The sequence below is a fragment of the Sphingobacterium sp. E70 genome, assembly GCF_019285695.1.
Taxonomy (GTDB): domain Bacteria; phylum Bacteroidota; class Bacteroidia; order Sphingobacteriales; family Sphingobacteriaceae; genus Sphingobacterium; species Sphingobacterium detergens.
In genome coordinates this window covers 5,788,387-5,899,961 of record NZ_CP079104.1, presented here as the reverse complement: position 1 = coordinate 5,899,961, position 111,575 = coordinate 5,788,387, and the positions used below count along the sequence as shown (strand labels likewise).

Genomic DNA, 111,575 nt, shown 5'->3' with positions numbered 1-111,575 from the left:
TAAGCTAATGCCTTTCACATGGAGCATTATCGCTAAACAGGGACAGATTTATGGAAACAGGGATCTGGATAATAAAGTTAATGTCAAGAATCCTTATTGGATATCTTACCCAGGCAGAAGCGAGAACCTTACAGGCTATGCCGATCCTAAAGTAAAATCCAATGACCATCCTAACAATGGGAATAAAAATATTCTGGAATTCGTCGATCAGAAAAAGGGATATAAAGGTAAAGTTGTCAGTTTTGCTTCCTGGGATGCTGTAGGTCGGGTCATAAACAGAGAACGGAATGGTTTACTCGTTAATATTCCCGGTGAAAATATCGCTGGTCATAACCTGAGTGAAGGAGAAAAGCTGAGCAACGAAATCCAGCACTACGAACCCAAAATATGGGGACGCGGCGAACGTTTGGATGCGACTACGTATGCGCTAGCCAAATCCTATATGAGAGCCAGACATCCGAAGGTGGTTTATCTCGACCTTGCGGATACGGATGAATATGGGCATAGCGATCAATATGATTTCTATCTTGATGCTACCAGAAATATAGACGCCATGATCAGCAGCCTCTGGAGTTATCTGCAGGAAGATCCCTTCTATAAAGATAAAACCGTATTAATGGTCATGCCTGATCACGGAAGAGGTGTAGGAGATCAATGGACACGCCATGGTGCAAGCATTCCCCATGCAGATGAAACCTGGCTGATTGCTATGGGGCCACACGTAAAGCCTTTGGGGAAATAAAGAGCAGCGGACAAATTTATCACGATCAATTTGCCAAAACAATGGTGAAATTACTGGGCTTTGATTTTACATCTGAAAACCAGATCGGGGAAATCATCGATAGTTTATTAAAATAGAAGCATTTTATGAGACTGATTACAATACTAATTTTAATGTTTTTTATTCGTCAGGCTAGTGCGCAGCAGCCTACCTATTACCTGAACTTTGACGATTTCAATTTTAAGAAAGACATTCCGCTGCGTGATAGTGCCTGTTATAATGTTGATCTGCTACAGTCACACTATGCAAAAGGCTTAAGTGGGCAGGCACTAGATCTTTCAGCAAAGGCAAGTTTGAGAAGACCGGTTCGGTTGGCAGAGAACACTATCCCCGGTTTGATGAAAAGACATCCTTTTCTGTACAGATCTGGGCAAGGACACTGCCGAATGCCAAACTGGGCACTCCCCTCATGGGAAATAAAATCGCAGACGATCTGTCGACTCTGGGATGGCAGCTTTATACCCAGGAAAATGGCGCCTGGGCATTGCTGTTGAATGATGGGAAAAAGCGTTACGATTATCGACCAACTGTGGAAAGACAGCGTATAAATGACGGTAAATGGCATCAGATCGTCTTTACTGTAGATAAAAATAAAGAGGAAGTGTGGCTGTACCTGGACGGGAAAAATATGGCCATCTATAACACGCCCGGTCTTCAAGGTCTTGACAGCAAATATGCCACCGTAGTCGGTGGTTCAGATGAGAAATGGGAATACGGATCAAATGGACAGTGGAACGCATTTAACGGATTTATAGATGAGGTGAAAGTTTGGAAAACGGTGATTTCAGCCGGGGAAGTAGAAAAAATGTATCAGGAGTTTTTTCCAAACGCAAAGGTGAAAGGAGAAATAGCTGATCCCTCTCATTTGAATATATTCTCTTGGAACATCTGGCATGGCGGTCATCGCTATGGTCAGGCGGTAGGATTAGAGCGCGTAATTGAAACCATTAAAGCGACAAATCCAGATATTGTTGGTCTGGTGGAGACATACGGATCGGGAGAAGTGATTGCGGATTCTTTAGGTTACTATTTTTATTTAATTAGTTCCAATCTTTCCATTATGAGCCGTTATCCAATGACGGAAACTGTCAAGGCGTTCCGTCCCAGTAATTTCGGTGGGGTTCAATTGGACCTGGGCGCCAGTGGAAAGCTTGTTTATTTTAACACCTGGTTAGACTATCTGCCCGACGTAGACGCAAGTATCCGCCAGCTGAATAAAACTCCAGAACAATTGGTAAAGGATGAAGGAGCAACCAGGCATGCGGAAATAAAAGAAATTCTAAAAAGATAGACCCATACCTAAAAAATTCAGATAATTTACCGCTGATTATGGGGGAGATTTTAATATGGGATCACATCTGGATTGGACCGAGGCAACTAAAGGCATACACTACAATCGTGCTGTTGACTGGCCTGAAAGCAAAGAAATGATTAAAGCCGGCTTTTCGGACAGTTACCGTGAACTACATGTCAACCCGCTATTGGATCCGGGCTTAACTTGGGGAATCAGAGCCGCAACCAATACAGATCTGTACGGCCTAAGAGATCGAATAGATTTTATCTATTACAAAGCAAAGAAACTGGATCCTATGGAATCACGGGTTATTGACTACCACCCTATCATGTTTCCCTCGGATCATGCCGCAATAATGACAAGATTTTACATAAATAAATAGAAAATGGACAGAAAAGAGTTTTTAAAAACTACGGGGCTAGCAAGTGGCACTTTACTTTTTTTCAAAGTATCAAGGATTCAGCTCAGCAGCAACAAAAATCAGGATCGGAATGATTACTGATCTGCATCACGATATTATGCATGATGGCATTGAGCGTTTGTCTGCTTTTATTAAAGAGATGAATGAATTGAAACCTGATTTTATTATCCAGGGGGCGATTTTTGTATGCCCAAGAAAAACAACCGCGCATTGATGGATGTCTGGAATCAATTTAGCGGTCCTAAATATCATGTCATCGGTAATCACGATACCGATGGAGGATTTACGCGCGATCAGGTCGTCGAATTTTGGAATGCTAAGGCAAAATATTATTCATTTGACTCAAATGGATTCCATATTGTTGTGCTCGATGGTAATGAACATAATGAAAGCCCGGATCGTCCCAAGGGATATGCACGCTATATTTCTCCTGTACAACTGGACTGGTTAAGAAAAGATCTGGCGGAAACTTCCTTTCCTACAATTGTGTTTTGCCATCAAGGACTGGATAATGATGCCGGCGGATTGGAAAACGGAAGTTTGTTACGTTATGCACTGGAGAAGGCAAACGAAAAGTCCGGCAAGAGGAAAGTTATTTTGGTCATCAGCGGACACCACCATCAAGACTATTATAACCATATCAATGGAATACATTATGTCCAGATTAATAGTGCCTCATACCAATGGCTTGGTGACGATTTTAAAGAGATGCGTTATTCCGCAGAGGTTGATAAAACACACCCAAATATCAAATACACTGTTCCATACAAAGATCCGATATGGGCAATGATCGAAATTGACTCCAAAGGCGTTATCAGGATCAAGGGCAAAGAAAACTGTATTCGTAGGGTCGTCTCCTGAACAACTGGGCGTGAACATGGATAATTATGTTTATCCAATTGTACCCTATATCTCAGATAGAAAGCTGAATAGTTAAATCCATCCATATTTACCTATGAAATGGACTAAATGATCAGGTTAATATTCCGCTTCCTGTTGCTCAATGTAATTGTAATGCCAACAACAATCTACAGCCAGACGAGTAGTTATAACCAGTTTTGGAATGATTTTCAATTTGTGACACCTATAAAAGGAAAATGGAGTAATGAAATTAATATTGGACAGGTATGGACTAGTGTACCAATTGGCGAGGATCCTTTTCACGCCAATGCGCAGCTCTATGCAAGAGTCTGGCTTCATTACTCCTTTGCAATGTTTAAAGTATCATTATTTACAGGATATAACCATAATCCTGAGATTAGGACTGTGGGGCAAGAGGGGCTTCCAGAGATCAGATCTGCAATACAGGGAATTTATTATTTTAAGAAGACTCCAATTACATTATCGGCCCGGTTACGAATAGAGGATCACCTTGATAAAAGAAGACAAAGAGGTTTTGATGAAAACTTTCGGGTAAGGAGCCAGTTGAAATTGATAAAACCTTTGAATGCCCAGGAGATCACTAAGGGAGCAATTTATTTAACCGCTTCCGAGGAGGTTTTTACGCAGACAGGCACCGATATTTTGGAACATCCCCGATTTGGAAGCAACAGGATAACAATTGGATGTGGGTACGCAATTACTAATGATTTTTTGATTGAGATGGATTATTCCAATGATTACTATCCCAGCAAGATTCAGCACCTTTCCTACAATGCAGTACAGGTTAACCTAAGCTGCTACAACTGGCTTAGAAATTTAAAACGTAACTTAACCAAATAACCACAGGTTAAGTTACGTATAAATTAATTATTTAGATTGAGATCAACATTAGCATTTTGCATAATATAATGCTAATGTTGGCGACTAAATTGCGATTTCTCTAATTGATAGCGACAAATCTGATCACTTCCCCCGTCTAAAAAATTATCCTTCTACATTTTTGCCATCTCTTGGCGCCTGCCAGATTTTATACGCTATCGATAATTTTCAGCAAACAGATAAATATCTTGCTGTTAATTCCCAATTTTTCAGTAAGCTTTAATAAAAAATCAGGAACGATTATTAAGTTTTCCGTAGCCAAAATATTTCATATTTCAATAGCTTTATTTACATTTTTCATTTGAAATTTCAATTTTCTTACTTAAATCTATTATTATAACACTTTCGGAATTAACGATTTTGACTGTATTTGTAATTGTGCCAAAATTTCATAAAACTTAAAACCACGCGGCATTACGATTCATTTTCATAAACAAATCTTCGTATGTAGTTTTCCAGGTCAGTAAGTTCAAAAGGTTTCGCTAGAAAACCGTCCGCTCCGCATGCTATAGAAATACTTCGTCCATCGATATGACCTGAAATCATGATTACAGGCAGCTTATTATATTTAGATGAACTCCTGAGATCACGCAATATCAGGTCCCCATTCCGTGCAGCCATATGAATGTCCAAAAAGAGTATATCAGCATGTATACTATCCAACACTTCCATCAGGACTAAACTGTTTGCTACAGTTACGACGACCGTATCTTGATCCTCTAGCACCATAGAAAATACATTCAGTATTTCTTTATCATCATCACACACCACAATTTTCTTTTTCATCTTGATTTTTTCTATTACTATCGATCGGAGATAACTTTTCAGAGATCATCATTTAAAAAATGGATCTTACAGACGTAAGATCCATCCATTTTTTGTCTTTCTGTCGGAGCTGCACAGAACTTTGCTCTCCTCTCAGGCTCTTTTAATCTCTTTTATTTAGCTTGCGTATTGAGGTTAGTATCCGCCAAAGCAGTTAAATCTGCATCACAATTTTTTTCTTCTGCAAGAGTTTCAAGCAGCAGGTCCAGTGCCTCGTTGTATTTCAACACCTTAGCAAATGCTGCGAGTGTGCCATAAGTAGCAATTTCGTAGTGCTCAACTTTTTGGGCAGCGGCGATAATACCTGCATCTCTAACCGTTCCTTCTTCGGTTTCCTCGATAATGTGTTCGCCCTCTTCGATCAGTCCGGCCATCGCTGCACATCGCTCTGCTTTGGGCTTTAACTCTAAGCTCTCAAAACACTGTTCTAAGCGTTTCACATGATTTTCAGTCTCCGAAAGGTGTTTGGAAATTGCCTTTTTAGCTTATTGGCGGTAGCATTTTTTCCATTTTGGGCAATGCTTTTGTCAATGCCTTTTCTGCCCAATAAATGTCTTTGAGGCCGTCTTCAAAAAGCTCTGCCAAATCTTTTGCGGCATCCGATGCTACGCGTTTTTTTGTGTTGTCTGTGGATTGCTTGGTCATCGTTCCATTTTCAGACTTTTCACTTGTGTTACTTTTAGTTATTGTTGCCATGTTTAGTAGGTTTACTGCTCTAGAGCTTTCTGAAATTGAACATCCATCGAACAGCTTTGGTTCTACTAACAAGGCAATCGCCGGTATTTCACGTGTATATTCCGACGAAGACGTATAAACACGTCTCTTATATATTGAAACTAGAGGTCTCTCTAAATGCAAATCTAAAGTGTCCACAATTAGGATTCTCGCTTCTTTCGCATGTGATAAGAATAGAAAAACTGATAAAATATTGCTTATATTTACATAAAAGATCCGCTAACACAAGATTCGAACAGGAATTCCAACATTTTATTCTCCATACAATTTGTATTTAGCTAGTTAGCCGTTAAAAATTCATATATCTTTAGTCTTGAAGGTTGAATTCTTTTTACTAAACACAATAGTTATGAAAGAAAATAATGATTCAATTTCCCATCTGCTTATGCGGATCGAAGATATCCCTGCAGTAAAGAATATATTGAACACAATATGTTTGTATACAGGCATGGATCTAGGGTTGGTGACCTCTCACAATGGCCATCAATGGATAGCCTGTGCTGTACGTGATTCGCTGGGGTCGGAGTATCTGTTGGCCAGCAGCTGGAATTACATTATACGTTAGGAGATGAAGCACATGGTAAACACGCGCCTATCATTATTCCGGATATCGACTATTGTGAAAATGAAGATTGGAAAAGAAAATTGTATGCAAAAGGTTTTAAAAGTTATATCGCATTCCCTATAGTCGACAAGGACGGATTGTTCTTTGGAACGCTCTGTACGATAGATTATAAACCGGTAACTATCGATACTGAGCGGATAGCACCACTATTCGAACTTCTATCTGAACTGATAAGTTTCCATTTGGGTTCAATTGCAAAAATCAAAAATACAGAAGCACTGCTGGGTGAGGAATTGGAATACTCTGAACGCAGGGATACCCTATTATCAGTTTTGGGGCACGATCTGAAAAATCCATTGAGTGCTGTCATTACCTTGTCGCAGTATCTCGCCGACAAACTCGAAAATGCGAAACATAAACAGACGGCTAAGCTTATATACGATTCTTCGTACAGAATGAAAGGTTTAATCGATAACATCCTAGACTTTGCACGCAGTAAGCTAGGTACGGGTATTCATCTGAACAAAAATGTGGTCCAATTAGATCAGGTGATCCTACAGGCTCTGCGTGAGATCCAAACAAGTTCGCTCGAAAGAAAGGTATTTACACATCTTGGTGCAAAACTTACGGTCAAATGTGATCATGAACGTATGGCACAGGTGTTTTCAAATCTTATAGGAAATTCATTTCGCCATGGATCTGCAGAAAATACAATCGTTATAAACTCTTCCATTGAAAGTGGGAAATTTATCTTCCGGATAGAAAATGATGGACATAAAATCGCAGCCCCTATATTCAATAACCTATTTAAACCTTTTGTTGGAAGAAAAAATCAGAAGGAAGGCGGGCTGGGATTGGGACTTTATATCAGCAAACAGATAATAACCGCACACAAAGGCGATATCCATGTTAAATGCTTTGATGAGAAAGTAGTATTTAGCCTTTGGATCCCAATAGAATAAATGCTCTGATCATGATTAATCTATTATTTCGGGGATATTAAAAAGGCGTTAACGCAACTAATGTACGTAAGGCATAATTAAGTAGAATAGTCAATTTTGGAAGATGGCTACGCTGTCTTCCAAGAGCATAACAGGAAACTGTTATGCTTTTTTGTGGAATACATTCTCTACAATTGTTTAGTATATAGGGACGTTAATCAAATTCAGCTTTGCAAATTAAAAAAGCGAGCAAAAGCCTGGTCTAATAATCCAGACTTTGTACCCGCTTCAAATTAATCTACCTTTGTGCAAGTGCAAAAAATAAGCTACCGTTTCAATCGCCTATTTCTTTTTTTTACGGAAGACATTATCCGTTACGTCTTTAGAGACAACATCTTTTTCCTTTTGATAAGAAGATTGTGCTTTCTCTTTGGTGCTTTTTTCCTTTTTAATGTCTTTACTCATGATGTATGGATTTTATAAAGTGATGGTCTTTTTACTTTCAATAGCTATGATTGATCGGAAGGAATAATATTAAGCTGAATCGTATTTACTCTTTGAAGTACGCAAGCTGCTAGTTGTTGAACTGAAAATTTCCGAAAGATATATCGTGGAGAATTTAAAGATAAAACAAGTGTATTTATCATATTGGATCTACGGAATGGGTTAAAATGAATAGTAGATCATAGTAATAAATATACGAATAATAATTGACAATCAGGCATCAAGTTTTTAAAATAAACTAACGCACAGGTTCATTCATGTAATCCTCCATCTTAAGCCGGGCCATTAAATAACTTATAGTGGATTCTGCGCCTTGATTGATGTTGATCGTGTGCTCTTCCAGACCGTCAAAACATCCACCGGTAACAGGATTATAAACAATCTGCCGAATATGATTCCGTCCCAGAAACCATTCAAATACGATTCGTATATTCCTCTTATACTGCTCATCTCTTGTGAACTTATAAAACCTATCTAGGGCAATAATGGTATAGGCAACGTCAATGGGCTGCTCCCCGCCCCTAGTTTTGGTTGCCGGCTGACCCCGTTGTGACCATCCTTTGTTGGAAATCACGTGAACCTCATTGTCAACAATAATCTTGCTCAACAAGAAATCAAAAGATTGATAAGCGATGTCGCTATATCTACTATCTCCGGTGGCCTCATAGGCGATCAACATGGCTTCGGGAATTACACTATTGCCATAGGTCATATATGATTCATACCATTGCCAATCTGCGGTGCTCTCATGTTCAAACATGGCTGCCAATCGATCTGCAAGTACTTGGATTATAGCTTTATAATTTTTGCCCTTCATAAAACTCAGTCCCTTAATCGTGAAGGCCATCGATCTTGTCGAAAAATACACTAAAGCATGTTTGGAGGCTCGCTCCATAAGTTCTATTGCAAGCTTAACTATTCTTTCCGGCAAAAGATTGGCCATGCCCACCACTTCGCCCAGAGCCCAGACTGCTCGACCGTTGGCATCTTCAAGATTCTCCTGCTGGTTTTGTATCGTGAAATTACCGTAGATATCTACATAATTCAGAAACGTGCCGTCCTCTTGCATACAATGACCTATAAAATCCAGATATTTCTGTATCAGACCAAGGTCTTCGTAGGTTTCGTACAATCTATAGTGATGTAACATGGCTATAAGCGCTCTTGCATTGTCATCCAAAGCATAACCGCTTGAAAGGTCCGGCGTGGAAATATCAGCAAATTGAACAAAGCCGCGCTCCTCGGACATTCGAAAAATATGGTCCAGATTGATCGTTGGAATGGAGTAGATCATTTTCCCTTTTTATCTATAAGAAGCTCAAAAAGATATACATGAGCTATAGCAACGTTTTGCCAGGAAGTCTTGACCATCTTCTCAAGGTTAACATGATGAATCTTGCTTAATTGAAGTTCATCATCCAAAATATGATTGACAGCAGCTGCGAGCTGATCAGAAGCTTGAAAATCTATTATGGTGCCCATATCTTCCTTTAAAACCTCCTGCACATGAGGGATTGGCGTAGAGATGATGGGGCATCCGGAGCTCAGCGCATAAGAAAACGTACCGCTAACGGCCTGTAGCGGATCTTTTGACGTAAAAAGGTACACGTCGGTTATAGATAGATAGGCTAATAAGTCTTCAGTGGAAAGAAATTCGTTAATAAAACGCACATGAGCTGAAATACCGAATTCATCAACTATTGCCTCAAGCTCGTTTCTATACGACTCTCCTTCACTTCGCAGCAGGTTGGGGTGTGTCATTCCTAAAACAAGGAATATCACATTTGGGTTTTGTTCGATAATGGATGGAAGTGCATAAAGTGTGGTTTCTATACTCTTGCTGGGCCCCAGCAAACCAAATGTACTGAGGACTTTCTTGCCCACTAGGTTAAAATACTCAAGAATGGCATGTTTATCCTTAGCTGGGGCTAAATGGGTGCCGTGCGCAATTACAGTTATTTTACTGGTAGGAATTTTGTAATTATGAATAAGGATATCGGCAGATCCCTGGGTCATCACGATGATTTGCGAGCAATGATAAGCAATGGCAGATACATGTTCGAGCATAGTGCGATCAGGTGCTGGCAACACTGTATGGAAAGTGACAACAGTAGCAAGTTGTGCTGCATTGAGATCCGAAAGAAAAGATATGAATTTAGCCTCCTGACCAAGGAAGAGACCAAACTCATGTTCGACACAAATCAATTTAATATCCAGATCACACAGGATATTTTGAAGGATATTATCGAATGAAAGCGGATTTAAAATATCTAGCTTCCCCAATGGGCCATCATCTTGCGATGTATTATTATCTACAATCGGTATGGGAATTAGCCGGTACGACTCTTCAAATTTACTCGCGATAGCATTTATCAGATCTGTTGTATAGGTTGCAATACCGCAGACGCGTGGAGGAAAGTGGAAAAGGAACGCAACTCCTTTTTTTGTTTTTGAAATCATGTTGGATTTTTTAAGTGAAGTCCTTGCATACGATCTTCTTGTATCTTTGACAAGGTGCTACACGTAGGGAGGTTTATAAATCTACAAAAATAAAATGAGAGAAATGCTAACTGGAATGTTATATCTGAAAAACTATTAATGATATGTTAAACTTTGAATATCAACACTTTTTATCCGTATTTGTCAAATTGCCTTCTAACGAAGCGTTATAAAAAATAGCAACGGCTTGCTCATCTCTTAAGTAAAAACTGTAAGGCTAAGGTATTGGTTTGGAAGCGAGATTGGGTACAGGAAACCGTAGTCGATTTACTTAACCGCTTTAATAAGCCAATAAAGTAAACAAAAAGGCCTCCAACAGAAAACTTTTTTAAAAACCAAACAGGATTCAATATTGTATTAATAGTACTTTTCAAAATAGGTTGTAATTAGGAACCTTGAGATCCTCCCAGACTCAAGGTTTTTTATTCTTTTATATTGTTTTTCATCGCATATCGTCCTTTATCCACTTTAATTCCCCACGTTGTATTAGGGCTATATACTTTTGCACGTGATCATCGGTTAATAAGCCATTATCTTCAAGGTGGTAATTGAACTGCTTAGTGAAGGTGTAATATTGCATACTTCCAACATAAGCATTATTGAGATAAATATGCCAAAGGCTGTATTTCTTGGCCCGAACTTCCACTACCTGGCGTTTTCCTTGATGATAAAACAACGCAGGCACATCCGTATCAAAGCGAAGTATAAGAGCGTCAATGCACGCTTCCTTGATGTCATCGGCGAGTACACCGAATGCCAATTGCCACTCTCCCTGAGATTTCCTGAAAACATAAAAAGCAAGACCATTTTTGTTGTAAAGATGATAATCTTTCATGCCCATGCTTTTATCATGCACGGTAATTTGAGCGTACATTACCCGATTTCGGCAAAAGATTTCTAGCGGTTTCATTTTACAGCATTACTAATAATATTAGTAATGCTGTATGCGATATAGATTTATAGGGTTTCTTTTTCAACCATTCACTGTTTACCCTTATTTCCTCATTGGATAAATATTTATTTTTTCGTATAGTAATTCCAGATAGATTTGGTTATGTCGGCAATAATTTTTTTCAGTGACCTCTCGTTCTTCGGTGATATCTTTTAAGTAAACAGAAAGAACGATGTGATTTCCATTGGGAAGTTTAAAAATACCTACATCGTTCATCGCTGCTCTTAAATCATTCTCATTTCTATCTGAAATTCCAGTTCTGTGCACTAATTCTGTTCCTTCGGGAAGCCCTGCTTTCATCCAAGTAAGGCCTCTCGAGCATTCTACCATGAGTTGATAGAGGTAATTTGTAGTGTTCTTTTCAAGAACCTGTCCTGCATAAAACTTTTCCAATAATTCGGTGGACGCTAATGGCGTTGTTATATTGTGATATATAGATTCTCCCAAATTCGCATTTCTTGTTCATTGACTTTAATGGTAAAATCCTTTATTCCTTGTTTATGGATAAACTTTTGGACGGGTTCCGGACCTCCCCCAAGTCTAAAAGAATATCACAACCATTGTTGTCGCTGTGCGAAACGGTATATCGCAATAGTTGGTCCAAAGTTAAATCCATATTTCCGTTCGGAAATTCGTCCCGAATTGGGCTCCAGGTATTTGCGTGCAGATCTTCTTTTTAATAAAAAATTTCTGTGATAAAGAAAGTTTACCCTGATCAACCAAGTTCAAGGTCGCCAAGGCGGTATGAAATTTAAACACACTCATTAATGGTGCATTTAAATGTCCATTAATACTTAATGTGTCTTTGATTTCAATTCCCTTCATTGAAATACCGACTGTTGCATTCTTTGTTGCAATGATTTGATGAAGTTCTTTACGGAGGCTATTACTTTGTTGTGCAAAAGAGTGAACTGAAAACAAAAAAATGCAGAAAAATAATAAAAGTTTGTTCATCAATAAATCTATTTTAAAAGATTACTATCTTTCACAATTTTTCTCACTTCCTGTACAAAATAGTAAGCAATTTCGAAGTTTTCATTAATTGCAGGCAAAAATTGGTCCGTGTGCGATAGTCGCCGTGTAAATAATTCCAGCATTCCTAATAGTTGGCCAAACTAATTTACCTCCACTAAGAGGTCTATGTGATTTGCTCATGTACACATACCATTACAAATTCGCAAACAGTTCAGTTAATTTTTATATTATGGCGCCGAGCGCCGAAAACTTTGAAGGTGTTAATCAGAGATGGGAAAATATGCCAAAAACGAAGGGTTTTAAATGGAATTTTGACACGATCAATTTGTTGACCAGTGATCTTGATTAACATGGGCTGTCCGGATTCGAAAACCAATGACCATTCAATTCAGGAACAGATGAACCATACAGACAAGTAAATTGAGCCGTAGAAGAAAGCAATATGGTTATTAAATCAAGACCTTTGGATAATAAAATTAAATCAATCAAATGTCAAAAATCACTAAAATTCAATTGGGTCAAAACGGCCCCACCGTTTCAAAGCTTGGTCTGGGATGTATGCGGATGTCATCAATATGGGGTGGCCCAACTCCCGATGAAACTGAAGGTATTGCAACCATCCATCAAGCTTTGGACAGCGGGATCAACTTCCTGAATACGGGAGATTTTTATGGTGCAGGCCACAACGAAATGCTTATTGGCAAAGCCATTAAGGGAAGACGGGATGATGCTTTCATCAGTGTAAAATTTGGTGCTATCTTCCACAACGGCCAATGGATCGGTTTGGATCTCCGTCCTGTAGCGATCAAGAATTTTGTCAACTATTCATTGACCCGTCTGGGCATTGAAACTATCGACTTATATCAACCCTGTAGAATGGATGGCAGTGTGCCAATAGAAGACATCATCGGAACGATTGCCGACCTGATAGATCAAGGAAAAGTACGTCATATCGGCGTATCGGAAATAACCGCCGATCAGCTCCGTAAAGCCAACAGCATTTATCCCATCAGTGCACTGGAAATCGGTTATTCTTTGGCTGACCGTCAGATCGAAAATGAGCTGTTGCCTGCGGCTAAAGAATTAGGGATCGGTGTCGTGGCATTTGCCAATACGGCAGAAGGACTGTTAACCGGTAACCTACAAGCGCCAATTCCTGCGGATGACCATCGAAATCACTTTTCCCGTTTTCAGGGCAATAACCTGATCCATAATCTTGAGAAAGTGGAAGTATTAAAAGAAATTGCTCAACGTAAAAATGTCACCCCTACACAACTTGCGATTGCATGGGTAAAAGAACAGGGCGACAATATCATGCCATTGGTGAGTATGAGCCGCAGATCAAGACTACCCGAAAATATTGCTGCGATGGAAATTGTATTTACCCCAGAGGAGATGAATATTTTAAACACCACATTTGCAATAGGTACTATCAAAGGTGGCACTTATTTACAAAGATAAATGGAAAGTCCAGCAGAAATACTTCCCGGCGTGATATTCTATTCTTACCTTTCTTCTCTGAAGAAAGAGAAAGCATGCGTCTGGAACCACCATACCCTAGTATTACAGGTCTCGGGCCAGATGGTTCTGGAAACAGCTGAGCAGCATGTAAACATATCTGCCGGGGAAGTATTGCTCATTCACAAAAATCAGCTGGGAACCTTGACTAAAACCCCGGGCCAAGTGGTCACTATGAAACTATCGTCATATCACTGCAAGAAGATCTGATGCGTCAGATAGCACTAGAGGAAAAAATGGAAGCTCAGGGTAAATACACTGGCCTTCCGAACATATGCCTCCCCAATAATGCGTTTATCAAAGGTTATTTCCAGTCGGTCATTCCCTATGCGCGAAGCGCTGGTCATGAAATGACTGACGAGATGGGACTTTTAAAGGTGAAAGAGGGAATCAAGTTGATACTGATAGCTGTTCCGGCACTGCGTAACTTTTTGTTTGATTTCGCAGCGCCTTATAAGATGGATCTAGAAAAATTTATGCTGAGCAATTTTCATTTCAATGTCCCTATTGAAAAGTTTGCACAACTCACCGGAAGAAGCCTTTCAGGATATAAAAGAGATTTTCAGAAAACCTTCGGGATGCCGCCACGTAAGTGGTTACAGGATAAAAGGCTGAATGAAGCACGGCATTTAATTGAAAGAAAAAACAAAAAACCATCAGCTATCTATCTCGATCTTGGTTTCGAGACCCTGTCCCATTTTTCTTCCGCCTTTAAGAAGAAATTTGGCAAAGCGCCGACTGTAGGTGGATAGTATTCCCAATCTTTTAATTGAATTATTAACTGCTACTTTTCAATCGGGAAATGTTGATACTTAAGCCCAATATACACTATATATTGCGGGCGAAGTGGTACAAAATGCTGGTTTAGCTTCCCGATGTCCAGCATTTAGTTTCTCTGTTTTATTTTGTTATTTAATTCTTCAAGTTTAGTTTTTGCGATATTATTAGCTGGAGAAAGTGTCAAGATTTTTTCATAACACTTTTTTGCTTTATCCATATATCCCCTGACTGTGTAGGCCTCGGCTAAGCTATCCCATACATTGATTGATTGCGGATAATTTTTCGTATTCAGCTCAAAAATAGAAATTGCTATATCAGGTAGTTGCCTATCATAAAGGGCTACATATCCAATTGTATTTACAAAACTTTGGTCCGGTTTAGTATCAAAGAAAAGTTCCTTTTTATTTTTGCACTGTAATTTACCAATACACTGGGGTCCTTTGTTACTTCATTTATATCAATAGTATATGGCTCGAAGAGATATCGAAGGCCATAATATGTGGCAGGAATTGTTACTGTTAAGTGCTTTTCGTCTTCAAAATATCTAAAGTCTACCTTCAGATCTGGAGATTTATTCTCTTTCAGTAATTTATAAAATTGATTTCCCCATTGATAATGCCTCTTATCCTCCTGCATATTATTGGCTAATGCAATGTATATCCTAGCTTTTAGGTCGACTCGATTCGCCAATACTTCTTTACTTCTTTTCCCAATATAATTATGATCCCAAAACCAAGAGGGGTCGATGAGTAAGTAATAACTAAACAGCTGCGGTTTTTCTAATAGGCAATGTAAGGCAAATAGTCCACCCAATGAGTGGCCGATAATCATGCTTTGTGGGACGGTTCTGAAAGATTTATTTATTTCCACCATTAATTCATCCTCAATAAACCCATGAAATCATCCGCTTTTCCGCTACTTTTAAATGCAGAAATATCCTCTCTATCCAAATAATTCAATGAATTTGTAGGAGTAAAATTCTTTGTTCTATCGGTGTTTTCTATTGAAACAATAATGAGTTCAGGGATTTGCAACTTAAGATTTGCATCTGAATGCATCGATTGTGCAATCCCCGACACTTCCAAAAACTTACTCCTATCCCCATCTAAAACATAGGCAACGATGTATTTTTTTGTCGACATTGTTTTTATAGGAAGCCGGTAAATAAACAGAATAATTTCTGCTTTCATTAAGTATTTTAGAGTTTATCGTATAGCGCTGTCCAACCACTAAAAAATTGTCAAGTGATTGCGCAAAAGAATTGCTAAGGCTAAAAATAAAGAAACAGATTATTGTGGTTATAGTTCGGCTCGTCAGTCTAATGCTGGAAATCATCCGTATTGTTGCCATTAAAAAGGATTAAATAGATCTTATCATTACAAGTAAGCTTTAAATTTATGGAAAAGTTTTAGATTTATAATATCTTCATGCATGATTTTGGGGAAAGAACGCAGCATTCTGTTTGTTCTAAACCTTATCATATTGAAATTCGTTTTTTTAATTGCATATTAGCCAGCGGAAAATTAGACCATTTGAATTGGTACAACCTATAAAACAAATTGACTATGGAAAGGCCATATAGCGGTATTGCAACCCATTACGAAACTCCAACGGGATATTCCATTATCGTCCCGGCAAAGAAGCATTTACCTATTATCATTATTTTTAGTTTATGGCTGTTTGGTTGGATACAATCAATTATTTTTTTGCCCCGACACTCGAAAACTTTTACGATACAAACGGAGGTTTAAGCTTTGAGGTTATATTTTTATAGTTTGGTGGATCCTCTCGACGGCAGCTGGCTTATTCGTAATGAAAACGTTAATGTGGTACCTTATTGGAAAAGAAATCATTACAATAGATCGCGATCAAATAAGTATTTCCAGAAAAAACGATATGCTATTCAGGCATAAGATTTATGATCTACAAGAAGCGAAGAGATTTCATGTTGAGGAAGAACATTTTGAATTTGTTTTTTGGAACCAAGGGAATAGTTTAGGTATTTTTAGAAATAGAGGTACTATTCGATTTGAATATGGTTTTAAAACCATAAAATTTGCAAATGATATGGATCAAGCTGAGGCAAATCACATCCTGGAAAGATTAAGATCATCGGGCTATCTGACCGCTACTAATTTTTGATTAAATTTTATATAGCTATGGACGTATGGGAAATAAAATACAGACCTGCATTAAAAAGTGATCTGAAGTTTCTGCTTGATCTCAGGATACAGACGATGAATCAGCATTTAATTGCAAGCTCCTTACCGGTCTCTGATGAGGCACATTTACAAAGGATTGAATATCAATTTGTACACGCCACAATAATTGAAATAAGTAAATGTGCCATAGGTCTATTAAAGGTTCACAGACAAGCAAATAACATAGAACTGATACAAATTCAGGTGGCTCCCTCCTATCAAGGCAAAGGAATCGGTACGAGAATCTTGAATGATTTGATAAAGGAAGCTACTGAATCAGAGAAAACGATCACATTAAGTGTCTTAAAAACCAATCCAGCTAAGGGTCTATATTTAAGCGTGGGTTTCAAGATTGTTGCCGAGACTGATGACTCCTACCTGATGTTGTTTGAAAAAGAGTGTCTAAACAGTAGATATTGTAAAATGTATAAAGTATCGATAATTATTGGCGTCATTAGTTTTTACCTGTTGAGCATATTTTTCAAATTGGGCAAGTCCATTGCCGTCAATCCGATATAAGAAGGTGTTAATACTAGCCTTGACTTTAGCTCTTGTGGCAAATCATTTAAATAGTTAAGTCTTTTAGAAAAATTCAAATATGCACTGTTGTGCTCATATACACTATAATTAATCAATAGGATTTTTTTAATCCAAAAATATCGTCTTCTATTGAAATTAACTGAAAAGGCAAAGGAATGGAAAAGAAGCCAAACCAGTCTAATTGGGATATTAAATATAATAGCCACTACTTGATCTGACAATTGGAGCTTTTTAAAAATAAACTCACCTATCCTAGAATAGATGAGTTTCAAAATCAAATTGTTTCTTTTGATCTTATCGAATGTATTTGCAAGGCAAATTCTATTTACTGCTTGGATCTAACACCAGAATAATAAATCAAAACTAATGGGCGAGGCTCATATCAACGGGCATATATACATCTTTTTAAGTTTTCCTTCTCAATTTCAAATTCCTCCCTGGTAATCAAACCTGAATCGAGCAAACTCTTAAGTTTATATAATTCATCTGTAAAAGACTAATCACTTGCTTTTAAAAACCCTTGCGTTTGTTTTTTCGCATTGGATAGCAATTCTGTTTCAAATTTAACCTGATCGTCTGATTTAGACACCAGTTTGAATATGAGTCCAATAAACGGCGATAGGAATAATGAGAGGAAGAATGCTCCTGCAAAATCTATATTCCTATTAACACTGATAGAACCTATTGCTAACGAGAAGATAATCCATCCCAAAAATGTATCCATTGTCTATGTGTTTAAAATAACCATGAACAAAGTTAAAGTTGGTTTAGGATGAAATTATACGGGAAACCGTAGCTGATTTATTTAGGTTTAATAAGACAATAAAGTAAACAATAAGGCCTCCCTCGTTAACCGTCAAGGGAGGTCTTTTATCAAAAAGTTCTTTCATGATCATCCACACCTGATCCGCCAACGTAAAATACGTAAATCCCGACCGTAGTTGGCATACTATCTTTCCATTTCAGCAATAATAGCTGCAATCAGTTTTTCTGCATCATGATATTGGAGAATAGAGACTGCCTGACCTGCCCAAAACGATTTCAATTCAGGATTCGATTCGAATTTGCAGGATAAGCTCCCAGTTTACCAACAATTTTTCCTTGTAATGGATAAGGGGCAAAACTATTTTGAAATTCTTTCAACTCCTCTGTCAAGCGATTTTTCACTCCTCGTGACAACCTTCCAGTAAAAACTTTGGTCAATGTTGTATAACGGGCTTCTTTTGAGAATAATTTTTCACGATGTATTTTACTTGCACCAGATTGCCGTGTAGCGAGAAAAGCAGTTCCTATTTGTACCGCATCGGCACCTAATGCCATTGCCGCTTTTACTCCACGGGCATCAGCAATACCTCCAGCGCCTATGACAGGGATTCTTACGGTATCCGCGACTTGCGGAATCAATGAAAACGTTCCTATTAAACTTTCCTCAGGTTTATCCAGAAATGAAACCCGATGCCCACCTGCATCAAATCCTGTGGCTACCACGGCATCTACTCCTGCATGTTCTATAGCGATAGCTTCATCTAACGTAGTAGCAGTTCCTATCGTTATGATTCCTAAGCGCCTACATTTCTCCAAAATTGTTTCAGAGGGTATGCCATAAACAAAACTAAAAACCGCTGGCTTTATCTCAAAAATAGCTTCAATCTGCTCCGCAAACTTAGGACTGCCTGGCAAAGGAAATGTGGGTGGTTCTGCACCGACCTCTTCAAAGTATGGCTCCAAAAGTTTGATAACTTGCTGAAAATCCCTTTCATCAAAATCTCCTGCCGTAGCATCTTGATCATTAACCCATAGATTAATGTTAAATGGTTTTGAGGTCAATTTTCTGATGCCTCTAGAAATAGAAATAAGTTCGGCAGCACCATAAGGCTGCCCACCGTAAGACCCTAATCCTCCCTTATTTGAAACTAGTGCTGTAAGGTCCTCCGAGGATAATTTTCCACCAAAGGGACCTTGAACGATGGGTAAATCTATCTCAAGAAGTTTGGTGAATTTTGTTTTTGTCCACATATGAATAAATTTAGCGTTGCCCAACTAATTTGAACTGTAGTACAAACTCATCGTAAATCAACTTGTCACCCAGATTCGGAATAAACTTTCCGGAACCATACCGAATATTGTACAACGTACGGTCAATTTTGATTTCGCCCAATGCATGCAAGAAATCGCTGAATATTTCTACAGTTGCCGTAAAATGAATGGGCTGTGTAATATTCTTAATGGTCAGATCGCCACTAATGATGTAATGCATATTTTCCTTTCTTCCATTGTTGATTTTCAAAGATGCTGTCTTAAATTGATAGACCGAGAAAAAATCATCGTGGTTTAAATGATCAAAAACTCCTTGTAAATAGATTTGTCAGAAATATCGGTGATTACAATTGAAGTCATGTCAATATGTATTTCTCCATCGATGATCTCATCGTTTTCAAAACTCAAAAACCATTTTTGATTTGAATAGTTCCGTGTGTAAGCCTAGAACTTTCTTCCCTGTCCAGTTGACAGTGCTGCTTTCTGTTTGAATGTTAAATGTTGTCATTGTGCTTGATTTTTAGTTTGACAAGACAAAATTCAGGGTATTCTTTAAAGATAGAAAGGACGTACCTCACAAAAAAATGTGAGGTAGATCAATTGTTTGGCGAGTATAAGCGACTCAGTGTTTCTCTTGTTACACCAAGATAAGCAGCTAAAATGTGCTTTGGCAACTTTTGCACCAACGATGGATACTCCTGTACAAACTTTTCATAACGTTGCTTTGCAGAGCTGCTCAATAACGATAGGATTCTGTTTTGCAACGCCACGTTCCTGCGGTTTGTTTTCTTTCTGAAAAAATGTTCGACTTGATGGAATTCGCGACAGAGCTTTTCTCTGTTTTCATTGCTAAGGGATAGCACTTCGGTATCTTCCAGACAATCAATATTTACTTTTGCGTTCTTTTGATAATAATAGGCTTCGTAATCTGTGATCCACCAATCCTGAATAGCGAAAAGAAGAATATGTATTTTCCCGATCTCGTCAGTATAATACGATTTCACACAGCCAGAGAGCAAAAATAATCATTTAATACGAACTGACCTTCCTGTATGAGGAATTGATGCTTTTGAATTTCTTAAAGCTAAAATGGCTCAAGATATAATCAAACTCGACATCTGTTATATCGATATATTTTCGGAACTGTTCTCGCAAAATTTTACTCATGTCCAAATTTACATTTATATCTTTCATCGTCTTGTCAAGATGATGAAATATTCCATTATTGAAAAAAAGAATCAGGATGATGATGATGCGTTAGCTCATCAGATATTGTTATCAGCCTCACGAATACTCCAGATCAACCCACTCTTCGATAATGACAACCGAATTATTTTTTCAAATAGATGTATTCGGGTGGAAGGGAAAAAACTGCTATGATGTGACGTCGCGATTAATCTTCCATGAAAACATTTTACAGTTATCGAGGTTTTCAAATTCAAATGATTCTATCCAATTATATTTTCCATCCTCTTCTTGATATAAAACTAAATTGTCAGCTTTAATATTTTCAATAAATGATGATAATTCTGCACCGCAAGCTCCCAAATCATCTAACCCATAATTTTTTAATAAAAAAACGATTAAACGATCACGAAACCAAACTGTTATTGGATTGGTTTTTGTTTTCGTACTCCCTACTTTCATTGCACTTCTTATTACTCGCTCTACTCTAGGCTGGCGGTCGGTCTGAAAAAGCTGAAAGGCTTGTGTATAGCCAATGTTTAATTTTAACAATTCAGCAATTACAATCGTATCTTCCAATGCCAATGAGGCTCCCTGCCCAATATGTGGAGAGATACCGTGTGCCGCATCTCCAATAAGACACACCCTGCCTTTATACCATTGCAAAAGCTTAGGCACATCATAAATAGGATATGCAATAATTTGATGACGACTTTGAGGTTTGCTCTTTTGATCTGAATTGTTTCCACACCATATTGTTGTTTCTGATAGGCCGTATCGTGTTTTGCTATTTGCTTTCCTTTAGAATTGAAAAACTTCATTGAACCGTGAGTATAATCTTCCTTGAGCCTTCCGTTATATTAATCCTGCGTAGTGTGCTTACTTTTAATGTTCTCATTTCTCTATACTTTTTAAATTTATTTCTTACATTATCTCACTTGACAAAAGTACCGCGCGATCAAAAAATGCGCTTGCAAAAATGGAGTTAAACTGGTAAATTAGGGCGCAATGGGATTTGAACTGAAAAATGATAAAAAGGCTTTTAAAATAGCCTTTGATGAGAATGATTTTGGTAGTCATGGTTTTAAAGAAAATATCTTTAAAACGAATATTCCCTTTGGACAATTAACTGCTAAACAATGGCTTTTCGATGGTATTAAGATCTTATATTCCGAAACTGATCTTGATAAACCGACAGAATTGGATTGGAAAGGAGATTCAGAACTGGTAACCATGCACTTTAATTTGCAAGGAAGAACTTCAATAGTACAGAACGGAATGAGCAATTGCTTTGAATTAAATGGTAATCAGCACAATTTATTCTATGGAACCAAGGCTAAAGGTACAATGAAATTCGATGGTTTGGAGATGAAATCATTTATGGTACAATTTCAAAAAGATTCTTTTTAACCATTTCAAAAGATGGAAACGAATCCTTAAAGCGGTTTGCTGATAAAATAGTTTCAGGAACTCCTGTTGCTTTCTCCAATTCTAGTCTAAATATTGATCTGCCAATACAAACCTGTATCAATTCGATTTTGAGGTGTGATTATTCTGGTGGGTTAAAGAGATTGTTTCTTCTTTCGAAAACCATCGAGTTGCTTGTCTTGCAAGCAGAGTCTTTAAATCATCATCAAGGTTCAATCTCAAAATACATAAAACATGATTATGATAAAGAACGAATTGTATACGCCCGTGATTATCTGGTTAAGAATATCGAGTCGCCCCAACGTTGATAGAATTGGCGAGAATCGCGGGGTTAATGAATATAAGCTAAAACGAGGGTTTAAGGAAATATTTAATCAAACTGCTTTTTCCTATTTATCTGACCTACGTTTAGATCTGGCAAAGAACGATCTATTGGAAGGCAAAAAGCAAGCTACTGAAATAGCGTTTGAACTGGGTTACTGTTCCTTACAGCACTTTAGTAAAGCATTCAAGAAAAAGTTCGGCATGGCCCCAAGTAAAGTCGGACGGTAAGGCAGGGTTCATACCAGAGTTTGCATGAATACAGGCGGACTGCTCGATCATCCTGTCGACACACTGGTTCTTATTCTTGGAGAAAGCCAGAGCAACATTGTTTTAAACAACTGATTAAAGTATTGAATTAGATTTTTATATCTTTGTATCTTATGCAAAGACAACTATTCACATATTATAGTTTGACGATTGGAATGATTGCCTAATTCCGGGTGTCTTGTTTCGAAAATCATCGGTTTGGTAGTTTACGTATTACCAAAGGCCGTTGGTATGGAACAAACCATTCGGATGACAGAGAATTAAGCAATTTTATTTCATCATTTTAGATTATCAACAAGTGAATAACTTATCATTATATGGTTGGAACGATACGCTGTTCCTGCTCAAACAAGCCTCACAATACAAACATCTTTTTCATGGTCGTGTTGCCGCAGTAAACAAAACCAATTATGAGGTCATCGCCCAGAGCGGTCGGCTGTTGTGCGAACTGGCAGGTAATATGCTTTATGGACGTTCATCATTTGAACACCCCTGTACCGGTGACTGGATTATTTTTCAACCTTTTGAAGATAACAAAGGAATAATCGTCGATGTTTTACCACGCAAGCATACCTTATACCGAAGAAAGAGTGGCACGCAGAACGAAAGGCAAGCTATAGCATCCCATGTAGACAAGGCATTTATTGTACAGAGCCTCGATGCCAATTTCAGCGTTCGCCGAACGGAACGATTTATGGTTCAAATAGCAGAAGAAAATATTCATCCCATATTGATCCTCACTAAATCGGATCTGGAGTTCAATCGCCAAAAAGTAGAGGAATCGCTGAAACATATCGGACGTCAAATGCCAATACTTTTTACAAGCGTTTTTCTCCAGAAACAATACTTCCGGTACGAAAATTTATCAAGCAGGGGAATCTATTGTATTTGTAGGATCATCTGGAGTCGGAAAAAGTTCTTTGATCAACGCACTGTGTGAACTTACAGTATTTTCCACGTCTGAGATAAGCAAATCGTCAGGTAAAGGAAGACATACCTCGACCCGAAGGGAAATGATATTGATGAAGGATAGTGGTATTTTAATAGATACGCCCGGTGTTAGAGAATTTGGTTTGGCATCAGACAATTCGGATACATTATCAGATATATTCGAACTTGCTTATTTTGCAGAATCCTGTCGTTTTGAAAATTGTACACATGTTAATGAACCTGGCTGTGCTGTCGTAGACGCTGTAAACAATGGCCTTTTAGCGCTGGCGGTATACAATAGTTACCTCAAACTGCGTAAAGAATCTTGGTATTTTTCTACTTCGGAGCATGAGAAACGGAAAAGGGGTAAATCTTTCGCTAAAATTTCAGAAGCGGCTAAGAGAATAAAAAAACGTTAACCTTTTATGTAATACAGGTGTTCATCTGAATAATTGAACACCTGTATTAACATGCGGCATGAGGTCGACTACGACAGAACTTCTTTGCTTTTCAATATATCTTATCTCGCTCTATCATGCATCTACCCTTTTATCGTTTTCAGTCGGATAACATTTCATTCAATAGAACCATTACTCCATCCTTGCTTTCTATTGTCCATCCAGTTCGACACTCCCGGAGATCAGTCCCTTACTTTTGCCCTGATAATCAATTTGCCGCTATGCTTGACGGCGACTATAGCCAGCGCTTTGCCGTGGTATGCCTGTCGCGCCCTGGACTGGAATTTCCGGAGATCGGTTGTATTGCCATTGTCTGTGGCCACAATCTTTGCGCCCTCCCCTTCAACGTTAAACCTGATGTCATGCGCCGCATCCGGAACAGCAGTATCAAACTCGTCCACAACATATGCTTGTACAAAAGCTAGTTCATTAGCTGCGGCATTTACACTGGGCTTTTCGGCAACTAGCTTGACACGGTATGGTTTTGCTGCAGTGCGGACCGTTTTGCTCATTACTTTCTCGTTTCCCCGATAGGAAACCACTTCAAGTACCCCAGGTTCAAAAGGGATGGCTCTAAAAACGAGGTCATAACGACTAGGATCTTTGGATTGCTCAGCGATCTTTCTACCGTTCAGATACAGTTCCAATCGGTCCGCCTGATTGTAATAGACCACCACATCAACGCTATCCCCTGTTTCCAGTTCCAGTGCGGTAATACGTGTAAGACCGGCTTGTCGGTCCAGACGCTTTGGTACAGATAATATACATCTTTCGGGAAGCCTGCTAAATCGACGATTCCGAAATATGAACTCCGGGCAGGCCAGGTATAAGGCGTAGGTTCGCCGAGGTAATCGAAACCCGTCCACACATACATTCCAGCAATATGATCATATTGCTCCATCAGACGTAGGCTGGTCTGATGATTCGATCCCCAGGGGTATAAATATTATCATAAGCTGATATGGACTTGTCCCTATTGCCGTTGTTGAAAGGGATATCCCATCTTTCAGGCCACATGCGCACCGAATCGTAGGGCACCAGATCATATTGACCCCGACTTTCCAATGCGGACGTGCTTTCTGTTACGATAAACTTCTTCCCGGATGATCCGACGGGAAACTGGCCCATTGCTTATGGTTATAATTGTAGCCTATAATATCTACGGCCGGATTCATTAATACCGGGTTTTCGCTGGACAGCTCATTATTGGCAATGGTGGTCGGGCGGGTGCCATCCAGGCTGTCGGCAATTGCTGCTAAGCGTTTGGGAATAGCTGCCCCATCCGACTTAGAGTGCCATTGCTCCTGCGCTTCATTCCCTAGGCACCAGATGAATAAAGAGGGGTGGTTTCGGTCCCGTTTGACATGGTCGGCAAAGTCGCGCTCGAACCATTTATCCCAATACAAATGGTAGTCAAATGGATTCTTATGTCCTTTCCATACATCGAAAGTTTCACTCATCACAATAAAACCCAGGCTATCACATAGATCTAGAAATGCAGGTGCGGCGGGATTATGGGATGTGCGTATACCGTTGACACCCATTGCTTTCATTAACTTTAGCTGGCGTAATGCTGCAGATCGGTTGAAGGCCATGCCCAGAGCCCCAAGATCACTATGTAGACAGACCCCGCGGATCTTAAGGCGCTTTCCGTTCAGTACAAATCCCTGCTGTTGATCAAAGCTAAAGTTGCGTAAGCCAAATCTGGTTTCCTGCTCATCCAGCACCCGGCCGCCCGATACAAGCTGTACATTCGCAGTATATTGCCGTGGTGTTTCAACTCCCCACAACAGCGGATTCTCCAGCACGATTTTCTGCCGGAACGGATTGACGCCGGAGCCGCGCTTGACCAATATATCCTCAACCTGGGAAACCGTTTCTCCGGTGGGTGATACAATTTGTGTCCGTAGGGAAAGTGATCCAGTCTGTTTGGGAATCTGTTCGATGTCCAACGAAAGACTCAGCACAGCTTGTTTTTCACTGAGCTGCTCTACTTTGATAAAAGTGCTGTTTGTGGCGATACTGACCTTATTACGGGCAATCAATTTAACATCACGATAGATGCCCGAACCCGAATAGAAACGTGAGTTGGGCTGCCTATTGTTGTTGACTTTAACAGCCAGTAGATTTTCGCGGCCGTCCGCATGTAGATAATACGATAGTTCATATTCAAAGCCGATATAACCGTTTGGCCGTTTTCCCAGCAAATGACCATTGATCCAGACCTCGCTGTTTTCATATACGCCCTCAAAGGCAATAAATATCCGCTGACCTTTATAGGCCGGGGCAGCTTAAATGACTTTTGATACCAGCCGATGCCCCCATCCAGATAAGCCCCGCCGCTACCTGCGGGGCTATGTTCGCGGAAGGGCATCTCAATGCTCCAGTCATGCGGCAGGTCAAGCAGGCGCCAGTTGTCACCACCAGAATCCTGGCTATGCTGCCCAACACTATCAAGTGTAAACCGCCAACCGGCATTGAAATTAATTTCCTGTCGGGATTGCCCCAACAGCGGTATCGTCATGATCAGCCAAAGCCCCAGGACATTCAGTTGGCGGCGATATGGGGTGCAAACAAGTAATTTTAGCATAAAATTATAGAAAAGGAACCGCTCCATACTTTAATAGGAGGATTGATAGTCAAACCAGTCAAAAATGCTTTCGCATTGGTTGGCTGCCCATTGAACTTGTATACAGACCGATCATTACTCCCGTAAAACCGCCAGCTACCTCTGTGCTCAGATAGCGGGTATCCAGACTAGCGAGGTTGCTGTAGTCCCCAGACTTAGGATCTTTAAAAGCAAAGCTGTAGTTTAAAGGCGTTCCACTGATACGCAGTTCTATCTTGTTGCCTGCGATTTCTTTTTCAGCAACAATATAATGCAGAGATCCTACCTTAGCACGCAGCTGCAGCATAAAGGCCTTTCCACTGCGTTTGAGGAAAAAGTCGTAATGGTGCGAATTGTTCTGATACAGCGTTAAACCGGCTTCTTCTCCATCGGAAGCGGCATTAAATTCAAGCTTTACGCTGGCCTGAAAATCGTGTTCCGTTTGCCTGCGGCCGATAAAAGAAGGCGACTCCGTCTCGTTTAATGATATCGGACTGCTGTACAGGCAGAGGCTACCACGTCGTTCGGTCAGCGAGTACTTTGCCGAATCGGGATTCCGAAGATACTGCCATTGCAAGCCCAGCTGTGTGGCAGTAAACTCATCGCGCTGTGTTGGAGTTGCCACAGGAACTGCTGGCAGGGGCTTCACCGCCATATCCAGCTGGATTTTTCCGTTACCGTTGATCTGTGGCCAGCCGTCTTTAGGCCAGCTTACCGGTGCCAGAAATGTCTCCCGCCCGAGTATATGGTAATAACTGTACGGTTGCGTCACACGGAAACCTAGGAATACCGTCCACCAGGAGCCATCTGCCGCCTGGATGAAGTCCGCATGCCCCACCCCTTGAATGGGATTTCCCTGTCCCAAACGGTTGGAGTGTGATAGAATTGGATTGAGCGGACAGGATTCGTAAGGTCCCCAGATGGAGCGGCTCCGCCCGATACTGGCACTGTGGGCATATTCTGTGCCACCTTCGCCCAATAGTAGATAATAGTAGCCATCCTTTTTGTAGATGTGGGGCGCCTCGGGAAAGCGCCCGCCCGTTCCGGCCCAGACCACTTTTTCCGCGGAGGTCAGCTTCCCGGTACTCAGGTCAATGGCCGTCACACGGATTCCTTCATCCCCTTGGGTCACAAAATAGCTTTTGCCGTCCTCATCCCAAAAAATGTCCGGATCTATGCTTTTGACATCTACCCAGACCGGATCGCTCCAAGGGCCAGCCGGATTTTTTGCGGTGCAATAGAAATTGCCTTTGTCCGACACGTTGGTACATATGACATAGAATAAACCATCGTGATAGCGGATCGAAGGCGCGAATAGCCCTCCCGAAGAAGGTACTCCGCGTAGATTGAGCTGTGAAGACCGTGTTAGGCAGTGCCCCAGCTGCTCCCAGTTGACCAGATCCTTACTATGATATATCGGAAGCCCCGGAAAATATTCGAAAGAAGAGGTCACGAGGTAAAAATCATCGCCTACGCGACAGATGCTCGGATCTGGATTAAATCCTCGGACAACTGGGTTTTTAAACCCCAGTTGTGTATAGCCCGGCGCTGCCAGCAAAAATAGCAAGCTGCAATAAATCGTGGAGCTAAGAAGTGTCAAGTACCTTGAAGTCATTTTAGATATAGTCATGTTTTTCCCCTTATTTGGCCGGACCGGATTCCGATCCTCCTTGATCCAAACTTTCCTTATACTCCTTGCTGATAAAATTGAAGGTCAGCATGGCTGCACCGTCATTCGAAAGTACAGGATCCCTTAAGACAGCCAGCTGCATTGTATTCTTTGTCAGCGACATAATGCGAACATCACCCCAGTCTACCACGATACCATCTTGCGGTTTGCCATGGAGTGGCGATGCGCCGGTCATGCGCATGGTTTTCTTTTCGGTGTCAATATTAAAACCCCTTTCTGCACTTTTCCCAGCATGGCATGGTTAACATTGACGTTGGCCCCGCCTTTGAGGTCAAAAGTCATACGGCCATAATCGCCAGCGGGCATTAGCCAGCTATTGCCTTTCCAGTCAGGTTCCCAGCTCCAGCTGTCGCTGTTCAATGGCTCGCCGGTCTTGTTTACTGTGCCCCACCAGTCTCCCGTTCCATAAAAATACATGGGCCCTTTAAAATGGCGGGATACCCCTGCCGCATCAAGATCCAGAAACCAGGTTTTCTCCTGCCCTGCACCACCGGTCAATAATGTCCAGGTCTCGTCACTGATAAATTCAGCGTACATCGCGTCAATTTTAAAGCTTACTGGCTCGCCATAAACGACTCCGCCCCGGGTTTCGACACCAAACTTAACCGTATATTCTCCCGGAAAAGGCATTTTTAAGGTCACCTTTTATCCTGGCTCCGTCCCTGGGGATGTTCCCACAGCGCGGTATATTTCGGATCCATTAAACTCGTCAAATAAACAATATTCGGATTATTTGCATCATGTTCAATACGGTACGATTTACCTTCAGTCAGCTGTGCCGGACTGAGGTCGATCTCCCCTAATGCATATTTTTCTGGAGAACAGGCTCCGGCCATCGTCATCAGCGCAATGAGGGCCATGACAGCGTGTAATATCTTTTTCATGTATATAGATTTATATCGTTAAACCAAGCGACCTTTTAGCAGTACTCTTCATTAATTCCAGCCTGCATTTTGTTTCAGTACTCCATTTGACAGCGTGATCTGCTTATTGGGAATCTGCATAAACCCACGGGTGGTTAAGAATTTGCTTTTTGTGATAATAACTTTGTCGGGAGCCGAACCACTAAGCACATCCTCGGAAGTTTCTATGATCGCGGCTGCATTATTGATACCCTGGCGCAGCACATCCCAATAACGGATGCCTTCAAAGGCAAATTCAAAATTCCGCTCTTTGAGGATATTACTTTTGAGACGGGCAATGCGACGAAATTGGTTTTATAAGCCCGCTTGCGCACCAGGTCAAAATAATGCTGGGCATTGGGTGAACCCAGTTCGGCCGCCATTAGCAACACGTCTGCATAGCGGATCACAAAGTAATCCTGATCCTGGGACAATTGCATATCTTTATCTCCACCTGTATTTGTGGTGCCATCCGGCAATGCTGTCGGCGCATATTTTTTGATCGCATAGCCCGTGTATTCACGTTGGTCTTTCAGATTAAAATCCGGTATTTTCTCTCCATCGATATCGATAATGGATGCTGTTTTTCTGGTATCGTTGTTATCGAAGGCATTAAAGAAGTTTTTGCTTACGGTACAGGCACCCCATCCTTGACCATAGGGTGACCAGCTCTTCCCTCTCAAGCCCAAGAAAACGACCCAGCGGTTGCCATCGATATGACCTTCGTAATCCGATGTATTGTTAAATTTCTGTGCAAATACCACTTCGGAGTTCCCTTTACCTGCGTACTTGGAAATATCCAATGTATTGTCGGCGGCATTGGGAAGATAACTTGATGCCGGCCAAAGGTTTTTAAAGTCAGCGACCAATGCAAATTGGCCACTTTTGATCACATCTTCCAGTCCCGCTAGCGCCTCGGCTTTGGATACGCCAATATCTTCGGCGGCATAGTAACCAGAATAAAAGAGGTAAACCCGTGCCAGTAGTGCTTTTGCGGCGAATGGCGTAGCCCGGCCATCGTTGCTTGCGGCGGCTGATTTCGGATAAGCATCGGCCGGGATACTGCTTGTAGCAAATTTGAGATCCGAAACAATCAGCTTATACACTTCCTTTGGATCCGATTGCGGAATATTATCACTCGTAGGACTGGTCAACAGTGGTATATTCTCAAAGAGACGCACTAAATCGAAGTACAGGACTGCCCGCAGGAACCGGGTTTCACCTTCGATCCGTGCGCGTGCCGTCGTATTGCCCGAAAAATCGGTGCCATCTAACTTTGCCAGCAGCGTATTACATCTAAAAATGCCCGAATAGTAATCTGACCAGGTACCATCAAAAATATTATTGTCCGACTGGGATTGCCCGATATCAAAGCGGTCTATAGCCTGGAAACCGCGGCCATCTGTTGTTCCGGTACCACCGAAACAGTTATCTGAAGCAATTTCCGAGGTGATATAAAAAGCCTGGCTCCCGTTGGAGGTTGTCCGTTGGTAACCGTCATAACAACCGACCAGCGCCATTTCAGCATCCGCCACTGTTTTATAAAAGTTGCTCTCCAATACACTTGTCATCGGTTCGACGTCCAGGAAACTGGATGAACAGGATCCCAATAGTAGTGATCCCAGTAGTATTGAATAAGAGATATAACTTGTTTTTTTCATGATTTCTCGATTTTAGAATTTAACATTTAAACCAAATAATACCGTCCGCGGTCTAGGGTAATACCCTAAGTCGATACCCGATACCCAGCCGTCTGTACCATACCCGATCTCCGGATCCATTCCATCATATTTCGTAAAGGTGAATAGATTCTGTCCCTGTATATAGAAACGGATCTGATTGGCGTATTTCCACCGGATCAGTTTGGAAAGATCATAACCCAGGGTGACATTGCTAATCCGTAGGAAGTCACCATCCTGGATGTATAAATCCGAAAACTGCCAGTTGACGTTTGTTTCGGTCACACGCGGTATGGTATTGGAAGTACCTTCGCCTGTCCAACGGTCGAGGATACGGGTGGTATAGTTCGCCTGCTTATTGGTATGATTGCGGTAAGACTGTACAATCTTATTGCCCAAAGAACCGTAAGCATTAACGGAGAAATCAAATCCTTTGTAATCCAGTCCGATATTAAATCCATAGGTAAAATTGGGCATGCCCACACCCAGATTTGTTTTGTCGGCGGCATTGATAATGCCATCAGCATTCAGGTCTACATATTTTACATCACCTGGTTTGACATCCGCCTGCAGAATGCCCTTTCCAGCATTTTTCCAGGCGTCAATTTCAGCCTGGTTCTGGAACAAGCCCGCGGTGCTGTAGCCCCAGAAATAACCGATGGGCTGTCCATTGGCGGCACGGTAAAATTCCTCTGAATTATCATATAACATGGCTGTCTGGCCGTGGATAATACCGTCTTCGGTTGGGATCTTACCCACTTTATTTTTGTTGTAAGCCCCATTTACGCCCAGGCGGTACTTAAGCTCATTCACTTTATCAGCCCAGTTCAGTCCAAGCTCAACTCCCGTATTCTTCACATCGCCACCATTGATAAAAGGTGGCAGCGTACCTGTCGTGGCCAGTACTGGAGCTGTTACCAGCCAGTCTTTGGTCTTTTTGACATAAAAGTCAACGACGACATCTAGCCGGCTCTGCGCGAATTTGGCATCAAATCCAACATTTGTCTGTTCGGAGGTCTCCCAGGTTAGATTGGGATTGGACAGGCGGCTCGGGTAAGCACCGGCAATATTGTTGTTGCTGGTACCGAATACATAATGGGCTCCAGGATTGGATGATGTGATACCTGTTGAGGTACTGATCGGTGCGGCATACTGGAAATCAGCAATATCCTGATTGCCCACCTGTCCCCAGGATGCCCGCAATTTAAAGAAGTTTATCCCCGACAGGTTCTCCTGAAAGAAATCTTCCGAAGAGATTACCCAACCTGCTGAAACCGAAGGGAAATAGCCCCAACGGTTGCTACGTGAAAATTTGGACGAAGCATCGGCGCGAAGGGTGGCATTTAACAGGTACTTCTCTTTGTAATTGTAACCTAACCTGCCGAAGTAGGACACCCGCCGGGTGACGTTCTCCGGTTTTCCAGAAACAGTACGCGTCTCGACCACATTGCCCTTTTCATCCAGATGTGCCTGACCTGTTGTGTTGTCCAGATAGGCATGCGCAAAATCATTGAACTGCGAAAGCAGGTTCCAGTTTGAGCCCGAAAGGTAAGTACCCTGATACCGCAATGATTCCATCCCGATCATGGCCGAAAAGCGGTGATCCGTCCGGATATCAAAATCATAGGAAGCGGTATTGGTCCAGGTCAATGTATGTCCCTTGCTCATATTCTGGGACGTAGTGGTATGGTCCTGGTTGTACGTATAAATGGAAAAACGGTACAGGGGTGTAAAACTCCGGTATTCCGAAGCATAATAGTTGAAGCCCAATAAAGAGCGTACTTTCAGCCCTTTGACCGGTTCAATCTCAGCAAAAATATCTGCCAGTAATTTCTGGCCATCGTTGCTGTTATTCGAATTGGTCATCATTACCCCATAAGGATTACTGTCGCCGTTGTACCAGGGTGAGTTGGACGTATCGTTGAAGGGGCTGCCATATAGTCCGTTGTCCGAATAAACGGGTGACAGCGGCGATGTAGTAAAAGCTCCACGTAATGTATTGTTGTATTGGTTGCCAACACCGATTCCCCGATTTTTAATGTAGTTGAAATTAAGGTGCTGCCCGATTTTCACAAAATTATCGAAGAGTTTATGTTCTGAATTTGTCCGGAAGCCATAGCGCTCGTAGTTGGATACATCTTTACCACCGACGATCCTCCTGACTGATATAGTTCATGGACAGGGCGTAGGTGGATTTCTCCGAACCACCGGTGAGGGCCACATTGTAATTGTCCATTTTCGCATTGTCCTTGAACATGTAATCCAGCCAGCTGGTATTGGCCAGTCCGGCCATTCCATCAAAATCAATGGCAGCAGCACCTGAATTGAGGGACTGCTCATTCATGATTGTTTTATACTGATGGGCATTCAGTAGTTGTGCTTTGCGTGATACATTTTGAATACCGGTATATCCGTCAAAAGACAGCTGGCTTTTACCGGCAGCACCCATCTTGGTGGTCACCAGGACTACACCATTGGCTGCCTGCGAACCGTATATCGCTGCCGAAGCAGCGTCTTTTAAAACATCGATCGACTGGATATCTGCGGCGTTCAATACCGAAATATCACCGCCCGGAACCCCATCAATGACATAAAGCGGGCCCGAATTGCCAATTGTCCCTAAGCCGCGGACGACGACCTTCATATCCGCTCCGGGCTGACCGGAGGTGGAAGTAATTGAAACGCCCGGAGCCTGCCCCTGAAGGGACTGCAAGGGATTCAGCTGATTCCGTTTCTGCAGTTCCTCGCCTTCTACCTTCAGATTCGCCCCGGTATTTAGCTTCTTCTTCTGCACACCATAACCGATGACTACTACCTCTTCCAGATCAGAGGTACTGGGCTGCAGGCGAATGATACCATTCGCTCCGGCGACTGTAATTTCTTGCGTTTTGTAGCCTACGTAAGAGATCGTCAGCACGCTTCCTTTTGCGGCCTGCAATGAAAACTTACCCGATTCGTCCGTACTTGTTGAAATCTTCTGATTCTTTACTTTAATGCTTGCGCCCCCGATCGGCAAGCCAGAATCAGCGGAAACAACGGACCCCGTAAAGGACTGTGCCCAGACCAGCGAGGTCATGCCGGTCATGACTACCACAGCCACACCCCTGCTCAACAATTGTTTGCTTATCATATGATTTGATTTATAAATTGGTTTTACTTTTATTTTAATTTAATTTAATCTGTAAGGCTTTCCCGTGATAAGATACTGCCATTGATTTTTTTGTAGGACTGTCGATGCCGGTAGCATTTCTGTCGCTAATGAAAATGATATTGAATTTTCTACTATGTAGCATACCCTCAAACTCCCCTTTGCGGTCGGCCAGGGACAAGGTTTGCGTCCTGTTATCGTAGCGGATATCAATTCGGCTGTATTTTCCCTTTTCGTAGTTATAATTATCACCTTCATCTTCATAGAGCGAAAACTGGCCATTGGCACCGGCATAGATATAGAGGTCCAGTACAGTCTGCTTTTTCTCCGTGCTGTATTGCAGCTCCTGACCGACCGGAACGATCGCACCGGCTTTTGCATACACCGGGATACGCTCGTATGGCGCATCTACCAGAAGATCCTGACCGCCGCTGACTTTCTTGCCGCTGTATAAATCATACCAGTCGGCGCCTTGTGGAAAATGTATTTTTCGACTCCTCGCACCTTTCTCCGTGACGGGGCTCACCAAGAGCGATGGACCCCATAGATACTGGTCATTGCGGTCAAATCCTGCTTTATCCAGCGGAAAATCCATGGCTAGCCCCGGATCATTGAATAATCTTCGAAAAATGTCTTTGCCGCCAGGCTGTAGTTATAAGCCAGCAATTTATAGCGCAGATTGATTGCATAAAGCATGCTCCTATAGGCAGGGTGCTCCGCAGGAGCGATGTGATAAGGTTCGCGGAACGGAATTGTCCATGTGCCCGGAACAGGGGCAAGAATGCAGCATATTGATACCAGCGGCTATTGAGCTCACGCCATTCTTCCAGATCCACCGCATTGGGCTTATGGAACCTATTTTCGACGAGGAATCCACCCGCATCCATTGTCCAATATGGTGTACCGGACATGGAGAAATTTATTCCGCCCGCGATCTGATCCTTCATATCGTGCCATCGGGATGCGATATCCCCGCTCCAGGCAGCGGCGGCATAGCGCTGCTGTCCGGCAAAAAATGAACGCGTCAGAATAAACACCCGTTTATTGGGATCCGTTGCGCGCTGCCCTCGTAAATACCCTTCGCATTTTGAAGCGGAAAGGCATTATAGTAGCGCACCGAGGAACCGATGCTGGGCTGAAAAACAGCTTTGCGTTCATCCAGATCGATATTGGAATGGATATCCGGTTCACTTGCATCCATCCACCAGGCGTCGATGCCTATTTTAAATAAGTTGTTGTCCAATAACTTCCAGAAGGCATCGCGCGCACCCTGGTTAAAAGGATCATAAAATGTAGAAGTATAGCCCTTCCCGATCCAATCTTTACGGCCATCGTAAATATTCCGTGGGTAGATCCACTTATTGCTTTTAAACTCCTGATATACACGCGACTCTTCATTTATTTTCGGCCAGGCGGAAATCATGATCTTCAGATTTTGGTCATGCAGTTTCTTCACCATCGCCTTCGGATCTGGAAAGCGGTTTAAATCAAATTGTTGACTTCCCCAGTCGTTTTCTGACCAGTACGACCAGTCTTGGACAATATTATCAATTGGAATCTTCCGTTTACGGAATTCTGTGGCTACCTGTTCAATTTCCGCCTGAGTTTTGTAACGCTCGCGGCTTTGCCAAAAACCGAAACTCCAGACCGGCATAATCGGAGCCTTGCCTGACAAATGCCGGTAACCGCTGATGACATCGTCCATGGATGCACCATGGACGAAGTAATAGTCAATTGCATCCCCGGCTTCGGAATTAAATGAAAAGAGGTTCTGCCGTGCAGCGGGAATTAGCTCTGCCAGTTTAGGGTAAAATAAGACTCGCTGCCGTCTGGGATCCATTCCATCCGGATCCGGCGCGGCTGATCTTTTTCCAGATCTTTTTCAAGCTCAAAAGTGCCGGCATTCCAGGACTGCCGCCAGCGGTCGGCGACGAGCTGACCATCTATCCATACCTTCATGTATCCCGAATATTTGAAGTGCAGGACATGCTTGCCGGCATAGGGCGAGGCAAGCGTACCCTCATAAACCACCTTTGTATCCGCAAGTTTGATCTCTTTTGGAAACTTGTGCTGGTCCGTTAAATAGCCATAATCGATGATCGATTCCGGACGGGAAAGGTATACCGAGTCGGTATTGCGGTTCATATAAGTAGCCGTGAGCCAGCCCTGCTCCCCTTCCACGGACGATAGCTTAAATGCATTCAAAGGTAATAATGGGCGCACATCCCCGGCTTTGGTGATCGAGTAATTATGCCAGAGCAGACCATAGTTGTTGGTGGATAACAAAAATGGAATGCCGATTTCGGTATTGTACTGCAGTAGCGTGACCTGTTTTCCCCGGTTGTAGTTCATGACCGCATTTTGATGCTGTCCAAGCCCATAGATCCCCTCCTCCGGTTGGACAATAAAATCCTGGTTGACCTGGTAAAAGGCATCGCCATTATAGCTCCCCGCAGTAAACGAACCGGAATTCCGTTTTGCTTCTTTTAAAATGGCATGGCCATGTAAGTCGTAAAATTCTACTTTACCGCTGCTCAACGAAACAATAGCCCGCAGATCCGCTGTCTGTATTGTGGCCGTTGAGTCTGTCGATCCGGCAACAAATGATTTTAGCTGCCGGTGCAAAGAGTCTACAATCACCAGGCGCTGCTGTTTCGGGAAGCCAGTCCCAGCAGGGACTGCCGTTACCCGTATGATCTTATCCGTAATGGCGTCCAGATAGACGTCCTGATCAATGGAGCCCGCAGAATTTTTGAAGCTGACCTTCACGCCGGTAGCGGTTTTTTCAAACTGAGCTTTCTGAGCCTGTGCAGATCCTTGATGTATCATGGTAAAGAACATCAGACCGCTTAAAGCATATGTTATGTTGCGCATGTAAATAAAGATTTATTGGTTATTGTATTCCCTTGGTTATTGCTTGTACTTTCCTAATGAAAGAACATGTCAAATATAGAGTGCAACCGGTTGTCTTAAGGCTATGATTTGTTAACTTTTAGGGGTGATTTGTTAACATACGGTCGGATAAATGGAATATATTATATGTTAAGTTATTGTTTTAAAACAAGTTGAGCTAAAACGAGGGTGAATTTCCAAAGGCGAGTTTATAATTTATTTACCAGATTGTTTTGGATTGCCGAATCTTGTTTTACCGGAGATGCTACCATCAATAATTTGGAAAGCTGTATGAGATCCATGGTTCATTGATTCAGCGATCAATACTTTTCATCCGAATTTGGAAAACAGAAAATAGTGGATCGGTACGGCCCTTATTTGGCAAATCACAGAAAACATCATAACAGCGAATAATCTGCATATATTTTTAATGATTGCTTTCAATGCCGAAATCTTAGCAGCAATTTCCTACTTTAAGGTGATTGTCTTTTTATACTCATTCGGTGTTACCCCGAACTCTTCTTTAAAGTATTTTCTAAAGTATTTGGTCTCATTAAATCCCACAAGGAAAGCGATTTCATTGACGTACATCTGGCTTTTTCGAGCAGCTCTGCTGCTCTTTTAGCCTGATAAAGCGGATAAATTCCGAAGGTGTTTTATCGGTCAAAGCAAGAATTTTCTTATAGAAATTAACCCGGCTCATCGCCATTTCACGGCATAAATCTTCAACCAAGAAATCGGTTCTTTCTATATTTGACTCAACGATGGAGACGGCTTTTTGTATAAATTTCTGATCCATCGAAATAATCTCCGGTTTGGTAGTTGAGATATCAATTCTTGATTTGAATTTTTCCTGTAGTTGTTTCTGCCTTTTCGTAATATTGGCTAGCGTAACGCGCAGAATATCGATATTAAAAGGTTTCGAGATATAACCATCGGCACCAGCTTCCATGCCTTGGAATTGATTTTCATCCGAACATTTAGCCGTAAGCAAGACGACCGGTATATGGGAACTGCGTATATCCTGTTTGATCTTTCGACAGAATTCGTAGCCATCTACATTTGGCATCATAACATCACAAAGAACAAGATCCGAATATATTCAGTCGCGAGCTCATAGCCATGTTGTCCATCTTTGGCGGATAAGATCCTGTAATCATTACTAAAAAGATCCTTTAGAAACAATCGAAAATCCTCATTATCATCAATAATGAGAAGGGTATATACGCCACTCTCCGCATCTAAAATAAAATCGCTTTCACTATCCCCATTTTTTCCGGATTGTTGTCAATGTCAGTGCCTGAATAGATCACATCTTGCCTATTCGTGCCATAAGTATCTTTTGACATGGGAATTTGCACCGTAAAAACTGTCCCTTTTCCAAGTTCACTATCGACCTCCACCGTTCCTCCATGGAGCTTGACAAATTCATTTACAATATGAAGCCCAACGCCTGTCCCTGAGATACCATGGGTCTCATTGGAATCAATTCGGTAAAAACGATCAAAAATTCGGTCAAGATGTTCTTTTTCTATTCCAATACCTGTATCTGCAACCTTAATACACAGACGCTTATCGATTTCATGGTCTATAATGGTTTCACTTATAGCTACGCTAACGTCTACGTGGCCTGAAGTTCGGGTATATTTAAAGGCGTTTGAAATCAAATTAGAAATGACCATATACATCTTATCTTTATCAAAGCTCAGGTCTATGAATTGATGGTTTGTCGTAAAAGTTAGTCTGATCGATTTTTCAGCTGCAATGGACAAAAAGGATGTACTGATCTCTTTGACAAATTCAATAATATTACCCGATGATATATTGAGTTTCGTTTTGTCCTGATCTAATTTCCGAAAATCCAATATATCGTTGACCATCGTAAGCAGTTTCTGCGCATTTTTATACATGACTCCCAGTGCTGCTTTTTGTTCCTGATGGCTATCTTTTTTAACAACATTTCCAGCGGACTGATAATCAGCGATAAAGGGGTCTTGAATTCATGACTGATATTGGTAAAAAACTTTAATTTCAGCTGGTCTATTTCATGCAGCTTATCAGCTTCCAACATACGGGCATTTTGATCAAGTTGATCCTGCTTTCTTTTCAACCGATATTTAATAAACCACCTGATTAACAAAACAAACACTGCAATATAAGTCCCTATAGCCCACCATGAAAACCAAAATGGTGGATTGACTACAATCTGCATTTCGATCGGTTGAGGCGACCATACATTATCCTGATTGCCCGCATAAACTTTTAAGATATATCGACCTGGATTAAGATTGGAATAGGAAGCTACTCCAGTGCTACGTGAAGTTTCAATCCATTCTTTATCAACGCCTTCCAGCTTGTATCGATATTTATTTTTATTGGGCTGGATAAAGTTGAATGCGGAAAATCGAATGGAAAAGTTTGTTTCATTATATTTCAGGATGAGTTTATCGAGGCCGACAATAGAAATCGGCAAAACAGTGTGATCGCCCCTTTTCTCCTCTGGATTGACCACTTCATTAGACAATAACAGTTCTGTAAATCGAGCCTGTGGTATGCTTTTGTTGGCCGGGATTTTTCTCGGATAAAAAGCGATGTAGCCTTCGGTGGTACCCATATATATTTTACCGGTCTTATCGGTATATACGGCATTGGGATTAAAAACCATTCCCGTCAGCCCGTCGCTGAGATCATAGGTAGAAACAATACTGCTGTGCTTAGTTCCGCTAGCTGACAAGTACTGTATCCGGTTGAGCCCATTGCTTGTCCCCGCCCATACATTCCCATCTTGATCCTCAACTAAAGATCGCACATCATCACTGGATAGGCCATCTGCAAGTGTCAAAAAGAGAAGTTCCGGTTTGTATTATCGAAGATTTTTATACCCCTTTTTGTGGCCAACCAGATGCGGCCTTTTGAATCCTTCATAAGCTGATAAACGGGAACCGAAGCAGCCTTATCCTGAAAATTGGCCTCGGGAAAATAAGGCGTAATAGTCTGATCACCCATCAGCTTATACACACCGATATCTGACGAAAAATTAATCGTTCCATCCCGATCTTTTAATGTGGAAAGAATGAAATTAGAACGTAGTTTGCTATTGTCTCTATTAAAATTTTTAAATATCGTTCTACTGGGGTCCAATCTGTCAATTCCGCCCCCAACGTTGCAATCCACAAATTTTGGTCGGAATCTTCGGTTATCCCATATATGCTCTGATTGGACAGTCCCTTGTTGTTTTTCTCCTGCACTTCATATCGTTTAAACCGGCCACCATCATATACATTCAAGCCGCCCATAAAAGTACCTATCCACATTTTATTTGTATAGTCTTCATGGAGCGCGGTAACAATATCAGACGACAAACTTGTCATATCATCACGTTTGCTTCTGAAAAAATGGCGCTCCCCGGTAGTTTCGTTCAACTTAATGAGACCTTTTCCATTTGTCCCCAACCAAAGGTTCCCCGCTTTGTCCTTGACAATACTGCTTGCAGTCAAAAAGTTCACTTTTTCCATCGGATAATCCGGTACTAGGAAACTTGAATATTTCCGGATGATAGTATGAAACACCATTCTTATATGTCCCTGCCCAAACAATTCCTTGAGGATCACAATATAAACTGACAATAGAGTTTTGTCCAACGGAGGTTTTATTATACTCGTTGTGTCGAAGAACCTGAATGGAATTCTTCTTTTTATCAAGAAGGTTGAGACCACCGTGGTCCGTTGCAATCCAAATTAATCCTTGCCGGTCTGCTACGATTCCACGTACAAAGGAATTGGAGAGCGCAGGCTTCGTGTCAATATCGTACTGTTTCCATTGATCATTAGTTTTATTGTAACAGACTACACCCCTATTATTTATACCCGGATAAATCCAGACCATATGGTCGGAATCTATAAAGATACTCTTCGGAATTATAGAATTTATAGCCCTACTGTTTAAATAATTTTTTCGGATATCAATTTGCTTCGTTCGGGTATTCAGACGTTCCAAAAAGCCATCTTTGTGGAGTATCCACACAAATTCATCTTTTATGGCGATCTCTACGAGCTCGGCGGGACGAATGCTCATCGGATCATTTGATGGCCTGAAGCTTACCACTCTTTTATGCTTGGGATCATATTTGTAAATGCCTTTTTGTGAATAGGCTACAATAAAGTTTTTAAACTGGTCTACTTGGATAGAAATTGGATTTGGAGGAAGTCCCATTTTTTTAGAATGGAATCTGTATTATTAATAAAAACCTCCTTTCGCCAATCAAACATGACATATTTATTGCCCAACATCCATAAATTCCCTGCCCATCTTCAACAACTTTCTTCAAACCATCATAAAGTGTTCCTGAAGTACCGTCGATACTACGGTTGAAAATTTTGATACGCTCGCCGTCAAACCTATTTAGTCCCGTGTTTGTTGCAAACCAGACAAATCCCCTACCATCTTTATATATGGCAACAACTTCATTTCCGGCTAAGCCATTCCCATTGTTAATATGGGCAAACTTAAACTCCTGTCCATAGCCGAAAATAATTCCAAAAAATAAGAATAGTAATAAAAGACGCTTCATTGGTTATTGTTTCAAGAACTTCCGTTAAAATACTGATTTTATCAAATCTTTATAGCATAAGTAATCATTTTATCCCCTAAGCTGAAACATTTAGGTCCCTACTTAGCGTATATCTGCCTATATGAAGTGCATCGCGATTAGGGCTTGCAATTCCCATGGAATGATCATTCATCCACTATATAAACATTTTAACCTCTCTTCTTCAACATCCGAACCCTATCAAGACACTATGTTGTTCCTAATTTTAATCATCCCTTTCTGGGGAAAATAACCAAACGAATTATAAACTTAAATTAACCATGAAATCAAAAACGGATCACAAAAGTTTTTTTGGCCCAAACTGCGGCATCGGGTGTATCTCCTGCTGGCGGCCTTGTTTCTCTTTTTTATCAATGTCTTACAGGCGCAGGATTCGAAAATCAATGTCTCTGGACTTATTACGGACAAGGCTACGGGCTGCCTCTGACCAATGTTTCTGTTAAACTCAAAGGTACAAACGCAGTGACATCTTCCAATGAACATGGCAGGTATGCTATTTTAGCATCAAAAGGAGGTATACTGATCTTTAACCATTTGGGATTCCATACGCAGGAAGTAAGAATAACTGGAAATGAGCAAAATATTCAGCTTACAGAAAATATTCACGCCATGGACGAGGTCGTTGTGGTAGGCTACGGAAAAATGAAACGTGGCGACCTAACAGGTGCCGTCGTTTCGGTAACGGCCGACGACATCAGTAAATCTGTAAGTACCTCCCTGGATCAAGCTTTACAGGGACGCGCTGCCGGTGTATCGGTGACACAGAATTCAGGAGCACCGGGCGGCGGAATCTCGGTCAGCATCCGGGGTACAAATTCTTTCAGCGGCAATGAACCGCTCTATGTGATCGATGGAATCCCCATTGATGGTAATACCCGGGACAATTCAAGCGCACTCTCGTCAATAAATCCATCAGATATCGTATCCATGGAAATATTAAAGGATGCTTCTGCTGCTGCCATATATGGGACAAGGGCGGCAAACGGAGTCGTACTAATCTCTACAAAACGTGGTCAGGCGGGAAAAACCAAATTAGGTTATGAAGGGTATGTAGGATTCCAACAGCTGCCAACGATATTGATGTCCTTAACCTCCGCGAATATGCCGTGTATCAGAATCTTCGCAGCAAAGTCATCGGCTTCGGTGATCGGGAGGAATTTAAAGATCCATCGCTGTTGGGTGAAGGCACAAACTGGCAGAAGGAAATTTTTAGAACTTCATTGATGCATAACCATCAATTGAACATCAGCGGTGGAACCGAACAAAATAGATTTGCGATCACGGGTGGATACCTTGATCAACAAGGTATCGCACAAGGATCAGGTTTTGAACGCTATTCCTTACGGATGAACTTTGATTCAAAAATCAACAAGTGGCTGACCGTCGGCATTAATGCCTATACCGCGAAAACAAAAATACGAACACCATAGATAATGGGGGATCATTTCGCTCGCCATCAGGCAGCTGCCAGAGGTGCCTGCCAAAAATCCTGACGGTTCGTGGGGAACACAACAGGAAAATATGTATGGGACTTATTTCGCCAATCCATTGGAGGAAGCGCTTACCCGTGAAAACTATGCAAAAGGAGCACAAATTAGCGTCAATGCTTATGCGGATATTTCGCCCATCAAAGATCTTGTACTACGGATCGAAGGTAATGGGAACTATAATTATTCCAACGCTTATCAATTCACGCCCGCATATAATTACGGGAATTTCAAACAGCAATCCGCAGGAGCCAGGTTTGCCAGTAACGGTTCATTTACCAACCTGAAAACCTATCTGACCTACACTAAAACTTTCGCCGAAAAGCATAACCTCTCGATCATGGCTGGGCATGAGGCTCAGGAAAACAAATGGGAGTCTCTCTCTGGAAGCCGCAGCAATTATTTTTAAATACGGTGCATGAGCTGGATGCTGGCGATTCTAAAACCGCCAAAAATGGGAGTTCAAGAAGTTCAGGTGGCATTGAATCTTATTTCGGTCGCTTCAATTATGGATTTGATGATAGGTATTTATTGACTGCTACATTCCGCAGGGATGGATCGGACAAATTCGGTACCAACAATCGCTGGGGATCTTCCCTTCTCTTGCTGCTGCCTGGAAGATTAAAAATGAACCTTTCTTAAAAAATAACCCAGCGATAGACAACCTAAAGCTACGCTTGGGCTGGGGACTTGTTGGAAACCAAGCCGCAAGCTCCTATGCCTATGGCGTGAGCATGGCTTCGGCTGCATCCATATGGGGCACAGGCTTCTATCCTGCTAATTTTGCCAATCCGGACCTAAAATGGGAAAAAACCAATGCCTACAATATCGGTTTGGATCTGAGCTTATTTAAAAATAGAATCGAACTTACAACGGAAGTCTATTTAAAGAAAATAGACAATCTTTTGATGCAGGCCGTATTGCCTGACTATATCAGTGGGCTAATTGCTGCACCTTGGATAAATGCGGGCTCGATGACGAATAAGGGGTTGAATTGACATTAAATACCATAAATATCAATAAGAATGGCCTTTTCTGGAAATCCGGTTTGACCTTCTCGATGAATAGAAACCGTGTCACGCACCTATATACGGATGCAACCGCCATTCAGGGAAAAATAGGTGCAGAAACATTCACACTGACCAAAGTAGGTAATCCTGTCGGCCAATTCTATGGATATAATGTGATCGGCATGTTTCAGAATGAAAGTGACTTTTACCTGAAAGACAATCAACATCATGCGGTGCTGGATCAGGAAGGCAATAAAGTTCCTATTGCTCTACCCAAAGATAAAAGCATAGGGGTCAACGGGATTTGGGTGGGAGATTTTATTTTCGAGGACAAAAATAAAGATGGAAAAATAGATGAGCAGGACCGTGATTTTATCGGCAATCCGGATCCGAAGTTCATCCTTGGACTAAACAATTATTTTTCTTACAAAGGATTTGACCTAAATATCTTTCTAAACGCCGTATATGGCAACAAGATCTATAATCAACTGCGTAAAGATTTTACAAACCCGATGAACAATTCGGGTATGCTCAAAAAAACGACAGAGATTGCCCTCATTGAAACGATTGATCCGAGCGGTTCCGACCAGGATATCTCCAATGTAAGGGTGTCCAATCCCAATGCGAGTATTCAACGTATTACTGTCAGTGACGCAAATGACAATAGCCGTATGAGTAATCGGTTTATTGAAGATGGTTCCTATCTGCGCCTGAAAAATATTTCTTTTGGCTATACTTTCTCCCAAAACCTGCTGAAGCGATATCAAATTGAAAACCTTAGGTTATATGTCAATATTCAGAATCTTTTACCTGGACCAAGTATACGGGCTATGATCCGGAAATAGGTTCTTACAACCAAAATGTCTTACTGAGAGGAATAGATTATGCCCGGTATCCCGCACAGCGTATTTATACCCTGGGTTTAAACTTCTTGTTTTAATATTAACTACTGAATTATGAAAAAGCTACTCTTAATAAGCTCATTGATAGCTATTGTTGCGCTACATTCCTGTAAAAAAGTTTCCTTGAGAGAGAACCGGAAGGAGCTTATGTGGATGCAACCTTTATACCTCCCTGAAGCATTGAAAGCAGCCACTGCACCACTGTACAACCGGGCATGGTTTGACTATAATAAACGACCTGCCGTCGCTATTGGCAGTTTAAGAGCCAATGATGGCTATAATCCCTATATGAACCCTTCCTATACCCTATTCACCGTGACCTCGCTGGATGATGGACTTTCAGACTCCTGGAAATCATTCTATGGTGTCATAACGATGTCAAACGCCATCATCGATGCTGTGAAGCACAAAGCCGTTAATGTAACCGAAGCGCAAAAAAAAGTAGCTATTGGGGAAGCGCGCCTTATGCGTGGTATCGCTTACTTTTATCTTCTCCGGACTTGGGGGCCAGTCATATTGATCGAGAATAATGACACTGTGATCAAAGAGCCTATGCAACCCAGGCATCGGGAGGAAGATATTTTTCGATTTATTATAGACGATCTCAGCTTTGCAGTCCAGCACCTTCCTGTTCAGGCTGATAAAGGCCGTGCAACGAGCTGGGGTGCCAAAGGTATGCTTGCCAAGGTATATCTCTCCCGTGCTGGCTGGAAGACCGGCGGAACTCGAAACGAAGCTGACCTAGCCAAAGCAAGAGAATACGCAAAGGATGTCTGTGTAAATAGTGGTCTGGAACTCTATGCCAAATACGAAGATCTGTTCAAATACAAACATAACAACAATCCCGAATCACTGATTGCCATGCAATGGGTACCACTTGGCGACTGGGGCGTCTGTAATACACTTTTAGCTGACCTGGCATTCTCATCAGACGTGACCGGTGGTGTCAACGTTTGGGGCGGCGGACTAAACGGGACGATCGACATGCTCAAACAATACGAACGCGCTGATACACTCCGGAGAAATGCTACCTATTTTACCCAGCACTCCTTCTATCCCTATATTGCCATTGATAAAGGTGGATATTCGTACAGCAATGCAGGTGCATCCATCAAAAAGGCGTAATCGGTGGCCCTAACGATGATAATGACGGTTATGTGCAGTCAATGAGTTCACCCCTCAATACCTATATTTTGCGCTTGGCGGATGTATACCTGACCTATGCTGAGGCGAGTCTGGGTAATAATAGCACACTCAATGGTGGTGAAGCGTTAAATTACTTTAACAAGGTAAGAGATCGGGCCAAGATCGGACGAAAGACCTCTATTACGCTTGACGATATCATCAAAGAACGACGCGTGGAGTTTGCCATGGAGTATACCAACTGGTACGATATGGTCAGCTGGTATTGCTACAAGCCTGAGAAAATGCTTAAATACTTTAATGATCAACAACGTGGTTGGTCCACGGCGGGTATCACGAAGGATGAAGACGGTAATCTTATTTTTGAAGATCCCACGGCACCTGCAGTGCCTGTCGTCGTGACCGCAAACAACATCTTCTTCCCTATCCAGAGAATGATCTCATCCAAAATCCGAGGTTAAAAGAAGAGCCTCAGGCTTATCCATTTAATAATCAGTAAAGAATTATGAAAGCTTTAAATAAAACCATACGCTTTAGCTATCATTTGCTTATCGCTGTCCTTCTCCTGCCGGTAATATCCTGTAGTCGCAACAATGACATGACTGTGGCTCCCGAGATAAGCCATGTAAGGTTGACAGATCCGGAAAAAGCAGATAGTACTTTCACAGGTGCATTTCCGGGCACAATGGTTGCTGTTATCGGAAAAAATCTCGACGGCATCCAAAAATTTACATCAATGACCAGCAGATCGCATTTAATGCAAATTATTGTACGTCGACAAGCGCTATTATTTCTATTCCGGCAGATCTTCTATTGACTGGCACCCATCCGGATCTTCCAAATGAAATCCGGATCGAAACAAACCATGGCGAAGCAAGGTTCAGTTTTCATATCTATTCTCCCGCTCCACAAATCGCCCGTATTGAATTAAAATACCCGGCAAAGGCGGGTGAAAAACTCCGCATCTACGGTTCAAATTTTTACGAAGTAAAAAAGTCGTGTTCGAAGGCAAGGCCGGCGGCAATGTATTAGCTACGGAATATGAAATCGGTAAGGACTATGATAAAATCGAATTAACGATTCCCGCGGGTATCCAAGATGGCCGGCTCGCGGTCTACTGCATGACCGATTCAGTTAGCATCGCTTTCACAACGAATGTTTCGCCGCCAACGATTAAATCATGGAGCAGCGATATGCCTATTATTGGCGATCAGGCATTTATTACCGGCAACAACTTTATTGATGTAAGCAAACTAACGATCAATGGCGAATATGATATTGCAAGCGAAGATTTAATCGTGGCCAAAAGCCAGGATACAATTTATTATCGACTACCAAAGGCTCCGACAAAATCCGGTACGGTCACAGTCCATGCGGCAGGAGGACAATCCATTCGACCCTGCTATTTTATCCCGTTCAAAACCTCGTCCTGGATTGGGATAAGGTAGGTAGCTATGATTGGGGGACAACAATATGGCTGTGACGGCAGACGGCTCCAAGCCACCTTTCTTCAGCACGGGAACAGCTTACCGCATTTTTGGATCACCGGGAGCATGGCAATATTGGTGGGGAAATTTATCCAATAAAGCTGTCTATCCTGCCGTAAATGCAATACCCGCCAATACGGCTATCGGCAACCTTGTACTGCGCTTTGAATGCTTCGTAAATGAACCGCTTGTGACAGCAACATTTGATATGCAATTGAAAGGAAATTGGGATAAAATGCTATCAGACTATGTGCCTCGTGATAGAAACACCAATAAAACAAGCCTTGGTAAATGGATGACATGCGACATAGCCCTGAATAGGTTTACTTCTGTTGCGGACTATGGAAGCTTTGTTGCCATCGCTAGCTCCGAACTGGGCATTTTCACGAAAAATAAAGCGGACAATGCCAATGTCAAGGTCGATATCTACTTCGACAATTTTAGAATCATTGACAGCAGCAAAAACTAGGTTTATTTACAGAATAGCGAATTGCGATACAATAAGGCCGGATAGGTGGATAATCAATTATTCCGGCCGTCAATAATACATGAATCATTATGACAAACAAACACATATGAAAATTAAAAAGAGTATTCCCTTCATGAGTACAGGGAATGATATGCAACATCAAATGGCATTCCGAGCAGTGCCCAAAGCATTTTTCGACTGATTTGACTATAACACAAAATAAACTATGACTATAAAACAGATTCCAATTTTCTTCGTCTTTTTTTTTTTGCAGGCATTCCTATTGAAGGCCGAACTCAGGCTTCCTGCAATATTTGGTGACAACATGATTCTACAAAGGGACAGTCCCATAAAATTGTGGGGCTGGGCCGAAAAAAATGAAACGATCCATGTCCGGTTTATGCAGCAGAAACTAAAGGTACAAGCAGATAGAAATGGTCAATGGAGCATTACTTTAGCCCCAACTCCTTATGGAGGACCGTATAACATGGAAATAAAAGGCCATAGCGAACAGGTATCCCTAAAAAACATCCTGGTCGGTGAAGTTTGGCTTGCATCCGGCCAATCAATATGGAATGGACGGTAAAGAACTCCAATAATGCAGCGAACGAAATCAGCCAGGCCCATTATCCGAAGATTCGGGCCTTCAATGTGGAGAAGGGCATCAGTGATGTCCCCAAACAGGACCTAAAGGGAAAATGGGCGTTATGTTCCCCGACGACAGTGGGCGATTTTTCAGCTGTTGGATACTTCTTTTCGCTCAAACTGTATCAGGAACTCGGCATACCTGTGGGCATCATCAATGCTTCCTGGGGTGGTACTGGCGCCGAAACCTGGACTAGCGAAAGCGGCTTCAATAAATTGCCCGCGCATTTCAAAGCTCCTTACCAACAGCATTTCAACGGCAGTCTGCAGAGCTTTTTAAAAGAAAACGAATTGAAAAAACAGGGCTATCTGCAAGCTTTAACAAACGATCCGGGAATAGCTGCAAAATGGTACGGAAACGATACGGATATATCCGGTTGGGGAAAGATGAATATTCCACAGTTGTGGGAATCCAAATTGGGTGATATGGATGGCATTGTATGGTTCAAACGCCGTATTTATTTGCCCGAGGGTAGTGCGCAAAAGACCGGATCCATTCTGCTTGGCACCATTGATGACGATGATGTCTGCTGGATTAACGGTGTCAAAATTGGTGAAACAAAAGGATATACAAACGCACGGAAGTACACGATCCCGAAGGCTGTTCTAAAAGACGGTGAAAATATAATTACGCTAAAATTATGGATACCGGCGGCGGCGGTGGCTTTTATGGAAACCCGGCCCAGCTGTACCTCGATGTGGGGGCGAGAAATTTCCGCTTGATGGTGATTGGAATTATAAGGAGGCTGTCACTACTCAGCAGCATGATTACAAAGAAGTTTCGCCAAATATGCTTCCATCCCTCCTCTTCAATGCCATGATCAATCCAATTGTTCCTTATACCATCCGGGGTGTGATCTGGTATCAGGGTGAAAATAATGCCGGACGAGCGTATGATTATCGCAGCCTCTTCCCTAACCTCATCGCGGACTGGCGGTCGCAATGGAAAACTGATTTCCCTTTCTACTGGGTGCAATTGGCCAATTATATGGCTAAAGAAAAATCACCCGAAGACAGCGACTGGGCAAAACTGAGAGATGCACAGACCCGGACACTCCGTCTTGCTCATACTGGTCAGGCGGTAATCACGGATATTGGTGAAGCGGACGATATCCACCCACGTAACAAACAGGAAGTGGGTCGACGACTCGCTTTAATAGCACTGGCTAAAAATTATGGCCGAAAAAATCTTGTGTATTCTGGGCCAACGTTCAAATCGGTGGTCAAGGAGGGCAATAAACTGATTATTTCTTTTGATGTTACTGGAGGCGAACTCGTGGTTAACAATAAATACGGTTACGTCGAAGGCTTTGCTCTTGCTGGAGCAGATAAAAATTTGTTTGGGCCCAGGCTCATATTGATGGTAATCGAATTGTTGTTCACGCAGATCAGCTCAGCAGCCCTGTATTTGTCCGCTACGCCTGGAGCAATAATCCCGATGTCAATTTATTCAATAAAGAAGGCCTGCCCGCTATACCTTTCAGCAATGAGGAATAAGCATACAGAGCCCAGATGACATGATCTTAAACAACACAAAAAAATATTCAATGAAAACACTATTAAGTTACATTTTTATGCTGTTGGTTCTACCGGCATGCTCCAACAAGGAAATTAAGGCAAATACAGAGCTCAGCAAGCCTGAGATAAAAGAAGAACCAAAACCTACTTACAGTAAATTCTCCATCAGGGAAAATTTTAGTACCAACCAGTTAGTTGATGAAATGGGTTTGGGGATTAACCTCGGTAATGCCCTGGACGCAACGGGTGACTGGATCAATCCAAGTAGTATTTCTAATTACGAGACGGCGTGGGGCAGCCCGCTCATTACAAAAGAAATGATCGAAGGTTATGCAAAAGCCGGTTACTCTTCTTTACGAATTCCGGTCACCTGGAGTAATATGATGAACAACGCTGAAAATTACAGAATCCATCCAGATCTCCTCAATAGAGTCGAAGAGATCTTAAACTGGACACTCGATTGCGGCATGGTCGCCATTATAAACGTTCACCATGAAAATGAATGGGTCAAAAAGTGCCGACAGACAGCGAAGCTAAGAAAAAGTTCACTTCTATTTGGGAGCAGCTCTGTAACCGTTTTGAAAAATATGGGGATCATTTGATATTCGAACCCATGAATGAAATTGGTTACGACGAAATATGGACTCCTGGAAGGGCGGGCAAACCGAAAAAGCAAGAGCATTCGGTTACGTAAACGAGCTGAACCAGCTTTTTGTCGACATCGTCAGGAAATCGGGCGGCAACAATGCCAAGCGCCATCTTTTAGTCGAAATTTATAATACGGGTCTCGAACATGCTTTTGACCCCTTAACCAAGATTCCGGACGATCCGGCTAAACATCTTGCATTGACCGTACACTATTATACGCCGCCTTTGTTTGCCATATTGGGTAACGGTGAAGACGCAGGATGGGGCGTTGGCGTCCCTTCCTGGGGTACAGAACAGGAATTTAAAGAGCTCAATGACAATATGGAGCTATTAAAGAAGAATTGCGTTGACAAAGGGATACCCGTCATCATTGGCGAATACGCCTGCTCCTCAAAGAACAGAACACAGGAGGTGATCAGGTTATTTAATGTCTCGGTCACCGAAGCGATTTATTCACGTGGTATGTGCCCCATGCTTTGGGATGTTCAGGGTGCTGGGCAATATGAGCGGACAACCAGTAAATTCAAGGATCCTGTCTTTTTAGAACAAATAATGGCAATACCTGCTAAATATCCACGCAATCAAAACTAGCATTTACCCAAGGCATCTTCCGGAAGGCCGTGTAAAAGCAACTTTTGAATAAATGCACCTAGAGACGTGCTATGTACGTCTCTAGCCCTTAACACAACCCGGTACCAAAAACCATGAAACAAAAAAACTATATTCTGCTCTGCCTCCTATTTCTCGCGGTATTCTCGCTTGAAGCACAATACAAGTTCGATAAACCGCTCTACGGGGCAGCCTATTACCACGAATATATGCCCAGTGAGCGTCTGGACGAAGATATCCGATTGATGAAAAATGCCGGGCTCAATGTCGTACGGCTGGGTGAATCTACCTGGGGATTATTTGAACCACAGGAAGGTGTCTTTGCATTTGAATGGATGGACCGCATCATCGACAAAATGCATCAGGCGGGTATCCGCATCATTCTTGGGACACCGACCTATTCCATTCCGGCCTGGCTTGCGCATATGCATCCCGAGGTTCTGGCCGAATATCAGCGGGGTACTAAAGCTTATTATGGCATCAGGCAGAATATTGACTTGAGCAACCCCACTTTTAAATATTATAGTGAACGTATCATCCGCAAGCTAATGGAACGGTACGCAAAACATCCTGGAATCATTGGCTATCAGGTAGACAACGAAACAGAAGCACGCGGCATAAACAACCGGGATTATTTTATCGGCTTTCGTAACTACATCAAAGGCCGTTTTAACAACGACCTCGATTCACTTAACAAAGCCTGGGGAATGAACTACTGGGGTATGAATATTCGCACCTGGGAAGAGTTCTATACCCGCGATGGTGTCACCAATCCTTCCTATAAAAACGAATGGGAACGCTACAACCGCAAACAGGTAGCCGACTTTCTGAATTGGCAATGTAACATTGTCAATGAATATAAACGTCAGGACCAATTTATAACACATTGCTTCATGCCTGATTTTCACAATGTAGATCAGGTAGAAAGCTTTCGCCCGATGCAATACCCCGCTATCAATATTTATCACGACGTACAGGATAAACAAGACGGACAGCGCATTGCTTATTCGGGGATTTTGTCCGGACGGTTGCCAAGAACAATTATATTGTCATGGAAACCAACGCACAAGGTATAGGCTGGGATGCACGCACACAATACCCGCCATACGACAGACAACTCCGGCAAAATGTATATGCTCATTATGCTTCCGGTGCAAATATGGTGGAATACTGGCATTGGTCTACGCTGCATTATGGGCAGGAAACCTATTGGCGCGGTGTATTGGGGCACGATCTCCAACCGAATAGAATATACGATGAATTTAAAACCACAGCACAGGAGCTGGCAAGGATCGGAGATCGTCTTATTGACTTGAAGAAGAAAAATAAAACAGCAATCTTATATAGCCACGATTCCTACCACGCACTGAATTTTATGCCTTATACCTATAAAAACAATTATCCCATCGATATGGTTCATAAGGCACTCTACTTTCAGAACATTGAAGCTGATATTATTCCCTGTGATAAAATTACTGATTTTAAAGGCTACGAAATGTTGGTTATTCCACCGCTTTATGTCGCCACGGATGAACTGCTACTGGCCATTGACAAGTTTGTAAAAGCGGGCGGCCATGTCGTCATGATGTACAAAAGTGGCTATTGTAACGAACATTCGGCCGTCAGGGCCACAGCTGCGCCGGGGCCATTAAGGAAGGCTTGCGGATTCCATTATCAAGAGTTCTCCACCATCGGAGACATGCGGCTCAAAGATAAGCCTTTTGAATTGGCGGATAAAAACCAAATTGGTGACTGGTATGAATTTTTGATCCCTGAGACAGCCAAACCGCTGGCCTATGCTGAACATCCCTTCTTTGGCAAGTGGCCCGTAATCACAGAAAACAGCTATGGTAAAGGAAAACTGACTTATATCGGGACCTATCCATCACAAGAACTACTCCATACGATCATCAAAAAAACTGCTATCGAAGCAAAAGTCATTACTGCCGACAATTACACTTTCCCAATCATTCAGCGTTCGGGAAAGAATAAATGGGGTAAGACAATTCATTACATTTTTAATTACAGTACGGAAACAAAACGGATTACTTATACAGGTGACCCAGCGAAAGAACTTATTTCGAATAAGCTCACCCAGAAGGGCCAAGAGATTATATTGGAGCCCTGGGAAGTACTCATTATGGAACAAAACTAAAAGATACGCTAATTACCAAAAACATTGACCTTACTATGAGAGCATTTATTGTCACCCTATTTTTCGCGATAACATCCAGCCTTTCGGCCCAGACTTATTCGTTGCTATCGCCGGATGGAAAAATTTGTTTGGACATCGACCTATCGAACGGACTCTCCTACGCTGTTTCCTACAAAGGTAGACAGGTAATAGATCCCTCACCCTTAGGCTTTGAATTGCAAGATGAGCCCCCATGCATAAAGGGTTTATGCTTTTAGACACACCTCGGACCACATCGAAGCGTGATTCCTGGACTCCAGTAGTGAAGAACAAACATGCCCATGTCGATTTGCAGTGGAATGAAACACATTTGGCCCTGATCGAAAAGGGAGGTGAGAAACGTCGCTTGGACCTCTTCTTTAGAGCTTATGACAACGGAATCGCCTTTCGCTACCAACTATTCAGCGGCGCTAGAATAGGAAACAGAGTGATAAGTCGGGAGATGACCGGATTTTCAGTATCTAATCAGGCTCAAGCTTGGGCAGCACAATATAAACCGCGTTTTACATCCAGTCAGGAGAGCGAATTCGATAAAGTCCCTTTAACGGGAATCAGCGATCAGAGCTTAATCGGACTTCCACTACTGATCGAAGTCGATAAAGCTACCTACCTGGCCATTACCGAAGCGAACATCGATAACTATCCTGGTTTTTATATTAGTCGGGCTGCAGATCATACGACGGAACAGGTATTGCTCACGACGAAACTCTCCCCTTACCTGGCGAAAAAGAAGATGGGGCCAAAGCTCGTTTCTCCGACAAAATCCAAACCCCTTGGCGCGTGGTCATGATTGGCGATAATCCGGGACGATTTATCGAATCCGAAATTGTCCAGTCGCTCAACCCCGCATGTGCGATCCAAGACCCCGCATGGATAAAACCGGGACTCTGCGCATGGGATCACTGGTGGAGCGGAGAAGTGAAAATGGAAACTGCTGTTATAAAAGAGTATATCGACTTTGCATCTGCGCAAGGATGGCCCTATATGTTAATTGACTGGCAATGGTACGGCCCCTTCAACCAAGCGCAAGCAGATATTACCAAACCGGCACCGCAAGTCAACATGCCTGAAATACTTGACTATGCCCGCAAAAAAATGTACGTCTTTGGCTTTGGTTATATAGTACCGACGCTAATCGCAATAACGCCTATGAGGAAGCTTTCGCACTGTATGAGCGCTGGGGCATCGCCGGCGTAAAAATAGATTTTATGGACCGCGACGATCAGGAGATGGTAAACTGGTACCGTAAAGTAATTAAGAAGGCCGCTGAGCACAGGTTGATGGTTAACTTCCACGGGCGTACAAACCTGACGGAATAGAACGGACCTACCCGAATATGATAACCCGCGAGGGAGTCCTGGGAGAAGAATATGCGAAATTTTCCGACCGTATCAAACCTGCTCACAATGTCACTTTGCCGTTTACGCGTATGCTGGCAGGGCCAATGGACTATACTCCGGGAGGTTTTCTCAATGTAACTCCAGCGCAGTTTAAGAAACAGTCTCCAACCCTGATGATGAATACCCGCTGTGCTGAGCTCGCCAAATTTGTTATTTATGAAAGCCCTCTTACGGTATTCTGCGACCACCCGAAGCATGTGTTGGGCCAACCCGGGAGTGATTTTCTAAAGATCGTTCCGACGGTGTGGGATGATACGCGCTTCATTGATGGTTATCCCGGGAATATATTGTACTGGCCAAACGTTCGGGAAAAACTGGTTTATCGGTGCCATGACCAATAGCATGTCCCGCACGATTACAATACCAACAAGTTTTCTAGCCGCTGGAAAATACGTGCTGGACTACTGGCAGGATGCAAAAGAAGCGGAAAAAATCCCTGCAAAACTTGAGAAAAAAAAGTAGGATAATCGAAGCTGGGAAGACAATAAAAATACCGATGGTCAGCGGTGGCGGCTATGTGGCAATCATTAGGCCGCAGTAAAGTTTGGTTCCGAATCGATCTAAAAAAATATTATTCAAAGTAGCACACTATTTAACTAAAGAAACGATAAATCCTGTTATGAACAAGAACATTTTTAAGACATTAGTACTCTTTACAATCCTTGAGCTACATTAAATGCTCCAGCCCAACAAAAAGACCGGTAGACTTGCCTGGTAAATTTCAGCCTAACTGGGAATCTTTGGCGCAGTACGAAGCGCCTGAATGGTTTCGCAATGCCAAATTCGGCATCTGGGCACACTGGGGCCCACAATGCCAACCTGAGCAGGGCGACTGGTATGCACGTGGTATGTATGATGAAGGCAGTGGACAATACAATGCACATGTAAAAACTTATGGACATCCTTCTGTAGCCGGATTTAAGGATATCATCCCTACCTGGAAGGCTGAAAAATGGGATCCCGAAAGGCTTGTTGCGCTCTACAAAAAGGTTGGTGCACAGTATTTTTTTGCAATGGGAAACCATCATGACAACTTCGATCTGTGGGATAGCAAGCATCAAAAATGGAATTCGGTCAATCTGGGACCCAAACGTGATATTCTCGCCGAATGGTCTAAAGCAGCGAAAAAAACAAGCTTCCTTTCGGTGTGAGTATCCACGCCTCCCATGCATGGACATGGTATGAAACCGCCCAAAGAGCGGATCGCTCAGGCCCCTGAAAGGTGTACCCTATGATGGAAACTTAACGAAAGAAGCGGGAAAAGGAAAATGGTGGGAAGGTTACGATCCCCAGGAACTGTATCGGCAGAACCATGCCCTTAGCAAGGGAAGTGAAGACGTAAAGTCGTTGTGGTCACAGTGGGACTGGAATAACGGTGCATCCAAGCCGACACCGGAGTATATTGATAATTTCTATCAACGGACAATAGACATGGTCGACAGCTATCAGCCGGACCTACTCTATTTTGATGATACTACACTCCCCTCTGGCCTATCAGCACAGTCGGGCTCGATATTGCAGCCCATTTTTATAACAGTAACGCGAAGAAAAATAAGGGAAAAGTCAACGCCGTTTTGTTTGGAAAAATCTTATCCGAGCAACAAAAAGAGTGTTTGGTGTGGGATGTTGAGCGCGGCGTTCCGGATCAAGTGCAAGAAAAAGCCTGGCAGACCTGCACTTGCCTGGGAAGCTGGCATTATAGCAAAGCTGATTATGAAAACAACAATTACAAGTCCGCAAAAAAGTTGTCCATATGCTTATTGATATCGTCAGTAAAAACGGGAACCTCCTACTTAATGTCCCTATTAAGGGCGATGGTAGCATCGACGAAAAAGAAGAGAAAATTCTGCATGAAATAGGCGATTGGATTCAGGTTAATAAGGAGGGAATTTTTGATACCCGTCCCTGGAAAACATATGGCGAGGGTCCAAGTACCGAAGAGCAGAAACCATTGAATGCCGCTGGATTCAACGAGGACAAAGAAAATAACTATACCGCTAGGGATATCCGGTTTGTGAAAAAGGCGATGCGATCTATGCCCACGTCCTGGCATGGCCAACGGATGGAAAAATCATGATCAAATCTTTCGGAAAGAAGAATAACACCGGCGATCCAGTAACTGTTAAAACAGTATCTCTATTGGGGCATCCGAAAAAACTGGTATTTAAACAAGATGACGAAGCACTCAGCGTTACCTTGCCTTCGGATAAGCCTAATCAAATTTCATTGGTACTGAAAATCAATTAAACCATTTTTTCTTCATCAAGCTGTACCCTTATTTTTTTAAGATACCACTGATACAATTAGATTATGAGAACGCCTTGTACCATGAAAATTATTTTAGTACTATGCTCCTTATTTCCATTACTGTTATTCGGACAATCAGCAATGATTCATATCGAAGGACGGCAAAGGACCAGTCTAAACGGCTTATGGGAAGTCATTATCGATCCTTTTGATGCGGGGTCTGGTGATTGGGCTGCATATTATAAAGATCGAAAACCGTTGGGCAACACGGATTTTGTGGAATCTTCATTTGAAGGTGGCCATCAACTGTATGTACCGGGAGATTTCAATTCTCAACTTCCCGAGCTCAACTATTATGAAAGCAGTATCTGGTACAAACGTCCCTTTAAGATCCAAACAAAACAGGATAACCGGTTTTTTATCCACTTTGCTGCCGTAAACTATAAGGCCGAAGTTTATCTGAACGGGGTCAAGATTGGTGAACATGAAGGTGGCTTCACACCTTTCCAGTTTGAAGTAACGGATCATGTCAAGATTGGCGAAAATAGCCTTATCGTGAAATCAAATAATCAACGGATAAAAGATGGCATACCTGGTCTCGGTTTCGACTGGTTCAATTATGGTGGAATCACACGGGATGTCGAACTCGTACAAACGCCAAAGACCTATATCAGGGATTATTTTATTCAGCTATCACAGCAGGATGAGAATATCATCAATGGCTATGTATCCCTAGATGGCCCTAAAAAGAACAAGCGATTGCAATACGCATTCCCGAATTGAACTTTATTTATAAAACAAGAACAGATAGCACTGGAAAAGCCACGCTTAGAATTCCGTTTCGTAAGAAAACCCTGTGGACACCTGCAGTTCCGAAATTATATGCCGTTCAGGTCGATTCCGAAACCGATCGTATCGAAGAAGAAATTGGTTTTCGAACAATCAGAGTTGATGGGACAAATATTTTATTGAATGGCAAATCCATCTTTCTTAAAGGGGTTAATATTCATGAAGAAGTCCCACAACGCAGATCGCGGGCCTATAATGAAAGTGATTATAAAATGCTCTTGGATTGGGCGAAAGAGCTAGGTTGTAATTATGTGCGTCTAGTGCATTATCCACATCATGAAAAAATGATAAGAATGGCTGAGCAAATGGGATTGATGGTCTGGGAAGAATTGCCCATTTACCAGGGGATTGATTTTGCAGATCCTGGAATGATGAAAAAATGAATTTAATGCTTCGGGAGATGATTGCTCGTGATAAAAATCGGGCGGCAACGATTATCTGGAGTCTTTCGAACGAAACTTACTCCTCTCTGGCCAGAGACAGTTCGCTCACTGCACTTTATCACCTCACAAAGGCCTTGGATAATACCCGTCTTGTGACATCAGCGTTTAATAACATGCGTTTTGAAGGCAACAAGGCCTATATCGAAGATAAAATGAATCGTTTGATGGATGTTATGGCGATCAACCAATACATTGGATGGTACAAAGCATGGCCTGAGAATGATAGCGAAGTCGAGTGGATATCCCACTTCAATAAACCGCTTATTTTTTCGGAATTTGGTGGCGAGGCCGTCTTTGGCAACAATACCGATCCGAAGCGGGCAAGTAGCTGGAGTGAAGATTACCTTGTGGATATTTATAAACGTCAATTTAGCATGTTTAAAAACATTTCCTTCTTACGTGGGTTGACACCATGACTCCTGGTCGACTTTCGTTCGCCTGGAAGGGCCCATCCTGTCTATCAAAAGGGTTGGAACAGAAAAGGATTATTATCTGAAAGAGGCCAAAAAAGAAGGCCTGGTACCTGGTTGCCGATTATTTCAAAAATTTGACTAGTCCTGAAAAATAAATACAGATTTTTAGTGGCTAACGACACATAGATTAAACAGTAGTGACCGGTAGGTTGCTGCTGTTTTTTTACAAATTCTGAAGTTCATATTTGATTTCATGTACATCTGATTTTAGAGTTAGCATATGATCAGAACAATGTAGTCAGTTATTATTATAGATATTGGATTGCATCGGCCACGATCTGCTTTATTAAATATAAACGATTGGTATCAGTCATAAACTCTTGTTTGGAGTATACCAGCGGTTCGTTCAGCGACGACATTTTCATAAGAATCAGCATTTTTGTCATACTGCAACTGCCCCGATACTTGTTTAGGTAATATTGGTATTCTTCTGTGCGCTCTAGTTATTCAAAATCTATCAATCCATCAATATCAACAGGAAGGTATTAACGGCAATACTTTGGTTTCAAGATACCTACAGGTATCCAAACCGCTGGATGCTCTGTCTGTTCAGGTATAAGTTGTTTCCCTGCCCTCAATAATTCACGTAATCCCATATTGATAGCTTCAGTGGCAGCAGCTGTAAAGAAAATATCCTCATCACTGGTATCTATGAGATCAACGATCTGTCGCTTGTTCTTCTCTACCGCTCATTTTGCTTTAATTTTATCTCTATGCTTTAGACCAAATTTAATTAAAGCATTTGCAACTTCTTCCGTTTCTTTAGCATATGCGGTAAGCGCATAAGAAACTGTCACAGGTTTGGTGTTATTAACCGTTCTACTAATCAGTAAATTATCTTCTAATTCCTGAAGTTCGTTGGATAGAACTTTTGGGGATATTCCTGAGCCATTTCTTGCAGATCTTTAAACCGCATTGTGCCGTGTTTCTGCAAATTGTGCAGGATACAAAATTTCCATTTACCACTGAGCAATTCAATGCCATCTTTTAATGCCAATATAGTTTCTTTATCAATATTTTTATTGCACATCAGATAGTTACTTTCCTAAAGGTAATGAATAGTAAATATATATTGAATATCCAATAGTTTTGTGGTACAGAAATTTTAAAAAAATCGTTATGAAAGTAACAGTAATCGCAAACATTTCGGCTAATGGAAGAATTTTGATATCCGATAACCCGCATCATAAACTACCACTGGAAGCGATGGAATTTTACGTACAATTTGTAAGGCAGGTTGGAAATGTAGTAATAGGATTGAAAACATTTGAAAATTTCCTAAATTTTCCAGATCAAGTAAAAGAACATTTTAATGGAATAGAAATCATCGTATTGGCCGATAAATCTTATACGGCTGATGGCTACAAGACTGTAGCAAGTCCTGAAGAGGCAATTGCATATATGTCTACAAAAGGAGTGCGTGAAATATCCGTCGGAGGTGGAGCAGGTACTTTCAACGCTTTTTTGGACAGGGATTTGATTACAGATATCTATTTTAACGTCAGTCCTATAATCACTGGAGCTGGAGCAATTTTAGCAAACAATGAGGAGTTAAGTTCAACGTTCAGGTACAAAGGACAGAAGCTTAAAAACGGTTTTCTTCAATTGCATCTAACTAAGGAATACTAAAAAATGACAGACCAAAAATGTCTTTCAAAAATAGTTGAATTACGGAAACAAATCCGCTAAAATTATTTCTTTCCGATCTATATCCTTTCAGTTGGCGACTGTATCCACACGACGATAAGTATATACATCATGGTTAAGGGCGCCGGCGAGCGGAAAGAGAATAAGAAAACCGGCTGCTGTCGACTCACTGGGCACGATTAAATCACCATGTTTATCTAGTGCAAAGCAAATCGTTTTGGTAAAGAATCTATTGACTAATACATAGATGTCAAGGTCGGTATTTCTGAAAGAAACAAAGTTTTGCGGTTCGGGCTTAACTTTCCTCGTTCTTTCACGCACGACATTTCCTAAGGTATCAATTAGTTTGAAATGGATCTTATTTTTTTGGTGAGCTCCAATGAAGTTCTGTAAAGATAGTGCAGACTATCAGTTTTATAGTAATTAGGCTCAATATAGTTCCATAGGCAATATTCATTATAGGCCGCACTCTTCTCCTGACTGCTATTATTATGGCCTATTATCTTCTGGGGATAATTATCAAAGATGTATGTCTCCTTCAATCGTACCATCGAAACGCTATGCGCCGCAGCAGTTTGTGCTAAATACTTAGGCGATATGGAAGTGCAAGAGATACACGAAAAAATAAATACCACCGAAAATAGTGCAATGGCTAGCGTGCGCATATTGTGATGTTTGTTGAATGCTTTCATAAGCTCTTATTTTGCGGAAATAAATTGTTGGATACTAAACTTTAAGTTGTTTCTAAACATTAGGTAAGCCCCTCAATAAATTCTGAAAAGGTTCTATTTTAAAAATAGCTTCTTCATTTGACATTCCAATAAATGGTATTTCATAAATATCACATGTGCTTTTTTAACTGCATAAGCTTTTGATCTAAAAATAACCTTTATTAAACTCACAAATTTTAATTGTGCTCAATATTTCATTTTGTAGAAAATGTTCAATGTTGTTCGCCTTTAAACGATCTTTTTTGCAAGTTTAAATTTGACTGTACCATAATTTAGTTTAGAAAACTCTATCCTTAATTTCTCAATTTCTAATTTATGCACTTGTTCTCCATCTGCTAAGAAATTATCCAAAAGCAATAATTTCTGACATAAAAAGTATACTTTATCGTCTTCCAAAATAACATCTCTCTTGAAGGAAGATAATAATGAATCTTTAATTTTATCCCACAAAGACTCTTCACCGATAAAAATCAAATTATTCAATTTTTTAACATCTAGTCCCAAATTATCAACGAGATAATTTGCAACTTTTTGAGGAGAAATTTGGCTTCGATAAAAATCCTCAGATTATCAAGAGGTCCCCACCTACTTCTATCTAAAGAAAGGTCAATTTGGTGCAAATAGGCATATAAAAATACTACAAACGAATAGTTAATTTTCATCTTTCTAATTCTGTTATATTTACCATTTCCACCAATTCTTATTATAAAACTGGCGTAGTTCCTTTCAGATCTAATGGAGCACCTCAATGTATGAAAGCTGGCTCTTTCATAGCTACATTAAACTTAATAGATCTTCTTAAATAATACGGCTTATTATTCAATTGCCTTAGAAGATTCATAATCATAATACTAGGCAGAAACGTCTGACTCCCCTTTCTTGGGATTTCGTAGATATCTACACTAAGCCCTATAATAGCATCAGCACGAATTGCTTAAGCTCTTATAGGGTCAAAAGTAGAAGTAAACACCTGTTTTCCTTGATATCGCTTCTTGGAACAAATAAATCAATTTTTCTAGTAGTTTTCTCGCACCTTCGTCGTTTACAATTATAGCATTTAGGTAGTTTAAGCCCATCTCAAGCTGTGTGCCGTCAGTGATAGACTCGTCTTCAAAATCATCAATGTCACATCCTAGAATTTCATTTAAGCCAGAAAAAACATTGTGGCAATTTAATACATTAAATTGCTCCTCTGTCAAGACGAATTCAATTAAGTCATCATCAGCAGCCTTATTATAATCCAATAATTCTACTGTTGCTTTATCCTTTGGAGTGACTATATAACGGCTTTTCATTGATAACTATTTCTATTTATAAGTTATTAAAATTGATGAGTTTACTAGATCCCCTTAGACTTTTACAGCCCCAAATCTAGATATTCATTACATCATATAAGAATCTATCTCAGATGCGATCTCATCTAAAAGATCGTCATCAATATTTGTGGATCTATTGCCTCCAGGCCATTACCAGTACCGCCAAAAATAACCTGCAGTCCATTAATCTCAGTAAGAAAGAAAAGCCCCCATCTTTGTTGAAGGGTTTCACTAAATATCTACGCTCTCCAATATTTATCTCAAAAATGTCCAATATTACTGTCCGTTAATATACTCTACATAGTTTATCTACAACTTTTTAATTAATGCAATTTACTTATCTTAATATAAAATTATGTGAGATTTTAATCAAAAAATCATGAGTGATAATAATATGTTGCCATCAGAGCTCGTAACAGTATACACAGAAGGAATTAAAGTCATATCTGAAATTTTTGTCAAACCGTTTTTAAAGAATTTAAATATAACGCATTTACAGACAAATGGTCAATCTGAAGAATCTCTTTTGACAAGCCTAGATAAGTATCTCACCCGATTATATAAGAAGGTGTCTGTAGTGAATATTATAGGTGGCAAACGTAGGGAAGTTATTTTAGATGATATTTATATTCCACTTACGCTTAAAAATATCAATAAAACTGATAAATATATTGTTGATGGATATTGTCCAAGTTTATTTAAGAGTAATAGCAATGTTCTTATAAATGCTACTGCCGGTATGGGAAAGTCTACCATTATTAAGAAATTAATTTTAAGTATCATCAGCAAGTCCTCTGGGATACCCATCTTGATTGAACTTAGGCGACTATCAAAAAAGACGATTATAGAACTAGTTTTAGAACAACTGAAACAACTTACGAGAGATTTTGATGAAGAACTACTGCTGCAAATGATAGATTATGGTAATTTCTTCTTTTTCTTTGACGGCTATGATGAAGTAGCACTTGATGATAAAATCCAAGTGACTAATGAATTAAACGACTTTATTAGTAAAGCAAGTAATAATTATTTTGTTATCACATCAAGACCAGATAGTTCATTACAATCCTTCGGTAGCTTTTCAGAATATGGTATTCAAAAATTGAACAAAGAACAAGCTCATAATCTCATTAGAAAATATGGCTGTAATGGTCTGGTATCGAATAATCTTATTAAAAAGATTATGGAACCTCGTATAAAAAAGTATATTCGTGAATATTTGGAAACACCATTGCTTGTATCGCTTTTATATCATCCATTCGAATACAATAATGATATTCCAGATAAAAAACACCTCTTCTATCGGCAAGTTTATGATTCTTTATATGAAAGCCATGACTATTCAAAGGGCGAACCATTCATACGTGAAAAGAAATCCCGATTATTAACAGATGATTTCCATCGCCTATTAAGGTGTTTTGGATTTGTCTGTTTGACATCAGATAACGAAATAGAATTCACAAAGGATGGTCTCGTCAAAGCGCTAACCAATTCTTTACGATTGGCTAAAAATTTAATTTTAAATGTTTCAGATTTTATTGACGATATCACTGTCGCTGTTCCAGTTATGATTTTCGACGGATTATACTACCAATGGTCGCACAAATCGCTTCAAGAGTACTTTGCAGCCCAGTATATTTTTCATGATGTTGAAGAAAAAGATGAGATTTTATTACGGCTCGCCTTTCATGAAAACAATAGCCAATTCATTAACACTTTAGATTTATATAAATCAATAGATGAAAATTCCTTCAAACAAACTGTATTATTGAAATATCTAGAGGATCTTAATAAAACCAATGATAAAATCAAAGCTATTTTTCCGAGTGAAAATACAGCGAGAAGAATTTATCACTATTTTACAAAAACTGTAATAGCTTTTAGATCAAAATACTTCTGTGCCAAAAATGCAAATAAGAAGTTAGAGTCTAATATCTTGCATGATGATATTAAGGATAATATCAATCACATATCATTTTTTATTAATTATCCAGAAGAAGCTCATTTGGAACAAATTGATTACATCAACTTTCCGAAGTTGACAAACAAATACCATGCTTTACAGCCATTGATTGACAGCTATAATCTTTTTAAGGAGGAATTTTCTTCTAATAGCAAGTTCTCCAAAGTAAAAATTAAATTTAACATTCCCTTCGATGAAGTTGTATGGTTTACAGAAGATATTACTTCGGAGCTTAATAATGCAACCAATTTTGATGCAGTCAGCACCATTATGAATTATTACTTAAACGGAATCAAAAGTAGAATGCTAAATGAAAAAGAATAAATAATTTATTAAAAGAGATTCGAAACAGTAACTCTGGCAATCCCTCATAGGTTTTCTAAAATTCGAATTGATCTCGATTAATACCGTATTTATTGGCATATTGTACTGTGACGGAATGGTGCGGAGTATTAAAAGTATTTATTTATACAATAATTTGGTCATCCGAAAGTTTGTCAAAGTTTAATGCTGTCAAAATTTTTATTGCTTTTTCCTTATCTTCAATTAAAGCCTTCTCATACTCAAATACAAGTCCGGTGGTCAATAATCTCTGGTCTATTCGTAATGTATATCGATGAAAAAGCTTAGTATTGCAGCCTCCGATAAGTAGAAGGATCTGACAGATACACTTTATACAAAAATTCGCTCTCTACGAATATTGTAAAGGTCAAATTTAGGATGTTTCCAAAATTTTTCTAGTCCAACTGCGGAGATAACATCAATCTCAGTTGCATATATCGGGTAAATACCTTTAATATAAATATTATATCCGGCACCTATATCGATATTTTCATAGTCGCTTTTGTCTCTAAAAATGGAGGGAGCAAATACTAAAAACCCGTCCATTTCGGAATCATTAGCAATCTTTTCTTTAAAATCGATAGGATTTCCATAGGAAAAAGGGCATTTATTTCGTAGCCGGTTCGCTAAGTAACCAGACACTCTTCCCCATGCAAAATCATCTGATCTTACTGTTAATGTAAGTTCTGGCCTTCCATTTCGCCAATCGGGATGATGTCCCAAGGAAAGACCATATGTAAATGATGTAATCATGCCCTTTTCGGGTATATTCTCGTATACAATCGTAGTAACTCCCGGAAGATCTTCCTCTACACTGTCTTCTTTAAACAAAAGTGGTGTTTTCTTAAATACCCTATTGAGATGATTTAAGTATCGCTCCGCAGGTGTTGTTTTTTTTTGAAATAATTTCTTAAACATTTTTTCATTGTAGTTTTTAACAAAGCCTCTAATAGCCGCCGTGTCGTTAATATAAAGAAGTTTTAGCAAGAATTCCAAACGAATTTCCTGATCCGCGAATAGCTTCTTTCCTTCTTCTACTCCTCAGCGTTTGGATTAGGGTAATGATGGTTTTTGTAGATCATTTATCTCATCAACAGTTTTTTAGTATTTTTTTGTGTGGGTTAACTTTCCATTTTCATCATAATATTTCCACTCGCCGACGGGATCGCCATTTTCATCTAAATTTCCCTGGGCTCCCAATGCTCCATTATTGTGGTACATTTTCCACTCTCCAATCATGACGCCGGTTTTGACGTCATGGTTTCCTATTTTCTCTATCTGACCGTTTTCATAATAGTACTTCCATTCCCCAACTCTCTTATTATCTTGCTGCTCTCCAATGTTCCTTAACTGACCATTTTCATAAAATACTTTCCAGACGCCTAAATCTTTTCCTTTTTCATAACTACCGATCATTTTTAATTTTCCATTTTCATGATACCATTTGAATTCTCCGATTCGATCTTCACCATCATACACACCAATTTCATATAGTCCGCCAGTTTGATAATATTCCTTCCATTCTCCATAGGCTTTGCTATCTATAAATTTTCCAATCTTACATAATTGTCCGGTTGTATAGTATGTTTTCCATTCTCCAATTGGATCTCCATTCTTATAACTACCGATCTGTAATAACTCTCCTGTTTCATAATAAAATTTCCATTCGCCTATTCTATTCCCATTTTTATCAACCTGTCCAATTTCTTTTTGATCATCATAAGTATAAACAGTATCCTGCTTGATTTGAGCTTTTAAACTATTTAAAAAGCATATTAAAACGATAAGGAAAGCGTATATTTTATTTGAAATTTTCATGTTTTTTATCATAAATTTGACCTTAGCATTTAGCCAATAACGAATACACCAAATAGATCTAACCTAAATTTAAGGTATTCCCTATTAGTATATAAGAACAATTTCATATTCGCAACGTGATATTTATTATTCGTTATTAAATAGCTGAAATTGTTTTGGGTTAGCTTTTAATTATTTGGTGCTCCAATAAAATAGCTCCGGCCGTCCAGTAGGAAATCCAAGAATTCGTAGCTTTATCAAAAATACCACTTTCTTTATCACAAACTACTAAATACTATTTTTAAGATTGATAATCGTTAAAAAACAATTAAAACTATTTGACGAAGCACTTGCGGACCATGACAAAATACGAATTGCCTTTCCTAATCAGTCTACCTCAATATTTAGATAAGCTTAAAAAGGCATTGTTACTACCCGATCTTTATATTTGCCTTTCTCAATCGTAAATAAAACCGCATATCCTCCAGCACCATCGCTATTTTCTGATGTAATGTATAAAATGTCATTTAGTTCATCATAATAACATGCCGCAAACTCATTGTTGACATTAAATAGATTCTCAATTTCCCTCTCTGGAATCTGGGTACTGCTCCCTTTATCGTGGCTTTGATGGATGTATAATGACTTGTAGGGAATCCACCATCAGTTCCCCATAGCTTCTGTCCTTTAAATTTATTTATAACGCTATAATCTTCATATTGAGTGGATGAAAAGTGCTGCTTGTTTTTATTGTAATCGAACTTGTTGGATCTTATTTCGACAGTTACATCTTTTGATTTAAATGTTGCCGAGTTTTCATCAAAAGTTATATTGGGGATTTGATTATAAGATTCGATCAGCTTAATTCTTGATTTATGTACATATCCAGTAATGCTTTTGTTTTGACTATTGGTATAATCAACACTTACCCAATCGCCGAGTTTTTCGTCGGAAAATGCATAGACAATTTCATCAGCGCCAATTTTTGAAACAATTGGGCTATTAACTGAGGCTTGTTTCCTCACGTTTACATAACCGTCTTTATCAATGATTTTTGCAAATTGTGCAATGGCCAAATGGCTTATTGAGAGAAAAAGTAGTGCTAATAGATATTTATGATTCATTTGCTCTAATCTTAGTCGCTTGTGGCTGCAAAACTTCCTATTTCGACGCTATATTCCAGATCGGCTTTTTTATCCAAATACGAAATGTTTTTGTCCAGTAATTTACCTTTATTTTCAATGGTCAATTCTATTAAATTTGTAAGCTTGGCCAAGTTTTGCAAGGACTCGATGACACCACTTCGAAAGATATAAAGATATCGGAGTGTGATCACTTCTGAAACACTTGCAACAATATTTTCTACATGTTGACAAAGGCTAAGCTCCAAATCAATCAAATCGTGAAAATTGCTAATCCAAGTTATACCTGTCAAGGAGGTAATTTCGGAAAGATACAAAGCTTTTAAATTTACGAATTGAGGCAACGTTGACCAATCAGATGCTACACTACCTGCTATAGAAAGTGTCTCCAATATTCTATTAGCAGGAAACTGATAGTTCTCCTGATTAAATTTTTCCACAAAAATAGTTTTCAGCGTCGGATGCTCAAAAAGGTTGATAAAGCTTTTCGAATAGGGTGTAAATACTTCTACCAAACGTTCGAAAATGAGCCAATCAATTGACACCTTTTCTTTAAAAGTGCATTGCTTGATTTCGAGCCGAACAGCATTTTTAAATGTATAGAGCTTTTCAGATGTATCAATCTTAATATTGGAAAGATAAATTATATTACTATACGCAAAGACTGCTCTAAACTCCGGAAGCTCTATAACAGCTTCATCACAGGTTTTTCCATCCACAATAAGATTAAAAACCTGTTTTTCTTTCATCAATACCAAAATTTCTGATGCAGTGTCACCCTTTTCAATGACGACAAAATGATCTAATCGTTCTTTCGCTGTAGTTCCAATATACATTTACATATTCTTTTTGTTACCATTCAGTGCCAAATCCTCTTTGACAACTATGTTCTGCCTGGAGTATCTCTATTTACTTTACAACATTTATTTTGTTACAGCTTTAACCCGCTTTTCTTAATGCTTCTGGTATCTCCCAAACGATCTTTTTCTTGTTGTAATCGACTTTTCATCGTTCGTGGGATCATAACTCAATACTTCAGCATAGACGTTGTTTTTAATATCGCTGATAATTGCATTTAGTTTTTCGTTGTTATCACTATAAACCGCACATTCTGTATACAATCGCCAAAATACCAACACAGCGATACCTTTGTCACATAAGGGATGTTGCAAGATCAAGGTTGCGGATTCTGGCTCATTCATAAAATAGGCTATGTTAAATAGGTCAATCGCAGATTCTGCACGGTTGACGTTATTTCTCCAGTCAACTTCTAACCAATCCTCTACCTCATCCGCCTCGTAATAGATATAGCTATCTTCCCCATTCGTTTTCTGATAAATCCAGTCAGGAATAGGGAATGTGCTTTCACAAAATGGTGTCGGATCAAACCGAATACCGCTATGCTGATAAAAGCTGTTTGAATAGTTTTGTAAAATTGTTTTCAAAAGCGTAAATACCTCGTTGTGGTATACATCCTTTAATACTGTATCCAATTTATATTGCTGATAGTCCTGTGGCTGTGCCAACCAGAATAACGTTAAAGCTGTTGCTTCGCTGCAGAGCGGGCTTTCAACAATCCACTTCAACACTTTTACGCCATTGTCCCAGTTATGACCTGTAGCTAAATAATGTAATTCTTCCGAAGTTTTTAGTTCCCAGAATTTTGACTCTTCCACCTCATTTTCCGGAATACCTTCATTGAAATGAGTATTTATAAACGCTATTTGTTTATCGGAGATTTTCATGCTCTTAAATTCTACTTGTCGAATGATCAATATTAAAAAGAAAAGTGGAACGAAAAAATCACGGTTATCAGTGATCTTTTGTTTACCGGAATCTTAACAAGGGAAATCTGGCATAGGGATTACCGGTGTTCTTTTGTCCAAACTCATTGGTGATCCCTAATATCGGGAGAAAACTAGCTTTTATAGCCCTCTATAAAAGAAACACAGACCTATCATATCTTTCTTCAATCTAGTTTAATTCAGTCAATTGTAGATGGATACACTGAACTGGTTCCGGCTAAGTGTTACCTATTCGTAATCTGGTAGTATAATTTCTTTCGCTCTATTCTTCTTATTGTCTTTTTATCTCCTGAAAAAACGCGCATCAACCATTTTACAGGTTTGCTTCCAACAATGGCTATCAATTGATTTAGGAGTGCAACTCCGACTCTCGACTCGGATATACTATACGAGGAATACCCGGAGGCAGCTTTTGACACTCTTGAACGTAGGGTTTCATTATTTTTTCGTAGTTACGGAAAGCCTCTTCATAATTACCTGCTCTATAAAGCTCTCCAGCAAGGATATAGGCGCCTGCCACGGCAAGGTCTGTACCTTTTCCTGCAATTGGTGTAGCACACCAAGCGGCATCACCTGTAATGACAACCCTTCCCTTAGTCCATTTATCAGTCTTGACTTGACTGACCCTCTCAAAATAAAGATCTTCACTCTCTTTTATCTCATTAACTAATCGTTCAGATTCCCAGCCTGCACCTTGTATACGATCAATAAGCGCTCTTTTCTGATCTGCTTCACTTAGGTCTTTATACGCCTTCTCTTTTGCCAGAAAAGTTACCGAAGCCCTTGTCTTTCCATAATTATCAGGCCTCAACATAAATACAATGCCCTTTGGCGCATTATACCAACGTGCCCACCGACTGTCGGTATTATTTCGAAGGATAGTAAGATAAGCGGTATATAAACCTAAATAGTTAAAACGAGGACGACCGCCAAAGGCAAGATCACGCGTTGCAGAACCGATACCTTCAGCTATAACCACAATGTCAAAGATATCCTTTTTCCACTTGCAAAATCCACCTTGACCTCATTTTCACTTTCTATCAAATCAATGATGTGATCACCAAAAATATATTCTACACGCTTCGCGGTGAGATCGTACAGTATCTTAACCAGATCGCCACGTAGGATCTCAAGTTCCTGAGTCATGCTCATTGAACTATCAGATGGAAATTCTGCTATTGTATGATTGTCGGAATTAACGAAACGTAGCCCAATCTCGGTGGTATTATGTGCGCGGATCTCTTCTAAAATACCCATCTTAAGCGCAATTTCTTTTGCTGGTCCTTTCACGTCTATATTCTGTCCGCCCAGTCTCAAAGCTGCCGCACGCTCTATCACGGTAACCTCGAAGCCGTACCTATCCAGCCAGTAAGCCAATGTAGGACCGGCGATGCTAGCACCCGAAACCAATATTTTTTTGTCTTTCATAATTATAATTTTCAATCTTTTGATTAGACAAACAACCTAAAGATCAAAGTAGTTCAAAAATACACGCAAATTTTTCACACGGGTTCTATAAAAATCCGAAAAAGCAAGTAAACCTTTTTTGTGTAAAAACACACTATAAAGTCTCGTTACTTTATACCGGCATATGAAAGACTGAACACAAAAATGCTGTAATCGAAACTGCAACAAGTACTGAAAGAATTTATAGTAATGAACTAAGCGATATTTACTCCAAAAAGATGACCTATTAATGCAGTCACACCCATTGCTATGGTACCCCAAAAACAGATCCTGCCCACAGCAACGCCTATATTTGAGCCCCTGTTTTTGCAGAAATTGCCCCAAGAATCATTAAAAAATAATCGTAAAACCATATTGTAAATAGACCATCAGCTCAATTGGTGCAAATAATGATACCATAAATGGAAGCACGGCTCCGAGAGCAAAAGAGCCAAATGATGCTATTGCCGCCAACAGAGGCTTGGCTTGCGTTATTTCATTTATCCCCAATTCATCATGAGCATGAGCCCCTAATGCATCGTGCGCGGAGAGTTCTCGCGCAACTTGCTGTGCTGTCTCCGGACTTACTCCTCTCTTCTCATAGACCTTCGCCAACTCCTGCAACTCTAGCTCTGGCATTTCTTCGAGCTCTTTTTGCTCACGCAATAGATCTGCTTTTTCAGTATCTTCCTGCGAGCTTACCGAAACGTATTCCCCGCAGCCATAGACATTGCTCCTGCAATCAAACCTGCCAACGCAGCCAATACAATGGTATTCCGATCAGGATTAGCGGCCGCAACTCCAATAACAATACTTGTAGTCGATAACAGTCCATCATTGGCGCCTAATACCGCAGCACGAAGCCAACCCACACGATTAACATAATGCTTTTCTAATGGAAGGTGCATAACTATATGTACGAGTAAAAGATAATTAAATGTACTAAATTATATGATTTTGTGGTAAAGTAATTTCCAGTCAATACAAAAGAACGTCATACTGTAGCTTCCATTGTAATGTTTTATAACTGTTGTCACAATATGAACAAGCAAAATTTTAGAAAACGTCGGTAAATTTCAGTAAAAAGATCAAGAGTAAGCAACCTTCTCCTTTCTAAATCGGATATAATATGTAACCACGTTTAGAAAGATAATAACAGCCGCGATAATAGCGGATAAGAAAACAAGGTTATTGTTTTTGTATTTGCGACTGCAATAGCCATTAAAGCCCAAACTGCTACCAGGCCGAATGTTGGCATATTGCGTCTCCAAATCATAAACAAATGGATTAATAACGCTACTGTAAACATAGAAATCGTCCAAACCGTATCCGATAATCCAAAACCATCCCAACGAATCTTGGTTAAATAGGCAGCAACATTGGCAATTAACGCAACAGAAATCCATCCAGCGTAAATATGGAAAGGTACTTGTAGAAAGATACGGTCTACTATGGTAAAGTGGTTTATGGCATTTAATGTATTATGAATTATCTTTAACAGTGCTACAAATAGCAAAATCATCAATAAAATAGTGGTAAACGTATAGTCATAAAGCCAGGAGATCACCCATAGACTATTTGCTAGACAGGAAATGAGGAACCACCAACCTACCTTTGAAATTATCTTGTCTTTTTCAATTGTTTGCTTGCTAAATGGCCCATAATAAACAACAAACCCAAGAAGACCTAAATAAATAAGCGCCCAGATCGAAAATGCATAACCTGCTGGTGTAAATAGATTTTGGTATTTGGCGGATATCGTTGCCATTGTTTGTCCATTAAATATCCCTGTATTGGAGAGGTAATTAATGATGATAGTTACTACCAATGCGATCCCGTTAATCATTTGAAATATCTTTTTCATATTGCGCTGCGCTAAATTAAGTTTCATAATTACAAAAATTCCTTTTGCTGTCTTGCGAGTAATTATTTAGAGTAAAATTATATCTAGAACTAAATTTAAAAAGACAAATTTATAGAATTTTTGACACGAGGCTATTTTATATTTTTAAAACTCAGGACAAAATTATAGTCTGATCTAAGCTACTAAATCAATGTTTTTTGCTGTTGACAAAAATACTTATATAGCAAAAATGTATTAGTTACTGATATAACGATCAATATGATATATAGTGGGGCTTTATCGACACAACAATCAGTTCTTTTAACTACGGCCTTCCCTACTCTTCTTCTCGACTGTGCGTACAGCCTAAAGTGTATTTAGTCCATGTGGTAATAAAAATTTTATATAAAAAAGTTAAACATATGTAAACGTTATTTAGTATTTATATATATTTACCAGAATTAATGAAAGCCTTAAAATTAAGACGATCAATGTTGTTGACCACTTTAAATATATAGTATTAATGCCGGTCATCAATCTGGGGCTTAGTAATGAACCAGATTATTTTTAAGAACTCAAAACCTAAATGTTAGAATTTAATCCCTGGATTTTGATTAATTGAAATCTGCCGGACATCTAAAGCAAGGCTTAACTTAAAATGAATAACAGGTGTAATACCCAAATATGAAGCGATGTAATGTTGAGGAATACGTTGTAAAACTTCAGGGCGTTGTTTAAGCAACTCTTCGTATCGCTTTTGCGGTTTGTCTTTAATACGCAAAAGAAAGAGTTTTTGGTAGAAAAGCAGTCGATCCAATGTAAGGTCTTCTATTTCATTTTTAAGCGTTGTTTTGGCAGGATTTCCTGTCGTTTAAAAAGATGGCTGAACTTTTCCCACTCGGTTATATTTTTTGTTTTTCTGCTTGTCATTTACAGTATTAATAGTAATCCGGATGATCCATAAAATTACAAAAAAATTATTGATGCCGGATGTATCATTGAGAATCAGGAGAAACCTGCCAATGTTGGAGAGGTGTTATTTTTTTTTGCATTTCAATACAATCTAATCACCAAAAATACCCTAAATAAGCATCATCAGGATTTTCTTAGGAGCTGTTAACCATATGCATGAGCCTCTTTTATTTCTTTTGACTTCATTAAAATCACGGTTTTAAATCTACATGGTAGATTTATTTCTTTAACAGCAATAGATCAATATGTAATACTTCCAAATACACCTTTATAAATAAGGATAAGTGTAATAGTGTCAAATAATGCATGGGAGATTATAGGAATCCAAAGGCTACCGAACCTCTTATACAAAATAACCCAATACAGCCCTCCCATGAATGCCGCGATTACGGCGAAGATATCTTGCTGCACATGGTAAAGACCAAAAAGTAAACTTGTTAAAAACATAATGATCAAAGGACTGAAACCTTTAAAAATCCTTTTCTCAAATACATTTTGTATATAGCCACGAAATACGATCTCTTCATAAAATCCTCCGATAACGATAGCTGCGAATACTGTCATTATCAACCTAGTCATACTGCTTTTGATAAAATTGTATTCCGTATAATCTGGAACTTCAAAAAAGTATTTAATACTCGGAATATATACGAATTGCATAAAAGCAACCCAGGTTAATGCTGTAACAACTCCTAAGATAAATGCTCTTGAAGTAAATTTTTCCTTTATCAGCCCAATATCCCTAAAGGTCTTTCCTTCCTTTCTTAGCATGAGGAAAATTGCTCCTAAACAAACAAGAGCATAAGAATAAAAAGGTAATGGTACAAAGTGTGGAAATATAATAAGAAATACAACAAATCCAATATTTCCAATTGTTGAAACTATCTTTCCCTCCATAAGCTGCTAAAATGAAATGTTTTGTTAAGTCTACAAGTTTTTGAAAAGCTAACAATTTGGTATAATAAAGTTATACAATTTAAGGGCATTTTTAAATTGTCATTTGCATGAATAAATCTTGTATAGAAAAATGAGACCGACCAGATAGGTCAGTCTCATCGACGAGACAGAATTTTCCTTTTGCCCATCTTAACGCGTTAAAATCCCATTATAGGTTTCAGAAGAAGGTAAAACAGATTAAAACTCTAACGTTTAGGATGATAATTAATCTAAAATAGATAACAATTTCGCTTGTCTAAGCCTTCTTTTTATGAGCTATAGCTATCATTATTGTCATTAAAGTAAGAGAACACAATGATGCATAGAGCGTGCTCAATTCGAGGCCACCTTTTGCAAATGGTTTTGTAAGGAAATCACCAAAAGTTGCTCCAAAAGGTCGTGTAAAAATAAAAGCAATCCAGAATAATAGGATTTGATTGAGTTTGGTGAAGTAATGTAACAGCACCACCAATATGATTATACTACCAGTTACCATAGCCCCATGTAGATAGCTCAGTCCCAAGTTGTCACTTAGAAAATCGCCGAATGCAGTTCCTAAACTATTGAAAACAGTACAGCTATCCAGAATAGCAGCTCTTTTTTCTTTTCAACAATTGGATATACTTCCAAATTTTTATAGGTTCTATACCAAAATAATATACTTACCGCCAGACAGAGCGCTAATATTATACTTCCAAACAGATAACCCATGTGTAGGGTTCGATCAATAAAGTCAGAAATCTCGGTACCTAAAGTAGTCGTACCTATTATAACAAACCAATACTTTACAGGCTCATATTCTTTGGCATTGAGCTGGATCAGCAAGGCGACAACTAAAATGACTAAAGTAATAGCTAAACCTGCCACATAGCCGTAATTGAGCGTCATGGAAATGAAATCACCCAGAGTTTCTCCCAAGGTTGTAGCCACCACTTTCATCAGCCAGAACAAAAGTGTGATGGGCGCTACTTTATTTAGATACTTCATCTTCTTTTTTAAACAAAGCTATCGTTCAATTTTGAAGAAAGTTAGAATTGGTTAGAACGCTATTTTAGAACGTTTTTTCTCTCGATCTGTGCAAACTGATGAAGGAAGAAATTAGTGAATTTATAATTCACATGTTATAGGCTAATTGAAATCGGTATAGAAGAACTTCAAACTTTAAGAAAAGTAAAGTTTGCAAATAAAAATTTTGTTCATTAATGCAATCCAAAATTTTTATTTGTTCGTAAATGATCGTATAAAACTTTTAGATCATAAATCAAAAAAATAAAGATCATGAAACTCAAATCAATTTTATGGATTACGGCCAGCGCGGTAACATTATTGGGAAGTACTTACATCAGTCAGGCCCAAACCAAGGAAAAAACTGTCATGGTTGGGGCGCACCAATGTATCCTTCCAAAAACATTATTGAAAATGCGGTCAATTCTAAAGATCACACGACCTTAGTAGCTGCGGTAAAAGCTGCGGGCTTAGTGGAAACCTTAGCAGGCCCCGGTCCTTTTACAGTACTGGCTCCTACGGACAACGCTTTTGCCAAAGTACCTAAAGAAGCACTAAACAACCTCATGCTGCCCGAAAACAAGGCTAAGTTAAGCTCTATATTGACCTATCATGTAATCCCCGGAAAATGGAGCACTGCACAGATCAGCAAAGCAATTAAAGATGGTAAAGGAATGTATGTAGCCAAATCAGTCCAGGGCGGTGAGCTTACTTTTTGGATGAAAGGAAAAGATGTATATGTAAAAGATGCGCAAGGTAATAGTGCTAAGGTAACAGTTGCTGATGTCAATCAGTCAAATGGGGTGATCCATGTAATCGATGCGGTATTGATGCCCTAGAAATCGCAGTCATACTATTCGATCATTTAACGTGTTATACAGAGACAAGTTTAACAATTCTTTCTTAATCCGATAGCATAATAGAAAATAGAAACAATGGTAAAAAACGAGCAATATCAAATATTGCTCGTTTTATTTTTAAGTCAATTAGGTAAAATTGAAGTAGTCAAGAATTAATCTGACAGTTGCAATAAATATTGCTGTTCTAATATAATATCTTACCTATAATATTTTGACCAAGCTTTGAAATAAGGTTGTAGCTTTTCACTGAGATTCATCTTGACCCATTCTCGATCAACTCCCTCCTCCGTGTATAATATTTCGAGGATACCAACATGCACGATATTGATGATTTCACAGTTGTGACTTTGCCCAATATAATTGAGATAATCAAAGGAACTTTCGACAAAGGAGCTTGTCCGGTCTGCTATGATCTGGCCGCCAAGATAAGTCGCAAATTCGTTCATAAATAAGTATGTTAAACGATCTGAGAAAAAACTATCTTCCCCCATTTCAACAATTTCCTTGTACTCGGGTACTTTATCAAACAAAATACCTGTTAATGTATCAAAAATAAAAATGTCAATTTCTTCTAACGGCTTCATCTGGAGTTTCAAATTCATGTGCTATCAAGGTACAAAATAGGTATTAAAATTATCGTTACTGGGTTATATATTTTGTCTATTTAAATCCTCTTTTGTAAATTCAATAGCTAGTAAAGCCATATCATGAAATTAATTGTAAAAATATTCCAAATCTGTCTTGTTATAGTGCTTTTGTTGGGATATAAAAACTCGTCATGGGCGAAAGCTATCACAAAACTAGCAGCAACAGATTCATTAATCGTATTGCATTTTCAGACAAACGACTCGCTAGTTTACAGTCAGGACTATTTTGACAATATCTTAAGAATTCATCCTGAATTTGTATTTGAAGAGACACTTAATCCCACATTAAGCTATCAACTGCAACACGATATCGAGTTCAATAGTGAGGCTGGAAAGGACAATTATTGTATGCTCTACGCCTATTTCTTAATGAACGTAAATGGCCAACAGAGATATGCAGCACAGCGCAAAATATTATTTCGCTTATTTTCTAAAGTGAATGAATTATTTGCTTTTATTGAACAAGGAGGCACATATTTTGGACATCAACAGAAAAGATTGCTTGCGGAAGTGGAATATGCGATCTACCTGATGTCCAAAGATAAAAGCGAGCTTCGAAAAACATACGATATCAACAAACAAAAGCAGCTGTATATTCAGGGGCTTAGACAGCTCGTAGCTGATGAAGTAGCAAATAATGAGGGAATTGAACCTCAGCAGAAGTCAAGCCAAATCAAACAGCTTTACAAAATAGTAGATGATATAAATCTGTTAATAACAGATAATTTCCTATTGAGAAGAGTGCAGAATTTTCAAAGCAATTATTACGAATATTATTGACGTTAAAAGACATCAAATAAAATTACTGTTAGTGTATTAAAAGGCTACATACCGGGAGGAGTGCGATAAGTCATGATTTCCGTACCATTAGACTTTTTCACAATCTCCTTTGTATTTCTAAGTATTAATGTATGACTTCCAAGTTTGCTATATGATACAAAGTCTCCATCGCGAGTTTGTTTGCAGACAACAAACATATGCCAGTTGCCGTCTGCCGGAAGTGAGATAATCACTTTTCTCCCAGACCTCAATTCATTTTCTATCGTTTGAAAAAGGCTGTCCATCGGAAAGGTTTCATCACGAGGCAAAACAAATTTTTGAGAAAAAGTAATACCGTATAATTCTTTATTGTCAAAATCACGAAAAGAACCATCCGCTTTGTTCTGCCATTCATTTTGTAAGTCGTAAAAATTAAAGTCCACCAATTTATAATACTTTAGTACCATTTCGACAGCAGATGGGATGCAGGACATTTGAAAAAGTTGGTTGTGGTTATTTATGACAGTATCAAAAACTCAAACTCATCCTTTTTTTGTGTTTGAGCCTCCGCGTGAGAAAAAAAAGATGTGGATATTATCACGACTAAACTAAAGAGAACTTTTTCATAATTTAAATTATTTTTGATTATCGCACAAGACATGCTGACATCTCTCTACATATCAGGCGGAATGCTGTACGTCATGATTTCTGTACCGTTAGACTTTTTTACAATTTCTTTTGTATTTCTAAGTATCGTTGTATGGCTACCTTGTTTGCTATAAGAAACAAATTCACCATCCGGAGTCTTTTTATATACGAGAAATATGGACCAGCCTGTTTCCACCTGAAGTGCGATAATTACCTTTTTACCGGATTTCAATTCATTTTCTATCGTTTGAAAAAGACTGTCCATTGGAAAACTTTCATCTCGTGGCAAATTAAACTCCTGGGAAAAAGTAATTCCGTATAATTTCTTTTTGTCAAAGTCACGGAAAGAACCGTCCGTTTTATTTTGCCACTTAAGTTGTAAGTCATAGAAATTAAAATCCACTGCTTTGCAATACTTTAGCACCATTTCAATGGCTGAAGGGATACCTGAAACCGGAAAGATTTGATTGTGGTTGTTTACAACAGTATCAAAAAAATCGTAATCGTTGTTATTTTTTGTTTGTGCGTTCGCATGAAAAATAACCGACGTGGTTATTAACAAGACTAAAATAAAGAGCATCTTTTTCATAACTTAACTTATTTTTGATTAATTGGGTCTCTACGTAGTAGATAAAAGCTTTATTGTTTCAGCATAACCCATGTTGTTCTTTTTGGTTGATTTTGATCTTAATTGTTTATCAATGATTTTTACCTGCGTTTAACGCCAAAACTGGTCCTTATTGGATCATCAACCTTTCGTAAAATGATGTACGGAAGCAACAAAATGGAACTACCGGTTTCTAAATCTTCATGGGTTATATAATGTTTTTTCAAATATCTCGAAATATCGTTTACAGTTATAGAAAAATACATTAAAAACAAAAACTTTAGTAGCCTTTCTGTTTCAATATGTTGTCGATTTTTATCATTATTAATCGGTGTGTCGGATCTTAAATCTACAAAGTTGTTATGGGCTTAGAGGTATTATAGTCTATCTGCAAATCCTCCATTTTTTGTTTAGCATCCTCAAAGGAGAGGAACGAATTTATTATTTAGGTATTTATTGCGAGAACCTCCTATAAACTATTTGAAATACGTATTACCCGTTGGCTATTCGCTATCATTAGTAATCCCCTTCTAGGACAATTTTAGCATTTAAAACTGTCCATGTTATCTGCATTTATTTTAGCGGATTTTTAGAAATTTCATTATTAAACTTTATAAGCTCATCTAATTTCTGAATAATTTCATTCATTACTGAACTAGAAAATAAGACATTCTTACCATATACTTCATTTCTTATTTCAAAATTACCATTGAAAGAGGAAATTATTGGTGTATAGAAATTATCATTTTTGACACCAATAATATTACTGAACAATAAAAAATCGTGACTAAAGAAAGGATATAGTTTCCAGAAATGCGTTTTAATTTCTTTGATTAACTCAATACTAAATTCGATTTCCTTGTTTTCAATTCTCTCTATTAGGTTAAACCATCTCTTTTCCAGTATCTGTTTTTCAGTTAGTACTAACAAATCGTAATAAAATGGATCAATTTCTACTTTATCTTGAATTGATAAGATGGAACTACTTTCTTTTACCGTCGATGGTTTCGTCGCTATAGGTAAACCATTCTATAAAACGGTTTGCTTTGGTGCTAGGAAAGTCTTTCCTGGAGCGATTATGCCATCATGATCCAGCATATCAGACAGTCTTTTTTTCCGTCTGGAGCAATAATTTTCAACTGGGTAGTGGCACTAACCAGTTCATTATTTTCCTTTTTAAGCTTGGCTTTGAGGTATTTCCAATAGTTTCGGGTTTTGGTATAATCATTCTGATCGGTCAAAACGGCCACAATGTCCAACACTGAAAACCACCGCAGCCCTTGGTATCAGGTAATAGCTCAGTTCCCTGAAGCGCGCCACGCTTTAATTGCGTCGGAGATGTGGCGATCAATTTAAGCGTTGATATCTTGTTTTGATTTTCTTCAAAATACTTCCTGGATCATCTGTTTGTCAAGGCTCAGATCGGCAACATGGGCGTGCTCTTCTTCCAGCTGACGGAGCCTACACAGTTCCGAGACACCCGGACTTTCGATCTAATTTTTTTATGCGCCTTATAACTGGTATCCACATATCAAAAATCATAAACTGTTACTTGAATATCTTTAGTCGTCAACGAAGAGTTTATCAAAGGTTCTATCTTGTCCCAGGTTCCACCTGCAAGTCCGCATCCAATTCTCGGCATATGAACAGTCGCCTTTTTATCAATTGCAAACTGTGCGACTTTTTCAAGTCCCAACAAAATTGCGTCATAACGAATCGGTGCATTACCATTTTCATCTTTGTTGATTTTATGCTGGCCTATTAAATTTGCAACCCAAAGTTCATTTTCGACTTGTACAAATTGAACTTGTCCAAGATTAAAATTGTCTTTTGCCTTGAACCATCCTTTGTATTGTTGTTCTGGCTGTTTCCAACGTTTAGAAACTGCCATCACAAAGCCTTTTCCCCACCTGCCGATGTCATTGCAAATGTGAACAATGATTTTGTTTCCTGATGCTGTAGGATTTGTTGCGTCTCCTTTTATGTAATTTATTTCCATGCTCTGAGTTAGCTGATGCTGTTTTCTCTACAAAATTACATATATTGGATTAGAAATAAAGGCTATACATATTTGACCAATATTTTATGGGTAACATATTTGACGAGGAAAAGTTATATCCTTATGAAGGAGCAATAAAAGAGCATTTCGAAGATCATTATGACAGCGTTTTCATTGCATTCCTCCCCTTCTTTCAACTTGACAGGGAGGAAACTGATAAAAGTAATCTAAAAAAGCCAAGTTACTATCGCATGAAGAAGCGCTGAAGGAAATTGATTTATTAAAAAACTTCCCGAAGCGAATAGGGAAATCTATAGTTACGACAATGACCGATACCCTGCCGATGAAGACATTTTTCGGAAGGGCAAACCAATACCTTGGAAAAATATCGTGAAAGGTTCTGATCTTGCAGATTATGCGGATCTCAATACAGCCCTACGAACTTCACTAGGTGCGTTAAACCGAAATTTTACGAGAGCGGACCTCATGGAAAAGCTTAACAATTATACGGATAGCGAAAGTATCTACCATCCGACCGAAGGTGCCTTTGGTATGCTTTCAAAGATGGTTATCTATAAAGCGTTCAAACTCCTGGGAAGGGACCAGATCATGATAACCGACGAGTTTTATGAACAGACCTCAACTGTAGATCTTGATCGACTAACCGAATATGAATTCTGTGATGAGATCGGCGGTAAGGACTATTACTTATACTCGGCTGATAAAGAAATTCTGTTTACCATTGAATGGGATAGCTTTTTCTTTCTCATCGCAACAGATCATAAAAAATGGATCAGCTTATCGCTAGCAATTTGTTTGAGGGTTTTAGCTGTAATGACCATACAGAACATTATTGGGAATACACCTTGGAGTAAAATAACAATTATAGTCTGAAATAGGCTCAGTATAATATAGTATCACAGTATTTATGAAAACAGAAACTCAAGAAAAATTTGACAGAATCATAAAGGAAAGCTTTATTGAAATCTTAAAACCGCTTGGTTTTAAAAAAAAGGCTAACAATTTTTATTTGCCGCTTGAGAAAATCGGTCACATCATAAATATTCAAAAAAGTAGATCTAGCACCAAAGATGATATCCTTTATACCATAAACGTCGGAATATTTTCACCCGAATATTGGTTAGCTCGCTTTAACTACAATAACAAAGATGTACCGGCATTTCCCACCGAACCTGAGTGTTTAATAAGAAAAAGAATTGGCTGTATGAGAGGGCTAGACGATACGTGGTATACTATAACAACGACGACAGATGTTGAAGAACTAATTGTCGAAATGAAATATAATATTTCAGGCTTTATTTTACCATTCTTGGAAAAATTAAACACTGAACAAAAGCTTATCAACGAACTGGAAACTTCTGAGCAAACCTTACTGCACACCGCCGCTAAAATGACATTTTTCGCAGAGCTAAAGCTGCTGGATAAAGCCAGAGCTGAATACAGGAAAATATCAAAAGAAAATTATAATCCATATCAAATGGCAAGCCTCAAAGAATATGCAGAAAAGCAGGGTTTAATTTAATAAAATAGGTTTTCTAATTGGCATTTTATACAGCGATTAAGACAGGATGAAGATATTAGACTTTTTCAGAATATTTAAACGAAAGATTGCATCAAAAACTAAGAGGAATACATACTTACCCCTGTCTTGGGACGACGATTATTGTCAAATTGAAATTGTCCCCGCCGAAAATAGGGAGTCTATAGAGAATAGGATTACAGAAGTAAAAATTCTCGCGGATCAATCAAGAGAGGGTCTGGGTTTTACTGAAATATTCGAAGTCGGCCAGATGTCTATAACGACTTTTTCAAAAGAAATCCTAACAGAGCCGCTGAGTCAACTATTAACAAATTATAAATTTGAAAAAGCAAAAGCATTAACTATGTCGGCTATAAAATAGCCAACTGCGAAACAACATCGACTAAAGCTTTTGGTTTCTCAAACTTCACTATATTTTTGATACAGAAGAAGAATTTGTAAAACATATTTGGCTTTCTATCAACGCGACAGCTTCTCGAACGGAAATTTCGCGAGAACAATTCAAATTAATTAAAGACGCACTATATAGCTTAGGTGAAGAATACGAAATGGTTTTAGCGGACTGGAATAGCTTTCAATTAATCGATTTAAGGAACAGAAATCAGATTGAAAAATATCTTAACGGTTACTGGAAATAGTATTCGAAGATCAATCATTCCTAGTTCCATTTTCATAATGATAGTTACCAAAGTAGTTTCGTTATATCAACTATTTAGATTTGCCTAATCATCGTTAATCGCATAATTATAGAGTAATTTTGCCAGTTCTTCATTAGAAAGGAACCTGTTTTGATTATTATGTGCTTCTTCAATGGCATTTAAGAAATAATAAAAATCAAATAAATTATAGGATTTTATTCCATTATCTGTATATTCTGTACTCCTCCAGTTTTCTCAATTTCAAAATATCTCAATTCATTATCAATATTCAATGGAATCTCCATAAAAATCTCGATCACTTCGGATCCCTCATTTAACGACTGCAGAAGGCAGAATTCTTTGAACGAACCACCACCCCTAAAAAAATCAATTAACTCTAAAAGCTTCATCTAACGCTGATATTTTATGTTAAATTTAAACAAATCTTAAAACACGTGGCAAAGAATTAAAGATAACAAAAACAGATAACTCATATTTATTATGAAAAAGAAAAAGGCTCCTCGCATTGTTCAGTTGAGAGATAAATTAAATGATTACGGTATATTTGCTAGTGAGCAATTTGCAAAAATGGGATTTCTTCGCGTAAAAGTTACAGCTTACATAAGCAATGACGTTCCAGGATTTGTCCGATGTGAATTTACTGATATAGATGGTGGTCTGCATATTATTGAAGAGAAAGTTCCTGTTCTATCTGACCAAGAATGGGACGAGAATACATCGTACCCTTTTTGGATACTCGTTCCTGGACAAATATTGGATAGCCGTGTTGAGATATCAATTACCAAAACAGGAAAAGAAATAAAAAGAAAGATCGTTAAAATATCTCTTGAAAAACCGTGGGGCATTTATGACACCAATGATGGGGCTATTTTTGAGATCTTTGATGAGGATATTGTGTGGTGAGACAGATATTATTGACCACCTCGACAAAAACGGCAATGGTAGTATGAATATAAGTAACTGGGAATTAATTAAGGACTTTTTCGCAAATAGAATTAATTCCGTTATGCAAGACAGAAGACAGAAAACCTTTAAGATAGCTGCAATTATAGAACCTTAGAGTTTTCGACCTCTTCGATAGAGAGCCCTGTGCCCTTAGCGATATCAGCTATTGGTAATCCCATTTCCTTAAATGCTTTAGCAGTCTCAAGCGCTTTTTTGCGCTCCCCTTCTGCCAGACCTTTAGCTTTACCTTCTGCTTTACCTTCTGCCAAACCTTTAGCGTGACCTAAAGCTTCTCCGGATTTCATGGCCGAATTGAATACGCTCTCCGCATCGCGCTTATGTTTTAAACTTGCTTCGTATGACATGAGTTCCTCCTCCGTTAATTTACCTATCTCTCCTATCTCAAAGATAAGACCAAATATTCTTTTATCCAAAAAGGATGGCAATCTATCCATGGTACTCAAATGTTTAAGTAAGTATAACCACTGATCCATAACTGTCTTTAGTTCTTCCGGCTGTTTATTAAATAATGGAAGCGAAATCATCTTATACCCCAATTTATCATAAAATATTTCTTTGGTCAATTTGTCACACAGCGCCACATCATAGAAATAAGGGCGCTCTGTGATACGAGATATACCAGAACTTCCGTTTCTATCCATGTCAAACTCCAAAATACCAATAAAGTAAACCTCCGGTAGGTAATAATCACTACCCTTCTTGCCTCGCGCTAATTGTTTATTGATGAGACGTGAGGTATAATACACCGCGCGGTCCTTAAAAATTCTTGAAAGAGCTGCTGCATCTCAATGATGAAAACCTCACCATCACTGCCGATACAATGCAAATCAAATACAACACGACGCATTTCCTCATAGTCGCCATCTTGTTCTACAGGCTTATATCTTAGATCCGAAATTATCTTCTCTCTATGAAATAGACTATTGAGAAACTCAATTAGTAAGATTTTGTTGTCCTCTCTACCAAAGTAAAATTTCCAACCGAAATCGGTACGTGGATCTACATACCTACCCAAATGTTTTTTTGATTTAGCCACAATATTTATTAATTGGTTATCAAGCAAATATACAATAATAAATTTAAAAATACTAACATAATTAGCAAAAAAACACAGACCATAAAGTAATTTATATTGATAATCAATCGGACGAGCTGAAAAGTTACAGACAGACTAGTCTTTATCAAATTTTATGAGTTACTTAGTAAATAATGCAGCCAATTTTGACGCAGTCAGCACTATTATAAATTATTACTTAGACGGAACCAAAAGTAGAATGATAAATGAAAAAGAATAAATGATTTATTAAAAGAGATTCGAAATAGTAAGTCTGGCAATCCCTCATGGGGTTTCTAAAATTCCAATTGATCTCGCTTAACACCATTTTTATTGACAATTAATAGCCTTTTTTATACTTTTATTTTTAGTATTTAGATAGATAAACGCTCACTTTTAACAATGAAAAGTATCATGAATTCAGTCACATCTTCTCATTATATTAAGAGCTTAGCATTTGACTACATCGAAACATATTCCTTCCAGCGCGGAGACGAATATCAAGCGGCAATGCAAGTATTAAGACCTGAACGGAATCGCTTAAAAGTGAGAAAACAAAAACGAAACAATCTCAATGAAAACGAAGAAATTCGCCTGAGTGAACTGGACGCCTTATTGGCTATGACACAATACTTAATCGACAATAATGGACTGTTTCATTTTTCTAGTCAAAGAACCAATACTTTTCAGTACGATCATGAGGTAACCAAGCTTCTAAGGAATATTTTGCTTACAAAAATAACTGATGTCAACAATTGGATGTGCGCCCCATTTACAGGGATGCTATCGTGTTCTATAAAAGTTCGGGCGAAATTATATCTGCTTTGAATATCTGTTTAAGTTGTGAAGCAATGGCGATAGATAGTTCCAGTCAGGTTATCGCTGATGGTAGCACATATGAACTGCTCAGAAAGTTCTTTAAGGAGATAGGTCATCCTGTAGAGTCATGAATTAAACAAAGATAATTATATTCCCTATGTGCAGAAGTATAATAATAATATGTATGATGACCGTCGTGCTATTTTCGTGTAATTCGAAAAACAAGGCTCCAAGTAATAATAACGACATCATTGGACCAACAACCGAATTTGACCTGACTGATACGATCCCGAAAATAACCATTCAAGATAGCACAATGGCATTCCCACAGCTATTTGAGGGTAGTTTCGCGAAAGACACAAAAGTAGCGCAATTCGGCACGGAAATAACGTTTGATAAGATAGCTGTAGGAAATCTAAAGGTATTATCAGGTCAGATTATCGCTACTGATCCCGTTACCTTAAGTGATGCGATTGCTTTTAATGAGGAGTTCCCTATTGGTGAGTTCCCGGTCGAATTGGCAATGGCAAATATCAGCGCCAATAAGGATCGAAGGGTCGCATTTGCACGAGTAAAATTCAAATGTACTCTGGCTGAAGCTGTTATCCGAGAGGAAAAAGACTGATGTAGACTATATGTGGAAGATACCGAAAAGTCGGAGAATATAACCCTATTTTGAATGTTTTGATTTATTTGACACGAATATTTAATCTATAAACAGCTACCCGTTTGGCTAATTTTCCTATTATCAAGAAAATACACAAATTAATGCTTATCTTAATGACTAATTATATTACCACATGAAAAGATATTTATTATTTATTGCGCTGCTGGGGCTAGGCTTTGGCGCGTGTAAGAAAGAAGAAGCCGCAAAACCGTCTATTGAAACTATTAAAATTGCGGGTCACGAATATCCAAAAGATTCTACGTTTACGGTATTTTCGAAATATTCAGGCTTACCTTTAGAAGGTCTTAAATTCCTTCAAGATGAAGAAGTTTTCATTTACAATGATTATCTAAAAGTATTACCTTCCGATTATCTAATTCTGAAAAAGTGATGAAAAAACTAATATTTTCAATCTTAGCCATAGTAGTGACGTTATATGCATCAGCGCAAGTGAACTTAGTAAAGGTAGCTGACTATTTTGATGATTTCCAAATAACTAGGCGATGAGGCAAATTGAAGTTTAATGCAGACCGATTGTTTTACAATAGGCTTCCTCAAGAACTTTCAATCGCCCCTTTTTATTGCAATTTTCGCAACAAGATCTAAAATAGGTTCTACAATTTTCATTGCTCCTGTCATCTTGGAATTATTCAGATAAATAAACAAAGCAAGATCTGAAAACTTTTTGGTAGTCCGTTTCTGTTTGTAAGACCATCCTTGGCTAATCCCAAAAGAATAAGTGAAGCCTGTTCAAATTCAATATTTCCAGGATCTATGGTTGTCCGCAACCGACATACAACCTTAGACCTGTTATGGAAAAGATGTGTTTCATTGGCTGCTATAACTATTTGGTTTCCTGGCTTTAGTTGATAACGTTTACCGTCCTTGCCCACTTCCAGTTCACCTTCTAGAATTTCAAACTTCTCCGAAAATAACGTATGATAATGCCATGGTGTTTTTGCTCCAGGAGCAGATCACACTCACTTATTGTAGGGCCACCGTTAACCGCAGATTGAACTAAATCAAAGGATATTTGATGATGAGAACTGCTTTGTTGTCTTTTTGTATAAGAAGTACTGAACCTATTATAACGCAGACCGCTACGGCGATCAGATGAGCTATGCCATGCTGCCAATCCCTTCCATCTTTGATCATTACGATCATGAGATCACCCAAAGGGTACGACAGTGGCTGCGAGCAGTGCTATGGCCAGCGCCTTTCTTTGCTTTGTCAATACGAAAAGCACTAGGAGAATACCCGAAAATAGATCTCGAATTCCTTTTATATAATGAAAAGAAAAATCATTGTTGGTATCGGTCACGATACCATAATCAAACTCGGCCTTCAATGGCGAAACCAAAAATCTCATACCGATAAACAATAGTCCCAGCCCGGTTAAAAATGAGATAATGTAACAAATTCTAGTTGTCATAATTTTATCTGTTTGTTTGACAACAAAGTTATTTGTAGGGTCATTAGGTTTCGTGCACCTGGGTTAATAAATTAGTCACGTTGTGTATTTCTCTTTCGTATACGGCTTAATGACTGGGGCTTTACACCGACGTAAGAGGCAATATAATATTGAGGAATCCTTTGTACGAGTTCAGGATATTCTTTTATAAATTTTTCATAACGAATTTCAGGTGAATCCGTATAAAAAGAATTAAGGCCCCGAAGGGTTTGAACAAAAACCTGCTCTATGACCAATCTACCAAAACGTTCTCCATTCCTGATCTCGGCATAAAATATTTGAAGATCATTATAGGAAATTACAAATAGCGTACAATCTTCCAAAGCTTGAATCGCCTGCCTTGAAGGTTTTTGCGGGATAAAGCTTTCATTGTTGCAGACAAAATCCATTTCTTTACCAAATCCGTATGTTTTCTCTTCCCCATCGTGGTTGATATAATATTGCATAACACCACTGATAATAAAACCTACCTGGCGGCAAACGTCTCCTTCGGCCAAAAAGTATTCTCCTTTACCATATTTCTTTTCCCTAAAAAGTCGTGAAATAAGATCCTTATCTGATTGATCAATGGTTATGGTGCTTGCAATTGTTTTTAATAGTAATTCTATCATAGCAATTTGAATGGGTAAAAAACTCAAATTCTGTTCTTATTTAGGAAATGGTGTCCAGAAGATTTAGCCACAGTTCATAGCGTAGGCTGAAAATACCAAAACTATTCAGCCACTAAGCCTCTAATAACGCGCCATTAGGCTTGAAATAAAACTATAATTTATTCATGCTACCACTGAAAATCCTGTTGTGTAGGTTCCCAAAAATTAATCTGTCTGAATATACCATTTTGCAATCGCTCATTTTTTTGAAAGATCCCGTATATTTACGATGGCTTTGCTATATTTCTTTTTGACATCCGATGCGACGCCGTTGGCAGCTGTTGAAGTTTTAGAGATAATCTGATCTTTTATTTTATCGTAGTTTTCAGTAGCGGTCTCCACCACCTGATTTGCTTTATCTTTTACCGTAGAAGACATATTAGTATACTCATCCTTGATTTTGTGTTTAACTTCCACATATTTATCCTTAGCCTGGCCTTTGAAATCCCTGGTTTTATGCTTAATTTTCTTTCTATTATCTTTACCTTTATTGGGCGAAAAAGCCATCCTATCAAAGCTCCGACTGCCGCTCCACCGATCATTCCCAAAAGTACTCCTGTCGTATTATTTTTGTACCTGCACATAGTGTTTTACTTTAAGATTAGTAATTAATCACTAACACGCTATGTTCGCAATTAATATACCAAATCCTCTAACTGCTGCTGTAAAGGATAATTTAGATAAACGACTGATTTTAGAATTATTTAATTTTGGACAAAAAAGACAGGCAGATTCCCAAACAATGTGTTGAACATATATAACTCTCAACCCTTACACGGGCAGATATCATTGGGTAAGATAATTGTTTCATTTTTGGGTGATATTCATTACTTTTAACTATAGGATCGTGGACGGAAGAAATCCGTCATGTAACCCAGATTTTTAACCGTTTTGAATTTGGAAAACAACCAATTAGCTCAATTCATTGAATACTTTGCAAACCTCTTCACGTTAGACGATAGAGAGGTTTCACTCTTGAAGGATAATGTAAAAATTTATACCCTACAAAGGGAGAGTAACGTCATAAACCCGCCCTCAGCTATAGACAATCTCTTTTTTCTGAAAAAGGGGATCGTACGAAGTTTCTACCAGAAAGATTATAAAGAAATCAATACCGAATTCTTTTTTGAAAATGAATTTTTTACTGCGTTTACAAGTTTTCTGACCCAGGAAAAAACGAACTTATATTTTCAATGTATTGAACAATGCGATCTGATAAGTATACCAAAGGCGCTCATCGACAGATTAATCCGGGAGGATACCAAATGGAATATTTTATTGAAGAATATTTTGGCCAAAGAATATATCAAAAATGCCGTAGGGAAAGTTCGTTTCTACTGCTGGACGCCAGTGAACGCTATCACTATTTTCTAAAACAGTTCCCAGATGCAGATAATCGGATACCGCTTTTCCATATTGCTTCATACCTTGGCATGAGTCCTGAAACACTCAGTAGGATCAGAAGTAAAAAAATCAATCAAATTGATCTAAGTCAAGTAAACAATATTTAGATTTCCACACTTTTGTCATAGTAAAATTGAAGCATCTTATGGAAAAAAGAATAAAATTTGACTTCGAGATATTCTTTACGAATGGTGGTAGTATCAAAGGGGAAGATTTCAGATTAGATATATCGGGAGACAATATCAGTGACAGTGTCCTGGCGGACTATATCGTTGAAGATATGCATCTGCTCATGGTAGGAAAAGTCAATATCCTCAATAAAGAAATCCTGATTGAGCCCCATAAACGTAAACCAATTGATGAAAGTATGGCGAAAGAATTTTTAATAGATTTGAGTCATACAATCGAAGATGGATTGATAACTTACAAGGGGCTGCCGGCACCTCATATTTGCGATTATCTCTCTAGGGAACAGTCAAAACAGAACTATGACGGCGATACATCTTTTCAGATTGGAAAAATAGAGATGGTCACCAATACGGGAACTTATATTGATTGCCCCTTTCATAGATTTGCTGATGGCAATGACATAGCCCAAACTGCCTTAAAGAATTTTGCGCAGCTTGACGCAGTAATGATCCATATACCGTTTACCGAAACCCTGAAAATTACGGAAGATCATCTTAAGAATAGAGAAATCAGAAATCGAGCGGTGTTAATACAGACTGGCTGGGATAGATATTGGAATACGGAGCTATATTATCAGGACCATCCATTTCTTACCGAGCAGGCGGCAATGTATCTTCGGGACTGTAACGTCAAACTTGTAGGTATTGATTCCCATAATATAGACGACACGGCCGGAAGAACAAGACCTGTTCATACCGTCCTATTGGGTGCCGGGATTTTAATCGTTGAGCATCTCTGCAATTTAAATAAATTGCCAGATCAGAATTTTAAGTTCACCGCCGCCCCGCCAAAATTTAAAGGTGTCGGGACTTTTCCTGTCAGGGCATTTGCCTCTATTGAAAAGAAATAATAATATTCAAATAAAAAATCACTTTCAGCAAGAAACACAATTACATGGGAAGTAACGTAGGATTAACAAAAGATGCAGGCTGGCAATTCGGGATCAGAAAAACTGTGCCAATGAAATTGGAAACACTGTGGGAAGTTTTTTTTCACACCGGGGATTAGGCTTTTGGTCTGAAGGTGTAGACCAGAATTTTTCAACAATTAAGGAATATTCACATATCCGAACAAAGTGGAGGCACCGGGATTTCGCAGAAGACGCCAATTTACAGATCAGATTTATTCCTTCGAAAAATAAAGATAAAACAACAATTTCATTTCATGTTGATAAATTAAAAATGAAAGTCAACGTGAAATGACCAAAGATTATTGGTCAAAAGTGATTGAAGATCTAAAGCTGTTGCAGGAAACTTAAATCCCGGTGAATAGTCTGAATACGCTTCTCGATAAAAACTGGGGCAATATGTTCTCCCAAAAATTCGAGCATTATTTAAATTAGGGCTTTCAGAATGAAAATGCCGTCTTTTTTGTCACGGGCATGCCCCTACATCACTAAAGATATGGGTGCCTATAACTACATTGCAGCTATTGGATCATAATATCGTGAAATCTCCCTCCTTCGATGGAAGCGGTGGTTGTTACTCTCACGGCATTATTCTTTTCAATCGGGCAAGATATTGTTATGTATACTATGAAAAACGCCATTGGACAAAATCGAGTTATTTATCTATATTTGGCCTACTCAATTTATTTAATGTAAATAGTCCCCTACTAATTTAAATGCGAAAACCTGTATTTATATATCTGATTTTATTTTTTATAGCTACAATTACCAAAGCTAACGCGCTTGTTTTAACAGACTCTTTAATTTTCAATCTGACAAATCTCATTCAAAATAAAGATACTTTTGTTGAGCAAAAGAGCTTTATCTGTCCCAAATAAAAAAAAAGCTGGACAATAGCACCGACAACTTAAATCTAAAATTTGAATTACAAAAACAGCTGAGCAGCTCATACGCATCTTATAAATCTGATTCCGCTATTTACTACGCTAAGAAAAATTTGGATCTGGCGAATAGACTCCAGCATCCAAATTGGATCCTAGAAACTGAATTAGACCTTTCTTTAAACTATCTGGTCGCAGGTATGTACATTGATTCCAAAGATATATTGGATAGAATAGCTGTCAAAAAATTAAACAATCACCTAAAAATAAAATATCTGGATGCTCAAAAAAACTTTTTCAAGTTTTATGCCTACCATAACTATAACCAAAAAAATTATTTAGCAATTAGCCATACCTATCGTGATTCTTTATTAACAATTCTGGATAAAGCGTCGAATCACTACAAAATGGTATATGCAGAAAAGCTGATCGATCTGGACAAGATAAAGGAGGCTAAAGTAATCCTGAATTCAATATACGAAACGATAAAGGAGGATAGCCATGAAAAAGCAATGCTTGCCTTTGCAATTTCAGAAATATACAGAAAGGAAGGCAATGTAGCCAAACAGGGCGAATTTCTGATTATATCCGCAGGTTGCGATATTAAAAATGCGATAAAGGAAAATACTTCCATGCAGGCGTTAGCATTTTTATTGCACCAAAAAGGTTACATCGATGAATCTTATATATGCATAAAATCATCGCTTGAGGACGCAATCTTCTGCAATGCTAAATTTAGGACCTATGAAGTTTCCCAGATTTTCCCAATTATCGATGCCTCCTACCAGGAACATCAGAAACAAAAAAGGAGCAATTGTTTATGTTTTTAATTGTTGCTTCCGTCCTTTCCATATTATTGATACTAGCGATAATATATCTGTATAAACAGATGAGAAAAGTGAGTCGGTTCAGGCTCGAATTATTTAAAGCGAATCAGGATCTCAATAAACTAAATGACGAATTGCAAACTAAAAATCAAGAATATAAAATCGTAAACCAAAAACTGTCCAAATCGAACAATCTGTTGTATGAATCCAATCAGATCAAAGAGGTATACATCGGCCATTTTCTGGATATCTGTTCTATGTACATCACTAAATTGGAGAAATTTCAGACCTTAATAAAGAAAATGATCATGGGAGACAAAATTTCGGAGCTCCTTAACCTGGTCAAATCTAACGAGAGAATAGACAAAGAGAAAAAGGAACTGTTTAATACTTTTGATCATATTTTTCTTCATCTGTTTCCCAGTTTTGTAGACGATTTCAACGCGTTGCTTGCCGAAGATGGAAAGATCATGCTTAAAACGAATGAGCTTTTGAATACCGAATTGCGCATCTTTGCCTTAATCCGGCTGGGTGTAAATGATTCATCTAAAATTGCTGGATTTCTCCATTGTTCACTAAACACAATTTATACTTATCGTGCAAAAATTAAAAGCAAAGCGATCATAGATAAGGATGAATTTGATAAAAACATCATGCAGATCGGCACGATTAAAAGTATTTAGTAATAAGACTCCCGATACGTTTAAATATCCCATCTATACAGCTCTGATTCGTTGTATTACCTATCGTCCTGCGCGCCAAACTTTGATTATCTGGTACGCTAACTGCTATTTCCCGACCTAGTTTACGGCCATCATATCTATATTTTTCTTTAGAAGAATACAGGAATACTCATTAATAATCAAATACTTAATCGTTTGTCAGACTTATATTTTGCGTTTGCCATCTTTTTCCTAGGATTTGGTTTCTCTAGATTTGGAACTGTAACCAATGGCTGTTTTAGAAACTACCTAAGCAGCAAAAAGGGATAATTTATAAATTTTAAACAACCAATTTATGAGGGTAATCTATTTAAGACAGTGCCCGTCTTTAAAGTATCTATTCACTGTGTTTATGTGGATACTGATAATGACATGGGCACAAGCTCAAGAAAAAACATTCAGGGAAAATTCTTGATGTGACAGGTAAACCAATAGCGGGTGTTTCTATTTCCGTATCCGGAAAACCAAAAGCTACTAAAACAGATGCCGAAGGAAGATTTTCACTATCCGCAGTAAATGTCGGGGACAAATTACAGATAAGTTTTCTAGGCTATAAAAAATTAGAAAAGAATATTGATAATAGCACGGTCTATAATCTAACGCTTGAAACAAATGAAGAGAGATTGGCTGACGTCGTAGTCGTTGGCTACGGAACCCTGGATAAAAAAGAAGTAACCAGCGCCATTACGCATCTAAGCGGTAAGGATCTCAACGTATTTGGTGGAAATGGCGTACTCAATTCACTTGCGGGCAAGGTAGCAGGGCTCAGTGTGGTAAACACTGGCCAGTCGGATCCGAACTCCTCTCCCAGCCTGCAACTACGTGGTGTGTCTTCCCGCAATGCCGGACTTGGACCGCTTTATGTAGTTAATGGTGTTCCCGGAGGAAATGTTGACAACTTAAATCAAAACGATATTGAATCCATCGATATACTCAAAGGCGGTGCAGCTTCGGCTATCTATGGAACACGCGGAAGCAATGGTGTGATTATTATCACAACAAAAAAAAGGCACTTCAGACCCTTACGCTTTTTATGATGGATATGCGAGTTTTGACGTACCGAATAACCGTATCCAGGTGCTGAGTGCCGAAGATTTCTTAAAACACAACCGGGGAACGGATTTTGGAGGGAATACCGATTGGTTTAAAGAAGTATCGCGCAAATTCGCCTTTAATCAAAAAAACACCCTTCAGCTAGCTGGTGGAAACAGACAAACCAATTATATCGTCTCCTTTGACCTGCGCAATGCGCATGGACTGGACTTACGTTCGGACAAGAAAGAATACGGGGCGCGGTTGAATCTGTCCCATACCTCGGCCAATAACCTATATACAGCTACTGTAACCATTGCGCCTAGATCCCTTAAAGCAAATAATGCCAGTTATAATGCATTCAATCAAAGTCTGACACTAAATCCGACATTGCCGGTGATGGATGCAAAAATCCAAATGCATTCAATTATATCAATACCGGTTTTTCTGGTGCTTATAATCCTGTTGAAGAGCTTCGCACGGTATTGGATGGAACAGAGGAAAGTACCTGGACTGGAATGCGGCGTTTAAACTTAACATTTTGGAAAACCTGTCTACACAGGTAACACTGGCACAACAATCTTCTGATTTTTTTGATTTCAATTTTACACCGTCCTACAATACGGGCGCGATCAATGGAAATAGTGGTAGAAATTCTGCGGGAAGAAATTATAAAAAAGTGACCAGTATGTATTTGAATGGACAGGAAACTATAAACAAAGCTTCGGAAGACATCATATTAACGTATTAGGCGGATATGCCTATAATTATTTTCTGTATTCAGGAATGAATGCAGGTAACCAAAATTTCCCATCCGATGTACTGACGTATAATAATCTGGGCTCAGGTCAATATGACGTGCCTATTCCTACCAACCCTCAGCCTGGTGATTACACGTTTAGATCGGTTGGTTCTTACAAAAATGATGCGAAACTGATTGCTTTTTTGGAAGGGTAAATTATGATTTGGCAAATAAATATTATGCATCGGCGAGTTTGCGCTATGAAGGTTCTTCTAAATTTGGAAGGCTGAACAAATGGGGTTATTTTCCCGCGCTCTCCCTAGGCTGGCGGATTATGGAGGAGGATTTCTTTCCGAAAGCGTCTTGGATCAATGACCTGAAACTTCGGGCAGATTACGGTGAGACCGGTAATCAGGACTTTGGCAGTTACCTTTCGTTAGATACTTATCAAGGTTATGGTTATTTTGCGTTTAACGGGGCATCATACCAAGTTTGGGGTCCCAGTCAGAATACCAACTATGACCTTCGTTGGGAAAAAGCACAGAACTTAAATTTCGGCGTCGACTTTGATCTTTTCCAACGAAAAATAAGTGGAAGTATCAATTATTATGTACGTACCAATAAAGATCTACTCGGCTCTTATAACGTTCCGGTTCCACCATTCGTGTTAACAACAACCTTTGCCAATGTAGGTACTATGAAAAATTCGGGCCTGGAGGTGCAATTAAATGCGAAGATCCTCACCCAGAAAGATTTTTCATATTCAGTGAGTTTCGCAGGGGCATCAAATAGCAATAAATTCGCTTCCTTTTCAAATGACATTTATCAGGGGCAAAACTTTCAATTCATGTCCTATATGCCTTCGCCGGGGTCGCCCGGACCAGCTCAACGGCTGGAAGAAGGACGAAGAATTGGCAGTTTCTATATGTACGAATCTGCCGGTATCGACGCCACTGGACGTTTGATGGTGTATGATAAGGACAATAATATTATACCCGGAAATACAGCTAAGGAAGAAGATAAACGTTTTGTAGGCAATGGATTACCATTGTTTACCGCTAGTTTAGGGCAGAACTTTACCTACAAAAACTTCGATCTTTCGGTATTTTTACGAGGTTCATTTAAATATGACCTCTTTAACACGACCGCTTTTTATCTCGGAACCCCTGTTACGCAATCTGGTGCGAATGTGCTCAAATCGGCTTATGGAAAGGGTAAATATGCTGCGTTGACCAATGCAGAGACCTATTCTACGCTTTCGGATTACTTCTTGGAGAAAGGTGATTTTGTTAAAATCGACAACATTACGATCGGTTACAATATCAAACCTCCTGTCAAGCAAATCAGTTCGATCCGGGTGTATGCCGTAGCACGCAATCTATATACGTTCACCAAGTTTACAACCGGTGATCCTGAAGCAATATCCGTTAATGGGCTGACACCCGGTATCAATACATCCTTGTCTTACTACCCATCGACGGCACAATTCCTAGCGGGTTTGCAGGTTAAATTCTAACGATTAAACACAACAAAAAGATGAAATTTTCATTACGTTATATAATTCCCATTTCTATAAGCACCCTAATATTGGGAAGTGCAAGCTGTACCAAGCTTGACGAAACCTTATATGATAAAATTACTTCTGACAATTTCTTACAGAAAAGAGAAGATGTGATCCGTGATTTTCTGAGGCCGTTTGAACATGCCTTTTGGTCGATTCAGGGTGGTGGTCTATTTTATGCGCAGGAGCTCCTGCCGATCAATTGATGACTCCCAATAGAGACGGTGACTGGTTTGATGGTGGCAAATATCAGCGGGCGCATTACCACACTTGGACAGTTCAGGATGACTATACCAGCGATATGTGGAAGGCTCTTTTTCAGGGCATCAGTTTAGCGACAAACTCGCTTGAGGATATCGAAAAGGTGAATATCCAAAAGTTCAGATCACTGAAGCGGAAAAGGCCGACTTTGTGGCTGAGCTGAAGACGCTCCGGGCATGGTTCAACCTACGGGCTTTTGATTTATACCGGAATATTCCGCTGGTAACAAAAGTAAAGGGTGAAACGGCAACTCCGCCGCAAGCGAAACCTGCTGAAACATTCGCCTTTATTGAAAAGGAGCTGAAAGATGCGATTCCCGGATTACCTCTCCGTCAGGATCTCGGCACAACGGGTATTGGTAGATGGACAAAAGGTGGTGCAGCGGCCTTATTGGCCAGGCTTTATCTGAATGCTGAAGTTTATACAGGTCAAAGCAAATATGCCGAATGTGCAGCGGTATGTCAGGATATCATCGACGGAAAATATGGTAATTATCAACTGGAAACGATTTGGTCGAAACCTTTTGATTACGATAACGCAAATTCCAGTGAAGTGATCTATGGATTCCCTGCAACTTTGGCCCGCACACACTGGCATTATACTTCGGATATGTATTGGTGGATGGCACCGCATCAGGCTCAAAATTTCTTCGGATTTACCGATTTCGGAAATATGAATACGCGCTATGCCCTTCAGCCAGGACGTGATGTGGATAGTGTCGAGTATAATTTTGCACTTGGTAAGCCCTTTATCAAATTTCAGCGCTATCCAGATGATCTCCGGTTAAAGAAATATAAAAATCTTGGCAATAGCAAAAGAGAGGGTATGTTTTTGTTCGGTTACCTCCCCTATTACAGCGATCCGACAAAATTGGTCAAAAGCAACCGAGGATATACCATCTTTGCCCGTGATCAGGTGGGATGGTTTAAGGATACTCCTCCGGGAACAAAGATCGCAGATAAGGAATCCAATATGAACCATGCCGATGACAACTCGGGCTTATGGGTGGCGAAATATCCGATATATCCTTCCAAGGATCCGAATGCCATTTCTTCGGCATTTGCGGAGATTAGACTTGCTGAAATTTATTATTCACTGGCTGAATGTAAATATAGAGCCGGAGATAAAGGATCCGCGGCAAAATTGTTGAATGCAGTGCGTAAACGTAACTATCCAAATGGCTCAAACAGTCTGTACCTGGAGTCGGGACAGCAATTGACCGATCAGGAAATGATCGATGAATGGGGTCGTGAGTTCCTGGTCGAAGGACGACGCCGAACCGATTTAATTCGTTGGGGTAAATTCAATTCTGGAAAATGGTGGGATAAAGAACCTGACAATAGTGATCATACTAAAATTTATCCTATTGGTCAGAGTGTGTTCACACTAACGCCATCATTGCAACAGAACCCCGGATACTAATCAGTTTTAGTCAGTATAAAACCATTTGAAAATGATGAAATTTAATTGGAATATAAGATTTTCGGCTTCAAAGCAACTTGGAAATATCCTGCTGTGGAGCGTATGTTTACTCTTGGTGCAGTCCTGTTCGAAAGAACTGGATGCTCCTACCCCGATGCCATTCGAAATTACTGCTATTACAGCATCTGCTGATAAGGTGGTCATTAATCCGAGTAAGCCGTCTGAGGAAGCTCTTACGGTATCATGGCCGGCATTTTCAAACGCAATGATCGCTTATAAAATAATCCTGGCTAACGGCGAGCAAAAGGATAGTGTAGCAGTTGCCGCTGGAGCGATAAGCAAACGATTTACGCAGGGTGAATTGAACGCTATACTCGTTGAGAACTTGAAGATGACTGCCAATGTAGAATCCAAACTGGATATCACGGTGCTCGGACTAATTCCGTCAAAAATGCTGTCAACTACATCTAAAACAATCAGTATACAGGTTGTTCCTGGTCCGGTCGGTGCGGCGTATGCATCCCTATGGGTGGTGGGTGATGCTACGCCAAATGGCTGGAATATCGACAACCCAAATGCGATGAAGAAAGATCCGACCAACGCCTTTCAGTTTAAGTTTAATGAAGTATTGAATGCGGGTGACTTTAAAATCCCTGTAGCGACAGGAAATTGGGGGACAGATTTCTTTATGCCTTTAACAAACCATCCAAAGCTTTCCGAAACTGCTGTTCAGCTGGTCCCGGAGGAAATCCGGATTATAAATGGAACATTGCAAGTGCTGGCGCTTACAAGATTCTGCTTAATATCAGTGCAAGCCCTTTTATCAGGATCAAACCTTTTACGCCGTACAAGCAGATATGGCTCGTGGGAGATGCCGTGCCTTCCGGTTGGACAATAGATAACCCTACACCGATGGTGCCTACAGCCGGAAACCCTTATGAGTTTACTTACACTGGCGCATTGAAAGTGGGCGAATTTAAGATACCAACCGCAACGGGAAGCTGGGACGGAGATTTCTTTATGCCACCAACCAATGGGGAGGGAACGACAGGAAAAGATGCAATAATTATCGCTGAGGGTAAAGTCGACAACAAATGGAAAATTACCGAAGCTGGAACGTATAAAATTACCTTCAACCAGCTTTACGAAACAATTTCAATTGTCAAAAACTAAGCCGGATGAGACGGTTTTGCGATTGGCGAAGTAATCCAAAGCGCATTACAATACTGAATTTTAATAGATATATGCTAAAATAGAAATGATGAAAAAATCAATTTTTCTTTTATTTGTCGTCTTGTGCTGTAACGGGATCGTAGCACAGGGGCAGCAGTTAAAATCGCCCAATGGAAGATTTGAACTGGCCTTTGATTGACGAAAGAAGGTACACCGACCTACGGGTTAAAGTTTAAAAATAAAGTGGTGATTAAGACCAGTAATCTGGGATTGGAACTGAAGCTCAAACCGGATGAAGAATTACACTTAAAGGGACAAACGGATAGTGAAATCCAGCTAAAAACAGGAGTTCGCTTTATAGCAATTTTGAAATATCCGATTCAAAGACCAGCACTTTCGATGAAACATGGCAACCGGTATGGGGAGAAACCAAAAATGTAAAAAACCATTATAATGAACTTGCTGTCACGTTAAACCAAAAACAGACGGAGCGTCAGATTGTGATCCGTTTTCGCTTATTTGATGATGGTCTCGGTTTTCGGTATGAATTCCCACGGCAGAAAAACCTAAATTACTTTACGATTAAAGAAGAACGTAGCCAGTTTGCCATGACTGGTGACCATACCGCTTATTGGATTCCCGGCGATTATGATACCCAGGAGTATAATTATACCACATCTAAATTATCTGAAATAAGGAGTTTGATGGGAAGCGCTTACGAGGGTGGAAACGTCTCTCAAACCTCTTTCTCTCCAACGGGAGTACAGACCTCGTTGATGCTAAAAACCAACGACGGTGTTTACATCAATTTACATGAGGCAAGCTGTCTGAATTATTCGACGATGCACCTCAATCTGGATGACAAAATTTTGTTTTTGAATCTTGGCTTACACCAGATTCACATGGCGATAAAGGTAAAATGCAAGCACCTGCTACCTCACCTTGGCGAACTATTATCGTAAGTGATGATGCAAGAGAAATATTGGCATCTAAGATGACCTATAACCTGAACGAACCAAGCAAAATACAAAATACCTCCTGGATAAAGCCTACAAAATATGTAGGCGTGTGGTGGGAAATGATTTCGGGTAAGCGTAGTTGGTCCTATACAAATGAATTTCCGTCTGTCCAGTTGGGAATAACAGATTTCAGTAAGGCGAAACCAAATGGTACCCATGGGGCGACAACAGCCAATGTTAAAAAGTATAGATTTTGCTGCAAAACATGGTTTTGGCGGTGTTTTGGTTGAAGGATGGAATATCGGATGGGAAGATTGGTTTGGCAATGATAAAGATTATGTCTTTGATTTTGTCACGCCTTATCCTGATTTTGATCTCAAAGGAATAAACGAATATGCACATTCCAAAGGTGTGAAACTGATAATGCATCATGAGACATCCGGATCTATCCGAAATTATGAGCGCCATATCGATACGGCCTATAGGCTGATGAACCAATTTGGCTATGATGCTGTAAAAAGTGGGTATGTAGGAAATATTCTTCCACTGGGTGACCACCACTATAGCCAATGGACAAATAACCATTTTCAGTATGCGGTAGAAAAAGCGGCTTCCTACCAAATTATGGTTAATCAGCACGAAGCTGTACGTCCGACCGGACTAGCACGTACCTGGCCAAATTTGATAGGCAATGAATCTGCTAGAGGTACAGAATACCATGCATTCGGTGGCATAAAACCTAATCATGTAACGATTTTGCCTTTCACAAGACTGATAGGCGGTCCAATGGATTACACCCCGGTATTTTTGAAATGAACCTGAGCAATGGTGCCCATGTGAATAGTACATTGGCCAACCAATTGGCGCTATATGTAACGATGTATAGTCCTTTGCAGATGGCAGCAGATTTTCCAGAAAATTATGATCGTTTCCCGGATGCTTTTCAATTTATTAAGGATGTCGGGCTGGATTGGGATGACAGTAAATATTTAGAGGCGGAGCCCGGTCAATATATTACAGTTGCCCGTAAAGAAAAAAAATACAGAAAAATGGTTTTTGGGAAGTGTAAATGGAAACGTCAGTAGAGCATCGAAGATAAAATTCGATTTTCTGGATGAGGGAAAGACTTATTTGGCGACTATTTATGCTGACGCGGCAGATGCAAACTATAAGACAAAACCGCAAGCGTACACCATAAAAACTATGAGAGTAACGAAAAAGGATTCTATGGTTCAACATTGTGCCGAAGGCGGTGGTTATGCCATATCGATAATACCGATTAACAAGTAAAATTCAATTTTAGCAACAATGATAAAGTTTCTGTTTTTGGAATAAATTTCTGAATACAGAAACTATATTTTTGAACATCTATTAGGAAAAAGCTAAACTTTATCGTTCCAATCAGTACTACAGAGATTCAATTGTACGAAATGAAAGTCACCAAAGCGAATGTTGTCAGCAGGACAGTCATTGTCAATTGTATCTTCATATCTTGGTTGTCTTTATTAGAATTGCGGTTCTGAATTTTATACTTCATAATTACTTCCTTTATAACTTGATTAATCATGATGTATCAAGATACAAAATAGATAAGTAAATTAGCTACTTAATTATTTAAATGATTACTTAAATGTTAACAGGATGAAAAATATAATAAGTATAATTTTAGTATCATTACTATTTACCGCTTGCACCACAAAAAACAAAATTTATAGTTATGGAGCGAGCTACATATTCTGGTATACAAGTACTTTTAAGGAAGTAGAAGAATATTATAAAAAGATTCTGTTACTATTTCAGGACGTGTAATTCAACCAATGGATATGACCAAGGTAGTATCTGTAAACTTTAGAAGTGCAAGTCAATCTATCTATGAAAAGGATAAGGATAAGACAGTTTTTTGCGATAAAAAGGCAAATTTTCCATAAAATTAAAGAGAAATAGTTATGATATTTTTGTTAGCAGCCCTTCAATATCCACAGGTTTCTTTATTGATAAATTAGGTCATATAGGCGACAGTGTAGTAATCGAGATATATCCTCAAAAGCAGGCATTGAGTAGATTATTCACCTATGAATAGTAATTATTTAAGCTGTTTTGACTACTATTCAAGATCAACCTTACTAGCTGAATGGTAGGAAGTACAATCCCGATAACAACTCATGACTGCAATAAATTGATTAATTTTAGAAAAAGTCTTGATATATGTCTGATTTCATAGCGCAGCTTCAATATAGAACAACACGAGAAGGTGGAAGAAAGACACCTGCTTTCTCTAAATATAGACCACAGATCAAATTTGATTTTGACGAAATGCAAACTTCTGGTGAGCAAACATTTATTGATAAAGATATAGTGTATCCCGGGGAGGAGGTCAAAGCGGTGATTCGGATAGCTGGCGTCATATATTTTAAAGGAAGGCTAGCTGAAGGTATGTTATTTGAATTTCGGAAGGCCCACGTGTGATTGGTACAGGAAAGATCTTACAAATATTGAATGATATATTAAAAATAGATCATTGATTGAAACTACCTGTTGAGTATATTTTTCAAATTGGTCAAATCCTTTTCCGCCAATCCCATATATGAAGTTGTCAATATTAGCACTTGCGGCAAATCATTTATTGATGCGTCATCATTTATAATGATCATTTGCTCTGATCGATCAAAAAATATATTAAGTTTAAAAGTTGAAAAGCTCCTAAATAAAATTAGGAAAGAAACAGTTGTTTATTGATGAAAGAAATGTACAGTTATAGATAATAGAATAATGAGACAATTAATTACGGCTATAGTACAAAAGCATGAGAAGGATGGTATCGACATCTATCCTGGAGCTATGCTGTCGGAGATCGATGCGTTTGAGCAAAAGATTGGATTCCCTTTGCCTGATGAGTTTAGAAGATTTTATCTCTTATGTAATGGATTTGGCTGTAATGAAGATATTTTCAATATTATACCGCTCGCTGCAATAATGGAGCACCCAGACCATTATGGAGATAATTGGTTTTATTTTTCAGAATATATGATTTATTTAGACATGTGGGGATTAAGGTTTTTGGGAGATAACTGCTATGAAATATTTAATGCATCGGATCTCACAATTGGAATGACTTCTTCGCTTACCGAATTTTTGCAACGTTTTTTAAAAGGGAATGTCTTCGACCCTGGGGGACTATATAAGTGGCATCAAGAATTGGGTATTATATCCTGAAATTTCGTCGATGTCTATACGGGAAACAGTAAGTAATTCCTAATGCCGAAGTCTATATACAAAAGCGTGAATATTATTTTGCACTTTCAAAAGATGGGAGTCCTTCTTTTGATTTGGATGTTTTGAAGTTCATTGTTGAGAATGCCAATATTGTTTGGATGGATTCTGATTTATTATCAACAAGCAATGCCGTAGGGTACTGATCCCTTTGTCCATACAAAGTCTTTTATTATTGATGCTCCGAAAAATAAGACAGACCTTTTAAATCTTCCAGTAAAGTTGGACGAACCGAGTTCTACTAGAGGTAATATTTTCAGTTCTTTACAAAATTACATATATTGGATTTGAAATAAAGGCTATTTGTTCTTGAATACCATTCCTTGATTTTTTTGGAAAACGATAAATTAGTTAATTACTCTTACTATGCTACATTTAATTAATTCCAGCAGGTACTATCCGGCATTCTTGCTCATATTACTATTCTCATTAAGGGGCTTAGAGGTAAGGGCGCAATTGTTTGATCAGGACAGCCTGAAATTAATATCTCGGCAGTTTGCATTTACAGAAGGGCCGGCAGTGGACAAGGACGGAATATCTATTTTACTGACCAGCCTAATAACAAAATCTGGAAATACAATACAGAAGGTCATCTTTCTCTTTTTAAAGATTCAGCCGGCCGTGCCAATGGACTGTACTTTAACCATCGCAGTCAGCTACTTGCCTGCGCAGATGAAAAAACGAAATTTGGTCAATAAGCAAAGATGGCAAAGTTACCGTCCTGCTGTCAGATGTAGATGGAAAGAAACTGAATGGTCCAAATGATCTTTGGGCAGATAAGAAAGGTGGAATTTACTTTACAGATCCCTACTACCAACGTGACTACTGGAGCAGAAAAAACCGGAGATAGAAGGGCAGAAAGTTTACTACCTCCCTCCGGGAAAAGGTAAAAGCCAATAGTAGTGGCTGATGATGTAGCTAAACCCAACGGCATTGTAGGATCGCCCGATGGAAGATACCTATATGTAGCGGATAGGGTACGAAATAAAACTTACAGGTATACCATTGAATCTAACGGTAAGCTCAGCGGACAGAAGGCGGTCATCGACCAAGGCTCTGATGGGATGACATTGGACAATCAGGGAAATGTTTACCTTACGGGGAAAGGTGTTTCTATCTATAGTCCGATAGGCGTATTGATAGGACATATTGAGGTAATAGAACCATGGACATCCAACGTCTGTTTTGGAGGCAAAGATCGAACTGACCTATTTATCACAGCTTCAACAGCAATTTATTGCCTCCCAATGCGTACAAAGGGAGTAGAATAAATTTTCTGTCTTCAGCAGTTGGCGTAAACGGCAATTTAGTAAGCTCTACTGAATTATATGGACAGTAATTATATATCCAGACTTGGCACTTATTACAGATTCTTTGGATAAACATATTGACGCTATTAAATTATTAAAAAAATCATGTCTACGCTCTCCTAATAAGCTTGTAAATTTCAAACCAGAGTACGGATACAGCGGCAACGGCGAGTGCTGTAGTCAATTCAGATCCACTAAGGGCTGTGATCTCAAAGAAAGAGGCGACAGGTCTGCAATATAATATGACAAATAGCAGGATAAGCACGGCACAAGAGATTCCTAGCAGTAAAAAATTACGGTTCTTAAAGCTTTCGACTATGCTATAGTAGAAAGAACGGTTGGCATAGCTCAACAGTATATTTGCAAAGATCAAAGTACAGAATACCATCGCCCTTGTCTTTTCTTCACTCCCGCCATGCTGGGCGGTAAACTGATAGCTAAACAAGACTCCAAGTGTGATCGCTATTCCCTGAATGATGCTTATCCCCAGTTCGTTGATGCTCAAAAAGTACTTCCCATCGCTCTTGGTGGCTGATTCATCGTGTTTTTTCGATAGGTTCATTCTCATATACAATAGAACAGGTAGGCCCCATGGCCAGTTCCAGAAAAATCACATGGACAGGAGTAAATATCTGCGGATAGATCCATCCCAAAAATAAGGGCAAGGATACAGTCAGAATAATGGGAATATGAATGGAAATAATATACTGCACAGCCTTTTTGATATTGGTATAAATCCGGCGGCCGGCAGCGATGCCGACGATAAGTTTCTGCAGATCATCGTTGGTGATGACCAATGCTGCCGCTGATTTCGCGATCTCGGTTCCCTTATTTCCCATAGCTACACCAATATGCGCTGCTTTCAATGCTGGTCCGTCATTTACCCCATCTCCGAGCATGGCCACAACCTCTCCTCTCTTTTTCAGCGCATTGACAACGGCAAGTTTTGCGTCGGGAAACATTCGGGTAAATAACGTTGTCCGTTGAGCGATATCCATAATTTCATCTTCGGTATTCCCAACGATGTCACTGCCATTTACAGACGGAGTAGTATTGACAATTCCTGCCTGCAAAGCGATCGCTTTTGTTGTCTCAGCATTATCGCCAGTAATCACCTTTACTTTAATGCCCGCAGCATAGATCTGCTGAAAGACCTCCCTTATGCCCTGCTTAGGTGGATCATAGAAGACAGTAAGCCCTAAAAACTCAAATTTAAAATCCTGTTGTTTTGCGGGGAAGTCATTCCCTTCAAAATGTGATTTGGCGACACCAAGAATCCGATATCCCTGCTGAGCAAAAGTTTCAATCACCCTCCTTATCTTATCTCTGTCGGCGTCGGAGAGCTGGGAAATGCTAAGTATCGCTTCGGGTGCGCCTTTAGCCGCTATGATCCGCTCCTTTTCATTATTTTCGAAAAGGTGTGTCATCATTGGCGGTCTGCCCTCAAGAGGATATTCATGAAACAGCTGATAATCCTTTCTCAGATCATTTTTTTGCGTTTCTTCGTATATCTTATGTAAGGTGATTTCCATTGGATCAAAAGGCACAGGTTCACTGCTCCACATGGCATAGTCGATAAGTTCATTAAGGGCTTTGTCGTCAAATTCACCTTCGACATAAACCGTATCGGAGCGATAATCATACAGATGTTTTAGTTGCATAATGTTGGCCGTAATAGTGCCTGTTTTGTCTGTACAGATTACTGTCGTACTTCCTAGAGTCTCGACAATACTGCTCCTCTTTATAATAATGCCCTCGCGCATAAGCTTCCATGCTCCAAGCGCCATAAATGTTGTAAATGCAACAGGAATTTCTTCAGGCAGCACAGACATCGCCAGTGTCAGTCCACTGAGCAAGCTCTCTACGATATTGCGGCTATCCATATAACTAAACAGGCACACCAGCAGGAAAATAACAAGTCCGACGATTGCCATAGCTTTAACAAATTTCCGGATCTGAACCTGTAAAGGTGAAATCTCTTCTTTAATCGTTCGTATGGATTCGCCAATCTTGCCAACGCGTGTGTCTTTGCCTATCTTTTGTACCTGAAAAACAGCAAGACCCGAAACTGTTATTGTTCCGCTATAAACTAAATTATCGGTTGTCATACTATCCTTGAACACTGAAAAACTCTCGCCTGTGAGCGATGATTCGTTGACAGAAAAATCATTACTGTGCACTATAATTCCATCAGCATTTATCATGCGTCCTTCTTCTGTAATACAGAGGTCTCCTACCACAATTTCCCGCGTAGCAATCTTTACCACCTGACTATCTCGGATGACCACACTCAGGGGCTCATTTAGTTTTTCAAGCTCTTCCAACGCTTTCTTACTACGGTTGTCCTGATAAAACGAAATCGCTGTTACCGCTACAATGGCTACCATCATAAATGACGCTTCAGCATAGTCACCCACAATCAAATAGATCATTGAAATAACGATCAGCAAAATCAGCATAGGCTCTTTTAAAACTCCAACTAGCAATTCCAACCAGGTACTTTTATGGCTTTCCGCCAACTGGTTATACCCATATTGTGCCCTGGCCCGATTTACTTCGTCCTGATTGAGACCTTTAAGATGACTTGGGATATTATATGCCATAAAGAAATTGATTAATATAGAAACGATTATCTACTGACTGTATAAGAAACACTATTTCCCAGAATATGTTCTTCAGGATTTTAATTTTATAAAGTAGATGTTAGAAAGTTATAGCATGAATCTAATGAATTATGTAAGCGCAATTTGCTCATCTTTGATTAATTATGCTTATAAGGAAAAATAGGAACCGTTTTACGGAGATGAAAAAGACAGTCCCAACAATTAGTGAACGGACAATTGCAAAACAGCTTAGGGAATTGGAAGCCGATGGTATTATTAGCCGAAAGGTTTTCAATGAAGTTCCTTTACGAGTTGAATATTACTTAACAGAATACGGCGAAAGTATTTATCCGATCGTCCGCGATATGCGTAAATGGGGACATATGCATTTAAAGCATTTGCAAAATTTGGTTTAGCAAGCTACAATCCAAACCAAATAAGATTTATAATGCCTGCTTTATTGATATCCTGTTCAATCTCATCGGAATTGACAAAATAGCCAGGTAATCCATATGGATATCGACTCCACTCAGAAGTCGATTTAGGGTTCTAAGACAACTATAAAGTAAAATTTCCGATATTAGTCCAATATATAGGGGTTTAACCCGGCGGAAATCTATGATGTACAACGATAAAGTTATATTAAAGGAATTAACTATAAATGATGCGGATTTCTTCTATAATATCTATTCGCATCCCGAGCTGACGGTTAATTTCGACGAAAGTCCTTTCATGGAAAATGAAACAGCAGCTGAGTTTACTAAACGTATCATTTCAATATGTGAATATATTTATACGATTAGGCCATTAGAATACCCAGAACTGATTATTGGGGACTGTGCTTTACATCATTGGGACAAAGAAAATCAGGAAATCGTTATTGGCGGATCGTTGCTACCCCAATATTGGGGTAAAGGCTTAATGCAATCGGCCTTTGATCTACTTATTGTGTTAGCAAAATATAATCTGGACGTAAAGACTCTCCTTGCACCTACCAAAACGAGAAATCACAAAGCGATAAGATTGGTAGAAAAAATGGGGTTTTTAAAGTATAAAATGAGTGGTAATGATACGATTTTGCGGAAAGTAATTTTATAACGTTGTAAACACCGTTTGATTTGCCCTTGCGTCGTCAAGCTGATACCCAATCGTAATCCTACACGCATCGGTATTTAGGATAATTGAAGGTTATATAGAAATTCAGCAATATTTTGATTGCTAGTTTATCGGATACAATATATATCGAATGAACTGTGGAAGAGGACACTCTTGCCTATTTGACGGCAAAAAATTGTTACAGTCCTAAATATCTGTTTAAATATTAAAGTAATTGCGTTAGCCACTATTTTTTGGTGAAAAAGTCCAACCATAAATCCAATCAAGTTGTTTAATTTGATTTTTAAAAAAACCGATTAAAGTATCACGAAACCAAGCCGTTATTGGATTAGTTTTTGTTTTAGTCATCCCTATTTTCCTTGCACTTATTATTACTCGCTCTACTCTAGGCTGGCGGGCGCTCTGAAAAAGCTGAAAGGCTTGTGTATAGTCTAAATTTAATTTTAATAATTCAGCAATTACGAGCGTATCTTCCAATGCCAATGAGGCTCCCTGCCCAATATGTGGAGAGATACCGTGCGCCGCATCTCCAATAAGACACACCCTGCCTTTATACCAATGCAAAAGTTTAGGCACATCATAAATAGGATATGCAATAATTTGATGGCTATTTTTGATGATTTTGGAAAATAAAGGATCGTCATTCTGATGAATTTTTGTCAAATAGTCCTGAATTTCGGTATTTAATGTTTTTTCTACTTCTTTTGGCTTCGGTTCCTGTTCTCTAAAATAATTATTAAACCACCAAACTTCACCTTTGTCGGAAACCGAATAAGCGAAAAATCCCCTTTCACCAAAGTTCATGTGTATGGAATCCAACGGTTCAGAAAGTTCAGGAACATATCCATAACCACCAGTAGAAATGACTTTCGTATACTTAGTAAGAGAAGCATTCGGGAATAATTGATTTCTAACTTCGGAAAACATTCCGTCACAGGCCAACATAATATATCCTGCAACCATTGTCCCGTCATCAAAATATGCAGTTACCTGTTCATTAGCTTCATGATATCTGACAAATTTTTTGTCGTACCATATTTTTATCCCAGCCGCCTTAGCAGCTAATAGAATGTTTTTATTGAGGTTCGCTCTTTTGATCTGAATTGTTTCTACACCATATTGTTGTTTCTGATAGGCCGTATCGTGTTCTGCTATTTGCTTTCCTTTAGAATTGAAAAACTTCATTGAACCGGGAGTATAATCTTCCTTGAGCAGTTTTAAGTCAACAAATTCTTTCAATACATTCAATCCATTGGGTGTAAGACCCAAAAAGCTCCCTCTTTTGCTTTATCTTCTGATCTCGCTTCAAATAATTCAACATCAAAACCCATTTTTTTCAGTTGTAAAGCTAGTATGGGCCCAGCTACTCCGGCACCGATAATAAGTACTTTTTATTCATTGTTTTTCTCTTTTATTTTTAATCCGGATATCAGTAAAAAGTTCAATGCAAAAAAATGACGACTCGCACATAATTTAAATTGCGCCATTGGGCCGCTTTTTCCTGTAAGGATATATCTAGCGTATCGCTATATGGTAATTGCTGGAATTCCGTGATAATAGGCGCGAAATACGTTAATGTCCATATCCTAACAACAATATGCGCAACAAGAACCAGTAACATTAACCTTCTACGATTCTTTATCGCCCAGTTAAAAATCAAAGCTGTAATAAATACCATTTCATGAATTCCGTGTGTTATTATCCAAAACATTTTAAAATCCAGTCCGTAAGGTTTTTGAAAAAAGATGAATGAAGAAGGTGGAGCTGCTGTCCATGCAGGCACCATTATCGCAGTTTCCCATAATTGGGCTCCATTCATAATAAAGTAAGCGCAGATTGAATAAAATAACCATCGGGTAGCTTTCGAGTATTGATATGTATTTCTCATTTATCTAAATTTATTTCTTACAT

Annotated in this window: 149 protein-coding genes and 13 pseudogenes (1 of these 162 running past the window's edge); 84 read left to right on the top strand and 78 right to left on the bottom strand. The window is 39.5% G+C overall.

The annotated features are described in order from the left end of the window. From KUH03_RS42130 to KUH03_RS42100, 7 genes are all read left to right on the top strand, one after another. Positions 1 to 742 carry the 3' portion of a phosphoglyceromutase gene (locus KUH03_RS42130; RefSeq protein ID WP_257090554.1) on the top strand. Its footprint begins 230 nt before the window's first position, so the window shows 742 of its 972 coding nt (coding positions 231-972); the start codon falls outside the window, past its left edge; it ends in the stop codon at positions 740 to 742. A gap of 152 nt (positions 743 to 894) precedes the next feature. After that, a complete protein-coding gene (locus KUH03_RS42125) occupies positions 895 to 1,275 on the top strand; it encodes a hypothetical protein (RefSeq protein WP_257090553.1) in 381 nt (126 codons plus the stop codon). Next, positions 1,161 to 2,072, top strand: coding sequence for a LamG-like jellyroll fold domain-containing protein (locus tag KUH03_RS42120; protein ID WP_306429893.1), 912 nt, complete (start codon positions 1,161 to 1,163; stop codon positions 2,070 to 2,072). Before KUH03_RS42125 ends, KUH03_RS42120 begins: the two co-directional genes overlap by 115 nt. 55 nt (positions 2,073 to 2,127) lie before the next feature. Further along, entirely contained in the window at positions 2,128 to 2,457 is a 330-nt protein-coding gene (locus tag KUH03_RS42115) for a hypothetical protein (protein ID WP_257090552.1), read from the top strand. A gap of 109 nt (positions 2,458 to 2,566) precedes the next feature. After that, positions 2,567 to 2,710 (top strand): hypothetical protein, encoded by a 144-nt coding sequence (locus tag KUH03_RS42110; protein ID WP_257090551.1) that lies wholly within the window; start codon positions 2,567 to 2,569, stop codon positions 2,708 to 2,710. After that, complete coding sequence (locus tag KUH03_RS42105) at positions 2,683 to 3,357, top strand: metallophosphoesterase (protein WP_257090550.1); 675 nt, start codon at positions 2,683 to 2,685, stop codon at positions 3,355 to 3,357. The genes KUH03_RS42110 and KUH03_RS42105 overlap by 28 nt, the downstream gene beginning before the upstream one ends. A 153-nt stretch (positions 3,358 to 3,510) precedes the next feature. Beyond that, complete coding sequence (locus KUH03_RS42100; RefSeq protein ID WP_257090549.1) at positions 3,511 to 4,218, top strand: DUF2490 domain-containing protein; 708 nt, start codon at positions 3,511 to 3,513, stop codon at positions 4,216 to 4,218. 453 nt (positions 4,219 to 4,671) lie between these two features. On the opposite strand, the gene KUH03_RS42095 is transcribed toward KUH03_RS42100, so the two are convergent. The 3 genes from KUH03_RS42095 to KUH03_RS42085 all read right to left on the bottom strand — a co-directional run bounded on the left by KUH03_RS42095 (position 4,672) and on the right by KUH03_RS42085 (position 5,955). Continuing rightward, positions 4,672 to 5,043: a response regulator gene (locus KUH03_RS42095; RefSeq protein WP_257090548.1), complete on the bottom strand. Its 372-nt coding sequence runs from the start codon at positions 5,041 to 5,043 to the stop codon at positions 4,672 to 4,674. Positions 5,044 to 5,195: 152 nt separating this feature from the next. Further along, positions 5,196 to 5,522, bottom strand: a complete 327-nt coding sequence (locus KUH03_RS42090) for a ferritin-like domain-containing protein (protein WP_257090547.1) — start codon at positions 5,520 to 5,522, stop codon at positions 5,196 to 5,198. Between the two features lie 40 nt (positions 5,523 to 5,562). Beyond that, entirely contained in the window at positions 5,563 to 5,955 is a 393-nt protein-coding gene (locus tag KUH03_RS42085) for a DUF892 family protein (RefSeq protein ID WP_257090546.1), read from the bottom strand. Between the two features lie 211 nt (positions 5,956 to 6,166). On the opposite strand from KUH03_RS42085, the gene KUH03_RS42080 reads away from it, so the two are divergent. Then, positions 6,167 to 6,382: a hypothetical protein gene (locus KUH03_RS42080; protein WP_257090545.1), complete on the top strand. Its 216-nt coding sequence runs from the start codon at positions 6,167 to 6,169 to the stop codon at positions 6,380 to 6,382. A gap of 80 nt (positions 6,383 to 6,462) precedes the next feature. Beyond that, positions 6,463 to 7,344, top strand: coding sequence for a sensor histidine kinase KdpD (locus tag KUH03_RS42075; protein ID WP_257090544.1), 882 nt, complete (start codon positions 6,463 to 6,465; stop codon positions 7,342 to 7,344). A 321-nt stretch (positions 7,345 to 7,665) separates the two neighbouring features. Here the strand turns inward: KUH03_RS42075 and KUH03_RS42070 are convergent, their stop codons facing one another. The 6 genes from KUH03_RS42070 to KUH03_RS42045 all read right to left on the bottom strand — a co-directional run bounded on the left by KUH03_RS42070 (position 7,666) and on the right by KUH03_RS42045 (position 12,232). After that, entirely contained in the window at positions 7,666 to 7,788 is a 123-nt protein-coding gene (locus KUH03_RS42070; RefSeq protein ID WP_257090543.1) for a hypothetical protein, read from the bottom strand. A 277-nt stretch (positions 7,789 to 8,065) separates the two neighbouring features. Next, positions 8,066 to 9,121, bottom strand: a complete 1,056-nt coding sequence (locus KUH03_RS42065; protein ID WP_257090542.1) for a hypothetical protein — start codon at positions 9,119 to 9,121, stop codon at positions 8,066 to 8,068. Further along, a complete protein-coding gene (locus KUH03_RS42060) occupies positions 9,118 to 10,287 on the bottom strand; it encodes a glycosyltransferase (protein WP_257090541.1) in 1,170 nt (389 codons plus the stop codon). The genes KUH03_RS42065 and KUH03_RS42060 overlap by 4 nt, the downstream gene beginning before the upstream one ends. A 481-nt stretch (positions 10,288 to 10,768) precedes the next feature. Continuing rightward, positions 10,769 to 11,200, bottom strand: coding sequence for a hypothetical protein (locus tag KUH03_RS42055; protein ID WP_257090540.1), 432 nt, complete (start codon positions 11,198 to 11,200; stop codon positions 10,769 to 10,771). 120 nt (positions 11,201 to 11,320) lie between these two features. Continuing rightward, positions 11,321 to 11,725: a class A beta-lactamase-related serine hydrolase gene (locus KUH03_RS42050; RefSeq protein WP_257090539.1), complete on the bottom strand. Its 405-nt coding sequence runs from the start codon at positions 11,723 to 11,725 to the stop codon at positions 11,321 to 11,323. A 159-nt stretch (positions 11,726 to 11,884) separates the two neighbouring features. Then, positions 11,885 to 12,232 (bottom strand): beta-lactamase family protein, encoded by a 348-nt coding sequence (locus tag KUH03_RS42045; protein WP_257090538.1) that lies wholly within the window; start codon positions 12,230 to 12,232, stop codon positions 11,885 to 11,887. 510 nt (positions 12,233 to 12,742) lie between these two features. Here KUH03_RS42045 and KUH03_RS42040 point away from each other — a divergent pair. Both KUH03_RS42040 and KUH03_RS42035 read left to right on the top strand, forming a co-directional pair. Further along, the gene (locus tag KUH03_RS42040) at positions 12,743 to 13,714 is read left to right on the top strand and encodes an aldo/keto reductase (protein ID WP_075993033.1); all 972 of its coding nucleotides are present in this window, start codon (positions 12,743 to 12,745) and stop codon (positions 13,712 to 13,714) included. Positions 13,715 to 13,980: 266 nt separating this feature from the next. Continuing rightward, positions 13,981 to 14,523 (top strand): AraC family transcriptional regulator, encoded by a 543-nt coding sequence (locus KUH03_RS42035; protein WP_257090537.1) that lies wholly within the window; start codon positions 13,981 to 13,983, stop codon positions 14,521 to 14,523. A 385-nt stretch (positions 14,524 to 14,908) separates the two neighbouring features. On the opposite strand, the gene KUH03_RS42030 is transcribed toward KUH03_RS42035, so the two are convergent. Together KUH03_RS42030 and KUH03_RS42025 are read right to left on the bottom strand one after the other, a co-directional pair. Then, a complete protein-coding gene (locus tag KUH03_RS42030; protein WP_257090536.1) occupies positions 14,909 to 15,424 on the bottom strand; it encodes an alpha/beta hydrolase in 516 nt (171 codons plus the stop codon). Further along, positions 15,424 to 15,741, bottom strand: a complete 318-nt coding sequence (locus tag KUH03_RS42025) for a hypothetical protein (protein WP_257090535.1) — start codon at positions 15,739 to 15,741, stop codon at positions 15,424 to 15,426. Before KUH03_RS42025 ends, KUH03_RS42030 begins: the two co-directional genes overlap by 1 nt. Positions 15,742 to 16,363: 622 nt before the next feature. Here KUH03_RS42025 and KUH03_RS42020 point away from each other — a divergent pair. Further along, entirely contained in the window at positions 16,364 to 16,693 is a 330-nt protein-coding gene (locus KUH03_RS42020) for a hypothetical protein (RefSeq protein ID WP_257090534.1), read from the top strand. 17 nt (positions 16,694 to 16,710) lie between these two features. Beyond that, positions 16,711 to 17,271: an N-acetyltransferase gene (locus KUH03_RS42015; protein ID WP_257090533.1), complete on the top strand. Its 561-nt coding sequence runs from the start codon at positions 16,711 to 16,713 to the stop codon at positions 17,269 to 17,271. A 403-nt stretch (positions 17,272 to 17,674) separates the two neighbouring features. Here KUH03_RS42015 and KUH03_RS50030 read toward each other — a convergent pair. From KUH03_RS50030 to KUH03_RS41985, 7 genes and pseudogenes are all read right to left on the bottom strand, one after another. Next, a pseudogene (locus KUH03_RS50030) lies at positions 17,675 to 17,761 on the bottom strand (SHOCT domain-containing protein); the annotation flags it as partial. A gap of 27 nt (positions 17,762 to 17,788) precedes the next feature. After that, a complete protein-coding gene (locus KUH03_RS42010) occupies positions 17,789 to 18,016 on the bottom strand; it encodes a hypothetical protein (RefSeq protein WP_257090532.1) in 228 nt (75 codons plus the stop codon). A gap of 317 nt (positions 18,017 to 18,333) precedes the next feature. Continuing rightward, positions 18,334 to 19,308: a nitronate monooxygenase family protein gene (locus KUH03_RS42005; RefSeq protein WP_257090531.1), complete on the bottom strand. Its 975-nt coding sequence runs from the start codon at positions 19,306 to 19,308 to the stop codon at positions 18,334 to 18,336. A 10-nt stretch (positions 19,309 to 19,318) separates the two neighbouring features. Next, positions 19,319 to 19,654 (bottom strand): YceI family protein, encoded by a 336-nt coding sequence (locus KUH03_RS42000; RefSeq protein ID WP_257097846.1) that lies wholly within the window; start codon positions 19,652 to 19,654, stop codon positions 19,319 to 19,321. 271 nt (positions 19,655 to 19,925) lie between these two features. Then, positions 19,926 to 20,348, bottom strand: coding sequence for a Crp/Fnr family transcriptional regulator (locus tag KUH03_RS41995; RefSeq protein ID WP_257090530.1), 423 nt, complete (start codon positions 20,346 to 20,348; stop codon positions 19,926 to 19,928). A gap of 355 nt (positions 20,349 to 20,703) precedes the next feature. Next, positions 20,704 to 21,159: an FAD-dependent monooxygenase gene (locus KUH03_RS41990; RefSeq protein ID WP_257097844.1), complete on the bottom strand. Its 456-nt coding sequence runs from the start codon at positions 21,157 to 21,159 to the stop codon at positions 20,704 to 20,706. Then, positions 21,075 to 21,335, bottom strand: coding sequence for a hypothetical protein (locus KUH03_RS41985; protein WP_257098097.1), 261 nt, complete (start codon positions 21,333 to 21,335; stop codon positions 21,075 to 21,077). The genes KUH03_RS41990 and KUH03_RS41985 overlap by 85 nt, the downstream gene beginning before the upstream one ends. A gap of 187 nt (positions 21,336 to 21,522) precedes the next feature. Here KUH03_RS41985 and KUH03_RS41980 point away from each other — a divergent pair, with 187 nt between their 5' ends. The 4 genes from KUH03_RS41980 to rsgA (KUH03_RS41965) all read left to right on the top strand — a co-directional run bounded on the left by KUH03_RS41980 (position 21,523) and on the right by rsgA (KUH03_RS41965) (position 23,882). Then, the gene (locus KUH03_RS41980; protein WP_257090529.1) at positions 21,523 to 21,924 is read left to right on the top strand and encodes a hypothetical protein; all 402 of its coding nucleotides are present in this window, start codon (positions 21,523 to 21,525) and stop codon (positions 21,922 to 21,924) included. Positions 21,925 to 22,182: 258 nt separating this feature from the next. After that, on the top strand, positions 22,183 to 22,494 hold the full coding sequence (locus tag KUH03_RS41975) for an AraC family transcriptional regulator (RefSeq protein WP_257090528.1): 312 nt from the start codon (positions 22,183 to 22,185) through the stop codon (positions 22,492 to 22,494). A 337-nt stretch (positions 22,495 to 22,831) separates the two neighbouring features. Beyond that, the gene (rsgA, locus tag KUH03_RS41970) at positions 22,832 to 23,473 is read left to right on the top strand and encodes a GTPase RsgA (protein WP_257090527.1); all 642 of its coding nucleotides are present in this window, start codon (positions 22,832 to 22,834) and stop codon (positions 23,471 to 23,473) included. Next, positions 23,454 to 23,882 carry a GTPase RsgA gene (gene rsgA, locus KUH03_RS41965; RefSeq protein ID WP_257090526.1) on the top strand — a complete coding sequence of 143 codons (429 nt, stop codon included), beginning with the start codon at positions 23,454 to 23,456 and terminating at the stop codon, positions 23,880 to 23,882. The genes rsgA (KUH03_RS41970) and rsgA (KUH03_RS41965) overlap by 20 nt, the downstream gene beginning before the upstream one ends. Before the next feature lie 221 nt (positions 23,883 to 24,103). Here rsgA (KUH03_RS41965) and KUH03_RS41960 read toward each other — a convergent pair whose 3' ends face one another. From KUH03_RS41960 to KUH03_RS41850, 24 genes and pseudogenes are all read right to left on the bottom strand, one after another. Then, positions 24,104 to 24,598, bottom strand: a complete 495-nt coding sequence (locus KUH03_RS41960; protein ID WP_257090525.1) for a DUF4982 domain-containing protein — start codon at positions 24,596 to 24,598, stop codon at positions 24,104 to 24,106. Next, entirely contained in the window at positions 24,553 to 24,822 is a 270-nt protein-coding gene (locus tag KUH03_RS41955; protein WP_257090524.1) for a hypothetical protein, read from the bottom strand. Before KUH03_RS41955 ends, KUH03_RS41960 begins: the two co-directional genes overlap by 46 nt. After that, on the bottom strand, positions 24,822 to 24,986 hold the full coding sequence (locus KUH03_RS41950; protein WP_257090523.1) for a hypothetical protein: 165 nt from the start codon (positions 24,984 to 24,986) through the stop codon (positions 24,822 to 24,824). The genes KUH03_RS41955 and KUH03_RS41950 overlap by 1 nt, the downstream gene beginning before the upstream one ends. Positions 24,987 to 25,003: 17 nt before the next feature. Further along, a complete protein-coding gene (locus KUH03_RS41945) occupies positions 25,004 to 25,966 on the bottom strand; it encodes a glycoside hydrolase family 2 protein (RefSeq protein ID WP_257090522.1) in 963 nt (320 codons plus the stop codon). A 54-nt stretch (positions 25,967 to 26,020) separates the two neighbouring features. Next, positions 26,021 to 26,140: pseudogene (locus KUH03_RS50025) on the bottom strand (hypothetical protein); the annotation flags it as partial. A gap of 429 nt (positions 26,141 to 26,569) precedes the next feature. Then, positions 26,570 to 28,087: a glycoside hydrolase family 43 protein gene (locus tag KUH03_RS41935; RefSeq protein WP_257090520.1), complete on the bottom strand. Its 1,518-nt coding sequence runs from the start codon at positions 28,085 to 28,087 to the stop codon at positions 26,570 to 26,572. Between the two features lie 82 nt (positions 28,088 to 28,169). Continuing rightward, positions 28,170 to 28,400: a hypothetical protein gene (locus KUH03_RS41930; protein ID WP_257090519.1), complete on the bottom strand. Its 231-nt coding sequence runs from the start codon at positions 28,398 to 28,400 to the stop codon at positions 28,170 to 28,172. Continuing rightward, on the bottom strand, positions 28,391 to 28,861 hold the full coding sequence (locus KUH03_RS41925; protein ID WP_257090518.1) for a hypothetical protein: 471 nt from the start codon (positions 28,859 to 28,861) through the stop codon (positions 28,391 to 28,393). Before KUH03_RS41925 ends, KUH03_RS41930 begins: the two co-directional genes overlap by 10 nt. Continuing rightward, complete coding sequence (locus KUH03_RS41920) at positions 28,858 to 29,103, bottom strand: hypothetical protein (RefSeq protein ID WP_257090517.1); 246 nt, start codon at positions 29,101 to 29,103, stop codon at positions 28,858 to 28,860. The genes KUH03_RS41925 and KUH03_RS41920 overlap by 4 nt, the downstream gene beginning before the upstream one ends. Positions 29,104 to 29,154: 51 nt before the next feature. Next, positions 29,155 to 29,361, bottom strand: a complete 207-nt coding sequence (locus KUH03_RS41915) for a hypothetical protein (RefSeq protein WP_257097842.1) — start codon at positions 29,359 to 29,361, stop codon at positions 29,155 to 29,157. Beyond that, the gene (locus KUH03_RS41910) at positions 29,307 to 30,782 is read right to left on the bottom strand and encodes a RagB/SusD family nutrient uptake outer membrane protein (protein ID WP_257090516.1); all 1,476 of its coding nucleotides are present in this window, start codon (positions 30,780 to 30,782) and stop codon (positions 29,307 to 29,309) included. The genes KUH03_RS41915 and KUH03_RS41910 overlap by 55 nt, the downstream gene beginning before the upstream one ends. Positions 30,783 to 30,794: 12 nt before the next feature. Continuing rightward, complete coding sequence (locus KUH03_RS41905) at positions 30,795 to 32,873, bottom strand: SusC/RagA family TonB-linked outer membrane protein (RefSeq protein ID WP_257090515.1); 2,079 nt, start codon at positions 32,871 to 32,873, stop codon at positions 30,795 to 30,797. Positions 32,874 to 32,940: 67 nt separating this feature from the next. Further along, on the bottom strand, positions 32,941 to 33,930 hold the full coding sequence (locus KUH03_RS41900; protein WP_257090514.1) for a TonB-dependent receptor plug domain-containing protein: 990 nt from the start codon (positions 33,928 to 33,930) through the stop codon (positions 32,941 to 32,943). A 34-nt stretch (positions 33,931 to 33,964) separates the two neighbouring features. Next, positions 33,965 to 34,543 (bottom strand): DUF5110 domain-containing protein, encoded by a 579-nt coding sequence (locus KUH03_RS41895; RefSeq protein WP_257090513.1) that lies wholly within the window; start codon positions 34,541 to 34,543, stop codon positions 33,965 to 33,967. 13 nt (positions 34,544 to 34,556) lie between these two features. Beyond that, positions 34,557 to 35,602: pseudogene (locus tag KUH03_RS41890) on the bottom strand (TIM-barrel domain-containing protein). 134 nt (positions 35,603 to 35,736) lie between these two features. Further along, the gene (locus KUH03_RS41885) at positions 35,737 to 36,822 is read right to left on the bottom strand and encodes a PA14 domain-containing protein (protein WP_257090512.1); all 1,086 of its coding nucleotides are present in this window, start codon (positions 36,820 to 36,822) and stop codon (positions 35,737 to 35,739) included. A gap of 486 nt (positions 36,823 to 37,308) precedes the next feature. Continuing rightward, on the bottom strand, positions 37,309 to 37,431 hold the full coding sequence (locus tag KUH03_RS50020; RefSeq protein ID WP_373564587.1) for a helix-turn-helix domain-containing protein: 123 nt from the start codon (positions 37,429 to 37,431) through the stop codon (positions 37,309 to 37,311). Continuing rightward, positions 37,418 to 37,942: a response regulator transcription factor gene (locus tag KUH03_RS41880; protein ID WP_257097840.1), complete on the bottom strand. Its 525-nt coding sequence runs from the start codon at positions 37,940 to 37,942 to the stop codon at positions 37,418 to 37,420. Before KUH03_RS41880 ends, KUH03_RS50020 begins: the two co-directional genes overlap by 14 nt. 139 nt (positions 37,943 to 38,081) lie before the next feature. Further along, the gene (locus tag KUH03_RS41875) at positions 38,082 to 38,720 is read right to left on the bottom strand and encodes a cell wall metabolism sensor histidine kinase WalK (protein WP_257090511.1); all 639 of its coding nucleotides are present in this window, start codon (positions 38,718 to 38,720) and stop codon (positions 38,082 to 38,084) included. Beyond that, positions 38,687 to 39,682 carry a triple tyrosine motif-containing protein gene (locus tag KUH03_RS41870; RefSeq protein ID WP_257090510.1) on the bottom strand — a complete coding sequence of 332 codons (996 nt, stop codon included), beginning with the start codon at positions 39,680 to 39,682 and terminating at the stop codon, positions 38,687 to 38,689. Before KUH03_RS41870 ends, KUH03_RS41875 begins: the two co-directional genes overlap by 34 nt. Then, the gene (locus KUH03_RS41865) at positions 39,679 to 39,858 is read right to left on the bottom strand and encodes a hypothetical protein (RefSeq protein WP_257090509.1); all 180 of its coding nucleotides are present in this window, start codon (positions 39,856 to 39,858) and stop codon (positions 39,679 to 39,681) included. Before KUH03_RS41865 ends, KUH03_RS41870 begins: the two co-directional genes overlap by 4 nt. Positions 39,859 to 39,899: 41 nt before the next feature. Then, a complete protein-coding gene (locus KUH03_RS41860) occupies positions 39,900 to 40,355 on the bottom strand; it encodes a two-component regulator propeller domain-containing protein (protein WP_373564586.1) in 456 nt (151 codons plus the stop codon). Then, positions 40,264 to 41,052 carry a two-component regulator propeller domain-containing protein gene (locus KUH03_RS41855; protein ID WP_257090507.1) on the bottom strand — a complete coding sequence of 263 codons (789 nt, stop codon included), beginning with the start codon at positions 41,050 to 41,052 and terminating at the stop codon, positions 40,264 to 40,266. The genes KUH03_RS41860 and KUH03_RS41855 overlap by 92 nt, the downstream gene beginning before the upstream one ends. A gap of 4 nt (positions 41,053 to 41,056) precedes the next feature. Further along, a complete protein-coding gene (locus KUH03_RS41850; RefSeq protein ID WP_257090506.1) occupies positions 41,057 to 41,410 on the bottom strand; it encodes a two-component regulator propeller domain-containing protein in 354 nt (117 codons plus the stop codon). Positions 41,411 to 41,740: 330 nt separating this feature from the next. On the opposite strand from KUH03_RS41850, the gene KUH03_RS41845 reads away from it, so the two are divergent. From KUH03_RS41845 to KUH03_RS41700, 29 genes and pseudogenes are all read left to right on the top strand, one after another. Next, a complete protein-coding gene (locus tag KUH03_RS41845; RefSeq protein WP_257090505.1) occupies positions 41,741 to 42,673 on the top strand; it encodes a TonB-dependent receptor plug domain-containing protein in 933 nt (310 codons plus the stop codon). Beyond that, a complete protein-coding gene (locus KUH03_RS41840) occupies positions 42,670 to 42,879 on the top strand; it encodes a hypothetical protein (protein WP_257090504.1) in 210 nt (69 codons plus the stop codon). Before KUH03_RS41845 ends, KUH03_RS41840 begins: the two co-directional genes overlap by 4 nt. A 43-nt stretch (positions 42,880 to 42,922) precedes the next feature. Then, entirely contained in the window at positions 42,923 to 43,345 is a 423-nt protein-coding gene (locus KUH03_RS41835) for a hypothetical protein (protein WP_257090503.1), read from the top strand. A gap of 5 nt (positions 43,346 to 43,350) precedes the next feature. Then, entirely contained in the window at positions 43,351 to 43,578 is a 228-nt protein-coding gene (locus KUH03_RS47550) for a hypothetical protein (RefSeq protein ID WP_306429340.1), read from the top strand. Next, positions 43,479 to 43,934, top strand: a complete 456-nt coding sequence (locus tag KUH03_RS41830) for a TonB-dependent receptor domain-containing protein (RefSeq protein WP_306429892.1) — start codon at positions 43,479 to 43,481, stop codon at positions 43,932 to 43,934. Before KUH03_RS47550 ends, KUH03_RS41830 begins: the two co-directional genes overlap by 100 nt. Next, positions 43,931 to 44,791, top strand: a complete 861-nt coding sequence (locus tag KUH03_RS41825; RefSeq protein ID WP_257090502.1) for a hypothetical protein — start codon at positions 43,931 to 43,933, stop codon at positions 44,789 to 44,791. Before KUH03_RS41830 ends, KUH03_RS41825 begins: the two co-directional genes overlap by 4 nt. 111 nt (positions 44,792 to 44,902) lie before the next feature. Then, positions 44,903 to 45,973 carry a RagB/SusD family nutrient uptake outer membrane protein gene (locus tag KUH03_RS41820; RefSeq protein ID WP_257090501.1) on the top strand — a complete coding sequence of 357 codons (1,071 nt, stop codon included), beginning with the start codon at positions 44,903 to 44,905 and terminating at the stop codon, positions 45,971 to 45,973. A gap of 41 nt (positions 45,974 to 46,014) precedes the next feature. Then, the gene (locus KUH03_RS41815) at positions 46,015 to 46,452 is read left to right on the top strand and encodes a RagB/SusD family nutrient uptake outer membrane protein (protein WP_257097831.1); all 438 of its coding nucleotides are present in this window, start codon (positions 46,015 to 46,017) and stop codon (positions 46,450 to 46,452) included. A gap of 44 nt (positions 46,453 to 46,496) precedes the next feature. Next, positions 46,497 to 46,808 (top strand): hypothetical protein, encoded by a 312-nt coding sequence (locus tag KUH03_RS41810; RefSeq protein WP_257090500.1) that lies wholly within the window; start codon positions 46,497 to 46,499, stop codon positions 46,806 to 46,808. Continuing rightward, positions 46,805 to 47,023, top strand: coding sequence for a hypothetical protein (locus tag KUH03_RS41805; protein WP_257090499.1), 219 nt, complete (start codon positions 46,805 to 46,807; stop codon positions 47,021 to 47,023). The genes KUH03_RS41810 and KUH03_RS41805 overlap by 4 nt, the downstream gene beginning before the upstream one ends. Further along, on the top strand, positions 46,990 to 47,439 hold the full coding sequence (locus tag KUH03_RS41800) for a hypothetical protein (protein ID WP_257090498.1): 450 nt from the start codon (positions 46,990 to 46,992) through the stop codon (positions 47,437 to 47,439). Before KUH03_RS41805 ends, KUH03_RS41800 begins: the two co-directional genes overlap by 34 nt. A gap of 31 nt (positions 47,440 to 47,470) precedes the next feature. Next, entirely contained in the window at positions 47,471 to 47,947 is a 477-nt protein-coding gene (locus KUH03_RS41795) for a glycan-binding surface protein (RefSeq protein WP_257090497.1), read from the top strand. Between the two features lie 226 nt (positions 47,948 to 48,173). Next, complete coding sequence (locus tag KUH03_RS41790) at positions 48,174 to 48,533, top strand: hypothetical protein (RefSeq protein ID WP_257090496.1); 360 nt, start codon at positions 48,174 to 48,176, stop codon at positions 48,531 to 48,533. Beyond that, positions 48,518 to 49,315: a sugar-binding domain-containing protein gene (locus KUH03_RS41785; protein ID WP_257090495.1), complete on the top strand. Its 798-nt coding sequence runs from the start codon at positions 48,518 to 48,520 to the stop codon at positions 49,313 to 49,315. Before KUH03_RS41790 ends, KUH03_RS41785 begins: the two co-directional genes overlap by 16 nt. Positions 49,316 to 49,382: 67 nt before the next feature. Beyond that, positions 49,383 to 50,108 carry a sialate O-acetylesterase gene (locus tag KUH03_RS41780; protein ID WP_257090494.1) on the top strand — a complete coding sequence of 242 codons (726 nt, stop codon included), beginning with the start codon at positions 49,383 to 49,385 and terminating at the stop codon, positions 50,106 to 50,108. Position 50,109: 1 nt separating this feature from the next. Further along, positions 50,110 to 50,804 (top strand): annotated as a pseudogene (locus tag KUH03_RS41775) (cellulase family glycosylhydrolase). Continuing rightward, positions 50,750 to 51,349: a glycoside hydrolase family 5 protein gene (locus KUH03_RS41770; protein WP_257090492.1), complete on the top strand. Its 600-nt coding sequence runs from the start codon at positions 50,750 to 50,752 to the stop codon at positions 51,347 to 51,349. Before KUH03_RS41775 ends, KUH03_RS41770 begins: the two are co-directional and overlap by 55 nt. A 113-nt stretch (positions 51,350 to 51,462) precedes the next feature. Further along, positions 51,463 to 52,443, top strand: a complete 981-nt coding sequence (locus KUH03_RS41765; protein WP_257090491.1) for a beta-galactosidase — start codon at positions 51,463 to 51,465, stop codon at positions 52,441 to 52,443. Further along, on the top strand, positions 52,419 to 53,522 hold the full coding sequence (locus KUH03_RS41760; protein ID WP_257090490.1) for a beta-galactosidase: 1,104 nt from the start codon (positions 52,419 to 52,421) through the stop codon (positions 53,520 to 53,522). Before KUH03_RS41765 ends, KUH03_RS41760 begins: the two co-directional genes overlap by 25 nt. Positions 53,523 to 53,557: 35 nt before the next feature. Then, on the top strand, positions 53,558 to 53,779 hold the full coding sequence (locus KUH03_RS50015) for a glycoside hydrolase family 97 N-terminal domain-containing protein (RefSeq protein WP_373564585.1): 222 nt from the start codon (positions 53,558 to 53,560) through the stop codon (positions 53,777 to 53,779). Then, positions 53,755 to 54,351 (top strand): glycoside hydrolase family 97 N-terminal domain-containing protein, encoded by a 597-nt coding sequence (locus KUH03_RS41755; RefSeq protein ID WP_257090489.1) that lies wholly within the window; start codon positions 53,755 to 53,757, stop codon positions 54,349 to 54,351. Before KUH03_RS50015 ends, KUH03_RS41755 begins: the two co-directional genes overlap by 25 nt. After that, positions 54,252 to 55,302: pseudogene (locus tag KUH03_RS50010) on the top strand (glycoside hydrolase family 97 catalytic domain-containing protein). Before KUH03_RS41755 ends, KUH03_RS50010 begins: the two are co-directional and overlap by 100 nt. Then, positions 55,292 to 55,423: a glycoside hydrolase family 97 C-terminal domain-containing protein gene (locus KUH03_RS41735; RefSeq protein WP_257090487.1), complete on the top strand. Its 132-nt coding sequence runs from the start codon at positions 55,292 to 55,294 to the stop codon at positions 55,421 to 55,423. Before KUH03_RS50010 ends, KUH03_RS41735 begins: the two are co-directional and overlap by 11 nt. Positions 55,424 to 55,668: 245 nt before the next feature. Further along, on the top strand, positions 55,669 to 56,112 hold the full coding sequence (locus KUH03_RS41730; RefSeq protein ID WP_257090486.1) for an alpha-L-fucosidase: 444 nt from the start codon (positions 55,669 to 55,671) through the stop codon (positions 56,110 to 56,112). Between the two features lie 465 nt (positions 56,113 to 56,577). Then, positions 56,578 to 57,038, top strand: a pseudogene (locus tag KUH03_RS41720) (alpha-L-fucosidase). Further along, positions 57,035 to 57,208 carry a hypothetical protein gene (locus KUH03_RS41715; RefSeq protein WP_257090483.1) on the top strand — a complete coding sequence of 58 codons (174 nt, stop codon included), beginning with the start codon at positions 57,035 to 57,037 and terminating at the stop codon, positions 57,206 to 57,208. The pseudogene KUH03_RS41720 and the gene KUH03_RS41715 overlap by 4 nt, the downstream one beginning before the upstream one ends. Positions 57,209 to 57,289: 81 nt before the next feature. Beyond that, positions 57,290 to 57,991, top strand: coding sequence for a sugar-binding domain-containing protein (locus tag KUH03_RS41710; protein WP_257090482.1), 702 nt, complete (start codon positions 57,290 to 57,292; stop codon positions 57,989 to 57,991). After that, positions 57,988 to 58,440 (top strand): glycoside hydrolase family 2 TIM barrel-domain containing protein, encoded by a 453-nt coding sequence (locus KUH03_RS41705; RefSeq protein ID WP_257090481.1) that lies wholly within the window; start codon positions 57,988 to 57,990, stop codon positions 58,438 to 58,440. Before KUH03_RS41710 ends, KUH03_RS41705 begins: the two co-directional genes overlap by 4 nt. Beyond that, the gene (locus KUH03_RS41700) at positions 58,437 to 58,916 is read left to right on the top strand and encodes a glycoside hydrolase family 2 TIM barrel-domain containing protein (RefSeq protein ID WP_257090480.1); all 480 of its coding nucleotides are present in this window, start codon (positions 58,437 to 58,439) and stop codon (positions 58,914 to 58,916) included. Before KUH03_RS41705 ends, KUH03_RS41700 begins: the two co-directional genes overlap by 4 nt. A gap of 542 nt (positions 58,917 to 59,458) precedes the next feature. On the opposite strand, the pseudogene KUH03_RS50005 reads toward KUH03_RS41700, so the two are convergent. Together KUH03_RS50005 and KUH03_RS41695 are read right to left on the bottom strand one after the other, a co-directional pair. Continuing rightward, positions 59,459 to 59,647 (bottom strand): annotated as a pseudogene (locus tag KUH03_RS50005) (aminotransferase class V-fold PLP-dependent enzyme); the annotation flags it as partial. 15 nt (positions 59,648 to 59,662) lie between these two features. Further along, positions 59,663 to 59,889: pseudogene (locus KUH03_RS41695) on the bottom strand (winged helix-turn-helix transcriptional regulator). A gap of 203 nt (positions 59,890 to 60,092) precedes the next feature. On the opposite strand from KUH03_RS41695, the gene KUH03_RS41690 reads away from it, so the two are divergent. After that, on the top strand, positions 60,093 to 60,602 hold the full coding sequence (locus KUH03_RS41690) for a dihydrofolate reductase family protein (protein WP_257090479.1): 510 nt from the start codon (positions 60,093 to 60,095) through the stop codon (positions 60,600 to 60,602). 87 nt (positions 60,603 to 60,689) lie between these two features. Here KUH03_RS41690 and KUH03_RS41685 read toward each other — a convergent pair whose 3' ends face one another. From KUH03_RS41685 to KUH03_RS41670, 4 genes are all read right to left on the bottom strand, one after another. Beyond that, positions 60,690 to 60,941, bottom strand: coding sequence for a hypothetical protein (locus KUH03_RS41685; protein ID WP_257090478.1), 252 nt, complete (start codon positions 60,939 to 60,941; stop codon positions 60,690 to 60,692). 20 nt (positions 60,942 to 60,961) lie between these two features. Beyond that, positions 60,962 to 61,312, bottom strand: coding sequence for a hypothetical protein (locus tag KUH03_RS41680; RefSeq protein ID WP_257090477.1), 351 nt, complete (start codon positions 61,310 to 61,312; stop codon positions 60,962 to 60,964). A 267-nt stretch (positions 61,313 to 61,579) separates the two neighbouring features. After that, positions 61,580 to 61,855 (bottom strand): hypothetical protein, encoded by a 276-nt coding sequence (locus KUH03_RS41675; protein WP_257090476.1) that lies wholly within the window; start codon positions 61,853 to 61,855, stop codon positions 61,580 to 61,582. Between the two features lie 446 nt (positions 61,856 to 62,301). Further along, complete coding sequence (locus tag KUH03_RS41670) at positions 62,302 to 62,646, bottom strand: hypothetical protein (protein ID WP_257090475.1); 345 nt, start codon at positions 62,644 to 62,646, stop codon at positions 62,302 to 62,304. A 400-nt stretch (positions 62,647 to 63,046) separates the two neighbouring features. On the opposite strand from KUH03_RS41670, the gene KUH03_RS41665 reads away from it, so the two are divergent. After that, positions 63,047 to 64,954 carry an NACHT domain-containing NTPase gene (locus tag KUH03_RS41665; RefSeq protein ID WP_257090474.1) on the top strand — a complete coding sequence of 636 codons (1,908 nt, stop codon included), beginning with the start codon at positions 63,047 to 63,049 and terminating at the stop codon, positions 64,952 to 64,954. A gap of 348 nt (positions 64,955 to 65,302) precedes the next feature. Here the strand turns inward: KUH03_RS41665 and KUH03_RS41660 are convergent, their stop codons facing one another. From KUH03_RS41660 to KUH03_RS41605, 13 genes and pseudogenes are all read right to left on the bottom strand, one after another. Beyond that, positions 65,303 to 65,968, bottom strand: a complete 666-nt coding sequence (locus tag KUH03_RS41660; protein WP_257090473.1) for a suppressor of fused domain protein — start codon at positions 65,966 to 65,968, stop codon at positions 65,303 to 65,305. Between the two features lie 105 nt (positions 65,969 to 66,073). Next, positions 66,074 to 66,802: a toxin-antitoxin system YwqK family antitoxin gene (locus tag KUH03_RS41655; protein ID WP_257090472.1), complete on the bottom strand. Its 729-nt coding sequence runs from the start codon at positions 66,800 to 66,802 to the stop codon at positions 66,074 to 66,076. Positions 66,803 to 67,296: 494 nt separating this feature from the next. Further along, a complete protein-coding gene (locus KUH03_RS41650; RefSeq protein WP_257090471.1) occupies positions 67,297 to 67,893 on the bottom strand; it encodes an SH3 domain-containing protein in 597 nt (198 codons plus the stop codon). An 11-nt stretch (positions 67,894 to 67,904) separates the two neighbouring features. Further along, positions 67,905 to 68,747 (bottom strand): hypothetical protein, encoded by an 843-nt coding sequence (locus KUH03_RS41645; RefSeq protein WP_257090470.1) that lies wholly within the window; start codon positions 68,745 to 68,747, stop codon positions 67,905 to 67,907. A 117-nt stretch (positions 68,748 to 68,864) separates the two neighbouring features. Further along, on the bottom strand, positions 68,865 to 69,656 hold the full coding sequence (locus tag KUH03_RS41640; protein ID WP_257090469.1) for a DUF4274 domain-containing protein: 792 nt from the start codon (positions 69,654 to 69,656) through the stop codon (positions 68,865 to 68,867). A 409-nt stretch (positions 69,657 to 70,065) separates the two neighbouring features. After that, on the bottom strand, positions 70,066 to 70,695 hold the full coding sequence (locus KUH03_RS41635; protein ID WP_257090468.1) for an FAD-dependent monooxygenase: 630 nt from the start codon (positions 70,693 to 70,695) through the stop codon (positions 70,066 to 70,068). After that, positions 70,686 to 71,159: a hypothetical protein gene (locus KUH03_RS41630; protein WP_257090467.1), complete on the bottom strand. Its 474-nt coding sequence runs from the start codon at positions 71,157 to 71,159 to the stop codon at positions 70,686 to 70,688. The genes KUH03_RS41635 and KUH03_RS41630 overlap by 10 nt, the downstream gene beginning before the upstream one ends. A gap of 354 nt (positions 71,160 to 71,513) precedes the next feature. Further along, positions 71,514 to 72,070 (bottom strand): annotated as a pseudogene (locus KUH03_RS41625) (VIT1/CCC1 transporter family protein). A 233-nt stretch (positions 72,071 to 72,303) separates the two neighbouring features. Continuing rightward, complete coding sequence (locus KUH03_RS41620) at positions 72,304 to 73,053, bottom strand: hypothetical protein (protein WP_257090466.1); 750 nt, start codon at positions 73,051 to 73,053, stop codon at positions 72,304 to 72,306. Between the two features lie 541 nt (positions 73,054 to 73,594). Then, entirely contained in the window at positions 73,595 to 73,786 is a 192-nt protein-coding gene (locus KUH03_RS41615; RefSeq protein WP_257090465.1) for a hypothetical protein, read from the bottom strand. Between the two features lie 431 nt (positions 73,787 to 74,217). After that, positions 74,218 to 74,874 carry a CPBP family intramembrane glutamic endopeptidase gene (locus tag KUH03_RS41610; protein WP_257090464.1) on the bottom strand — a complete coding sequence of 219 codons (657 nt, stop codon included), beginning with the start codon at positions 74,872 to 74,874 and terminating at the stop codon, positions 74,218 to 74,220. A 295-nt stretch (positions 74,875 to 75,169) separates the two neighbouring features. Continuing rightward, positions 75,170 to 75,436, bottom strand: coding sequence for a hypothetical protein (locus tag KUH03_RS50000; protein WP_373564584.1), 267 nt, complete (start codon positions 75,434 to 75,436; stop codon positions 75,170 to 75,172). 32 nt (positions 75,437 to 75,468) lie between these two features. Beyond that, on the bottom strand, positions 75,469 to 75,900 hold the full coding sequence (locus tag KUH03_RS41605) for a hypothetical protein (RefSeq protein WP_257090463.1): 432 nt from the start codon (positions 75,898 to 75,900) through the stop codon (positions 75,469 to 75,471). A gap of 311 nt (positions 75,901 to 76,211) precedes the next feature. Here KUH03_RS41605 and KUH03_RS41600 point away from each other — a divergent pair, with 311 nt between their 5' ends. After that, positions 76,212 to 76,757, top strand: coding sequence for a fasciclin domain-containing protein (locus KUH03_RS41600; RefSeq protein WP_306429339.1), 546 nt, complete (start codon positions 76,212 to 76,214; stop codon positions 76,755 to 76,757). A 218-nt stretch (positions 76,758 to 76,975) separates the two neighbouring features. Here KUH03_RS41600 and KUH03_RS41595 read toward each other — a convergent pair whose 3' ends face one another. Continuing rightward, positions 76,976 to 77,380: a hypothetical protein gene (locus tag KUH03_RS41595; protein ID WP_257090462.1), complete on the bottom strand. Its 405-nt coding sequence runs from the start codon at positions 77,378 to 77,380 to the stop codon at positions 76,976 to 76,978. 105 nt (positions 77,381 to 77,485) lie between these two features. Between KUH03_RS41595 and KUH03_RS41590 the strand changes: the two genes are divergently transcribed. Continuing rightward, a complete protein-coding gene (locus KUH03_RS41590) occupies positions 77,486 to 78,205 on the top strand; it encodes a hypothetical protein (RefSeq protein WP_257090461.1) in 720 nt (239 codons plus the stop codon). A 44-nt stretch (positions 78,206 to 78,249) separates the two neighbouring features. Here the strand turns inward: KUH03_RS41590 and KUH03_RS41585 are convergent, their stop codons facing one another. From KUH03_RS41585 to KUH03_RS41565, 5 genes are all read right to left on the bottom strand, one after another. Continuing rightward, entirely contained in the window at positions 78,250 to 78,630 is a 381-nt protein-coding gene (locus KUH03_RS41585) for a hypothetical protein (RefSeq protein ID WP_257090460.1), read from the bottom strand. Between the two features lie 227 nt (positions 78,631 to 78,857). Continuing rightward, positions 78,858 to 79,412 (bottom strand): hypothetical protein, encoded by a 555-nt coding sequence (locus KUH03_RS41580; protein WP_257090459.1) that lies wholly within the window; start codon positions 79,410 to 79,412, stop codon positions 78,858 to 78,860. A gap of 600 nt (positions 79,413 to 80,012) precedes the next feature. Then, positions 80,013 to 80,369: a hypothetical protein gene (locus tag KUH03_RS41575; protein WP_257090458.1), complete on the bottom strand. Its 357-nt coding sequence runs from the start codon at positions 80,367 to 80,369 to the stop codon at positions 80,013 to 80,015. 146 nt (positions 80,370 to 80,515) lie between these two features. After that, a complete protein-coding gene (locus KUH03_RS41570) occupies positions 80,516 to 80,701 on the bottom strand; it encodes a hypothetical protein (RefSeq protein WP_257090457.1) in 186 nt (61 codons plus the stop codon). Positions 80,702 to 80,970: 269 nt separating this feature from the next. Beyond that, positions 80,971 to 81,438, bottom strand: coding sequence for a hypothetical protein (locus tag KUH03_RS41565; protein ID WP_257090456.1), 468 nt, complete (start codon positions 81,436 to 81,438; stop codon positions 80,971 to 80,973). An 86-nt stretch (positions 81,439 to 81,524) separates the two neighbouring features. Between KUH03_RS41565 and KUH03_RS41560 the strand changes: the two genes are divergently transcribed. From KUH03_RS41560 to KUH03_RS41545, 4 genes are read left to right on the top strand one after another with little or no spacing between them, the layout of a single operon-like run. After that, the gene (locus KUH03_RS41560; RefSeq protein ID WP_257090455.1) at positions 81,525 to 81,704 is read left to right on the top strand and encodes a hypothetical protein; all 180 of its coding nucleotides are present in this window, start codon (positions 81,525 to 81,527) and stop codon (positions 81,702 to 81,704) included. 13 nt (positions 81,705 to 81,717) lie between these two features. Continuing rightward, entirely contained in the window at positions 81,718 to 82,332 is a 615-nt protein-coding gene (locus KUH03_RS41555) for a DUF2711 family protein (protein ID WP_306429891.1), read from the top strand. A gap of 34 nt (positions 82,333 to 82,366) precedes the next feature. Continuing rightward, positions 82,367 to 82,981 carry a DUF4304 domain-containing protein gene (locus tag KUH03_RS41550; RefSeq protein WP_257090454.1) on the top strand — a complete coding sequence of 205 codons (615 nt, stop codon included), beginning with the start codon at positions 82,367 to 82,369 and terminating at the stop codon, positions 82,979 to 82,981. Between the two features lie 46 nt (positions 82,982 to 83,027). Further along, positions 83,028 to 83,360, top strand: a complete 333-nt coding sequence (locus KUH03_RS41545; RefSeq protein ID WP_257090453.1) for a hypothetical protein — start codon at positions 83,028 to 83,030, stop codon at positions 83,358 to 83,360. 492 nt (positions 83,361 to 83,852) lie between these two features. On the opposite strand, the gene KUH03_RS41540 is transcribed toward KUH03_RS41545, so the two are convergent. Continuing rightward, positions 83,853 to 84,047, bottom strand: a complete 195-nt coding sequence (locus KUH03_RS41540) for a hypothetical protein (protein ID WP_257090452.1) — start codon at positions 84,045 to 84,047, stop codon at positions 83,853 to 83,855. A 91-nt stretch (positions 84,048 to 84,138) separates the two neighbouring features. On the opposite strand from KUH03_RS41540, the gene KUH03_RS41535 reads away from it, so the two are divergent. Further along, positions 84,139 to 84,561: a hypothetical protein gene (locus KUH03_RS41535; RefSeq protein ID WP_257090451.1), complete on the top strand. Its 423-nt coding sequence runs from the start codon at positions 84,139 to 84,141 to the stop codon at positions 84,559 to 84,561. A gap of 143 nt (positions 84,562 to 84,704) precedes the next feature. On the opposite strand, the pseudogene KUH03_RS41530 reads toward KUH03_RS41535, so the two are convergent. After that, positions 84,705 to 85,660 (bottom strand): annotated as a pseudogene (locus KUH03_RS41530) (Rpn family recombination-promoting nuclease/putative transposase). A 420-nt stretch (positions 85,661 to 86,080) separates the two neighbouring features. Between KUH03_RS41530 and KUH03_RS41525 the strand changes: the two are divergent. From KUH03_RS41525 to KUH03_RS41515, 3 genes are all read left to right on the top strand, one after another. Further along, entirely contained in the window at positions 86,081 to 86,506 is a 426-nt protein-coding gene (locus tag KUH03_RS41525) for a hypothetical protein (protein ID WP_257090450.1), read from the top strand. 175 nt (positions 86,507 to 86,681) lie between these two features. Beyond that, positions 86,682 to 87,122 (top strand): DUF4241 domain-containing protein, encoded by a 441-nt coding sequence (locus tag KUH03_RS41520; RefSeq protein WP_257090449.1) that lies wholly within the window; start codon positions 86,682 to 86,684, stop codon positions 87,120 to 87,122. Between the two features lie 175 nt (positions 87,123 to 87,297). After that, positions 87,298 to 87,555 (top strand): hypothetical protein, encoded by a 258-nt coding sequence (locus KUH03_RS41515; RefSeq protein ID WP_257090448.1) that lies wholly within the window; start codon positions 87,298 to 87,300, stop codon positions 87,553 to 87,555. Positions 87,556 to 87,814: 259 nt separating this feature from the next. Here the strand turns inward: KUH03_RS41515 and KUH03_RS41510 are convergent. From KUH03_RS41510 to KUH03_RS41495, 4 genes and pseudogenes are all read right to left on the bottom strand, one after another. After that, positions 87,815 to 88,123: pseudogene (locus KUH03_RS41510) on the bottom strand (cupin domain-containing protein); the annotation flags it as partial. Positions 88,124 to 88,332: 209 nt separating this feature from the next. After that, positions 88,333 to 88,596 carry a DUF4267 domain-containing protein gene (locus KUH03_RS41505; RefSeq protein WP_257090447.1) on the bottom strand — a complete coding sequence of 88 codons (264 nt, stop codon included), beginning with the start codon at positions 88,594 to 88,596 and terminating at the stop codon, positions 88,333 to 88,335. A gap of 71 nt (positions 88,597 to 88,667) precedes the next feature. Next, positions 88,668 to 89,246, bottom strand: coding sequence for a Crp/Fnr family transcriptional regulator (locus KUH03_RS41500; protein WP_257090446.1), 579 nt, complete (start codon positions 89,244 to 89,246; stop codon positions 88,668 to 88,670). 237 nt (positions 89,247 to 89,483) lie between these two features. Continuing rightward, positions 89,484 to 89,792: a YtxH domain-containing protein gene (locus KUH03_RS41495; protein WP_257090445.1), complete on the bottom strand. Its 309-nt coding sequence runs from the start codon at positions 89,790 to 89,792 to the stop codon at positions 89,484 to 89,486. A gap of 390 nt (positions 89,793 to 90,182) precedes the next feature. On the opposite strand from KUH03_RS41495, the gene KUH03_RS41490 reads away from it, so the two are divergent. The 24 genes and pseudogenes from KUH03_RS41490 to KUH03_RS41370 all read left to right on the top strand — a co-directional run bounded on the left by KUH03_RS41490 (position 90,183) and on the right by KUH03_RS41370 (position 105,906). Beyond that, the gene (locus tag KUH03_RS41490; RefSeq protein WP_257090444.1) at positions 90,183 to 90,659 is read left to right on the top strand and encodes a cyclic nucleotide-binding domain-containing protein; all 477 of its coding nucleotides are present in this window, start codon (positions 90,183 to 90,185) and stop codon (positions 90,657 to 90,659) included. A gap of 175 nt (positions 90,660 to 90,834) precedes the next feature. Next, complete coding sequence (locus KUH03_RS41485; RefSeq protein WP_257090443.1) at positions 90,835 to 91,728, top strand: cyclase family protein; 894 nt, start codon at positions 90,835 to 90,837, stop codon at positions 91,726 to 91,728. Between the two features lie 127 nt (positions 91,729 to 91,855). Beyond that, positions 91,856 to 92,080 (top strand): hypothetical protein, encoded by a 225-nt coding sequence (locus KUH03_RS41480; protein WP_257090442.1) that lies wholly within the window; start codon positions 91,856 to 91,858, stop codon positions 92,078 to 92,080. A 786-nt stretch (positions 92,081 to 92,866) separates the two neighbouring features. Beyond that, positions 92,867 to 94,176, top strand: a pseudogene (locus tag KUH03_RS49995) (DUF6377 domain-containing protein). Between the two features lie 446 nt (positions 94,177 to 94,622). Further along, entirely contained in the window at positions 94,623 to 95,252 is a 630-nt protein-coding gene (locus KUH03_RS41465) for a TonB-dependent receptor plug domain-containing protein (RefSeq protein ID WP_257097827.1), read from the top strand. Between the two features lie 40 nt (positions 95,253 to 95,292). Continuing rightward, complete coding sequence (locus KUH03_RS41460; RefSeq protein ID WP_257090439.1) at positions 95,293 to 95,778, top strand: hypothetical protein; 486 nt, start codon at positions 95,293 to 95,295, stop codon at positions 95,776 to 95,778. 10 nt (positions 95,779 to 95,788) lie between these two features. Beyond that, positions 95,789 to 95,998, top strand: a complete 210-nt coding sequence (locus KUH03_RS41455) for a hypothetical protein (protein WP_257090438.1) — start codon at positions 95,789 to 95,791, stop codon at positions 95,996 to 95,998. A 35-nt stretch (positions 95,999 to 96,033) separates the two neighbouring features. Next, entirely contained in the window at positions 96,034 to 96,204 is a 171-nt protein-coding gene (locus KUH03_RS41450; protein WP_257090437.1) for a hypothetical protein, read from the top strand. 8 nt (positions 96,205 to 96,212) lie between these two features. Continuing rightward, a complete protein-coding gene (locus KUH03_RS41445) occupies positions 96,213 to 97,505 on the top strand; it encodes a TonB-dependent receptor (protein ID WP_257090436.1) in 1,293 nt (430 codons plus the stop codon). 20 nt (positions 97,506 to 97,525) lie between these two features. Continuing rightward, entirely contained in the window at positions 97,526 to 97,756 is a 231-nt protein-coding gene (locus tag KUH03_RS41440) for a hypothetical protein (protein WP_257090435.1), read from the top strand. Continuing rightward, complete coding sequence (locus KUH03_RS41435) at positions 97,756 to 97,974, top strand: hypothetical protein (protein ID WP_257090433.1); 219 nt, start codon at positions 97,756 to 97,758, stop codon at positions 97,972 to 97,974. The genes KUH03_RS41440 and KUH03_RS41435 overlap by 1 nt, the downstream gene beginning before the upstream one ends. Beyond that, on the top strand, positions 97,962 to 99,233 hold the full coding sequence (locus KUH03_RS41430; RefSeq protein ID WP_257090431.1) for a RagB/SusD family nutrient uptake outer membrane protein: 1,272 nt from the start codon (positions 97,962 to 97,964) through the stop codon (positions 99,231 to 99,233). The genes KUH03_RS41435 and KUH03_RS41430 overlap by 13 nt, the downstream gene beginning before the upstream one ends. Before the next feature lie 31 nt (positions 99,234 to 99,264). Further along, positions 99,265 to 100,131, top strand: a complete 867-nt coding sequence (locus tag KUH03_RS41425) for a SusE domain-containing protein (RefSeq protein ID WP_257090429.1) — start codon at positions 99,265 to 99,267, stop codon at positions 100,129 to 100,131. Beyond that, a complete protein-coding gene (locus KUH03_RS41420; protein WP_257090427.1) occupies positions 100,098 to 100,406 on the top strand; it encodes a SusF/SusE family outer membrane protein in 309 nt (102 codons plus the stop codon). The genes KUH03_RS41425 and KUH03_RS41420 overlap by 34 nt, the downstream gene beginning before the upstream one ends. Positions 100,407 to 100,601: 195 nt before the next feature. Beyond that, a complete protein-coding gene (locus KUH03_RS41415; protein WP_257090426.1) occupies positions 100,602 to 100,847 on the top strand; it encodes a glycoside hydrolase family 97 N-terminal domain-containing protein in 246 nt (81 codons plus the stop codon). Then, positions 100,778 to 101,368: a glycoside hydrolase family 97 N-terminal domain-containing protein gene (locus KUH03_RS41410; protein WP_257097826.1), complete on the top strand. Its 591-nt coding sequence runs from the start codon at positions 100,778 to 100,780 to the stop codon at positions 101,366 to 101,368. Before KUH03_RS41415 ends, KUH03_RS41410 begins: the two co-directional genes overlap by 70 nt. Further along, positions 101,326 to 101,655 carry a glycoside hydrolase family 97 N-terminal domain-containing protein gene (locus KUH03_RS41405; protein ID WP_257090425.1) on the top strand — a complete coding sequence of 110 codons (330 nt, stop codon included), beginning with the start codon at positions 101,326 to 101,328 and terminating at the stop codon, positions 101,653 to 101,655. The genes KUH03_RS41410 and KUH03_RS41405 overlap by 43 nt, the downstream gene beginning before the upstream one ends. Then, a pseudogene (locus tag KUH03_RS41400) lies at positions 101,573 to 102,267 on the top strand (glycoside hydrolase family 97 catalytic domain-containing protein); the annotation flags it as partial. The gene KUH03_RS41405 and the pseudogene KUH03_RS41400, both read left to right, overlap by 83 nt. Further along, complete coding sequence (locus KUH03_RS41395; RefSeq protein ID WP_373564906.1) at positions 102,244 to 102,450, top strand: glycoside hydrolase family 97 C-terminal domain-containing protein; 207 nt, start codon at positions 102,244 to 102,246, stop codon at positions 102,448 to 102,450. The pseudogene KUH03_RS41400 and the gene KUH03_RS41395, both read left to right, overlap by 24 nt. After that, a complete protein-coding gene (locus KUH03_RS41390) occupies positions 102,422 to 102,655 on the top strand; it encodes a glycoside hydrolase family 97 C-terminal domain-containing protein (RefSeq protein ID WP_257090420.1) in 234 nt (77 codons plus the stop codon). Before KUH03_RS41395 ends, KUH03_RS41390 begins: the two co-directional genes overlap by 29 nt. Positions 102,656 to 103,570: 915 nt before the next feature. Continuing rightward, positions 103,571 to 103,831 (top strand): hypothetical protein, encoded by a 261-nt coding sequence (locus KUH03_RS41385; RefSeq protein WP_257090418.1) that lies wholly within the window; start codon positions 103,571 to 103,573, stop codon positions 103,829 to 103,831. Between the two features lie 303 nt (positions 103,832 to 104,134). Beyond that, the gene (locus KUH03_RS41380; protein WP_257090416.1) at positions 104,135 to 104,578 is read left to right on the top strand and encodes an SMI1/KNR4 family protein; all 444 of its coding nucleotides are present in this window, start codon (positions 104,135 to 104,137) and stop codon (positions 104,576 to 104,578) included. A 465-nt stretch (positions 104,579 to 105,043) separates the two neighbouring features. Further along, positions 105,044 to 105,400 (top strand): hypothetical protein, encoded by a 357-nt coding sequence (locus tag KUH03_RS41375; RefSeq protein ID WP_257090415.1) that lies wholly within the window; start codon positions 105,044 to 105,046, stop codon positions 105,398 to 105,400. Positions 105,401 to 105,537: 137 nt separating this feature from the next. Further along, entirely contained in the window at positions 105,538 to 105,906 is a 369-nt protein-coding gene (locus KUH03_RS41370; protein WP_257090414.1) for an SMP-30/gluconolactonase/LRE family protein, read from the top strand. Positions 105,907 to 106,054: 148 nt separating this feature from the next. Here KUH03_RS41370 and KUH03_RS41365 read toward each other — a convergent pair whose 3' ends face one another. Beyond that, positions 106,055 to 106,507 carry a cation-translocating P-type ATPase C-terminal domain-containing protein gene (locus KUH03_RS41365; protein ID WP_257090413.1) on the bottom strand — a complete coding sequence of 151 codons (453 nt, stop codon included), beginning with the start codon at positions 106,505 to 106,507 and terminating at the stop codon, positions 106,055 to 106,057. Beyond that, positions 106,482 to 108,548, bottom strand: coding sequence for an HAD-IC family P-type ATPase (locus tag KUH03_RS41360; protein ID WP_257090412.1), 2,067 nt, complete (start codon positions 108,546 to 108,548; stop codon positions 106,482 to 106,484). Before KUH03_RS41360 ends, KUH03_RS41365 begins: the two co-directional genes overlap by 26 nt. 164 nt (positions 108,549 to 108,712) lie before the next feature. Between KUH03_RS41360 and KUH03_RS41355 the strand changes: the two genes are divergently transcribed. Next, positions 108,713 to 108,964: a helix-turn-helix domain-containing protein gene (locus tag KUH03_RS41355; RefSeq protein ID WP_257090411.1), complete on the top strand. Its 252-nt coding sequence runs from the start codon at positions 108,713 to 108,715 to the stop codon at positions 108,962 to 108,964. Positions 108,965 to 109,166: 202 nt separating this feature from the next. After that, positions 109,167 to 109,646 (top strand): GNAT family N-acetyltransferase, encoded by a 480-nt coding sequence (locus tag KUH03_RS41350; protein ID WP_257090409.1) that lies wholly within the window; start codon positions 109,167 to 109,169, stop codon positions 109,644 to 109,646. Between the two features lie 237 nt (positions 109,647 to 109,883). Here KUH03_RS41350 and KUH03_RS41345 read toward each other — a convergent pair whose 3' ends face one another. The 3 genes from KUH03_RS41345 to KUH03_RS41340 all read right to left on the bottom strand — a co-directional run bounded on the left by KUH03_RS41345 (position 109,884) and on the right by KUH03_RS41340 (position 111,483). Continuing rightward, complete coding sequence (locus tag KUH03_RS41345; RefSeq protein ID WP_257090407.1) at positions 109,884 to 110,903, bottom strand: NAD(P)/FAD-dependent oxidoreductase; 1,020 nt, start codon at positions 110,901 to 110,903, stop codon at positions 109,884 to 109,886. A 5-nt stretch (positions 110,904 to 110,908) separates the two neighbouring features. Continuing rightward, entirely contained in the window at positions 110,909 to 111,043 is a 135-nt protein-coding gene (locus tag KUH03_RS49990; RefSeq protein WP_373564905.1) for a hypothetical protein, read from the bottom strand. 62 nt (positions 111,044 to 111,105) lie between these two features. After that, positions 111,106 to 111,483 carry a transposase gene (locus tag KUH03_RS41340; RefSeq protein ID WP_257090406.1) on the bottom strand — a complete coding sequence of 126 codons (378 nt, stop codon included), beginning with the start codon at positions 111,481 to 111,483 and terminating at the stop codon, positions 111,106 to 111,108. Positions 111,484 to 111,575: the final 92 nt, after the last annotated feature.

Coding starts and splice junctions, on each gene's coding strand:
- KUH03_RS42125 (WP_257090553.1), top strand. CDS start 895: ATGTTTTTTATTCGTCAGGCTAGTGCGCAGCAGCCTACCTATTACCTG.
- KUH03_RS42115 (WP_257090552.1), top strand. CDS start 2,128: ATGGGATCACATCTGGATTGGACCGAGGCAACTAAAGGCATACACTAC.
- KUH03_RS42110 (WP_257090551.1), top strand. CDS start 2,567: ATGATTACTGATCTGCATCACGATATTATGCATGATGGCATTGAGCGT.
- KUH03_RS42105 (WP_257090550.1), top strand. CDS start 2,683: ATGCCCAAGAAAAACAACCGCGCATTGATGGATGTCTGGAATCAATTT.
- KUH03_RS42100 (WP_257090549.1), top strand. CDS start 3,511: ATGCCAACAACAATCTACAGCCAGACGAGTAGTTATAACCAGTTTTGG.
- KUH03_RS42095 (WP_257090548.1), bottom strand. CDS start 5,043: ATGAAAAAGAAAATTGTGGTGTGTGATGATGATAAAGAAATACTGAAT.
- KUH03_RS42080 (WP_257090545.1), top strand. CDS start 6,167: ATGAAAGAAAATAATGATTCAATTTCCCATCTGCTTATGCGGATCGAA.
- KUH03_RS42070 (WP_257090543.1), bottom strand. CDS start 7,788: ATGAGTAAAGACATTAAAAAGGAAAAAAGCACCAAAGAGAAAGCACAA.
- KUH03_RS42065 (WP_257090542.1), bottom strand. CDS start 9,121: ATGATCTACTCCATTCCAACGATCAATCTGGACCATATTTTTCGAATG.
- KUH03_RS42060 (WP_257090541.1), bottom strand. CDS start 10,287: ATGATTTCAAAAACAAAAAAAGGAGTTGCGTTCCTTTTCCACTTTCCT.
- KUH03_RS42055 (WP_257090540.1), bottom strand. CDS start 11,200: ATGTACGCTCAAATTACCGTGCATGATAAAAGCATGGGCATGAAAGAT.
- KUH03_RS42045 (WP_257090538.1), bottom strand. CDS start 12,232: ATGAACAAACTTTTATTATTTTTCTGCATTTTTTTGTTTTCAGTTCAC.
- KUH03_RS42040 (WP_075993033.1), top strand. CDS start 12,743: ATGTCAAAAATCACTAAAATTCAATTGGGTCAAAACGGCCCCACCGTT.
- KUH03_RS42035 (WP_257090537.1), top strand. CDS start 13,981: ATGCGTCAGATAGCACTAGAGGAAAAAATGGAAGCTCAGGGTAAATAC.
- KUH03_RS42030 (WP_257090536.1), bottom strand. CDS start 15,424: ATGGTGGAAATAAATAAATCTTTCAGAACCGTCCCACAAAGCATGATT.
- KUH03_RS42025 (WP_257090535.1), bottom strand. CDS start 15,741: ATGAAAGCAGAAATTATTCTGTTTATTTACCGGCTTCCTATAAAAACA.
- KUH03_RS42020 (WP_257090534.1), top strand. CDS start 16,364: ATGAAAACGTTAATGTGGTACCTTATTGGAAAAGAAATCATTACAATA.
- KUH03_RS42015 (WP_257090533.1), top strand. CDS start 16,711: ATGGACGTATGGGAAATAAAATACAGACCTGCATTAAAAAGTGATCTG.
- KUH03_RS42010 (WP_257090532.1), bottom strand. CDS start 18,016: ATGGATACATTTTTGGGATGGATTATCTTCTCGTTAGCAATAGGTTCT.
- KUH03_RS42005 (WP_257090531.1), bottom strand. CDS start 19,308: ATGTGGACAAAAACAAAATTCACCAAACTTCTTGAGATAGATTTACCC.
- KUH03_RS41985 (WP_257098097.1), bottom strand. CDS start 21,335: ATGAAGTTTTTCAATTCTAAAGGAAAGCAAATAGCAAAACACGATACG.
- KUH03_RS41980 (WP_257090529.1), top strand. CDS start 21,523: ATGGGATTTGAACTGAAAAATGATAAAAAGGCTTTTAAAATAGCCTTT.
- KUH03_RS41975 (WP_257090528.1), top strand. CDS start 22,183: ATGATAAAGAACGAATTGTATACGCCCGTGATTATCTGGTTAAGAATA.
- KUH03_RS41955 (WP_257090524.1), bottom strand. CDS start 24,822: ATGGAGCAATATGATCATATTGCTGGAATGTATGTGTGGACGGGTTTC.
- KUH03_RS41930 (WP_257090519.1), bottom strand. CDS start 28,400: ATGCGCATGACCGGCGCATCGCCACTCCATGGCAAACCGCAAGATGGT.
- KUH03_RS41920 (WP_257090517.1), bottom strand. CDS start 29,103: ATGAAAAAGATATTACACGCTGTCATGGCCCTCATTGCGCTGATGACG.
- KUH03_RS41910 (WP_257090516.1), bottom strand. CDS start 30,782: ATGAAAAAAACAAGTTATATCTCTTATTCAATACTACTGGGATCACTA.
- KUH03_RS41900 (WP_257090514.1), bottom strand. CDS start 33,930: ATGATAAGCAAACAATTGTTGAGCAGGGGTGTGGCTGTGGTAGTCATG.
- KUH03_RS41895 (WP_257090513.1), bottom strand. CDS start 34,543: ATGGATTTTCCGCTGGATAAAGCAGGATTTGACCGCAATGACCAGTAT.
- KUH03_RS41885 (WP_257090512.1), bottom strand. CDS start 36,822: ATGCGCAACATAACATATGCTTTAAGCGGTCTGATGTTCTTTACCATG.
- KUH03_RS50020 (WP_373564587.1), bottom strand. CDS start 37,431: ATGTACGTCAATGAAATCGCTTTCCTTGTGGGATTTAATGAGACCAAA.
- KUH03_RS41875 (WP_257090511.1), bottom strand. CDS start 38,720: ATGGTCAACGATATATTGGATTTTCGGAAATTAGATCAGGACAAAACG.
- KUH03_RS41860 (WP_373564586.1), bottom strand. CDS start 40,355: ATGGAAAAAGTGAACTTTTTGACTGCAAGCAGTATTGTCAAGGACAAA.
- KUH03_RS41855 (WP_257090507.1), bottom strand. CDS start 41,052: ATGGGACTTCCTCCAAATCCAATTTCTATCCAAGTAGACCAGTTTAAA.
- KUH03_RS41850 (WP_257090506.1), bottom strand. CDS start 41,410: ATGAAGCGTCTTTTATTACTATTCTTATTTTTTGGAATTATTTTCGGC.
- KUH03_RS41820 (WP_257090501.1), top strand. CDS start 44,903: ATGAAAAAGCTACTCTTAATAAGCTCATTGATAGCTATTGTTGCGCTA.
- KUH03_RS41815 (WP_257097831.1), top strand. CDS start 46,015: ATGAGTTCACCCCTCAATACCTATATTTTGCGCTTGGCGGATGTATAC.
- KUH03_RS41810 (WP_257090500.1), top strand. CDS start 46,497: ATGAAAGCTTTAAATAAAACCATACGCTTTAGCTATCATTTGCTTATC.
- KUH03_RS41790 (WP_257090496.1), top strand. CDS start 48,174: ATGACTATAAAACAGATTCCAATTTTCTTCGTCTTTTTTTTTTTGCAG.
- KUH03_RS41785 (WP_257090495.1), top strand. CDS start 48,518: ATGGAATGGACGGTAAAGAACTCCAATAATGCAGCGAACGAAATCAGC.
- KUH03_RS41780 (WP_257090494.1), top strand. CDS start 49,383: ATGCTTCCATCCCTCCTCTTCAATGCCATGATCAATCCAATTGTTCCT.
- KUH03_RS41770 (WP_257090492.1), top strand. CDS start 50,750: ATGGACTCCTGGAAGGGCGGGCAAACCGAAAAAGCAAGAGCATTCGGT.
- KUH03_RS41765 (WP_257090491.1), top strand. CDS start 51,463: ATGAAACAAAAAAACTATATTCTGCTCTGCCTCCTATTTCTCGCGGTA.
- KUH03_RS41760 (WP_257090490.1), top strand. CDS start 52,419: ATGGAAACCAACGCACAAGGTATAGGCTGGGATGCACGCACACAATAC.
- KUH03_RS50015 (WP_373564585.1), top strand. CDS start 53,558: ATGAGAGCATTTATTGTCACCCTATTTTTCGCGATAACATCCAGCCTT.
- KUH03_RS41755 (WP_257090489.1), top strand. CDS start 53,755: ATGCATAAAGGGTTTATGCTTTTAGACACACCTCGGACCACATCGAAG.
- KUH03_RS41735 (WP_257090487.1), top strand. CDS start 55,292: ATGACCAATAGCATGTCCCGCACGATTACAATACCAACAAGTTTTCTA.
- KUH03_RS41715 (WP_257090483.1), top strand. CDS start 57,035: ATGATCAAATCTTTCGGAAAGAAGAATAACACCGGCGATCCAGTAACT.
- KUH03_RS41710 (WP_257090482.1), top strand. CDS start 57,290: ATGAAAATTATTTTAGTACTATGCTCCTTATTTCCATTACTGTTATTC.
- KUH03_RS41700 (WP_257090480.1), top strand. CDS start 58,437: ATGAATTTAATGCTTCGGGAGATGATTGCTCGTGATAAAAATCGGGCG.
- KUH03_RS41690 (WP_257090479.1), top strand. CDS start 60,093: ATGAAAGTAACAGTAATCGCAAACATTTCGGCTAATGGAAGAATTTTG.
- KUH03_RS41680 (WP_257090477.1), bottom strand. CDS start 61,312: ATGAAAGCATTCAACAAACATCACAATATGCGCACGCTAGCCATTGCA.
- KUH03_RS41670 (WP_257090475.1), bottom strand. CDS start 62,646: ATGAAAAGCCGTTATATAGTCACTCCAAAGGATAAAGCAACAGTAGAA.
- KUH03_RS41665 (WP_257090474.1), top strand. CDS start 63,047: ATGAGTGATAATAATATGTTGCCATCAGAGCTCGTAACAGTATACACA.
- KUH03_RS41655 (WP_257090472.1), bottom strand. CDS start 66,802: ATGATAAAAAACATGAAAATTTCAAATAAAATATACGCTTTCCTTATC.
- KUH03_RS41650 (WP_257090471.1), bottom strand. CDS start 67,893: ATGAATCATAAATATCTATTAGCACTACTTTTTCTCTCAATAAGCCAT.
- KUH03_RS41645 (WP_257090470.1), bottom strand. CDS start 68,747: ATGTATATTGGAACTACAGCGAAAGAACGATTAGATCATTTTGTCGTC.
- KUH03_RS41640 (WP_257090469.1), bottom strand. CDS start 69,656: ATGAAAATCTCCGATAAACAAATAGCGTTTATAAATACTCATTTCAAT.
- KUH03_RS41620 (WP_257090466.1), bottom strand. CDS start 73,053: ATGAAACTTAATTTAGCGCAGCGCAATATGAAAAAGATATTTCAAATG.
- KUH03_RS41610 (WP_257090464.1), bottom strand. CDS start 74,874: ATGGAGGGAAAGATAGTTTCAACAATTGGAAATATTGGATTTGTTGTA.
- KUH03_RS41605 (WP_257090463.1), bottom strand. CDS start 75,900: ATGAAGTATCTAAATAAAGTAGCGCCCATCACACTTTTGTTCTGGCTG.
- KUH03_RS41600 (WP_306429339.1), top strand. CDS start 76,212: ATGGATTACGGCCAGCGCGGTAACATTATTGGGAAGTACTTACATCAG.
- KUH03_RS41595 (WP_257090462.1), bottom strand. CDS start 77,380: ATGAATTTGAAACTCCAGATGAAGCCGTTAGAAGAAATTGACATTTTT.
- KUH03_RS41590 (WP_257090461.1), top strand. CDS start 77,486: ATGAAATTAATTGTAAAAATATTCCAAATCTGTCTTGTTATAGTGCTT.
- KUH03_RS41580 (WP_257090459.1), bottom strand. CDS start 79,412: ATGCTCTTTATTTTAGTCTTGTTAATAACCACGTCGGTTATTTTTCAT.
- KUH03_RS41565 (WP_257090456.1), bottom strand. CDS start 81,438: ATGGAAATAAATTACATAAAAGGAGACGCAACAAATCCTACAGCATCA.
- KUH03_RS41560 (WP_257090455.1), top strand. CDS start 81,525: ATGGGTAACATATTTGACGAGGAAAAGTTATATCCTTATGAAGGAGCA.
- KUH03_RS41550 (WP_257090454.1), top strand. CDS start 82,367: ATGAAAACAGAAACTCAAGAAAAATTTGACAGAATCATAAAGGAAAGC.
- KUH03_RS41545 (WP_257090453.1), top strand. CDS start 83,028: ATGAAGATATTAGACTTTTTCAGAATATTTAAACGAAAGATTGCATCA.
- KUH03_RS41540 (WP_257090452.1), bottom strand. CDS start 84,047: ATGAAGCTTTTAGAGTTAATTGATTTTTTTAGGGGTGGTGGTTCGTTC.
- KUH03_RS41535 (WP_257090451.1), top strand. CDS start 84,139: ATGAAAAAGAAAAAGGCTCCTCGCATTGTTCAGTTGAGAGATAAATTA.
- KUH03_RS41525 (WP_257090450.1), top strand. CDS start 86,081: ATGAAAAGTATCATGAATTCAGTCACATCTTCTCATTATATTAAGAGC.
- KUH03_RS41520 (WP_257090449.1), top strand. CDS start 86,682: ATGATGACCGTCGTGCTATTTTCGTGTAATTCGAAAAACAAGGCTCCA.
- KUH03_RS41515 (WP_257090448.1), top strand. CDS start 87,298: ATGAAAAGATATTTATTATTTATTGCGCTGCTGGGGCTAGGCTTTGGC.
- KUH03_RS41505 (WP_257090447.1), bottom strand. CDS start 88,596: ATGACAACTAGAATTTGTTACATTATCTCATTTTTAACCGGGCTGGGA.
- KUH03_RS41500 (WP_257090446.1), bottom strand. CDS start 89,246: ATGATAGAATTACTATTAAAAACAATTGCAAGCACCATAACCATTGAT.
- KUH03_RS41495 (WP_257090445.1), bottom strand. CDS start 89,792: ATGGCTTTTTCGCCCAATAAAGGTAAAGATAATAGAAAGAAAATTAAG.
- KUH03_RS41485 (WP_257090443.1), top strand. CDS start 90,835: ATGGAAAAAAGAATAAAATTTGACTTCGAGATATTCTTTACGAATGGT.
- KUH03_RS41450 (WP_257090437.1), top strand. CDS start 96,034: ATGAATGCAGGTAACCAAAATTTCCCATCCGATGTACTGACGTATAAT.
- KUH03_RS41440 (WP_257090435.1), top strand. CDS start 97,526: ATGAAATTTTCATTACGTTATATAATTCCCATTTCTATAAGCACCCTA.
- KUH03_RS41435 (WP_257090433.1), top strand. CDS start 97,756: ATGACTCCCAATAGAGACGGTGACTGGTTTGATGGTGGCAAATATCAG.
- KUH03_RS41425 (WP_257090429.1), top strand. CDS start 99,265: ATGATGAAATTTAATTGGAATATAAGATTTTCGGCTTCAAAGCAACTT.
- KUH03_RS41405 (WP_257090425.1), top strand. CDS start 101,326: ATGCAAGCACCTGCTACCTCACCTTGGCGAACTATTATCGTAAGTGAT.
- KUH03_RS41395 (WP_373564906.1), top strand. CDS start 102,244: ATGTATAGTCCTTTGCAGATGGCAGCAGATTTTCCAGAAAATTATGAT.
- KUH03_RS41385 (WP_257090418.1), top strand. CDS start 103,571: ATGTCTGATTTCATAGCGCAGCTTCAATATAGAACAACACGAGAAGGT.
- KUH03_RS41380 (WP_257090416.1), top strand. CDS start 104,135: ATGAGACAATTAATTACGGCTATAGTACAAAAGCATGAGAAGGATGGT.
- KUH03_RS41365 (WP_257090413.1), bottom strand. CDS start 106,507: ATGAACCTATCGAAAAAACACGATGAATCAGCCACCAAGAGCGATGGG.
- KUH03_RS41360 (WP_257090412.1), bottom strand. CDS start 108,548: ATGGCATATAATATCCCAAGTCATCTTAAAGGTCTCAATCAGGACGAA.
- KUH03_RS41355 (WP_257090411.1), top strand. CDS start 108,713: ATGCTTATAAGGAAAAATAGGAACCGTTTTACGGAGATGAAAAAGACA.
- KUH03_RS41350 (WP_257090409.1), top strand. CDS start 109,167: ATGATGTACAACGATAAAGTTATATTAAAGGAATTAACTATAAATGAT.
- KUH03_RS41340 (WP_257090406.1), bottom strand. CDS start 111,483: ATGAATGGAGCCCAATTATGGGAAACTGCGATAATGGTGCCTGCATGG.